Source organism: Rhizobium gallicum bv. gallicum R602sp, assembly GCF_000816845.1.
GTDB classification, from domain to species: domain Bacteria; phylum Pseudomonadota; class Alphaproteobacteria; order Rhizobiales; family Rhizobiaceae; genus Rhizobium; species Rhizobium gallicum.
This window is the reverse complement of the sequence record NZ_CP006879.1, coordinates 113,330-227,719: the sequence shown is the minus strand read 5'-3', so window position 1 is coordinate 227,719 and position 114,390 is coordinate 113,330. Positions and strand designations below refer to the sequence as shown.

Below are 114,390 nucleotides of genomic sequence, written 5' to 3'. Positions count from 1 at the left end.
GACGCGTTGCGCAAGGCGCTCACCTACGGTGCCGACCGCGCGGTACTCTTGACCGACCGCTATTTTGCCGGCTCCGACACGCTTGCGACCTCATTCGCTCTGTCTCACGCAATCGCGAAAATCGGAGAGTCCTTCGGCACGCCTGACATCGTCTTCACGGGCAAGCAGACGATCGACGGTGACACCGCCCAAGTCGGGCCCGGCATCGCCAAGCGGCTCGACCTCCTGCAGCTCACCTACGTCGCGAAGATCGCTTCCATCGATCTCAATGCGCGTGAGATCACGGTAGAGCGCCGCTCGGAAGGCGGCACGCAGACGCTGAAGAGCAAGCTTCCTTGCCTCGTTACCATGCTGGAAGGCACCAACGAGATCCGCCGCGGCTCGCTCGACGACGCGCTACGCGCCGCGCGCAGCCAGATCGTGAAGTGGAGTGCGGCCGACGCCGGCATCGAGGACCTCACCAAATGCGGCCTGCGTGGCTCGCCAACCGTCGTCAAGCGCGTCTTTGCACCTCCTGAGCGGGCGGAAAAGGCGGAGCAAATCGACACCACCGAAAAGACGCCGCGCGATCTCGCGGATGAGTTGATCGCCGGGATCTTCTCGCGCCAGCCGGGGCTGGAAAACGAACTCGCCTTTAACGGCGGCGCGTGACGGCAAGGAGCGACGAAGTTGACCGCAAAACGAAAAACCCCTCCTCCCGCCGCCGGCCGCGCCGGAATGAAGAAGGGACTGCCCGCGCATTTTAAGGACTATCGGCACGTCTGGGTCTTCATCGAGCTGGAGCGCGGCCATGTCCATCCCGTCTCCTTCGAACTGCTCGGTGAAGGCCGCAAGCTCGCCGACAAGCTGGGCGTCCAGCTCGCCGGCGTCGTTCTCGGACCGCCGGGAGAGGCCACCTGGTTTGCCATCGCCGAGGCCTTTGCTTATGGCGCCGACCTTGCCTACATCGTCGAGACCCCACTGCTCGCCGACTACCGGAACGAGCCTTTCACCAAAGCATTGACGGATCTGGTTGCTACCCACAAACCCGAGATTCTGCTTTTAGGTGCGACGACGCTCGGCCGCGATCTGGCCGGTTCCGTGGCGACGACCTTGTTGACAGGGCTCACGGCGGACTGCACCGAACTCGATGTGGATGCGGACGGCTCCCTCGCGGCGACCCGGCCGACCTTCGGCGGCTCCCTGCTATGCACAATCTACACGCTCAACTGCCGGCCGCAGATGGCAACAGTGCGACCGAGGGTCATGGCCATGCCGCAGCGCGGGAATAATCAGGTCGGGCGCGTCGTTCAACACGAGGTGCCGATGGTCGAGGAAGAGATCGTCACCAAAGTCCTCGGCTTCCTGTCCGATGGCCAGTCGGCAAAGGCCAATCTCGCCTATGCCGATGTCGTGGTTGCCGGAGGCCTCGGTCTCGGCGCGGCGGAAAACCTGAAGCTTGTGAAGAATCTCGCGCGGGCGATCGGGGCCGAGTATGGCTGTTCGCGCCCGCTCGTTCAGAAGGGCTGGATGCCGGCTGATCGGCAGATCGGCCAAACTGGCAAAACGATCCGGCCGAAGCTCTACATAGCGGCCGGCATTTCCGGCGCCATCCAGCATCGCGTTGGCGTCGAGGGAGCTGATCTCATTATAGCGATCAACACCGACCGCAACGCGCCGATCTTCGATTTCGCGCACCTCGGCGCCGTCACCGATGCGATCCGTTTCCTGCCGTCATTGACGGAACTCTTCACCCATCGGCTGTCGCCGCACAGTCGCGATAAGCTTGCGAACTGAGGGGACACGGCCATGACCGAGGAAAAGTTCGACGCCATTGTTATCGGGGCCGGCATGTCCGGCAACGCAGCTGCTTACACCATGGCAAGCCGCGGGTTGAAGGTGCTGCAGTTGGAGCGGGGCGAATATGCGGGATCTAAGAATGTCCAGGGCGCCATCATGTACGCGAACATGCTGGAGAAAATCATCCCGGATTTCCGAGATGACGCGCCTCTCGAGCGCCATTTGATCGAGCAGCGCTTCTGGATGATGGACGACACGTCCCACACCGGGATGCAATACCGGTCGGATGACTTCAATGAGACGAACCCCAACCGCTACACGATCATTCGCGCCCAATTCGACAAATGGTTTTCGCGCAAGGTGCGCGAGGCCGGAACAACGCTTCTGTGCGAGACGACTGTGACGGAACTCGCCCACGACACAGAGGGCAAGGTGATCGGCGTCCGCACCGACCGTGCCGGCGACGTGATCCTCGCTGACGTGGTCGTTCTCGCAGAAGGCGTCAACGGGCTGCTTGGCACGCGGGCTGGTTTGCGTCAGACGCCGAAACCCGAAACCGTGGCGCTCGCCGTCAAGGAAATGCATTTCCTGGCCGAAGAGGTGATTGACCAGCGGTTCGGCCTTAAGGCCAATGAAGGCTGCGTCATCGAGGCAGCTGGTACTATCTCCCGCAACATGGCCGGGCTCGCCTTCCTCTATACCAACAAAGAGTCGATCTCGATCGGCATCGGCTGCCTCGTCTCCGAATTCGCCGCGACAATGGAAAGTCCTTATGACCTGCTCGAAAACTTCAAGAACCATCCATCGGTCCGGCCGCTGATCGCGGGTTCGGAAGTCAAGGAATATGCCGCTCATCTCATTCCGGAAGGTGGCTACAAGGCAATCCCGCCGCTCTTTGGCAACGGCTGGGTCGTCGTCGGCGACGCGGCGCAGCTCAACAATGCCGTGCACCGCGAGGGATCCAATCTCGCCATGACGTCGGGGCGCATCGCCGGCGAAGCTATCGTCCAGATCAAGAATCGCGGCAAGCCGATGATCAAGGAGAACCTCGCCCTTTACAAGTCGATGCTGGAGAAGTCATTTGTCATCAAAGACTTGCGGAAATACAAGGACATGCCTGCCCTGCTGCACACCAATTCCCGCAATTTCTTCACGACCTATCCAAAATTGCTGTCGCAGGCCGCGCAGAACTTCATGCGAGTGGACAGCACCCCGAAGATCGAGAAGGAACGGGCGACGACGGCCGCCTTCATCAAGGCGCGCTCGCGCTGGGGGCTGGTCAGTGACGCAGTCCGCTTTGCATTCGCCTGGCGCTGAAGGAGAGATGAGATGACGATCGCAGTGACCAACATACGCGTAGAGGACAAGCTTTACCAAAACCGCTATGTGGTCGATTCAGGCCGCCCGCACATTAAAGTGCGACCGCACCAGTCCCCGAGCGTAAATCTGTACGCCCTGACGAGTGTCTGCCCGGCCAAATGCTATGAATTGAACGACCAGGGCCAAGTGGAGATCACAACCGACGGGTGCATGGAGTGCGGCACGTGCAGAGTACTGTGCGAGGCAAGTGGTGAGATCGAGTGGAATTACCCAAAAGGCGGCTTTGGTGTTCTCTTCAAGTTCGGGTAACCGCTTGCATATGCCCAAGAGCCTGGAACCAACACCGCGATTGCAGCCAAGCGCTGCAGCAATTTTGCTAAGATCGGCTTGTAATCTTGAAAACCCGTATCACAGGTTCATATGAATATGTACAAACAGAGGTTTTTGAGATCCGTCATAGACAACTAAAGGCTTTATAATGGTTCACATGCCCGCGCGATCGGTCGATGGGGTAGAAGCTCTGCCTGCACTCCCTGCTAAACCGATGCGCCAAGCGGACATCCTGCTCAGCGGAATCTATGAGATATCGAAGGTCCTGACCGCCCATGCCCGGCTAGAGATCACGCTTGCCAATGTCGTGAACATCCTCTCTTCGTTTCTGCAAATACGGCACGGAGCAATCGTTGTCCTGGCCGCAGAAGGACAGCCCGAGATTACCGCAACTGCCGACATTCCCCGCCCCTCTCAATCAGCCGATCGCGGCGTCATACCGAAGGCCGTAATAGACCATATCGTCACAACGGGTGCGCCCTTCGTCATAAAGGATGTTGGCAAGTCCGAACTATTTCAGGCTGATCTTCAAACGTCTCGGAGCAGCGGCACCGTCCCAATTGCCTTTATTGGCGTCCCGGTAAAGGCTGAGAAGAAAATTCTTGGCACGTTATCGATCGACCGCGTCAGGAATGGCACCACCATCTTCCCCTCCGACGAGGACGTATGCTTTCTAACCATGGTCGCCAACCTCGTCGGTCGGACCATCCAGCTTCATCGCATTCTGAACCTGAATGGTCAGCCGCTTATCGGGGAACAACAGAAACCGGAGAAATCGCTCATCGCGGAGAGGAGCGCCCCGGGCCGGCATCCACACGTCAAAATCGACGGGATTATCGGGGAGAGTCCTGCCCTCAAGCAGGTGGTCGAAACCGTCTCAGTCGTGGCAAGGACGAATACCACCGTGCTTCTGCGGGGCGAAAGCGGCACCGGCAAGGAGTTCTTTGCACAGGCGATCCATGAGCTTTCACCTCGCAGGAAGAAGTCGTTCGTCAAATTGAACTGCGCCGCGCTGCCTGAGAGCGTCCTGGAATCGGAGCTGTTTGGGCATGAAAAGGGTGCCTTCACCGGGGCTATCGCGCAGCGCGCGGGACGCTTCGAATTGGCGAATGGCGGAACCCTGTTGCTTGATGAGATCGGCGAGATTTCGCCGGCCTTTCAAGCCAAGCTGTTGCGCGTCTTGCAGGAGGGCGAACTGGAGCGGGTCGGCGGCACCAAGACGCTGGAGGTTGACGTCCGGCTCATATGCGCCACGAACAAGAACCTCGAGATGGCTGTTGCAAACGGCGAGTTCAGGGCCGACCTTTATTACCGCATCAGCGTAGTGCCAATTGTCCTGCCGCCGCTTCGAGAGCGACCCGGCGATATTCCACGCCTTGCGAAAGTTCTCCTTAACCGATTCAACAAGGAGAACCATAGCGAGCTCGCATTCGCGCCGTCGGCGCTTGACGTGATGTCGCAATGCTACTTCCCTGGCAACGTCCGCGAGCTCGAAAACTGCGTGCGAAGGACGGCCACGCTTGCGCGTTCAAGGACGATCGTTCCGTCGGATTTCGCCTGCAAGAACAGCCAGTGCCTTTCTTCGCTCCTCTGGAAAGGCATCGACGGGTCGCACGGCGGCAATGCCATCGATGAGCTTGCCAAGAACAATGTGATGCCGGCTGCATCGCCGCACTCGGCCCGGTGCATCGGCGTTTCGCCCGTCAAGGCCTGTGATCCGAACGATCCCGGTTGTCCCGCAATGGGGTCGCGTCTGACGGAACGGGACCGGCTGATCGATGCGATGGAGAAGGCCGGCTGGGTTCAGGCCAAGGCGGCTCGTATCCTCGGCCTGACGCCGCGTCAGGTCGGCTATGCTCTGCGCCGGCATCGTATCGAGGTGAAGAAGCTGTAAGCGTGCTGGTGACATGTTGCCCTTCTTGCATTTTGTGTGATTGAGGTACTGTGGCTTTCACGAACCAATTCGCCTGTCCATTGTCGAAATCCTGACAAACCTGTGTCGAAGCAAACGGACGGAATCGAACAAGAAAAGCTAACATATTGAAGTAAAACTATTCTTTAAGTTGGCATGGCTCTTGCGCTTTGAATGCGACGTTACCTACCAACGGAGCCTTCAATGTCTGCACCGACGATTTCGCTTGAGAGCCTGACCAGCACGACATCCTTGGATCAATTGCTGGCGACCGCGAAGTCCAGTGGTTGCACATCCTCATCCTGCGGCGCGTCCACAAAGCCGGATGACATGGACTCGGCTATCTGGGCGAAGATCAAGGATCATCCCTGCTATTCAGAAGAAGCCCACCACTATTTCGCGCGCATGCACGTCGCGGTCGCACCAGCCTGCAATATTCAGTGCAACTACTGCAATCGTAAATATGACTGCGCCAACGAAAGCCGGCCTGGAGTCGTCTCGGAAAAGCTGACGCCAGACCAGGCGCTGCGCAAGGTCATTGCGGTCGCCAACGAAGTGCCGCAGCTTTCCGTGCTCGGCATCGCCGGACCAGGCGATGCCTGTTACGACTGGAAGAAGACGAAGGCAACGTTCGAACGAATCGCCAGGGAGATCCACGACATCAAGCTGTGCATCTCCACCAACGGGCTTGCGCTGCCGGATCACGTCGCCGAGCTTGTCGACATGAATGTCGATCACGTGACAATCACCATCAACATGGTCGACCCGGAAATCGGCGCAAAGATCTATCCTTGGATCTTTTACGACAACCGCCGCTACACCGGCATCGAAGCCGCCAGAATCCTGCACGAGCGGCAGATGTTAGGCCTGGAAATGCTGACTGCGCGCGGCATCCTCACCAAGGTCAATTCGGTGATGATCCCAGGCGTCAACGACGAGCACCTGATCGAGGTGAACAAATGGGTCAAGGAGCGGGGCGCGTTCCTGCACAATGTTATGCCGCTGATTTCCGATCCGGCCCACGGCACCTACTACGGCCTGACCGGACAGCGTGGCCCTCGGGCGCTCGAATTAAAGGCGCTACAGGATCGTCTTGAAGGCGGCGCAAAGCTGATGCGCCATTGCCGGCAGTGCCGGGCCGATGCAGTCGGCCTGCTCGGCGATGATCGCGGCCAAGAATTCACCCTCGACCAAATTCCCGGCGAGATCACCTACGACGCCCGCAAGCGCGAGGCATATCGGGAAGTGGTCGCGCGCGAACGAGGCGATCACGTGGCGGCCAAGAGCGAGGCGATCGAAATAGTCAAAGCAGCCTGCGGCGGGTCCCTCCACGTCGCGGTGGCGACGAAGGGCGGCGGCCGCATCAACGAACACTTCGGCCACGCGAAGGAATTCCAGGTTTATGAAGCTTCGCCGAAAGGAATCACCTACGTCGCGCATCGTAAGGTCGAGCAGTATTGCCGTGGAGGCGTGGGCGAGGAAGCCACCCTCGACGGCGTCATCGCTGCGCTCGATGGCATTGACGTCGTGCTGTGCGCCAAGATCGGGGAGTGCCCTAAGAATCAGCTCATGGAGGCTGGAATCCGAGCAACGGACGCTTATGGCTACGACTACATCGAGACCGCCATCGGCGCCCTTTACGCCGCCAAGTTTGGGGTCGAACTGCTAGCGGCGACGGCGTGAGCGGTCTTATTCTAACATTCTCAGGAGTTGAAAAATGGCCTTCAGGATCATCGCATCCCAGTGCACACAGTGCGGAGCCTGCGAGTTCGAATGTCCCTCGGACGCGATCGATTTCAAGGGTGAGACCTATGTGATCGATCCGGACAAGTGCACCGAATGCAAGAAAACCTTCGAAACGCAGCAATGCGCCGAGGTCTGTCCAGTGCCGAAGACCTGTGTTCCCGCCGCACCTTCAATTTAATCGCCAGCATGGTGGGGGCTCCTGCGCAAGAGCCTGGAACGCCTTTATTGACATCCTGCCGCTCGGAAAAGGAGGAACGGTCATGGGCCTTGGACGTGAACAGGAGGTCGAAATCCGCGAGCCTCCGCGATTTATACCGGGTGAGCGGGTGCAGGCCACACTTCACGTAAAGAATGACGGCAGCTATGCTGGCAAAGAAATCGGCGAAAATCTGGTGCGGAAGGGCGACGAAGGCTATGTGCGCGATATCGGCACCTTTCTCCAGCAGTTTTACATCTATGCTGTCGAATGGGTCGATCGCGGCACTGTCGTCGGCATGCGTGCGCGTGAACTTATGAGCCTCGACAAAGCCGCGGCTTCCGGCGCTGTTGAAACCGCCAGGGCCTCAACGAAGGAATAGCCAGATGAAGGTAATGATCCGCAGATCCAGCGCTGGCTTGTGGGCTTACGTTCCCAAGAACGATCTCGAAGAGCCGATTATCAAGGTCGAGAATGAAGAGCTGTGGGGCGGGGCTATAACGCTCGGGAACGGCTGGCGGCTTGCCCTCCCCGACATGCCGCGGGATACGCGTCTGCCGATCACCGTCAAGGCTAGGAGGATTTTTGACGAGGACTGATGCTGCAGATAGACGAGGACAATCGGAAAGAGAAAACAGCATGAACACGATCCTGACCTCGGACCCTCTCTTGGTTGTTCGCGACAGTGACGCCGAAAAGCGGCTTGACCTTCTGAAGAAAGCGCTCGCCGCCAACGAGGTCGTCCCCTATCTCGGTCCCGGACTCCTTCGGCTCGGATCCGCGGAAACTCCTGTACCGCCCACGCCGGAAGCCGTCGCCGCCGCACTCAACGCACACGCGCGAGCCCCCTCCAAGATACGCACCAATATGTGGTCGGTCGCGCAGTTCATCGAACAGCGCCGGCATCGCCGGACGCTTCAAAGTTGGATGGCCGAGATATTCGGAGCGCCCGTGGCGCCGAGCGTGCTCCACGCCTGGCTCGCAACGCTGCCGCTCTCCCTCATCGTCGATAGCTGGTACGATGGGTCGATGCGCGCGGCCCTTGCGGAAACTGGCCGAACGGACGTCGTCGAGGTACAAGGCGTCACGCGGGCGAACGAATTCGGCGACATTTGGACGAAAACCTACGATTTGTCCGGGAGGGAAGTCGAACTCGCGCCAGCGGCAAAGACGGTCCTCTATACGCCGCACGGGAGTCTTCGGCCAGCCGCAAACTTCCTCGTGTCCGATTCCGATTATGTCGAAGTCCTAACCGAAATCGATATCCAGACGCCGATCCCTGAAGTGGTGAAGGAACGGCGTACAGATCGTGGCTTTTTCTTTATCGGCTGCCGCTTCGACGATCAGATGCTGCGGATCTACGCTCGACAGATCATGAAGCGCTCCCACGGCCCACATTTTGCAGTGCTTGATGCGGAAATGCTGACCAGAAACGAACGCCGCTTCCTTGCAGCAAGTGCAATCACGGTTGTCGACCTGCCGACCCGCGAGGCCACGGCTCTGCTTGTCCCATCAGACATCGGGGCGGATGGTAGCCAGGGCCATAGAGCGGCCAGTTCGAATTTCTGTTGCCGCTAGAGTCGGAAGAAGCCATACGTCTACGACAAAGCTCTCTATCTTCGCAGGTCGAGAACCTATTCGCCACTCAAGGATTGGAGGCGCATCGCAACACGCTATGACCGATGTGCCCACACGTTCTTCTCAGCGATCTGCATCGCAGCTTCCGTTATCTTCTGGCTTGGGATTGGCGAAGTCCTGACCTAGGTTTCGGGGCGTCGTCGCAACGAGCAAGTTTTTTGGTCGCGTTCAATAGCTGCTCATGCAGGAGTGATGAGTTTAGCAGGAGTTTTGAACGGATTTAAGACGGCCACTCCCCGGCCGACGAAATCCTCCTCGTTTCTAGTGACGACAAGTAGGCCGTGAACCTGTGCCGTTGCCGCCAAGCCCACATCATCGATATTCTTGTCGCCGCGACCGAGATGGCCTCCCCAAACGGTTGCGACCTTCTGGTCGACAGGAATGATCCGACCTTCATATGCGGTGAAAATTTGCTGGGCCGCCGCAGCAAGGCGATCAGCAACAAGCTCATCGGTCTTCCGCTTTTTCTCGATGCCCTTGGTTATTTCACGCACGGATATGACACTGATGGCGAGATCGAGATCATCGACCTTCGAAAGCCAGGCTTTGGCGTTGTCGTGTGGCTTCGGTCGGCTCAGTTCCTTCAGGACGTTTGTATCAAGCAAATACTTCAATCAAGATCATCCAACGCGCTGAGATCAGCTTCGCGCATCGCCGCTTTTGCTGTCTGCTTTGGGTAAGGCCGGCCCGCCTTTGGATGCGCTTCGGCGTAAATTTTCGCGGCGATGATTTGAGACTCGGCGAGCGAGGGATAGTCTTGCTGGACCTGACTAACGGAAACTCCGGCATCGAGAAGTGCTGCAATTCGATGGGCTTCGATTTTGGTCCCCCTGATGAAGGCCTCCTTACCCGACGAATCAATATGCGCGTTCAGCCTATCGAGCTCTTTTACCTTCTTCTCGACATCACGGACGTGGCTGGAGATGTCGTATCGATGATTTCCAAAGACGACCACTTTCTCATGACGGCCTTGGAGCGTCGTTCGTAGCGCGTTGTAAAGCTCCGACTGAGTTTTCGGCGTGAACGCTTGTTTTAGTTCGTCATAGGCGTGCAGAAACACTAGCTCGGCGGTACCGAACTGCCGTATGCGCCGACCGCCTCTCGTCACCAGATGAGGCTTGACCGGCGAACGCTCGACGACTTTTTTGAAGCTCTCCAGCGGCTCGCCGAGCACGAATGCGGCCTGAGCTGTTGTCAAAGTTTCCATTCTTCCTCACTAATTCAACCCCAATAATAGGGTTTAATTAGAAACCTTTCAAGATGTGAGGATCATCATTGCCGAGCATCAGAATGGCGATCATCCCAACTGGATGGAATTTCATACGCCACCTTTGGAAAGCAATGGATCGTCGGCATCATTCCGTTACGACCGCAATGCACCTTGGGCAAAACTTCGACGAAGACGACAATGTCGTTGGCGTTCGTCCGCAAGCCTTCGAACTACGACCTGATGAGCCGTACCTTTCGTCAACTTGGTGTGAGTATTTCTCTGGCGCGCAGGATCAACAGTTGAGGTGTGCCATCGAGGCAATCCGTAACAGTAATCTCAAGGTTGGAGGAAAAGCGCAGTTCGCTGTGGGGCTTGTGCGAGAGATTAGGCAACTCGTCGACGCTAGACCAAATGCCAAAAAGATCCGGATCATTCACGAGCCTGAAGAAGATAACGAGGCCCATGCCGCCATGCGCCATTGGCCCGAAAGTGATGTTGAACTTTTCGATCTCCTCGCTCAGTCTGTATGGTCAATGCTCTACAACTCGGAAGCGGCGGACGCACTCCCAACCTCAGAGTGCGCATGCAGTGAGCGAGGCCAAGGCAAATAGCGGACAAATCGGCCACTTCACATTAACTCATAAATCCCGGCATTCTCCTCTGGCGCGGCCCCTATAAGAGGCGTGCCGCAGTTTCCCGTCATGCGTCCCGGCGCGATATTCGACCTCCGCCACCAGCGTCGGCTTCACCTAAACGATATATTTGCGCCGACCTGAATATTCGACAGGCGGTTTCTTCGCCTTGAGTTTGTCGAGAGCTTCGCGCAGCTCATACGCGGTGCGTTCATTGAATCCGGTACCGACCGATCCGACATAGATCAGCTTCTTGCCCTGGCGTGCTGCGAGCAGCAGCGAACCAATGCCAGCACGCGCTACGAAGGAATGCTCATAGCCGACAATCGCGAAGCCGTCGCTCTGGATGCATTTGATTTTCAGCCAGTCGCCGATGCGACCGGAACGATAGGTGCTTTCTCGGTCTTTGGCGATGATGCCCTCGAGGCCGTGCTCGCAGGCAGCTACAAAAACCGGTCTCCGTCAGCTTCGATCTCTTCAGAGAGCCGTATGACGTCGTCTCTGCTCTTGATCAGCCCTTCCAGGAGATGGCGCCGCGCCGTGAATTCCAACTGCCTCAGATCACGACCGTCAAAATAGAGCAGATCGCAGGCCATGAAGATCGCGTCGTCTGAGGTTCGCTTGCCGCCCCGGCCGCCGAGCGATTGCTGCAGCAGCCCGAAATCGGACCTGCCTTGCTCGTCGAGCACGACCGCCTCGCCATTAAGGATCGCGGTCGCCACGTCGAGCTTCTTGGCCGCTTTTGCAATAGCCGGGAACCGATCCGTCCAATCATGGCCGCCGCTGGTGATGATGCGAACGCCTTTCGGGCTCAAGGTGCACGGAAAGGCGATAGCCGTCCCACTTGATTTCGTATGCCCACTGCGGCCCTTTTGGGCGGCCTTGGCTTCAGCAGCGCCAGGCACGGCTCTATGCGTTCTGGCATATGGTCGAGGGGAAGATTGGGCTGCGCTGGATCTCGTGGCTTGCGCGGCCGGGATCGCAGTTGTTTGTCGGTCGCCTGAAGAGGCCTGGAACGCGGGGACTTCGCCATGCGATAATTACATCATGCATAGCGCAAATATCCACCGCGAATTCGGCGAGGACTATTCTACCGGCCGCTTGTACTGCTCGATCCGCGTAGCGTGGCCGTGCGCCTCGGCGAGTGCTTGAGGCGAATGCTCACCGCTGATTGCGAGACTGACGGCGGTCGTCATACCCACACGGCCGCGGCCGCTCTCTATCTCGCGCGAGTGGAGGTTGCAAACCTCGTCCGCCGCCATAGGTTGTTATAAGGACTTGATGATCCGGACTCCTTTCGATGGCCTGGACTGTGAAACTTCAAGATCGCGAGATAACAATCACGACAGCGGCAATTGACGTTCTCAAAGCGCGTTTTGTACGCGATGAGGAGCTTCTTTCACGGATGTCAGAATCGTGGTGGCGCGACATCTTCGTACACATGGTCGCCTTTGGCATCGACCCAACCGAGATCATCCAAGCAGTCCACAACGTAGAGGCCGGCAAGCCGAACAGCGATGTCACTGTGACCAAATTCAGAGACGAGTCGCTTAAGGCCTTATGGCACAAACATTACTTCACGGCACGCTATCTCCCTGCCAATATCTTCCCAGCGCGTGGAAAGAACGGCCTCAATACCATTGTCGATGAAATCCTCGATCCGGTGAAATACCCGGTCATAACACCTCAGGCTATTGATGAGCTAGCGCAAGCCGTATCAACTTTGCCGGTCAAAAACCGCAGTGTGGACGGAAAGCTCACCGGCGAATGGGTCATATTCGCCAAGCATGATGGGAAGAACTACTATCTCGGCCTCGCCCGGACGATCGCTTCGACAGGACTTTAATTTGTAGCACCGGAGATTTCCGGAGCTATCAGGTGGATTCCTCGCCCGTTGTAGCCGGACCCGAATTTTCGGCGCGATCCGCGAAGGCCACGGAAGATCGCGATTTCGAATTGTCTGATCTTCTCGGAAGCCTCAGCAGTCATTCGCGAGCACATTCAAGTCCCGACGATGATATTGCTGATCAGGAATTTGAAGCGCACGACTAGGAACATTCCGAGCGCCTCGGATGTTCGGCGGAATGGATCGTGCGGCCAAGTTCTCCTGTAACAGTGCTTCATCCCCTTGCACGTGGCCGTGCGGTCCGCTTCGGTTCTTCGCGCATCGTCTGTTAGCGTACGGTAACCATGATTCTTGATGGCTTCGTTTGCCTTATGCGTTATTTAAGCGCATCCTTATTTATCGGCCCGACAATTTCAACCGGGTGCCCCGGGCCGCTTGAGAGACGATCTGCTCTTGCCTGAAATAGGAGAGCTGGTATGTCTCTTTTCGAATTAGTTTCCTTTACCGATGATGAGATTGAACTCGTGACGTCCGTAGTCGTCCGTTGGTCAGAGAGAAATCATGTCAATGTCAAAAGCGAACACGGCCAGGCCGCGCTAACGCAGGCCATCGCCCTCGTCAGTTCCGGCATGAGTTCGCCGGGTGCCATCGTGGGGAGGCTCGATGAGGTTTGCGCACCGCCCGCCCCCGAGTATCCTAGGTCTCTTGTTGACGAGTGAACGCTAATACTACAGTTGTAGATGCCCTCGAGTTTTGTAATGAGCGATCATTGCTAGCGCTTGGTGCTCGACGACATCAACGAGCTACACGGGCTTACGGCCACGTTTGAAATCAGAAACGGCGACCGCGTCTTCAAGCGGTGGGCGGCTTGATATGCAGGTGCTCGATCTAAAACCCGTCGCTCACCGTAGCGGCGGGAGGATGTTGCATGTCGCCAATTTCGATATGCAACTCTCCGATAACGTGGCCATCTACGGGATGCGGCTTCTTCGCGCGCCGAACGGGGATCATGTTTCTTATGCGCCAACCGCGCTAGGTGGTCGCCGATCGGTGACATTCGGAGGGCCTCTCCCCGAAGCTATTACCGCCGCCGCCCTCAGGACATTTATGGAGCTCGACACAGCCAATGGCGCCACTTCCGCGGAATAAGACTGAGCCGACCGCCGCTTTCGATGAGCCCGCGATCCGTGAACACGAGCTTCTCGTTGATAGCCTGCCGGACGAAACCGGCCGTTCCCATGTCTGCGCAGAAAATATCGCCCTTGCTGCGCAGTTCCCGCTCGCCCTCTGAGAAGCGAAAGCGACGGCGGTCGTCTTCTTTGCCTACGCCCGTCGGGACGAGGACCGGAGAGCCATCGAGAAAGCCGCAGACATTCTTTTCGCCGTCGCTGTATATCGTCAACCCGTATCCGTGAACGGGTCTGCTGGTGTCAGAAATGCGCAAATAATCCTCCTTCGCCGGCGCTCGGCAAACGATTAATGAATGATGATTGATTGTCGGGATCGGCCGTGCCGAAGTCTAGAATCAGGCGATTTAGGCAGCCGCCATCGCGCGAGCATTGTCATTTGCGAATTCGTAGACAGCCGTCCCTCGAGTCCCGGTAAGCCACGCATCGAGGTCTGACCTGAGATACGTGACGGAACCACAAACCTTCAGATAAACCGGGCCACTTCCAATTAAGCGCGTTTTGTTGAGCCAGCTCGCCGACTTCCGAATGTAGGCCGCAGCTTCATTTGTATTGAATTTTTCGCTTGACACTTTTGCCCTCCCTGGTTTACAAAATTTGACACAACAAATAAAATTTCGCTATGCGTCTGATCGTGACATTGGTGTAAACTTACGTTTTTGTCAACGGGTGGCAGGAAGCGTCATCCGCTACCACTTGCACGCGGCGCCAATTTTAGCGGACACTTCTTCAACATTTGATAGGTTGAACTCTGCGTCAACACGATCATTTGCCTCTATTCGAACGGCAAACTTATCATTGTTGCGGAGCTTCTTGATAAACGGAATCGCTTTGGATCCGTCCCAGAGTCCCACCGCCTTGTAGTTCGTCGACCTTGTCCAAAGGCTCGATGCGGCAGGCTCATCACCGATTCTGGTCGTCACGCGAACAGTGTCGTCTGTCATAAACATATTGGCACTGAAGACGACCGTTGTCCTGTTTTCCGAGCAACGCAAAATAAGCAAAGCTTCGCCATCGCCAACGCCTGTATATGAAACCTTCGTAGGGAGGAGACCCCCAGCAACGGTAGAGCTATCGTCAAACGACGACTTGTCCTCCGTCACCTCCCATTTGGCTACGTCTGTTTTGGCCGGCTCCGAAGTCGTTGCTGCTGCACCATTCGCACTCGACGCACCTGGCGTCGAGGAATCTTGCGCCTTTGGAACCAGCTTATCGAAGCATGTGAGTCTCTGCAGGGAATCCGCAATCATTGCGCACGCTTGTGGCGTTTCATCAGCAAACGCTGAGCCGCCAGCAGCAATTGCGAGCGTTACCGCGACCGCCACAAGAATGGCTTTAAGGAGAATTACCACAAAATTTCGCGGCGCATAGTTGTACGCTTAGATTTTGCACCCTTTACGCCGCCCTCACAAAACACCAGCGGCGCGTATCGAGTGAATTCCTCGGTTTCGGTAACTAGATTGGTACGACGAGAGGTACGACGCACCCCGCAAGAGCCCTTATTTCACGCCAAATCGGTCCAGTCTATCATGGGCGCCATTTGCCGACCCGGCCTGCAGGATAATCCTGAGCGTTTTTCGGTAGTCCCCGCAACTTTGCGGGGAGTGTCGAGAAGCGCTGCCGCAATGATAGGCTCACCGAACCGCGAATTTTGTCGTCAGCCGAGTTGAGCCATAATTTCGGATTGAATGGTGGCTGCGGTGTATAGGGAAGCGTCCAGCGGCAGACTCCCAAACGCAAGTTGACAAAGAAGATAGTTGGCGCCTGCCTCTTCCAGCTGATCAAGAAGAGTTTGTCGCACCGAAGCCGCCGTTCCTGCCACGCATAATTCACTCTCGACCGCCTCGTCAAAGGTCAGCGGCAGGTTTGGGGGAGTCGGGAGTTCGTTGAGCTCATAAAGGAATTTAAAGCTCCTAAGCCAATGTTCGTAGGCAGACGCTGCGAGCGAACAGGCATGCAGGTCAGAACGTCCAATCACGACCATGCGGAGCAATCCACGAAATGGCGCTTGATCGTCTGCGCTCGTGTCGTGCTCTCGATGGGCGCGGAAGGCATCAGTAATTTTGCGGACGGAAGAGGAAGGTCCGACGCACGCGATATTCGCGCCGTTCGCAGCGGCCCAGCGGGCTGATTCAGGTCGGTTGGTGGCGATCCACGTCGGCGGATGCGGACGTTGATGAGGTCGTAACGTCAGAGGAATGTCGCTCAGCTCAAAATGCTCGCCTTTATGGGATAGCGTGCCGCCTTTCATCGCATTAACAAGGATTTCACTGGCTTCCGCGTAGCAGCCTGGCGCCGCCTCCGCACCAATCCCGAAATAACCCAACTCGACCGGGAGAGAGCCGCGCCCTATCCCGAGTTCGACCCTACCACCGCTCAATTGGTCCAGCATGCAGATTTCTTCGAACGCCCGCAGCGGATGATAAAGCGGCAGCAGCATGACGAGGGGCCCGACACGAAGCCGACGCGTGCGCTGTGCGACACTCGATAAGAACAGATTTGGCGATGGACCTCTCCCATGCGGGGTGCAGTGGTGCTCAGCGAGATGGTACGCATAAAAACCAAGGTGATCGCACACCTCTGCTAACCTTAGGCGATCTGAATATTGCTGGGCGATGTCGCAGCCGTCCTCGTCGAGATGATCGAAGATGCCGAAGGTTAGATTGGAAGGAAAGGCGTTTCCCATGTGATTGTCTCCAAATGTTTGACTAAAAAATCTAAATCCAGGTGATCAAAGAGGTTGGTTTCGGCCCGTTATCCACGTGCGGGCCTCCAAATGGTGCACCGGGGACAACCAGTCCCCGACACGGTTGCGTCGACCTCGTGCTGTTTTAAAATCTCAGGTCCCGCAATATCGTCTTGGCTGTTGAGTGGTGTCTGCGCGACAAGCAGCGACTAACGGTGCTTAACCGGCAGACTCTGCATCTTCAGGCTTTCAGAAATGTCACGGGCGGCGGAAAGGAATGCATCCATTTGCGTTTTCGTACCGATGCTGACGCGGATATAATTTTCCAAGCCATCATCGGGAAAGACGGCTACAAGTATCTTTTGCCTTTCCAAAGACGCTTGCCACCAATTGCCGTCTTGTCCCGGTGGCACACGCGCAAGCAAAAAGTTTGTGTGGGACGGGATCACAGAAAATCCGAGTTGAGACAGGGCAATGGTTGCTCGGTGTCTTTCATCTTTGATATATCGGTGGTTCTCGTCGTAGGCGGCGCGGTGCGAAAGGATGCTAATGCCGACCGCATGGCCGATCAGGTTCATGTTGAAGACATTTTGGAGGTTGCGTAGCCTCCCAATAAGTTCAGGATGACCGAAGCCGAAACCAACGCGAATGCCGGCGGCGGCATAGCTTTTCGAAAATGTTCTTAAGACTAGAAGGTTCGAATGGCGATTGATAAGCCGCAGAGCATCATCGGGTGCAAAATCGACATACGCCTCATCCACCACTATCAATCGGTCGGATTGCGCGGCTAGGCTATCGATATCGGCGACCGGAACAAATGTCCCAGTCGGATTGTTCGGATTAGCTAGCAGGATGAACTTTGCATCTTTTGCGGGACCGAGAAGCAATTGCCCGATTGGCAACGAATAAGCTTCGCCCCATCCGATTTCGAGAAATCGAGCACCCTGCAACATGGCAAGTTTGCGGTTGAACGAAAAACCTGGCGACATCATCGCCACGCTATCGCCCGGAGCCAGGAAAGCTCTGTAGATGAGCCCCAGCAGTTCAGACGAGCCGTTGCCAGCGATCACCTGATCCTTGGAGAAGCCATAGGCATTGGCGGCTGCGTCCCGCAAGCTGAGATTGTCATCTTCGGGATACAGATAATGCCGTTCGAGAGCCGCAAGCGCACTTTGCATCACCATCATCGGCAACGGAAATGGATTCTCATTCGTGTTTAGTTTAACGCAATTGGCATCCGGGCCCGGTTGATTGGACGGCACCGCACTTAACTGTCTCGCCACCTGCGAAAGAGCCAAAAGCACGCCTTGCAGTTTTGCATCAGACATATCTTTTCTCCGTTCCAGTTAGTTAGCCGACCCGTGAGCACGTGATCGGCTGTCTCCTGCTGAAGCCAATATGGCTTCGGACGTTCGTGCCCCCGATCGGGGGTAGCAATGATCATCCCGTCGTTAGATAGCCAGGGACCGCCGTGGCCGCCTGCAAAATGCTCAAGCCTTCGCATTAAAGCGTCATTTCTCCTCCATTCTCCTCTCGAGGAACTGTTCGATCTTAAGCGCCAGCGCCGCGGGCTCGTGGCCAACCGTTTCGAGACGCAGCTCAGGGCTCTCAGGGACCTCATAGGGCGAGGACACGCCGGTGAAGTTCGCGATCTTGCCCGCGAAGGCCTTCTCGTAGAGGCCTTTCGGATCACGCCGGGCGCACTCGTCGAGCGGTGTGTCGACGAAGATCTCGATGAACTCGTCCTCCTCCATCAATTCGCGCGCCATGCGCCGCTCGTCGCGGAACGGCGAAATCAAGGAGACGAGAACGATCAGGCCTGCGTCAGCCATGAGCTTGGCAACCTCTGCCACCCGGCGGATATTCTCGACGCGATCGGCTTCGGTGAAGCCAAGGTCCCGGTTCAGTCCGTGGCGCACATTGTCGCCGTCGAGCATATAGGTGTGTTTGCCGCGGGCGTGCAGCAGGCGGTCGAGCGCGTTCGCGATCGTCGACTTTCCCGAGCCGGAAAGGCCCGTGAACCACAAGACCCCGGGCCGCTGGCTCTTCGTCGCCGCGCGCGCCCCCTTGTTCACGTCGGTGACCTGCCAATGGACATTGTCGGCGCGCCGCAGTGGGAAGTCGATCATGCCGGCGCCGACCGTTGCGTTGGTCGCCCGGTCGACCAGGATGAAATTGCCGGTCGACCTGTTGTCCTTGTAGGCGTCGAAGGCGATCGGCGCCTGTGTCGAGATGTTGCAGACGCCGACCTCGTTCATCTGCAAGGATTTCGCCGCCTCTCGGGCAAAGCTGTTGATATTCACCTGGTGCTTCAGCGCCGTGACCGTTGCGCTGACGCTGTCCGTTTCCGTCCGCAGGATATATCTTCGCCCGGGAAGCATGGGATTAGCGCCGAACCAGATGACATGTGCCTGGAACTGATCCGCTACAAACGGTCTCGATGAGGGTGCGACCAGCATGTTTCCGCGCGAGGCATCGACCTCGTCCGAAAGGACGAGTGTCACGGCCTCGCCCTCGGCCGCGGCGGCCAAGCTCCCGTCGAAAGTCACGATCGCCTTGACTGACGAACGCTGCCCGGAGTTTGCAACGACGACCGGATCCCCAACCGAGATCCTGCCCGAAGCCACCTGCCCGGCATACCCGCGGAAATCCGCATTGGGCCGCATCGCCAGTTGAACCGGAAAGCGGAACGGCCTTTCCTCAACGGGCGGGTCGAGTTGCACCGTTTCGAGGTATTCGAGAAGTGCTGGCCCCGTGTACCAGGGTGTGTTCTGTGATGCCGAAATGACGTTGTCGCCGAACCGTGCGGAGATCGGGATGGGCTGGATGCTGGCAAAGCCCAGTTCCTTGGCAAAGACCATGTAGTCGGCGACCATTTCGTCGAAGACCAATTGCCGGAAGTCGACGAGGTCGATCTTGTTGACCGCCACGACGACATGGCGGATGCCGAGCATCGACGCAATATAGGAGTGGCGCCGCGTCTGCTGGAGAATGCCCCGGCGGCTGTCGATCAAGATTATAGCCAGGTCCGCCGTCGACGCGCCGGTCACCATGTTGCGCGTATATTCCTCATGGCCGGGAGTGTCGGCGACGATGAACTTTCGCTTCGACGTGGCGAAGTAACGGTAGGCGACGTCGATGGTGATGCGCTGTTCACGCTCCGCCTCGAGCCCATCGAGAAGCAGGGCGAGGTCGATCTCCTTCCCGTTGGCGGCACCGACGCGCCCGAGATTTGCCAACTGATCCTCGAAGATCAGCTTCGCGTCGTAAAGCAAGCGTCCGATCAGCGTCGATTTGCCGTCGTCGACCGAGCCACACGTGATGAACCTCAGGATCGACTTTTTGTCGTGCTCGGTCAGATGCGCCTCGATGTCATGCGGCGGCACAGTTTGAAGATACGACATCAGAAGTACCCCTCCCGCTTCTTTTTCTCCATCGCCCCGACTTCGTCCGAGTCGATCAGGCGGCTTTGCCGTTCCGACGTGCGCACCGTCAGCATTTCCCGCAAGATGTCCGGAACCGTGGCAGCGTCGGATTCAACTGCGCCGGTCAGCGGATAGCAGCCGAGGGTGCGGAAACGCACCAGGCGCTCCGCGACCTCTTCTCCAGGCTGGATCGGCATGCGGCCGTCATCGATCATGATCAGCGCGCCGTCGCGCCGCACCACCGGCCGGCGCGCCGCGAAATAGAGCGGCACGATCGGAATCGTCTCGCGCAGGATATATTGCCAGATGTCGAACTCGGTCCAGTTGGACAGCGGGAAGACTCGCATCGTCTCGCCCGGCCCGACGCGCGCGTTATAGGTCTTCCACATCTCGGGCCGCTGATGCTTCGGATCCCAGCCATGCTGAGCGTTACGGATCGAGAAGATGCGCTCCTTGGCCCGCGACTTCTCCTCGTCGCGCCGCGCTCCGGCGAGCGCTGCGTCAAAACCGTATTTCTCCAGCGCCTGCCTGAGCGCCGTCGTCTTCATGGCGTGGGTGTGGACGTTGGACCCGTGGGTGAAAGGCCCAATTCCCTGATCGATCCCGTCCTGATTGACGTGCACCAGAAGGTCGAACTCGAGTTCGCGTGCCATCCGGTCACGAAACTCGATCATCTCCCGGAACTTCCATTTGGTATCAACGTGCAGGAAGGGAAAAGGTGGTTTGGCCGGGTAGAACGCCTTCATCGCCAGATGCAGCAAAACCGATGAGTCCTTGCCGATGGAATAAAGCACAACCGGGTTGGAAAACGTTGCAACGACTTCTCGAAGCACATGAATTGCTTCCGCTTCAAGACGTTGGAGGTTGCCAAGAGACATATTGATTATCCCTTTGGGACTAATGCGTCATCATCTCGAAGAATCTCGCGTAAGGTCCGTCTGCGAAGTGGCGCCGCAACGCGTCGAAATTCTCTACCGTTTCGTTCAGCGGCCGCGATTCCTGGCGCTCAAGGATCGCGCGGCCAGAAAGCTGATGCGATGGAACGCCCAAAAAATCCCAAATCGTTTCCAAGCATGCGGCGGGTTCACGAAGGAGCCTCTCGTACTCGATCTCAAGTAAGCTGGCCGAAGCGAACGCATGCTCGACCCGAGCGTGGAAATCGTCGGCGGCCTTGAAGTAGGCCTCGCAGGAGGCGATCGGCAACTCGACCCGTGGCGGCGGAGCCGCATCGTCATCCGAACTGAATTTCAGCCACTGGCGGGTTTGCCTTGCCTGCACCAGGGACCGCAGGGACTCCAAGGTATTTCTGCGAGACAAGAAAATGACCTTGAGCCCCGGCCAACGGGACAGCTCGTCAAAAAAGTCCGGACGTTCCTGAAACTGAGGTTCGTTGATCTTGCACCCAACATGCGTCACCTTCTTGTCGCTACGCATCGGGAAACGCAAATAGGCGAGCTCGAGGAGCTCGCAATCGCTCAGTAGCAGGCGATCCTTATCGGGCCAATTTGTATCATACGTGTTGAGTAACTCGCCGTTGCTCAACACGTTCGGATGCTCATTTAGCAACGCTTCGAGATAGTGCGTTCCAGTCCTTGGCATCCCAAGGATCGCAAATGGTTCAGGTGATAATGCGGAGTGGGTCATTGCATGTGTTCCCAACATAGTTCGCGAAGGTGTGGGTGGCGAGCCAGCACTAGAATCTCGGGCCGCGCAGATCGGCGCGAGTTCTCAACCCGCGTGTCTCCTGTGGCAGTTCTCAAAAACGGTCACGAGACCAACCGGCGGCGTCACTTTGAATGAGGAGGCCGACACCCGGTTCATGGCGACGGCGTTCCATAACGCTGATAGATCGATTGGATTCCATCCAGGACTTCGCGCGACAGGCTGACTTCCACGCTGGCGATGCTGTGCTTTAGTTGCTGCACGGAGGTGGCGCCTACCAGGGTGCTTGCAACAAACGGCCGGCTTCTGACGAATGACAACGCGCCGTGCACCGGATCGATGCCATGTTCCCGGAAGAGCGTCGTATATGCGAGTGCCGCGTGCTGCGCCCTTTCACTACTGTAGCGGAAGAACCGTCCGAACAGGTTCAGGCGCGAGCCAGTTGGTCGCTGACCCCCCAAGTATTTGCCAGTCAGCGTGCCCATCGCGAGCGGTGAATACGCCAGGTGCCCCACCTGTTCACGCAGCGCCATCTCGGCAAGGCCGTTCTCGAAATCCAGGTTGAGTAGATTGTATGGATTCTGCATGCTTATCACGCGGGCTAACCCCCATGAGTCGGCGTAATGCAGGAACCGGGCAAGGCCCCAAGGTGTTTCGTTGCAGAGCCCGATGTGACGAACGCGACCGCTTTTGACGAGCGCGTCCAAAGCCTCCAGCGTCTCCAGGATAGGGACCGTGTCATCGTCGAGTTCATACTGGTGGTCGATTGACTGGAAGACGTTGGTGCTGCGGTCAGGCCAATGCAGTTGGTAGAGGTCGATATAGTCCGTCTGGAGCCTTTGGAGGCTGGCGTCCACGGCCTCGAACAGATTGGCGCGCGTATAGCTGACGCGGCCGTCGCGCACGTATGGTAAGTACGCTTTGCCTGCGCGAGCAGGCCCTGCGGCCTTTGTCGCAAGCACGACGTCTTGCCTGCGACCACTCTTGCGTATCCAGCTCCCGATATAACGTTCCGTCAGTCCATGTGTCTCGACGCGGGGTGGCACAGGGTACATCTCTGCGGTATCGACAAAATTTATGCCCGCATCCAGGGCTGCGTCCAGTTGCGCGTGCGCCTCAGCTTCCGTGTTCTGCTCTCCCCAGCTCATGGTGCCCAGACCCAGCATGCTTATTTTCAGGCCGCTGCGGCCCAGTTCGCGGGACTGCATCGCGCATCTCCTTCTTGTATGGGTGGCGTCAAGGCATCAGACGCCGACGAAACAGTGCCGCCGACAGGAAAAACGGCAATACCGCGTAGATGCAGAGCGCGCCGATATGCAGGCCCATGCTGTCGGCCGGACGGCCAAGCATGGCCGGACGAATGAGCTCGATTGCATGTGCCAGCGGCAAGAAACGTGCTGCCTGCTGAAAAACGTCGGGCAATTGAGTGATTGGAAAGACCGCGCCACACAGGAACAACATCGGTGTGAGGACGAGCGTCTGGTAAAACACGAAGTAGTCGTAACTGGGAGCAAGCGCGGTGATGACCATTGCCAGGCTCGCGAAGGCTAACCCGGTGAGCGCGATGACTGGCAGCGCATAGAGGATGGACGGCCACGCCGCATAGCCCAGCACGGCGGCAACAATTGTTATTCCCGTACCGGCGAGAAAGGCCTTTGTGGCTGCCCACGCCAATTCGCCAAGAACGATGTCGCCAAGCGTAAGCTGTGTGTAGAGGATTGCTTCCCATGTGCGCTGAGCGTGCATGCGAGCGAAAGCCGCGTAAATCGTCTCGAAGGTCGCAGAGGTCATTGCGCTTGTCGCGACCATGCCGCCTGCCAAAAACGCCACATACGAAGTACCGTCAACGCGACCTACGATGACTCCGAGGCCAAAGCCGAGACCGAACAGGTAGATCATAGGATCGGCCAGGTTGCCGAGAATTGACGCGAGCGCGACCTTCTTCCACGCCAGATAGTTGCGGCGCCATACTGCGATCCAGTTCCAAGCGTTGGCGGGCAGTGCCGCAGCACACAGTTCACGCATCGTTCATTTCTCCATCTCGCGCCCGGTCAGCCGCAAAAAAACATCCTCGAGATTTGGCGGCCGCTGCAGAAGACGCAAACCCGCATGCCCGCGCAGCTGCAGGCGCACCTGTTCCGGATCGGGCGCATAGCAAAAGAGTGTCTCGCCACTCACCTCGATGCGCTGCGCATAGGGGCTGATGAGCGAACGCAGTTCATGCGGATTGCCGCCGTAGATCTCGATCACCTGGCACCCGATCTGCTCGTCGATCAGCGCATGAGGGCGGCCTTCGGCGATCTTGCGACCTCTTTCGAGCACGCACAGCCGATCGCACAACCGCTCGGCCTCTTCCATGAAGTGGGTCGTCAAGATAATCGTTATGCCGCGCGCCAGTAGGGAACGCAGGCGCTCCCAAATCAGGTGGCGCCCGTGCGGATCGAGACCGGTGGTCGGCTCGTCCATTACAAGCAGCTGCGGATCGTTGATCAACGCACGCGCCAGCGTCAGGCGCCGCTTCATGCCGCCGGACAGTTCAGAGACGCGCGCATGGGCCTTGCTCTCCAGGCGGGCGAACTCGAGGAGCGACGGGATCACCGCTTCGACCTCGCGTGTGCTCATGCCGAAGTAGCGCCCGAACACCAATAGATTTTCGCGCACAGTAAACTCGAGGTCGAGATTGTCGAACTGCGGGACCACGCCGATGCGCGCGCGGGCCAAGCGAGCGCGAGCCGGCACCGGCACGCCGAGCACCGTAATCTCCCCCGCATCAGGCGATGTCATGCCGAGGACCATTCGCGCAATCGTGCTTTTGCCCGCGCCGTTCGGTCCCAGCAGGCCGAAGCATTCCCCTGCGGCAACGCGGAACGACAACCCGTCGACAACGACCTTGTCCTCATATGTCTTGCTTACGCCGGCAAGATCGATTGCTACCGTGGACATTGCGTTCATCTTACCGTGAAGGTCGCGTCGTCTGGCGATCGCTCAGTTACCTGCGTTTTCGTGAACAGCTGGCCGTCGCACCATATGTGTTCAACGCGTCCCCACTCGCAGGCTGCAGCTGCATCCGGGAAAAAGCCACGTCCATGGTAATTGGCACTCGTGTTGCAAAGCAGCGGAATGCCCGTGAGTTTTTCATATTCAACGAGTAGCTCGGCGACTTTGTGTTGAGAGCTTCTGGATATCGTTTGAAGTCGCGCAGATCCGTCGAGATGGACAACAGCGGGGATTTTGTCCTGCCATTCCATTCGCGTCTCGTGATCGAACAACATGTAGGGATCCGGCGTTCCGGGGCTGAATATTTCCGGCGCACGGTCCTCCAGGCATATCGGAGCCACCGGACGGAAGTGTTCGCGAAGTTTGACTTCGTTCAGAAAATCCTTCATTTCCGGCGAAGTCGCGGCTGCGAGAATGCTTCTACCGCCTAACGCCCGTGGTCCAAGCTCGGCGCGCCCGGAAAGGAAAATAACGGGCTTGTTGCCGGCGAGGATGCTGGCGAGTTCCGGCATACTGCACGGCGTGGCCTCCCATCCGGGCGGCACATGGCCACTTTGCAGGACCGAGCCACTGTAGACCGACCATTCCAGCGGTACGAAGCCTTGCTGCGCCACCATGGCGCTGCAAGCGGCACCGATTGCCGAGCCGCTGTCATTCGGAAAAGGCGGTACCCAGACGGAATCGAACAGGCCCGCCCCGCGCAGTGCACTGTTCCATTTGATATTGAGGCCGCAACCGCCGACGATGCACAAATTTCGCTGTCCTGGAAACGGATGGCGCTTCAAGGCAATTGTCATCTCGCGAACGAGGAGACGCTCGAGAAAGAGATGAAACGATGCCAGCACATCTTCGGGTGGCTTTTCCCCCAATCGAAGGACGCTGGCATCGAAGAAATCATGCACAGCCGCAAGCGTCGTATCTGCGTTGTTGATGTCCGCGCGGTAACGACGGGCAGCCTCGGTGTTGGCCGCAAAGCGCTCCTCGTAGAGCTCCTGAAACACCGCCACGATGTCTTCATCAACCGACCCCAGTGCTATATAAGCCATCAGCTTGCCGGCGACACCTAGATCCCAACCACCGCGGCTCGCCCGCTTATAAGGTCCGAAATAATGGCCCGCGGCAGCGTAGGCTTGGCCTATCACCGGGGACAAGCATTCGAGGAACCGTGCGCCCCGGCCCTCGACGTAATAGAGGCGCGGAAAGATGCAGCCATCCCACACCAAGCAGAACGCGGGTTGTCCGGCCGTCGCAAAGGGGCTGGTGCAGTATGCGGAGGCCACATGGCCCGTCACATGGGGATAGCTCTTATAAGGAAAAACCCGGTCATCGAGCAGCAAGCCGGAGCCGTCGAGGCAATCGAGAAGGCCCTCGGCATGGCGTTCAACATAAGGCGCCCCCTTGAGTGTTAGGGGAACCACGCCACTGAGGACCTGGAACTGCGACTCGTCCTCACCATCCCAGCCGTCGATCACGAACTGATCAACATCGCACGGATTCAGACCGTGTTCCGCCAAAGCGGTGACGACAGCGTCGAGATTGTCGATCGTTTGATATCGTGGATTGTTGTCCCGCTTCTCCTGCTCGACGCAGAAGACGAGGCGTCCCTCTTCGATCAGGGCGATCGCCCCGTCATGGGTCAGCTTGATACCACAGATGCGCATAGTGTCTCCATGTCTAGTCGACAATTCGATTCATCAGGAACCGGATTCCGGATTCCGGAAACGGGCGAGCAAGCAGTCTTCGTTGACCGATTCACCCCGGCACTCGAGACGCTCTACCTCGACCAAGGTTTCGTTCAGCATGGCGATGACTGTCTCAGCGCCGGCAGCGTGACCCCAGCGCCGGCAATTGGCATCGCGTGCCGATCCGAAAACCAGGTGCCCGCCTGGCGCAAGCAGCTGTACCAAGTTTCGGACCGCCGCGCGCATCTCGGCTATGTCTCCGACATAGTAGAGAACCTCCGCCACAACGATCAGGTCGAACAGCTCGTCAGCCGAAAACTGCTGAACATCGGAGACTATCCAGCTGATGTGCGGCGGCTCCCCCATTCGTCGACGTGCTAGAGCAATCGCTCGCGGCACGACATCGATCACCGTGAGCCGCTGGCAGTTGGGCGCTAGTCTCTCCGTGAATGCGCCGGCAGCGCAGCCTACTTCGAGTGCATTTGTGATCGAACCTTGGTTAAGAGACAGTCGGAGCATTTGCGTGTGACGCTCCCGCTCGAACGGATTGCCGTCGAGCCGCCACGGATCGTCTGCGGCCAGTTCCCGACTGAGCAATTCATGATTCATGTTCTGGGTCAAACTCATCCACCTAGGTAAAGTAACTGTCACTCGTCGCTGCAAACGACGTCAGATGCCATCGGCCTCGCAGAATCCCGCGCGAGATTGAACCTGCGAAGCGGAGCCGCATGGCCCGAGTATTCGGTAGTGCTTGATTCAGCGATCGGACTTTGGATGGGGGCCTGCTTTCCCCCCTTGTTTGATGCGTTGGCAGTAGAGCCGCGCGACAGCCAATCGCTATTGCTCAATGTGCACAACGCATAGGCTTTCAGGGGCAGCAGGAGAAAGATGTTGATGAATGTGTGCAGCGAAAAGCAAAGAAATCGAAGTTGGCGAGCACGAAAAGCGACCACGGTGCAGCGAATCATGGTCATGGACACGATCATCAGGCCTGTCCACCAAGGCACGGTGTCTGTCAGTGCGAGCTCTGCGAGCCCCGTTAGTACCGATAGCGCGAGCAGGAGCGGGCCGAGATTCTGTCCGACCACGTCCAGCGTGAGATAGCGATCGAGGCCGGGCAGTAGGCGCAGCCCAAGCAACGTGTCCCGGAACGTGCTGCGTGCCCAGCGAAGTTGTTGGCGCAGATACGGTCCTAGTTTGTCCGGAACGACTGTAGCCGCGATAGCGCCTGGAACGTACTCGGTTCGAAATCCTGCCTTCAGCATGAGGATGGTGAGATGGCGATCCTCGCCGAAGTCGCTTGGCTTGCCCCGAAAAAATTGCGACTCGTACTGATCGAGCAGCGAAAGGAGCGCGGACCGGCGATACATAGCACATGGGCCGCAGCAGCACATAACGGCACCGAAGCGAGCCTGTGCCGCACGCTCCTCGTTGCAAGCCAGCCAGTATTCCATATCGATCAACCGGGTCAACCAAGTGTCGCTCCGATTACTGGCCGTCAACTGCCCCATGGCCGCGCCGACCGCTGGATCTTGCATCTTCGGTACGAGCTTCGCGATGACGTCGGACGCGAGTATTGTGTCTGAGTCGACGTTCAGCACCAAATCTCCAGAGGAGCGGCGTATCGCGGCGATCTGCGCCTTGCGCTTTCCAACGTTCTCGGGAAGCAGAATGACATTGAACATAGGGTCGAGCGCATAGGCGGCATGTACCGGTGTGACAGCGTCGCGATTTCTGGAACCGTCATCAACCACATAGACTCGGACTTCTCCGGCGTATTCCTGGTTTGCAATGGAAGCCAGGCACTCCGAAAGCGTGCGCGGGTCTTCGTTGAAACAGGGGACGATGACATCCACGCTCGGCAGCTGGTCGGAGCCGACCAGGTCCTCCGACGCTGATGAATTGTTTGCCGGCACAGAGTAAACGACCTGCATGCTTTTATAAGCAGTCGAGAGCAGCGCATAGAGCGAGATGGCGACAGTGCTAGTTGTGTCAAGCAGATTCATGGAATATCGCTTTCAGTGGTCTTGAGGAAGCGCGCGGATTACAAATCCGCGGTCATGCAAAGCTGGAATGATGCTGGATAGCGCCGCGATGGTCTGGTAGCGCAGACTGGCGTCAGTGCCCGGTTGCAATTCGCTGGGGGGGCATCCGTCGTGCAAGAGCACAATTGCGCCCGGCCGGATAGATCCGAGCACTGCATCGACAATGGCGTCCACCCCGGGAAGAGACCAGTCTCGCGGATCTACCGACCAGTGGACGGCGGCCAGTCCAGCGCTCGCCGCCGTAGTGAGCACTTCTTCGGTCCAGATCCCATACGGTGCGCGGATGTGCCGCACTGAGGCCTGCCGTGACGCCATGGTGATGGCTCTGTTCGCCTCGAGTATTTGACGTTGCACTTCGCCGGGTCCGCATGTGGACAAGTCCGGATGTGTCATCGTGTGGTTAGCGACTTCGTGCCCTTCTGCAATCATTCGTTGGATCAGTTTTGGCTGATCTGCCGCGTACTCGCCGATGACGAAGAAAGTCGCCGGTACCCGGTGTTCAGCCAACACATCGAGAACTTCCGGCGTGCAAAATGGATGAGGACCGTCGTCGAACGTCAAATAAACGCTGCGCTGGCCGGTGCCGTCAGCGTACTCGCTGGGCACCTCGCATAAGCAATCGCGGTGTGTCATAGTTCCGGTCCGTTCCGATCGATCATCGTACCGGTGGGCCAATCGGACATCGAACGTCCAACTGGCAGAACGATGACCAGTGGATCCTCGACGCGCGTGGGCGGCAGATCGATACGCGCGTGTGGGAGGGTGGACCGCACGCGGATTTCCGACAAAATCGTCACCATACCGTGACGGCCGAACCTTGCGATATGTTTCCGCAGCTCTGGCCGAACCGTGCCGAAAGCGAATGGAACTTGAAGCTCCTGCAGTGTCGGAAACATGACATGGATCGAATGGGCGATTCCGAGTCCCTCAAGATTCGGACGCACCCCATACAAGCCTAGTTCAGCCACCAGCAGGTCGACTCCGTCAACCTTGATGAAACGGCGCAGCAATCCCATATGAGCCGCCACACCACTTGAGTCATAGGCGATTGCCCGAAGTTCAGGTCTTGCTCCGGCCCAGCTTCGACTACCTTCGAACGGCTTTGCATTAAAGACCCCAGTCGGTCCATAGGTTTTGCGAAAGAACTCGGCGAGTTCGACATGGTCGGCGAGTTCCAACTCGTTTTCCCAGCACAGCCTCCACCGCACCTCAGAGCGCATGCAAAGACCTCCTTTTTCTTGGTGTTGTCTTGAAGCACGCATTGTGCGATCGAAGCAGGCGGTCCGTTCGCTGCGCGTCAGACACTGTCGCCAGGGATCGCGATATCAGCCAATCGGGATGGTAGAACTTTTCGACAGTCCTCGCGCTTGAGATGAAAAACTCTCTCAATACTTCCGACCTTCCTTAGCCGCTCGTAGACTTATGCCGACCTACTTGTCCGGCAATTGCCAAACTTGTCGGGTTATCGACATTTCCCTAATGCATCATCGGGAGATTGGTAAAATTGATTGTTTGGATGGCATGCATCCACGTTATGGATAGATGGAAACATGCGTTTCAAGGACTTTGACCTGAACCTCCTCGTTACGCTCGACGCGCTGATGACCGAGCGTAACCTCATGGCGGCGGGACGCAGCACCAACTTAAGCCAGCCGGCCACCTGTGCGGCCTTCGCCCGGTTACGCGCCTGTTTCCGCGATTGAGCTGTTACGATGAATGGCTAGGAATTTGTCCCAACGCCGCGTGCGCAAGGCTCGCCTCGGCAGCCTGCGACGGCGCGGAGCGTTTGGTCTTGGTTTTCTGATAAAACTTCATCCGGGACCGACGCCGTTCTATTTTTTGACGCTGTCATCTGCTTCCCGTTTCGCCATCGACTGCAGTGGCGCACGAAGGCGCGGCGTTCGCCGCACCATCGCCGCTATCGCCACAGGTCTCTTCTATGCGGCTTAGTAAGCTGAAAACATCGCGTAAAATCTCTTCATCGAAGGTCCGCAACTTCTCGATAGTAGCCAACAGAAGAACCGCTTTGGTTTCAGTTTCGCCCCAAAGGTGGGGTGCTGCCGGCGCGATAATCTCTTCCGGAGTTGCATCCAAAACCTCACAGAGATGAATCAGTCGGCCCACCGTGAGACGGGAGACTTTATTTTCGTAGCGGCCGTAGACCTGCTCGCTGATGCCAAGCAAGGGCGCGAGTTTCGAGCGAGGCAGTTTTCGCTTATCGCGGGCTTCGCGAAGACTGATGCTGATCTGTTTTTCCAGTTCGGCGCTAAGTGCAATCCGCCCGTCAAAAGGTTTTCGATAGACCGGTTTGTCGATGCCCGGATCATCGACTTGTTGCAAACCGAGTTCATTAATCCATTGCTTCAATGATGGTCCTGACATTGCTCCGACTGAGGTTAATGCTCCAGAGCCTCTTTATACGGAAAAGTAATGTGCTTGGAACCATTAATATCGCGATTTCGATCACGTTTGGCGCATTTCAATGTGGCGGAACCTCATTCTCTTGGCGTCGCGCGCATAAATTTATCTTTATTATCAACGATATATATGCCTCTCATACTGGAGTTACTTCGTGTACGGATTACCCAGTTGCGCCAAATTGGCTACCCGTGCATTTGGTGAGCTTGGTGAGAACCGTCGTTGCATTTCCTGGTCTCGCACCGGACGCCCTGTGTAGGCATGGCGGCCTTTTGTCCTGCACCCGCATGGAGCCTTCTCGGCTCTCGGCCATTCACTGACGGCTGCATGCGTCGGCTGTTGGACGGCGATGCCCACATAGGCCTGCTACAGAAAGGCGGCGGCCGGAGTGGCGATTTGTCGATTGACGACAAAGGCGACGGCCATGAAAGGCGGAGTTTCTCTAGCTGCCATGGATCGAATTGTGCAATCCAATTCTCAAACGGTAGCGGCTCTGTTATCTACCATGGATTGTATAGCAACTGAACGATATAGCTTGACGGAAATAATCGCCCGAAACCCTCGACAGAACTTTTGCTACAAAGTTGGCGCAGTCCTGATGCAGCCTCCCTCCTGCTTTCGACACAAAAGTGTCTGATTATTGTGTAATTTCAACGTCAGTTAATGTTCGTTTCGTCAGACATTCGCCAACTCAATCCCTACAAACTTATCAAATTGGCGCATAAGACGTTTGCACAACCGGGTGAAAATCACCATATTGCGGCATGGCGCTGCTATGCAGGGTTGGTCACGCAAGTTGCTGAGCCTCTTTGTCACGCGTTAGAAGGACGAGATCGCTTTAAAGAAATTGAGGGTCAAGGAATGAACAATATTGCATACGTATTGGACTCGGAAACGACACTCTTTCGAGCTGTCGAGCTTCAAATCGGCATCAGCTTTTCGCCAATCTATGATTTGGTCGGCAGTCCACTGATCGAGATGATCCGCTTTGACGATATGCACTCGCTATTCCTAGATGAAGAAGCACTGCGAGATGGGCTCACCGCCTTCACCCGTTTTGATGGCTGCCTCAAACCTCTTGCCGGGAAAATCGTCCTTGTCGGAGGCGACGGAAGGGAGCCTTATCATTCCCCCCTGATATCGATTGCAGACGCGGCGGCGCGTTTCCAGTGTTGCCGACCTGTGCTCGACCCGGTTTTTGTGGAACCTGATGACGTGATGTCGAAGGGCCTCATTTTTCCGGGCGCATTGAAGGGCCTGCAATTCCGCATCGATAGTTGCCCCCCGATGCTTGTGGCATGATGAAAATCGCGGTTCGGGAAAATAATACCATCGCCATTCGCGGGAACTTTCGCAGGTATAGCGCATCACATCGAGGCGGACTCGGTTCCGCTGAATCCATTGATGAAATCGCCATCGGCCTCAATCGACGGCGTAGAGAACCTCACAACAGCCGGGGATCGAGTCTCAAAACTTCACACCGATCCGGAATCCGGGCGACGGTGGCGATCCACATTGGCAAGGCGTCCGGTTATGAACTTCTGCCTTCCCAAGAGAGTGTTAGAAAGGTCGGCGTCCGCTCGGAGCTACCGATGCCGTATCCGTGAGCCAGCTCGGCCTCGATCTCTTCGGTGCGCTGAGGGATTACTGGGAGGTACAGCCGAAGGAATGAATTCAGACCCTTTGAGGCAATCAGAATCTGATCTGTGAGGCCAACCCGACCACGTCAGCGGACTAAATTGGCAAAACACTGCCCAACTCTGCTACGACAAGGGGCATGACCGCTCCTGATGACACTTTTCCGACATTGCGCGACCTGGCCTGCGAGATTGGTCAGGTGCAAATCCAATGGAGTTTCTTGGAAGGTGAGATGCGTCGGCAACTCGCGGCTGCTGATGATCAAAGACGAACGCTTCGAGGGCCGATCATCTCCCATTGGCGTGTCTACGCCCAACGGCTTTCCGAGGATCAACCCGCCATGGCGGAGCATCTCGGTGCGGTAGAACGAGTCGCGCGGACCCGCAACCTGCTAGCGCATGGCATCGAATTGGCGTCCGCCAACCCCAGGAAGAATGCAATCGCGTTCGTTGTGTGTGTCGACACCGACGGGGCGAACCGTACGCTCACTATCGACGAGATTCGGGGACTGTCGGAGGAGATCCACCGCGTCCGGCGTTCAATCCTGTTCGGCCTTCACGCCGGCTAGCTCACGGTCCCGACCAGATGGCGGCCTCCCGCGGTGGGGACCCGTGTCCCCCACTCTCAACCAACAAGTACGACAGGGGAACTTTGCTTTCCCACGCGTCGATGGTCATTGACCTGAACTGCAGGCGTTCGAAGGCCACGAAACCGCCGACCCGGGATCAATGATGCGAAGCAAAATGGATCGCGCAACTGCAATTTGCATAAGCACTATCCATTCAAAATACTCATAAAAATTAGACAGATATGATTCTGTACAGGTCGATCTTGCATCGCGCGGTAGCCCATATTAGCACGCGTCTTGCGCCAAATTGCTTTGTTGAGATATGCTTTCTTGTATTCAACACAACGGTTCCGACGCGTAAGTCGGGCTTGAAACGGAGATGATGAAACGACCAGAAAAAGAAAAACCGCTCCCGAAGAAATCCGGAAGCGGGTCTGTAAGAGAATAATTTAAGCCAAAACCTTTCTCGCAGACCCTTACTTCCTTGTCAACAGAAAACACCATTTCGGTGAACGGCGGAGCTTTACCTGGTCCTCAACGGAGGCGAGGGCATGGAAGATATTATCGCGTATCGGCGGCCAATAGGCCGCAGGATAACGCCACAACGCATCGAATTCCGCCGACGCGCACAATCGGCCGAAATCGGAACGGTGACACGCGCTCAACTGGCAGTGCTTGTTCAAAATCTGACCTGCACAGGCGTGATAAATGGGACAGAAAGCCATCTTTTGCTGGCATTGATCAACACCGCTCCCGCCGAGTCTTTCGATCGAACCGGGCGACCGATTGTGTTCAAATCGAACCGGCAATTGGCTTTTGAGATCGGCCGTTCAGTTGGTCGGGTCAGCCGAATGCTTTCCCGCCTTTTCGATGTGGGTCTGATCACGACGCAGGACAGCGGGAATTACAAACGATATCCGATCCGAAACGCTGATGGCGAGATAACGGATGCGTGCGGAGTCGATCTTCGAATTCTGATCGTGCGTTATGCCGAGCTTCATGAGCTCGTGAAAGAGGTGCGTGCGGAAAAGAAGGCAGCAGAGGCCGCGCTTCGGCGCTATCGAGGAGCGTTGCGCAATACCCGTTATGCCCTCGCTGCTGCTGCTGATCTTGGCGCAGCAGCGCGCCAACGTGTCGCCGGTCGCATCGAGCGCATCAGCAGTTATGTGGAAGTGGCTGCCAAGGCACCAAGCGAGTTGCTGCGCCGCGCTACATTCCTTCTTGAGTGGACCATCGATCGGCTGATGCAGCTAGCTCCCCGATATCGAAGTGAGCCCGCCGCTCGAAAAACGACATGCGTGTATGTCGAAAACGGCATGCACAAACAGATTACACTCTCCTATCAATCTAAACGTAGTAATGATGAGCAATGTCTGGCTCACGCCGAAGAACCTAATTTCTCGAAAGCTGGCGCCAGCAAAGGGGCTTTTGAAAAAAGTCTGGGGAGCCGGCAGAGCTCAGTCAACGAGCAATATGATCAGCGGAAAGCGCTGGTTGCTCTTCAGGAAGTCTTGCGCGCAGCGCCGGCGCTTAGGGAACTCGGGTACAAACCCAACACCTGGGCGGATCTGGTCCGGCTGACACCGATGTTGTGCCGCTATGCCGGGATCTCGGAGGATGCCCGCCGCCGCGCTGTCGAGAAGATGGGTGAGCAGCAAGCCGCCGTGGCAGTGGCGATTACCCTTGAAAAAACAAATCGCCAGGACGTCAGCTCGCCGGGCGGGTATTTGCGGGCAATGACTGAGCGAGCGGCCGCGGGCAAATTATACCTTGCCCGGTCTGTTTTCGGACTCGCTGCCCGCAACTCACTGGAGGCAAAACATCGAGACATCGGGCAAACTTAGCTGCGTTCGCCGCTTCTTCCTCGTGCATGGTCTTGCAACCGGCGATGATTTTCGCAGGCACGTCCAGAGGGATCGACGGAAACCATCAAAATCAAGTCTTTGGGGATCGGCACATGCGGTGATCAGACGGAAATGAAAAAGTGTAAGGCTTGGCGTTGTGGGGTTGCGGGTGTCTATCGCGGCAAACGACGGAAACAAGTCGGCTGCGGCATCGAGCAACGCCTGCTGGACCGGGGCTTCATCGGTACAGATCACGCTCACTTAGCGGTCTCCGTTCCGCCATTGATACCTCTTTCGCTCTCGTTGTCATCGGGGATCATTCGCTGCAAGAGCCGAATGAGATCGCGCGTCGTGTCGCTCGGAAGGCTCCTTAGAATCCGAGCCAGTGTTAGACAATCCTCGGCTTCCTCTGATGTGCGCCCCCAAAGATGGGGCGCAGCTTCAAAGATCATATCCATTGGCATGAAGCCGAGAATCTCACAGAGATGAATCATCCGGGTGACAGTCATTTTGGAAAATGCCCGCTCGTAACGTCCGTATACAGGTATCGACAGACCAAGCATTGGGGCAACGTCGGCGCGAGAGAGGCCTTGAGCTTCGCGCGTTTTCTTCAGAAATGCGCTGATCAATTCCTCCATGTGCCCCAGGGTTGTAATTCTGCCATCGAAACCGGGCTTTCGATAGATTGGCTTGTCAACTTCTGGATCGGCGGTGCTGACGAGGCCTCTTGAACTTCTGTAGCTTGCTAGATCTTCCGTCACCGCCCGTCCCTTTTTTCCAGCCACTCGTTGGTTGGCATGCACCAGCTTGAACCGATTTGAATCACTTTGTCACCGCCACATTTCAGTCGTTTCTTATACCTTTTTGGAGATTTTTTGAGTTATAGCAATTTTTGAGGGCTTAGCCAAATTGCTTCAGTAATCCACGCCCCACGAACACAAATCAGGGGCGCGGAAATCGGTCGCTTGGGCCTGGAAAAAGATCCGCCGGTCTTTGCTCCAACCGCCATCCAATCATCTAGATTACCTTGAATTTGGGTCCAAATTCACGTTTAGCCCTTCGGCCAGCTCAGGGTCGCCTTCAGCCATTATCGTCGATCTCGATATTCATCACCCATGCGAAGGACCGATCCATTTCCGTGTCCATTGATATCCCATTTGGCTAGCTGGGAAAGCCCGGCCATGGCCTGAGCATCACTCGGCCAGTGAGCGTTATCGGCACTCACTCCTGCAATCCCTGTAAGTCAATTTGATTTCTGAAAACTCCGCCTGGTTCAACTAGGGGGCGACCGAAGGAGAGCGCTCTATAGATCCAAGACGCAGCCGAAAGAAAGGTAAAAATTCAGCGTGATCTAAATGAGATTCGTGAAAACTGCGGTATGAGGAAGCAACCTACGCGCTATCACCCCGGCTTTCGCGATGAGAAATCAAAGAACGTAGGATATCGATTTATAATCGCTTTTCACCGGGCATATGGTCGAAGACCTGATTGCCCGCCACATCATCGTCACCGGCCTGTAAGACGATTTTGCCGCCGTGGTGAGGCTTGGCCCACAGGGCGCCACCGACTTCAGCCCTGCCGACGATCTGGCACTCGCCAATTCTGTGCGCTCAAAGCTGTGATCGCCGTCGCCTCGGCTCGCGGCTGCCCATCGGGAGCATGAGGCGCTGAAGCCCAGGCAGGCGGTGGAGCATTGTCTATATCAGCATCGGCTGCATCGCCAACGCAGTCCTTTCTTTCGACGTCCTATACATGACGCTGACGTGCATGCCAGCGTCCATGAAGGCGCGGCTAGCAAGGTCTCGGCGATCTGCTTAACGCATAGATGATGTCGAAAGCTCCGCCGACAGCATATGACGAAAGCGGCATAAGCATCTGTGGATCGTCGTCGAAAGTCCCTATTCAATGGCTACCCGATGCGCTGATCGCCTGGTTTGGCGAGCACGGCGTGGCCATGGAGCAGATCGGTCTTGACGCAGTGGCTCGGCTCCATGCCGGGATGACAAAGGCGGGTCCGGCGGTCGAACTGATCGAGACGCGCCACGTGCGTGCGGCCTTCAAGACGATGCCCGTGGAGACCGACAAGAAGGATGCGCGGGGTATTACGCAGATGATGCGGCTTGGCTGGTTCAGAGCAGTCCACTGCAAATCTCTTCCAGCCCAGGAAGTGCGCGCTGCTGACCGCCCGCAGGTTCATTCAGGGCAAGCTTCACGACATCGAGATGAGCTTGCAGGGCGTTCTGCGGGGCTTCGGCCCCAAGGTGGGCCGGCGACGCGCCGCACCTATGCGGCACCGGATCCGCGAGCTGATTGAAGGTCACCCGACCTTGGAGGCGATTGCCGCGTCGCTGCTTCCTGACACGGATCAAAGATACCGACGGACCGGCATAATGGAGGGCTAAGATCGCAGTGCGGCCCGATGACAAAGCGAACGGAGCGCGTCCGGCTTTATGATGTCGACTGTCCTCACATGTCGCAGGGCGATCACCTTCCGCTCCTTCAACTCGGTCATGGCACGCGATACGGTCTCGATTGTCAGGGCGAGATAGTCCGCAATGTCCTGTCGCGACATCGGCAACCTTAGCTGCCGAACACCACCTAGACGGTCGGAGAGATCCATCAAGAATGCGGCGACGCGTTCAACCGCACATTGCCGCCCGATAACCAAAAGATGTTCCTGAGCACGCTTCATGCCGACCAATGCAAGTGCAAGAAGTTCCGGCGAATGCTCCTGGATAGGGCGCCGCGCAAACACGATTATTCTTGTCTCGGCGATAGCCTCGGCAAAAAAGCGATGCTTTGAGGCCGCTTCAAAGCCGAACGTCTCCCCTGCGAGATGGAAGGAAACAACCTGCCGCCGTCCGTCCGAGATGAGGCCGTATTCACGGACAGCTCCGGCACAAACCTGATAGCATTTGTCCACGCTATCGCCTTCGGCATATATCACTCGGCCGCCCTTATATGTCACAACGAGGTGCGCCCCGGGAAATTGTGCCCGCGCAACGTTCTCCGGCATTACGACACTCTGCGCTGCGGGTTTGAAAGTGGCATACATGTCGTATTCCCCATGGTTTCGGGGAAGATTGCCAGTTCTTGCCACGGCGAAAAATTCGGTTACCTCACTAAGGGAGATTACTTAGACGGGATGCCGTGCGGTTTGGGCCAGCGAGTCCCCATTAAGGGCTTGCGGCACGACGGCGCATTGCGCGAGATCAATACCACGAAACTAAGAAGGCCCTAAACCGGCAGCGAGAGCCATGCGCACGAGATGTGGAAGATTTTTTGCTTTCATTTTTGACATGACGCTGGCGCGATGCACCTCCACCGTGCGGGGACTGATATCGAGATCATGGGCGATCGATTTGTTCGGAAAGCCGGCCACCACGGCAAAGAGCACCTGGCGCTCTCTCTCGCTCAGGGTTTGGAGGCGGGTTTGAATGTCAGTGATCTCGTCGGCGTCGGCCCCTGGAACGATTAAATGTTCTGATGCTCGTTCGATTGCCTCTATGATCGCGGTATCCTCGAAAGGCTTTTCGATGAAGTCGACTGCGCCCGCTTTCATGGCCTCGACTGCTATTGGTACATCACCATGTCCGGTAATCACGATGGAGGGGATGGGGATCTTTTTCATACCGAGTTGCCTGATGAGATCGAGACCCGAGATCTCCGGCATCCTGAGGTCGGTAACAAGAATTCCGTTATGGATGCTCGGGGCGAAGGAAAGAAACGAGGCAGCCGATTGATGCAACTTCACGGCATAGCCGTTCATGGCCAGCATGAAGGCAAACGATTTCCGCACCGGCTCTTCGTCATCGACGATATGAACTGTGTAGTCAGTCATTCCCACCCGTTCGTCCTTCCCCATAGGCGGGGAGCGTGAACCGGAACGTAGCTCCGCCAGCCGCATTTTTCGAGACTGTGATTTCACCGCCGTGGGCTTCGACAATACGTTTCGAGATCGAAAGGCCGATGCCCATTCCACTTGCCTTGGTCGTGACGAACGGCTTGAAGAGCTCCGCGGCAATTTCTTCTGGAATGCCTCCGCCGGTGTCTTCCACAACGACGGCGACTTCGCCCGCATCGGTGGGCATCGTGCGGATCGTGAGCTCCCGATAATCGACATGGCGCATCGCCTCGATGGCGTTTCGCATCAGATTGATGAGGACCTGTTGGACCTGAACACGATCGACCATCACCATCTCAGCACCGGGTAGGTATTCGAACAAAGTCATCACTCCGTTCGCGCGGGAACCGACTAGCGCCAGCGCGCCCGCCTCCTCCACGAGTTTGCGAATGTCTTCGAGTGCCTTTTCCGTTTCGCCTTTCGTGACGAACTCCCTAAGACATTTGATGATCTGTCCCGCCCGCAGGGACTGGCCCGCAATCTCCTCCAAGGCACCTCGCACTTTCGTTGCGAGGGTGTTGTCCATATCGCGCAATAGCCTCGTACACCCCTGAGCGTAATTTGCGATCGCTGATAAGGGCTGGTTCAGCTCGTGCGCAAGCGTCGATGCCATTTCGCCCATTTCGCTCAGGCGGGCCAATCTCGCCAACTCAGACTGAATTTGCTCGAGGCGAGCGGCCGATTCTTCTCGCTCCGTCAGGTCTCTGATGAAGCCTGTGAAAAACCGTTCACCGCTCGATTTCATCTCGCCTACGGTCAGCTTCATGGGAAAGGTCGATCCATCTTTCCTTCGCCCGACGACAACACGATCGATGCCGATGACGCGCTTCTCGCCGGTTCTAAGGTACCGTTGCATATAGCCGTCGTGGTCGCCTCGATAAGGTTCAGGCATCAATACTCGCAGGTTCTTGCCGATGACTTCCTGTTCCGCATACCCGAACTGCCGGACGGCGGCGGCATTGAAGGAAACAATCGTGCCATCGGCCGCAATGACCACCGTCGCGTCGGGCAATGTGTCCAAGATCGATCTCAGATGCGCATCGCGGGCGGCCACGAGAGTTTCCATCTTGACGACGGTGTGTCGCGTCGCCTGCAGCGACTCTCCCAGACAAGCAATCAGAAACACCGACGCGCCAAAGAAGACCAATTCGACGCCAGTCGGATCGACGGCATCATGCAATCGCTGAACAAAGATAGCTGCGGCAAGCGACGCTGCCGCAGTAAGCACGACTGGCTTCAAGCCGCCGACTATTGCGACGATCAGAATAGCAGGGATAAACGAAAACAGAATCAGCCTGTCGCCGACAAGCTCCGTAAATGCCAATCTCAGTGCAAGAATAACCAATGGAGCCGCGGTGACGATAATATAGGTCGCGATCGGCTTGCCTCGCCACCTGACGAACATCCTACCGAACCGCGTCCTCCCACCAACGCTTTGTGAATGCATTCCGTGATCCGCCATAGGATTAGTTGCTGTGGCTACGCCGTCTCTCGACTGGCAGAGCGCAATTGAGCCGAATGCTCTTCATAGACCATGCTGCTGCCATCAGTCATCCCGCCATTTGCCTATGTGTCCGCGCTCGACCGCGGAGCATAAATCGCGAGTAGTCCGAAGCACTCCTTGTTTTCGATCAAAGAGCCATGCGAAGCGCGGGCATAGAATGCGACAACCGCCCTCTGGAGAAGGATTTAGCATGCATTCGGCTCTTGTTGTAAAATATGGCGAGGAGCGCCTGCCTCGCTACACGAGCTACCCGACATCGCCGTGCTTCTCACCCGATGTTGATGCCAGCACCTATAACGACTGGCTTGCCGCCATCCCGCTGGAAAAGCCGGCGTCGCTTTACGTGCACATACCGTTTTGTCAGTCGATGTGCTGGTACTGCGGCTGTCATACGACGATCACGCGCGGCGACCGGCCGATCCTCGACTACCTGCAAATGCTGCGCGAGGAGATATGCCTTGTATCTGCAAGGACGAAAGCGCCGCTCAACATCGACCATCTGCATTTCGGTGGAGGAACGCCGACAATCATGGGGCCGAAAAAAATGCTGGGGCTGATTGGGCTTCTGCGCGAGCATTTCAGTTTCACCAGTTCCACCCAAATCGCGTTGGAAATCGATCCGAGGACGCTAGAGCAGGAGATGGCAGCGGTTCTCGGGGAAGCGGGGGTCCACCGAGCAAGTCTCGGGGTGCAGAGCTTCGATCCGGTGGTGCAGAAGGCGATCAACCGAACTCAAAGCGATGAACAGACGATGCAGGCGGTGTCTCGCCTGCGTCGGGCGGGCGTCGACAGCATCAATTTCGATCTTATCTACGGTCTGCCGCACCAGACGGTCGAATCCTGCATCGAGACGACCAAGGTCGCAATCCAGATGCGCCCTGACCGTTTCGCAGTCTTCGGCTATGCGCACGTACCTTCCTTCAAGAAGCATCAGCGACTGATCGACGAAGGCGCGCTCGCCAACGCGGAAAGCCGTGTTGCCCAGGCGGAGGCGATCGCGGAAAACCTTCTTGCAGCCGGCTATCGCCGCATTGGGCTCGACCATTTCGCTTGGCCGGGAGACAGTCTAGCGGTTGCACAGGCAAACGGCCAACTGCATCGCAACTTCCAGGGCTACACCACCGACGCCTGTGAGACGCTCATCGGTTTCGGTGCATCGGCGATTGGCCGCATGGCAGGCGGCTACGTCCAGAACGAGGCACTCCCCGGTCACTACGCGCAACGGATCGCATCCGGGCGTTTTGCGATAATGAAAGGCTATCGCTTGTCGGCCGAGGATCGGCTGCGAGCAAACGTCATCGAGCGCCTGATGTGCGACTTCCAAGTCGACATCCCGGCCCTCGCGGCCGAACATGGCTTCGATTCTGGCGCACTTGTCGACGATAATGACAGGCTCACCATGCTAGAAAGCGACGGAATTCTTGAAAACGCGGGCGGGGTCATTCGTTTGCGGGAAGAAGGGCGATTTCTGATCCGCGCCGTTGCTGCCGCTTTCGATTCTTATCTGCTGCAATCGGCGCGGAACTACAGCAAGACGGCTTGAGGTTCCTCTCTGCACTGTCGTAACCACGCCGGGCTCTGGTTCGCGACCTGCCCCAACTTGCCAACCGGTTTGATCTGTTGTGCTGGGAACTGTCAAACAATTCACAAGACATCGCGAACTGTTGCTTTATGTAGAAGACCGGAATGGAATGGGACAATAAATCCCTCACCCAGCTCAAGACAGCATAGGAGGGTCATTGGCGTTAGCTGTGCGCCTGCGCACAATCATCTGGAACAGGGTCGACATCCTCTAGTTCGTAGCTTTCAGGAAAAGGTCGAACCAATCGGTACTCGAGCCGCCCAGAATTTCACGTGATTAAAAACGGTAAGTAACGCCGGCGCCGATTAGCCATGGATCGAGCTTGGCCTTGCCGCTGACGCCGGCGCCGCCGACATTGGCATCGAAATCAGGTCTCAGGAAGATTTTCTTCGCGTCAAAGTTCACGCCCCAATGATCGTCGACCATATAGTCGAAACCGGCCTGCAAGGCGACGCCGAAGGTGTTCTTTACATCAAGGCTGCGGGCACTCTTGCCGGATTGGTTGTAGAACACCGTGTAGTTGACGCCCGCGCCGACATAGGGCCGAAAAGCGCCGAAATCGGTGAAATGGTATTGTAGGGTCAGCGTTGGCGGCAGGAGCCATGTCTTGCCGACCTCGTCGAGCGCTGAAATCGAGCCACCGCCATAAACCTTAGCGTAAGTTGTGCCGAGGATGAGTTCCGCAGCGATATTCTCGCTGAAGAAATACGAGATGTCGAATTCCGGTACGATCGTGTTCGAATAGGAAAGGTCCGAACCCGGCAATCCGTCGACGCTGCCGGAATCGTTGGTGATCACGTCGAGCGCCCGCAAGCGTATCTGCCACGGGCTCGGGCCTGCCCCTGCAGCAAATTCAGGCACCGCACTTTGTGCGGTCGTCAGCTCCGCCGCTTCCGCGGTACAGGCGGCAGCCAAAGCTGTGGCGGTCATGATGACGCGGACGATGTTGCCGGATTCCATTTTCCTCTCCTTTGATCCGAATTTCGTAACGGTCGAGAGAAATAGCACCGTTTGGCGCGTGGTGATTTGAGCTGGATCAAATGGAGAAAACTAAACTAATCTTAGCCCTCGCCTCAGATATCTCTCATCCGCTCGCTAATATCGACGATCATTTCCAATATCAGCGTACGCGCATTTTTAACTCCGGCGCACAAATGCTGACCCGACGGCAAATCGCCGCATGTCGACATTCCTCCCCTCCCCACGCCTTTGCGAAATAGCGGCAATTGAAAATTATTGAAAGGCCTTCTGCAAACGCCGTGGGCCTTTGCCGGTTGAACTTCGCACTTTCAACACCGCGGGTTGCAAAACCTGAGCGACATACGCTTCAGATCGGCCAGCAAAAAAAGTGGCTCCAAAGTCGAACAGCACCAGCGGCAGCGATGAACCTCATGCTACCATTAGCAAGGGCAGCGCTTCTGCTTGCGGTTCACGGTGCATCGTCATCATCGGCCAATATACGGCATGAAGCCCCGTCCAAATCATCGTACTGCCTGCTCTTTAGCGACCACAAAAAGGCTTGCAGGCCAAGCGCACCCATGAACAATGCGAGCGGAATGAGATAGATCAGTATGCTCATGGTAGCGAGACCTTCTTCAGCGAGGCAAAATCCTCGACATCAAGTGTTCATTTTCTTGGCCGTTTCCAGCCGTTGAGCCGCAGCGCATTGGTCACGACAATGAGCGAAGACGTTGACATCGCCACAGCAGCGATCAGTGGCGTTGCATAGCCAGCGATCGCGACCGGGACGGCCAATACATTGTAGCCAATGGCAAGCGCGAAGTTTTGGCGGATCAAAGCGGCCGTTCTTCGAGCAACCAGGAGGGCTGCGGGAACAGCGTCGAGGCCTTCGCCCAGGAAGACGATGTCTGCCGCCTGCCGGCCAACGTCGGAGGCGGTCGCGGGAGCCATAGACACATGCGCCGCCGCCAGCGCCGGCGCGTCGTTGATGCCGTCGCCAACCATCATCACCTTGCTGCCCGCCTCGCTTAAACGGCCGCATTCTTCCACTTTCTGTTTCGGATTCAATTCCGCAATCGACCGGTCCACATGCAATGCCCGTGCCGTCGCTTCTACGACGGCTTGCCGGTCGCCCGAAAGGATCATCGTTTGCAATCCCGCACGACCGAGCTCGCGAATGGCGCGAGCCGCTCCCGGTCGAAGCGTGTCTTCAAAGTAGAAGCGGGAAAGTATGATGCCGTTCCTCGACAGCACAACCTCGGAAAGCGAACCACTCGCTTTTTTTTCGCGGGTCGGATTAGAACAAGCAAACTCCATCTTGCCGAGACGATACAGGCCGTCGGCGGTATCGACCCAAAGGCCGGCGCCCGCAAACTCGACAACGCTGTCAAACCGGCGCGCGTTGCTGCCGGCGCTACGCAGCAATGCCTGAGAGAGCGGATGGCGGGAATGCGCCGCAAGACCGGCTGCGATCGCCGTTTCCTCTGGGCCTGCATCCATCACCTCAAGGAGACGTGGCCGGCCAAATGTCAACGTGCCGGTCTTGTCGAACGCGACAGCATCGACTTCCGCGAGCCGTTCTAAAGCGGAACCGTCCTTGATCACGATGCCGCGGCGAAACAGGTTCCCTGCGGCAACGATCTGCACGACCGGCACAGCAAGGCCAAGCGCGCAGGGACAGGTGATGATCAGCACCGCGACCGCGACAAGCATGGCGTGCTTCCAATCGCCGCCAGCAAAACCCCAGGCAAGAAAGGAAACCAGCGCAAGCAAATGAACCGCCGGAGCATAAAGGCCAGCGGCGCGGTCGGCGATCCTGCGATAGCGCGCCCTTCCCCCTTCCGCCGCCTCCATAAGGTTAATGATCTCCGCAAGCAGCGAATTTTCCGCCGTCTTCGTGGCGCGAATGGTCAGCGAAGCCATGAGGTTCATCGCGCCCGATCTCACCTCCGCGCCGGCCGCAACGGCGACCGGCGTGCTTTCTCCGGTGACGATGGAAAGATCCATCTCGCTCGTGCCGACGGTCACGACGCCATCGATCGGGCAGCGTTCGCCCGCAGCGATGAAGATGGTGTCACCAATGCCGATGTCCTTTACGGCAGTGTAGCGCTTGCTGCCATCGGCGGCTATCATCAGGGCGCCGCGCGGCGCAAGTCTCGCCAGGCTATTGATGGCAGCTCGCGCCTTTTCTCGCATGATGTGGTCGAGCGTGCGGCCGATGAGCAGGAAGAACAACAGCGACACGGAGGCGTCAAACCAGGTGTGCTCGCCGTGATGGACAGCCTCCCAAAGCGATACGGCATAGGATAGGATGACCGCGAGCGAGATCGGCACGTCCATGTTGGTGCGCCCGTGCTTCAAGCCATTCCAGGCGGACTGGAAAAAGAAGCGCCCGGCATAGACAAGCGCCGGAGCGGCGATCACCGCCGAGATCCAGTGGAACAGGTCGCGGGTCGCCGCTTCCGCGCCGGACCAGACAGATATGGACAGCAGCATGATGTTTGCGGCCGCAAAGCCCGAGACAGCGACAGCCATCAACAGTTGGTCGCGCTGGGTATCGGTCTGGTCCAATACCGAAGTGGGAGTGAAGACATGTACGCGATGGCCTGCGCCCATAATCGCCGACAGAATACCGGTTGGATCGACGGCGACATCCCCCAGTCGCTCGACATAGGTACAGCTGACCCGCCGGGCCGTCAGGTTGACCCGCGCGCACTTCACGTAGGGAAGCTTGCGCAAAGCCCGCTCGATCGTCGAAATGCAGACTGCGCAGCGCACGTCTGGGACACTGAGGTCCAATTGACGCAATCCGTCCGCAAGCGGGTGGCTGGCCAGCGCGATCTCCTCGGCACTGACCGAATGGTTGCCCAAGGCCATGACGCCTTCCGCATCCATTGTACAGCACGTCATCGCCCGAACTCCGCAATATCGATGCGCACGGCTTCCTGCATCACCGTGACATCCTTCTTCCGTGAGATGATTTCAACGATCCAGTCGCCTGACCGAACGTGATGTTCCACTTCGAAACGGCCTTCGCTTTTCTTCGTGAGGACGAGTTGGAAATCCTCACGGTCGCCGACGGGCCTCCTGAACCTCACCGTCACATCCTGGACCGTTGCCGGCGACCCGTCGCGATTGTGAATATCGTAATGGATGACGTCATGGCTGAGAGAAAGGTTGCCCGAGATGCCGCTCGCAGCCATTGCGCGCATCGCGGCGGCCTTGCTGTTGAATTCCTGACTTGCGACATAGGTGTCTTTAACCACAAGCCCGCTCCAACTCCTTGACGCGAACGTTGCCATCATAACGTTCACTCCAATCACCACGGCGAAGAACGCGGCCATGACGTTGAGCATATGATGGCCGGTGAAAGTGCGATGGACGGCGGCTTTGTCCCTCATTTTGGTGCTCCCGGCGTGTTGAAGGCGGCGTGGTAGGTTGCCTGGTCAGAATGATTTTCGTCCTCTATGACAAACCGGAATTCGCTGACGGCCGCGGCCTTGGCTTGTCGCGTTACGAACACTTTGAACGTGGTGGCCGCATCAGGGTCCGCTTCAATGGTGAAGCGCCGGCCCTCCGCCTTGGAGAATTCTGGGATTTTCATCGTCGCGCCATCTAGACCCTCGAGCCGGATACCGATCCTCCTCGGCATCGGCACCATGTTGAGCACGCGAAGCGTATAGCCGTTACGGATCGAGCCATCCGACTCCAGCACATATTGTGGATTTCGGTCGTGAACCACGTTCAGTGCCAGCCGTTCTCGGAGCGCCAAATGCACGAGCATGGCTATTCCGATCGACGCCCAGATTGCCGCATAAAAAAGGACACGCGGCCTGAAGATCACCCGGCAGTTGAAGCGCCGTATCCCCTCAACAAAGCTTCCGTCAGCGTTTCGGACGAGATTCGGTTGCACGACGTTCTTTCCGCCATCGGTCGCAAGAATGACGTTGCCCGCATACTCACTCAGTGTCGCATAGGAGACCAGAGCACGTGGCTTGGCGAGCTTGTCCATCACGCCATCGCAGGCATCGATGCACAAGGCGCAAGTTATGCACTCCATCTGCTGGCCATTGCGGATGTCGATGCCCATCGGACAGACCGCAACGCAGGCATTGCAGTCCACGCAGTCGCCGACTAGCCGGCCCGATGCCTGGGCCTTCTTGGCATGACGCGAACGAGGCTCTCCGCGCCAGTCGTTATAGGTGACGACAAGGGAGTTTTCGTCGAGCATAGCGCCCTGTATGCGCGGCCAAGGACACATGAAGGTGCAGACCTGTTCCCTCATCAGCCCGCCGAGAATGTAGGTGGCCGAGGTGAGAACGGCGACGGTTGCGTAGGCAACGGCCGGCGCCTCGCCTTTGAACAGGGCGGAAGCCAGGGAGCGCGCGTCCGCGAAATAGAATATCCACGCGCCACCTGTAGCAGCACCTATCAGCAGCCATATGGAATGCTTGGCAACCCGCTTCACAATCTTGTCCAGTGTCCAGGGCGCTGCGTCGAGTTTGATGCGCGCGTTACGATCGCCTTCGATCGCATGCTCCACGGCAAGAATGAGATCGACCCAGACGGTCTGCGGACAGGCGTATCCACACCATGCTCTTCCCACCGCAGAGGTCACCAGAAAGAGGCCGAAGCCGGCCATGAGCAATAGACCAGCGACATAGTAGAATTCCTGTGGCCATATCTCGATGAAAAAGAAGAAGAAGCGGCGGGACGCCAGATCGACGAGGATCGCCTGATCCGGAGCATAGGGCCCGCGGTACCAACGGATCCATGGCGAAACGCAATAGACACCAAGCGTGATCAACATGACGATCCATTTGAACCGTCTGAACCGACCCTCCGCCCGCTTCGGAAACACCTTCTTTCGCGCCGCATAAAGTGGCTGACGCTTGCGCCGGGTGCTGACCTGTTCGACGTCGGACGGTTCGACGCGATCGTCAGGTGGGCCAGGTGCAATGTCGAGGTTCATCGATTACCATCCTATTGATGATCCTCATCTCGCATTCGACGAGCCGAGCGTTCTTGACGTAAATCAAGGAGAGACGAACAAGCCGTCGGCTTAACCAAAAGAGCCACACTCCCTCCCGGAGCGTGGCTCGGAGGAACTACGGGGAGAAACCGCAGGGAACGTCCTCCAGCCGCGGACCATATCGTCTTGTGATGCTTCGGTCTTTAATCGAAATCAAATTCGCGATGAAACTTTCTCGTTTTTCGCGGTGGCCTTCTTCCCGCGCCAAAGGCAACGGCGTTGCTTGATCGCAAACACGTTGGCGAACGACCGCGCGGCATTGCACATAGGACGTGTAGAGGATGGTGATATGGTTGGCTGTTCTTCTTTCTTCCTATTTCCCCCCGCCCAGCGAACGAACAAACACCGTCAGTTCCTTCACGACGGCGCCGCCCAAGCGGTCCGACCACGCCGGCATGACGCCGTGTTTGGGCGCGGTCACCTGGCGGATGATCGCCCCCTCCCCCCGCCCCTTGAGCCAGATGGCGTCGGCGAGATTCGGTGCACCCATCTCCTGCTTGCCCTTTTCATCTTCACCGTGACAGACGGCGCAATTGTCGATGAAAACCTGCTTTCCGGCTTCCGCCAATGCCGGATTTAAAGGTGTGTTCGTCAGGCCCCACACATAAGCGGCAACCTGTCGTATCTGCGTGGTTTCGAGCACGTCACCGAAGGCGGGCATCTCCGACACGCGCGTCTCGGGATCCGCGTCAAAGCGGATGCCGTGAGCGACAGTCTGTTGAATGGCGGTAAGATCGCCGCCCCAGAGCCAATCGTCGTCGTTCAGGTTCGGAAAACCCGGCCCACCTGTCGCACCCGAACCATGGCACGGGGCGCAGTTGACTTTGAAAGCAGACGCACCGCCTGCGATGGCCAATTCGCGCAGAGACGGATCCGCGTCAATTTCCGCTACGGTCTTTGCGGCGATCTGCTGCTCGAACTGCGTCTGAACAGCCTTTGCCAGTTGCACTTGCTGCTGCAGCTCCGCGCGGCTGGAGAAGCCGAGCAGGCCCTTTGTCGTTTCCTTGATCATCGGTATCGACGGATACGCGAACGCATAACCGATCGCCCATAGAATGGTGGCGTAAAACGTCCAGATCCACCAACGCGGCATGGGATTGTTGAGCTCTCGGATTCCGTCCCATTCGTGACCGGTCGTCTCGACGCCGCTTATCTCGTCAATGTGTTTCTCCGTCATCTCATTCATCCTTCAGCGGTATGATCGCGGCGTCGTCAGCGATCTGTTTGCTGCCGGGCCGGAGGATGAAAAAGAGCGCGCCCACAAAGAACACCGCCATTGCCAGAAGACCCCAACTGTCGGCGAAGTGACGTATTGCGTCGTAGGTTTCCATGGTGATCCTCATCGATAGCCGGTCGCGTCGTCGTACGTCGAAAAATCAACCAGGGTGCCGAGCATCTGGAGATACGAGATCAGTGCATCCATCTCCGTCAGCCTTGAGGGATCGCCGTCGAAGTCACCCACCTTTGCTTTCGGGTAGCGCGCAAGCAAATCGGTCGTGTCGGCGTTCGGATCGGCTTGAGCCCGCATGTCGGCTTCGGCGTTTGCCAGCATGTCGTCGGTATAGGGCACACCCACGTCTTCGTTGGCCTTCAGATCCATGGCGATGTTCTTGACCGTCACCTCCCTGTCTTTGAGGAAGGCGTAGCTTGGCATGATCGATTCCGGGACGACGGCGCGCGGATCGGACAGATGCTGCACATGCCATTCGTTCGAATAACGACCGCCCACCCTGGCGAGGTCAGGCCCCGTGCGCTTCGAACCCCATTGGAAGGGATGGTCGTACATGGATTCGGCTGCGAGCGAATAATGTCCGTAGCGTTCCACTTCGTCGCGGAATGGTCGGATCATCTGGCTGTGGCAGACGTAGCAGCCCTCGCGCACGTAGATGTTTCGTCCGGCGAGCTCGAGCGGCATATAGGGCCGCATGCCCTCCACCTTCTCGATCGTGTTCTGGAGATAGAACAGCGGTGCGATCTCAACCATGCCGCCAATACTGACAACCAGGAGAGACGCTACGAGCAGCAGCGTGGCATTTTTCTCAAGGATCTGATGTTTTTCCAGGATGGACATCTTGTTTTACCTCACTCTCCGGCGTGGGTGATGAACGCCCCGGGGATGGCGGCTTCGTCGCGCTGGTGTCCGCGGATGGTCATGGTGACGTTGACGGCCATGACCACGCCGCCGGCCAGATAAAGGCCGCCACCGACGGCGCGCAGCAGGTAGTAAGGGAACATCGCTGCGACAGTCTCGGCGAAGGAATAGACCAGGAAGCCTTGGGTATTGTACTCGCGCCACATGAGACCCTGCTGGATACCGGCGACCCAAAGGGCGACCGCGTAGATGACGATGCCGAGGGTGGCGAGCCAGAAGTGCCAGTTGACCATGCGAAGGCTGTAAAGCCGCTCGCGACCCCACAGCTTCGGCGTCAGATAGTAGATTGCGCCGAACGTGATCATGCCGACCCAGCCGAGCGCCCCTGAATGAACATGGCCAATCGTCCATTCCGTGTAGTGGCTGAGGGAATTGACTGTCTTGACCGCCATCATCGGACCCTCGAAGGTCGACATCCCATAAAAGGCGATTGCCATGATCATCATGCGGATGATCGGGTCTGTGCGGATCTTGTCCCAGGCGCCCGATAACGTCATTATACCGTTGATCATACCGCCCCACGAGGGCATCCAGAGCATGATGGAGAAGACCATGCCGAGCGTCTGCGCCCAATCCGGCAGCGCGGTGTAGTGCAGATGATGCGGACCGGCCCAGATATACATGAAGATCAAGGCCCAGAAGTGGATGATCGACAGGCGATAGGAATAGACCGGGCGGTTGGCCTGCTTCGGCACGAAATAATACATCATGCCCAGGAAGCCGGCAGTCAGGAAGAAGCCAACCGCGTTATGGCCGTACCACCACTGGGTCAGAGCGTCCTGCACGCCCGAAGAAAGCGAATAGCTCTTCGAACCGAGGAAAGAGACCGGCACGGCCAGATTGTTGACGACGTGCAACATGGCGATCGTGACGATGAAGCTCAGGTAGAACCAGTTCGCAACGTAGATATGCGGTTCCTTGCGCTTCAGGATCGTTCCCAGAAAGGCGACGAGATAGGCAACCCAAACAAGGGTTAGCCAGACATCGACATACCATTCGGGCTCCGCATATTCCCGCCCCTCGGTGATCCCCAGGAGGTAGCCGGTCGCGGCCATGACGATGAAGAGCTGGTAGCCCCAAAATACGAACCAGCCGAGATTGCCGCCGAAGAGGCGGGCCCGACAGGTACGCTGCACGACGTAGAAGGAAGTCATTATTAAAGCATTGCCGCCAAACGCGAAAATGACGGCGGAGGTATGAACGGGGCGGAGCCGACCAAAGTTAAAATGTGGCGCAACATTCAAATCAGGAAAGGCAAGTTGGAGGGCGATGACGACACCTGCCAGGAAGCCGATCACGCCCCAAAAGACGGTGGCGATCAATCCATACCGGATAACCTCGTCAAAATAGGGCCCCGATCCGGCCTTGACGCGAGCTCCCCCTGGCGAAAAATCAACCCGCAGCAGCAGCAACACTGTGCCTGCCAGGAGGCAGAAGAACAGGACCCCCATGTGGGCCGCAAAAAGCTGATCATGAGCGGCTCCGGCACCAACCAGTGCCAAGAAAGCGCCAACCGCAACCAACACGGTTTCAGCGGGGTAATTCATGTCATGGCCTCCAAGCCGCAGACGACCGCGCCATGGACGGCCGTCTTTCTTGCCACGTGGGAACAGTTCCCACGAGAGGGGCAACAAGTCGTTGATCCATATCAACGAACGCTACAGGTTTTCCCGCTCTGCTGACTTTGGTTACAGACAATCGCGCTTTTCAAGCCGATGGCTGTTGCGTGAGGGTCGCATTCCGAAAGCTCCCAACGACAACGCGAGCCGGGACAGGTGGAGGCGCAAGAACACCGCATTCGAGAGGAGACAATAGCCGGCCCGGGAGCTCACTTTGCCGCTCGCCCTCAAGAATTGAACCAGAATTTGCTCAATCTCAAAGAATATCTGCCGGTCCGCACCTAAAGTCGGGCGCTGAGGGCCTTGCAAACAGGAGATAGGAAATGCCTCTGGTGATATTGTCGAAGACACTACCGCGATGTCCATCGCTTTGGTTTCGGCTCCCTGCAAGAGCTATCGAGATGCGGTGAGGGGTTTCTCGACGATGCCATGAAAATCATCTTTGCTTTTCCGGATGTGGCGCGGGCATAACGTTCGACGTAAAATGAGGGAACCATGGTGAACCTTGATGAGCAGCTCAAAATTGTACGCAAGTTGCAGTTCCGCGCCGCATCGGCGAAGCTGGAGCTGCATGACCTGGCTGAGGACCTCCCGGTTCGCTGGACCTACATCAAGGTCGTGGCCGAAAAGACATTCGATGTTTTCGCAGAGTTGGACGCCGCACGAAAAAGGCTTTCGATTTCGGAGAAGTCGTGATGACAGGACCATTCCTCACGCGCGATGGTTCAAGCTGGGAACCTCAATACCTGACTTGCATCGATGCGGTTACCTGCATTGGATGCGGGCGCTGCTTCAAGGTCTGCTCACGACAAGGGATGCGTCTTCACGGGGTCGACGAACTGGGGGAGATCTTCGAGGTGTCCGAAGATGATGATTTAGATGATCAGCTAAATCGTATGATTATGGTCGTCCACCAGCCAGGGCGCTGCCTTGGCTGTGGAGACTGCGCGCGTGTCTGCCCAAAGAACTGTCAAACCCACGTCGGCGCTTCAAGAGTCGATCACTGATACGCATGATTAGGAGAGTTTATCGTGTCCTTTCGAGCATTTTTTCGTATCCTGCTGCTGATTATCATCGTGAGTGGAGGTTCAGCATACGCAGCCTCACTGTCCATAACTCGGACGATTTTCGTTCTGCTTCCAGAATTTTTGGTAGTCCAGGTCGCCTACTTCATCAGCCTCGTGTATGCCGTATATCGGTCAGGCAACGCTGATTTTTGCCATCCAAGACCGGTTTATCCAGCAAGCGTGAAGGCAGCTGAAGAGCTGCGAAGGAGAGGTCATGATGGCATCAATGGATCAAACGTCCTCCACCTCCACCGAACGCCGGAAACCTGACATACTTGAGGTCAAGGTTCTTGGGCCTGCCGCCTTGCCGACTTGCAAACAGCGCTGGTTCCGCGACTACCCTTCCGTCGCGGGCCTGCTGTTCGACGGGATTGGCGCAAGTCCGCAAGTTGCTCTCGAACGTGATTCTGCGGACTATGCGCTTTGATCGCCATTAGCGAGTACCGCCCGACTGTCTTGCCCTGTTGCGCGACGCCCCGTCCTGTCGTTAGAACGACACGCCCGAACCCCTCGTGGTTCATTGTCATCAACGAAGATATTTGGAGGCAGGTACGTTCCTCCATTCCGAGCGCCACGCAGGTGTAGAAAATTTGAAGCCTGGCAAGCACGTCCGGATCAGGATCGCCAATGATCGCCATTCCGCGACGCTGTTCCTTCGTCACAACAAAATCGGACAGAAGCTCCTCTTGCACGAGGCGAACCAAGCATTCCATGAAGGGGCCCGCTATCGGGTTACGCCTTCAACTGGCGGCTTTCCTTGGGTCGGTTATGGTCTGACCGGCATTTGCGCCGATGGGCTGAGTCTTTTCCGTCCGCTGGACAGCGTTGTTTGCGTCCTGCGGTTCTCGAACCAGTCTCCAATCCGTGACCCGATGCCTGTGGCTTCGGTCACAGAGTGGCGTTCGGCTCCCGGTTCCCTTCTCCCTGAGGAGCGCAGCCCAGTCCTGCCGGGCTCGCTAGAGGCCGATCAGGACAACCGGGATATCGTCGATGCGCCTTCCGTGGTGGTGGTGCCGATGCCGCGCGGCTCATAAGCGCGCTGGTCCCGCAGGATCTGGAAGGCGATCGTCAAAAGCTTGCGCGCGATGGCAACACGCGCCTTGTTCACTCCTCTGATCTTCAAGTGTTCATACTGGGCGCGAAGCTGCGGATCAGTGGCGATGGCGGGAGAAACCGCCTCGACGAACGCCCAGCGTAGCCACTTGTTGCCCTGCTTGATGATCTTGCCGTCGAACGTCTTGCCGCCGGAAGAATAGGTGGACGGCACCAGTCCGGCATAGGCGGCCAGCTTCTTCGGGTTGCGAAACCGCGATAGGTCGTTGATCTCCGCATCGATCAGCCGGGCGAAGAACTCGCCAATGCCGGGGACCGTCTTCGACAGTCTCACATTGGTATTGGCCCTGGTCAATCGTCCGGATCGTTGCTTCCGACTGCTTGATCCGCACATCGATGTCGGCGATGAAGTCGAGGCCCCGGTCAATCTGGACGCGGTCGATCTCTGAGACGTTGACCTGCGCCAGCTGAATGCGGCCGGCCTTGCCGAACAGGTCGCCGAGCTCCTTTAGCAGTGCCGTCTGCTCCGGGTAACGGTCGAACACCGTGACAATGCAGTTTTTGGTCATCGTCCGCAGTCGCACGTAAAACATCCGCTCGCGCAGCGCGACGCGCAGCTCTCTTGCGCGTTCGCCGGGTGCCCAAGCTTCCGGCACCAGGTCGGCTCTAAGCAGATGCGCCAGCACCGTCGCATCGATCTTGTCGGTCTTGATCTTGGCGTCGGCGATCGCCTTGACCTTCCAGGGATGGGCGAGAACGACATCATCACAAATGTCGTCGAGCCAGTCGTACATCACATCCAGTTGCGCGTGGCCTCGACAACGGCATGCGAGTTCTCGCGGTAGCGCTCAAGGAAGCCGCCCAGCGACTGGCGATCGTTCTTCACGCGGCCGGATCGGAGCGTCTTGCCGGCGCTGTCCTGCACCACCAGGTGGCTGTAGGATTTGTGGTAATCGAGGCGATGGTGCCCGTGCCATTGAGCACACGCGTGGCTCTCCTCTCTTATACGCCATCAGGACCCGAAGCAGCGCTTCGCCATCGATGCGATCCGTCTTCACCCGTCGGTGGCGGCGCGATGTCGCAATCGACGCTGCATCCACGACATGACTTTCGTCCCCTCCTTCTCAAGCACGTGATGGATCCAGAAGCCGTCGAGCCCGGCTTCCTGAATGGTGACGATAGGACAGTCATTCCTAGTTTTGGCCCGGCATCTCTCCCGCAGCTTCGAAAGCAGACCAAACAATCCGGCGACGTCTCCTGCCCTCAAAGAGTGTTTCGACATCCTCTCACCGTTCCCCGGCGACAGCGACGTGATCAGCCGGATCGAACGACTCAGCTCCAGGGAAACGAAGACTGCACCAAGATTGAATGGCGATCGCGGCTTTTTCGGTCTTAAACATCGGGGCCTCACAATAAGTGCGTTAAGTTACGGCCACTCATTCTGCAAAAACGTCGGCCGTCGTGCACCCATGGGATCTCCTTTCAGTCTTCTTCGCGAAGAGGGGCTTCGGGATGCCCATGCCGGCATCGGCTAATGCCTTCCTCAACCATGGCGGGGGCGCGGTTTTCAGCATCATCTGAGTGCGCAGCAGTACATCTTCGATACGACTGGCTCCGGAACCTTGATTGGGTGAATTTTTGCTGCGACGACCCTCGCGGCGGAGGGGCCGCCGATCGCCTGGCAGAATAGCAGGTGACAGCCTTTCAGCGCTTCCACCCTTGTACCGATACGGCTGTCGCCCTCGTCTGCCTGTTTTCCTGTTTCGTGTGACCCATCGTCAAAATCAACCACCTCGGCGATTTCCCAGCCCGTCGGTCCAACGTCATAGACGGCAAAGAGCCTCGCGGTGTCAACCTACGATGAGAATTTTCTGCCCAAGATCGACGAGGGCCGCTAGCGTATTCTGGGAGGTGGTGGACTTGCCGATCCCCACTTTGCCGTAGAATGCGATCTGACGCAAATCTGACATCTTGTCTTCCTTTTTCGTTCCATCGGTTTTTGGCGTGCGGTCGGCAGCTCACGCCGCCCGCTCGCAGCGTTTCAAAACGTGTGCCACCTGCAAGATCAGCTTCAAGAGCGATCCAAAAGATGTTTTCAGCCGTATTGCGAACAACTGGCTGTCGCAGGACGGACAAAATGGACACAATTGTTTGGAGCGTACCCGTCTTTCGAAAAGATTGCTTCGAAAGCATGACCAGCGGAGCTAAGACTTTCGCCTCTACGCTTCCTGCTCAATCACGAGCGTCAAGCAAAGCGGCTGGATCGTTCTGTCGTCCAGATTATGGCTATCGCACACGACGGGTGTTTCTGCTGTTCGGGGGGCCGCGTCGGCACTGACGTCGCGTTCGACCAGCTCCGGCTCTAGACATTCGCTCATGTTGAGAATGCCCGGGAACGAGCGCTAAAGCGCGGCCTTCGAGAGGTGGTCAGGCGGCTGTGCTTTCTAGGCACACGGACTGCCGCGCGAGCGCGGGAAACGCCTGCTTAAACGGTGCCATTCTTGCGGCCTCTTGAAGAAGCGTCTGACGCATCCAGAGGCTGGCAGGATCGGTATTGTGAAGCATCGGCCACTGAACTGCCTCCGTCAGCGTTGGTATCGGTAGCGGTAGATCCAGTATCCGCAGTGGCGTCGTCTTCGCCCAATGCTGAGCAAGTCGTAAAGGCATCGTTCCGATACGAGCCGTTCCAGAGAGCATCGCCGGTATCATGCTGAAAGACTGAACCACGACCTCTACGCGCCTCGAGTAACCGCGTTCGCGCAAATACCAGTCATCAGCAGCAGGTTTCAGGGAACAGCCGAATTTGACGACCACATGCCCCATCGACATGTACTGATCGAAGGAGAAAGATTCGCTGATGCGGCCGTTTCCTTCGCAAGCCACGCATACAAAGACATCGTCGAAAAGCTCTGCGCGGGGGTGCTTCGACATGAATGGCTCAGGCATAATCAGAAAATCAACGTCGCCGCGCTGTAGGAGCTCCTCGAAATCTTCCGCGATCTGCATGAATTCAAAACCCACGCCGGGAGCCTCTCGCGCTACCCGCTCGACGACCTTCTCGATGAATACCAGCGTGACGTAGTCGGACAGAATCACTCTGAACCGACGTTCGCTTTGGGCGGGATCGAAAGGCTGCCCTGAAATAACGGATAGCTGAATGTGCAACAACGCTTCACGCACGGACGCAGCAAGCCCTTCGGCCCGAGGCGTCGGGACGAGCTCGCGGCCCGCCATCATGAAGAGCTCGTCTCGAAAATATGTTCGTAGCCTGGCAACCGCCGCGCTCATCGCAGGCTGGCTGAGGTTGATGCTACGTGCAGCAGCGGTAAGGTTTCGCTCCGTCATCAGCGCGTCGAGCGCGACGAGAAGGTTAAGATCAAGACCTTTAAAACGCATAGATTTGTCTCTGTCTGTAACGCTAGAACGCCTGACGGCCAAGCCTTTCCTATTAAAGTAATATAATTGACAGAATCAAGCCCGATTACTTTCGTGTTTCGGTAGTCTTTACCTTTTGCAGGTTGTGACGCAGTTGTATAAATGCATTCCAGAGCGACCGGCTGCAGCTTGTTGCAAGTATTATTGTCCTTACAAGTCCCCGTCGTTGTGCAGGGTGAGTCCATCTCGGCGTTACAGGATTCAAACCATTTGCGTTAGCAGAAGCTGCTGAGAGGCTGCATCGGCGGCAACACGTTCTCTGGGATGCGGCTTTGGACAAACCAACGGCCTGGCATATTCGCCGGAATTGACACCGGCAACCTCTTCGAAGGCCTGAAGCGGATTCAGGCGGATCCTTCCGCCAATGCCAATAATGATCTCATCGAGCATGCTTACCGCATGGGCTACCTCTACGATGAGAAGGAGTACCGCTTCCTGAAGCAGACGAACTCACAAGAAAGCTCTCGCCGGCACAGCTTCACTGGAAGCAAAAAATCAACAGGCGAATATTGAGCAAGACAATCGTGCAGCGGCGAGGAGCACACCAGAGGCCTTGAGCACCCTTCCGCTGACCATGCGCCTCGTCAAGGCATTTCATCGAGAGCTGCGCCCGGCTACAGCACCCCCCACGCCCGAAACCTCCCCCTGCCCGTCATCTCCCTCAATCCCAGTTCCTCGATGATCCTGACCGCCGCCCGCGGCGCTATTTTGAGGGTCTCGGCGACCATGCCGGCCGAGACCAGGGGCCACGAAACCACGAGCTCGATCAGGCCCGGCAGATTGGAGGACGAGCGCCGGCCGACCAAGCGCCACTCCATCATCCGTTTTGCGAGCGCCAGCCGGTCATGCTCCTTGAGGCCAAGCTCGGCCGCCGCGATGATGCCATTGACGATCGCCAGCAGCCTTGTGTCGCGAGCGCGATGCCGACAATGGATTTGAGGCCGAGATTGACGGCGGCGAGATGCACCGCCGTCGTGTGTCCTGCCTCTCGCAACGCAGCGGCCGCCAGCAGCCGTCCGAGCCAGGGCGCGTGCTGCAAAACCTGTAAGCTCCCAACGACAACGCGAGCCGGGACAGGTGGAGGCGCAAGAACACCGCATTCGAGAGGAGACAATCGCCGGCCCGGGAGCTCGCTTTGCCGCTCGCCCTCAAGAATTGAACCAGAATTTGCTCAATCTCAAAGAATATCTGCCGGTCCGCACCTAAAGTCGGGCGCTGAGGGCCTTGCAAACAGGAGATAGGAAATGCGTTTTAAAATCGGTCCGATCGTTGCAACGGCAGCGCTGGCCTCTTCGGCGATGCCACTCATGGCGGCGGATCACCAGATCCGGATGCTCAACAAAGGCGCCGACGGCGCAATGGCCTTCGAACCGGGATTTGTGAAGATCACACCCGGCGACACCGTCACCTTCATACCCGTTGACAAGGGCCACAATGTCGAAACCTACAAAGGTTTGATCCCCAACGGAGCGCCCGAATTCAAATCCAAAGCGAACGAAGAATATCGGACAAAATTCGACATTCCGGGCGCCTATGTTGTGAAATGCACGCCGCATGCAGGTATGGGAATGGTGGCACTCATTGAGGTTGGCGATAACCCCGCCGATCTCGACGCCATTAAGACTGCTAAACTTCCAAATCTGGTGCGCAAGCGCCTTGATGCGCACCTCATGCGTGCAGATAAGAAAGGGCCGAGCGAACAATAGATTGCTTGCAACAACCCTGCGTAAAGCCATTAGCAATGGGGAGCTTGAGGCGAATGTATATAGCTGAGGCGGCATTTGCCTCGCTCCGCACTCGCGCGCGGCCGGTTGAGCTAGAAACGGGAGGCACCGGAGTTAGAGCTTGCAGCTTCCGCTGACAAGAGATCGGTATGAACTCGCTGAACCCTCTCGGAAACAGCTGCCCGCCTCTGTTGCGGAACTTGACAGCTGTTTTCTGCTGTCGTCTTTTCGCTGTCGTCGGAATTGGTGGCACCGCAAAGTTGTAGCGGCTCTTGCGCTTGTGCCGTGGAGCTTAGTCGGTTGCAGTGCCTTGGCGTTAGAGAGCATGCAATTCCTCAGTTATCGCAGACCAACACATCGATGATCTGATCGGCATTACCTCACAGGAAACCCCACGTCCGCAATCTCCTCCCGTCGGCCGGGCAAGGCGCCGCCGTCACAGCTGCCGCGGACTCCCGACTTCGTCCCTTTTCGGGGGTTGATGATCATTCGACAGTGACTGATTTTGCAAGATTGCGGGGCTGGTCGACATCGGTGCCCAAGAAGACAGCCGTGTTATAGGCGAGCAGCTGTATCGGTAGTGAGAATATCATCGGCGCAATAATCTCATCCACATTCGGAAGTGCGATTGTCATGCCGAATTTCGACACGGCCGCACCACGCTCGTCGGTGATCAGGATGATCCGGCCGCCGCGGGCTGCCACCTCCTGCATGTTGGAGACAGTCTTATCGAAAAAGCGGTCATGGGGCGCGATGACGATGACGGGCATGTTCTCGTCGACGAGAGCGATCGGCCCGTGCTTCAGCTCACCGGCGGCATAGCCCTCCGCGTGGATATAGGAAATCTCCTTGAGCTTCAGGGCGCCTTCGACGGCCAGTGGAAAGCTGGTGCCGCGGCCGAGATAGAGCACGTTCGGACACTTCGACAGTTCCCGCGACAGGAGTTCGATCTTCGGCTGGATGCTGTTCAGCACCTGGCTCATGATGCGCGGCATCTCGGCAAGGCTCCTGACGAGCGCCTGCTCCTCTTCATCGCTGACGTTGCCGCGCACCTTGCCCGCGCCGATCGCGAGCGTAGCAAGAACCGCAAGCTGACAGGTGAAGGCCTTGGTAGAGGCAACCCCGATCTCCGGGCCGGCCAGGATCGGAAAAACCGCATCGGATTCCCGTGCGATCGTCGACTCACGGGCGTTGACGATCGCGCCGATCTTCAGACCATGCTCCTTGCAATAGCGGAGCGACGCCAGCGTGTCGGCGGTCTCGCCGGATTGCGAGATGAAGAGTCCTGCCGATTGTCGCGACAGCGGGATTTCGCGGTAGCGGAACTCCGACGCCACATCGATTTCCACCGGCAGGCGCGCATAGCGCTCGAACCAGTATTTGCCGATCAGACCTGCCAGATAGGCCGTGCCGCAGGCGGAAATGGCAAGGCTCGGCAACTTGGCGAAATCGATCGCGCCGGACACGGGCGCGACCCGGTTGTCGATGAAGTTGACGTAGTGACCGAGAGCGTGAGCCACGACCTCCGGCTGCTCGTAGATTTCCTTCTCCATGAAGTGGCGATGGTTACCCTTGTCGACCATAAACGCGGCGTCCGAGGAAACCTGCCGCGGCCGGGAGACGACATTGCCGTCGATATCAAAGATAAGGACACCGGAATTGTCGATCACCGCCCAGTCGCCATCGACCAGATAGGTGATTTGATTGGTAAAGGGCGCCAGGGCGATGGCGTCGGAGCCAAGGAACATTTCGCCATTCCCATGGCCAATCGCCAACGGCGGTCCGTTACGGGCCGCCATAATGGTCGACGGATCATCTTCGAAAAGGACAGCGAGTGCGTAGGCGCCCCTCAACCGTCTCAGCATCGCAAACATCGCCTCGAGACGTCCAGTGCCATCCCGGCGAAACCTTGCCAGGAGATGCGCGACGACCTCTGTGTCCGTCTCGGTCTGGAACTCGGCGCCGGCCACGGCCAGTTCGTCCTTCAACTCAGCAAAATTCTCGATAATGCCATTGTGTACGACGGCGATACCGTCGGTGAAATGTGGGTGCGCATTGCGTTCCGTCGGCGCGCCATGGGTCGCCCAGCGCGTATGGCCTATGCCGATGGTGCCGACCAGAGGCTGCTCTTTCAGCCTTGCCTCTAGATTGACGAGCTTGCCCTCCGCGCGCCGGCGATGGAGGGCTCCATCGTCGATCGTCGCGACGCCGGCCGAATCGTAGCCGCGATATTCCAGGCGTTTCAACGCATCGACCAGCCGTGTCGAGACAGGCTGCTTCCCGACGATGCCTACAATCCCGCACATATCCCTCTTCGCGTTCCTTCCACGCCTCTCGCGGCGTACTCAAATTCTCGTCTCAGCGAGGCTATATCACTCGCTCCCGGTCGCCTCACACAGGGGCTGCGGGTCACCTGCTGTCCTCAATCGTGACTCCGACGAATGCCGGCTGGCGGGAAGCTTCGTACCCATAGTTGGCCTACCGCGATGGACTTGATTTTGGTCAGTTTCAGCGCGTTTTAATGGCGCTCAACGGATTGGCAAATTGATTCTTTGGATAACACCCATTCGTCTCATGGATGCATGACGCTGGCGCGATGCTCTTTTGCGTTTTTTCCTCGGTTGTCCCGCGGAGGGACCTTGGGCCATCTCCAAAGGACAAGTCATTTAAGGAGACGCTGACATGAACAGGTTTGAATAGATTCCGCATCCGAAAGGCCTTCCGATCCTCGGGCACATCGCTGCGCTCAATCCAAAGGTACCGGTCCAGAGCCTGATGCGCCTGTCGAAGGAGTTCGGTCCGATCTTCCGTCTGCAGAACTGGGGAAGCAACGACTTGGCTGCTGCTTAAAAGCCCGAAGGAACTGGCGAGCTTGCAAGCCCATGCCGGCGACGCTCTCGGCGGTGAGGTTCCGACAGTGCGGGACCTGGGGAACCTCGTTTACGTCGAACAGGTACTGATGGAGACCTTGCGGCTTTGGCCCACGGCCCCGGACCGCTGCTCGTACTCTATGGCAGCAATTCAGGCACGGCAGAATCCTTCGCGAAACAGATCGGAAGCGAAGCTGCGACTCGGGGCTACGCGCCGATCGTCGCGCCGGCCGATGACTCCGCCTTCAGAGTTCCAGTTGACATGCCTTTCATCGTCGTTACGGCGTCCTACGAAGGGCAACCGCCGAACAACGCCGGACGGTTCGTTGCCTGGGCTGAGAGCCTCCAGCCGGACACGCTCAAGGGTCGGCCCTTTGCCGTGGTCGGGTGCGGCAACCGTCATTGGGCGCGGATTGGTAAAGCCGCTGCGCTTTCAACACCTCGCACGATAAACCTCCGCGTCACCGTTCGACGTCTCCTTTAAGAAGGCGCCTGCGCAGTATCGTCAACCGTTTTTGTAGCAGGAAACGACCTTGTGCAGCGCTATGATGAACGCAACCGAACAATCTAGCTGGAGCTCAGAATATAGCGGCGATTGGTGACGAGCGCTGGCCGGGCATTCATCGAATAGAGTGCCGTAAACTTCTTGATGTCGGCAGCATCGACTTCGACTGGGTGCATTGCCACCATCCAATCGACGATTTCGCTGCACGGCGGCGTGGTCAGTGATCCCTCGTAAGTCCAATATCGGAGGGAGGATGGCAGCAACCCGCCAGGGTTCACCCCGTCGATTGCTGCTTCCTCACCGGGCTTTTGCGGGAAAGCTGCCGCGAGGCTGGAAAAGGCCGCATTGGGACGCCCAGGAGCAAGGAAAATGCCCAATACGCCCAGCGCACCCGTTTCGGCATGCTTGTGGACGAAATGCGCTTCCATCGGAAAGGCCTTTCCTTCAACCAGATGTTCGCTCGGCGCATGAAAATGGTACTGTATTAGTTCATAGGTCTTGTCTCCGCAGCGGAGCGTGCCGCCGGGTGCCGCCTGCACTTGGATCGTATGCCCATTGTTGAGGATTGTGCCGCCGCTCTTCCAATCGGGCACGAGGTCTGGAATATCGGCCTTGATTGCCCCCCCGATATCGAGCGGCGATTGCTGTAGACCCGCCGAGCAGGCGTTGTTCTCCTTGCTGAGCGAGCCCCAATGTTCGGGACCCGCGTCACCTTCATAGCCCCAATCGACACCTTCTGCCGCAAATGTTGTCTTAGTGCAGAGTGGACATGAGGCAAGCAAAGCCAGGCCCCTGAGGAAGTGTCGCCTTTCCATATTTTATCCCTTTCCTAACGAGGACGAGCAAAAAGTGGTCGTAGCTCGGCATCTCTGGATCAGGTTCGCCTGTCAATCGATAGACATTCACCGGGGGGAAAATATCGCGCAAGTTGGATAGCACTTGCTGAATAGGGACCATCGACCGGTCGCGGTGATCGGCCCGTTGATTGACGGGAGCGGTCTCGCAGTTCCGCGCGCAACTCCAGTCTCCTGTCAATCGGCGTCCAAAATGCACGCCCGAGCACAAGAACAGCACACGGGGTAGAACTTGATTTCTCTAGGGCCACCGCGTGCTCATACGGATCGCTGGTTTCTCGACGTACTGCAACAAGAACGAACACATTGCAGACGGCGGCTTCGAACTATAGGTTTTTCGTAGCGGCAATCAGCCGCGGGACCGTCGAGGATTAGGTATGGCCACTGGAACCGTTAAGTTTTTCAATGGAGACAAAGGATTTGGCTTCATTACGCCCGAAAATGGAGGAACTGACGTGTTCGTGCACGTGTCAGCTTTACAGGGGGCCAGTTCGCTAAGCGAAGGGCAAAGAGTGAGCTACGAGGTCGGCCAGGATCGCAAGACCGGAAAATCAAGGGCTGAAAACGTCCGTGTGCTTTGATTGATTTTGTCAGTTAGAGGATCGGACCGCGAAGGCGGGCCGTTCCTCTTTTGCGGCCGACAGAATCCTTCGCCTTGATAGGGATCGAACCGCCGATCGCAAAACAGACGATCGATTCATGTTTCAATGACGCCAAATCGCGCAAGCATCTGGTGAAGCTGAATATTCTGTTGAAGAAGATGCTTTGTCAGCAAGCCCCTTAGTCGCCGATTCTCTTCGTCAAGCGCGACTAACTCATCGGAAGCTGCTTCGACTTGAGCGGCGGTTGATCGCATACTGCGAACGCTTTTTGCGCCGTCAGCATGACGATTGCCATCCGCTTCGCGTCGACGCCTCGCCGGTCTTGGAGATCGTCGCCCGGAAGAGCCCTCTTTCAATTGTGGAATGGAGCTAAAAGCCAGATCATTGTCTTGCCGAGGTGTGTCAGCATGCTCCGGCGCGACCAATGAAGCCGAAATCTGCTTTTCGTCGCCGGCTTCGGTGTTGTCGCTCAGGTGTGTTTCGGGTCTTGGATCCGTCGCCAGCTCGCTGTCCTGGCCCGGAACCTTTGAGACCATATTGGGCTCGAAGAGATGCGGCGCTTCAGCTTCCGCCTCACGCACATGAGCCTTGAGATCGGTGTTGGCCCAAATGGAAGCTGGCCGCATTGTTGACCGTCGGCGCGTCGATTTGAGTTCGACAACGAACTTTCGTTGCTGTGTTTTCATATATGTGTCCAATCTACGAGATTGTAAGCAGGCTCACGATACGTCGAATCGCGCAAGCATCTTTTTAAGCTGAATATTCTGCAAATGCAGCTTTTGAGCAAATTGAATTCTCAGTTGCTTGATTTCCTCGTCCAGGCCTGCCACCTCGTCGAAGAAAGCTTCTCGCGAGGACGAAAATTGCGCACTTTTATCCCTGTTTGCGACGGCAGTGCTCTGCGCAACCATGTCGGTGCGGGGCCTCTTCGTCCGCGGTGGTGGAGACTTTTTGCTTGTCTCGCTTTCCAGCCGTACCGCTTGCGCTTCAGCACTCGACTGGCTGACCTCATGACGTGCCGGTGCCCGGACCTCCTCAACATCGACTGGAACCGAGACCGCCCGCGCGGCATCGACCTCGCGTTCCGTTTCGTTTGAAGTCGTGATCGCCATGAGCTGAGCAGATCGGTTTTCATTGTGCTCAGATCCATGGGATGCTTCCGTTGGATTTAACGGAAGCGCCGACGATTGTTGCGCTTCGCTTTCGCTTGCCTCGGTATCGGCTTCACGCCCAATTGAACTCTCTCGTGTTTCTGCCGGCCGTCGCTGCGACGTCAATTGCGCAAGAAATTTCCATGGTGATCTCATAGTGCTTCAACCTCGAGCAATCCCCTACCACGACGTTGCCGCAGCTTCAGATCCGGGCTCGCGACCTGAGCCCGGCGAATGTCTCTCCGACCGAATATGTAGTGGCTGAGGTCGATCTCGCAACCGATCAATCGAGCCCGAGCCGCTTGCGCAGGTCGGCATTTTCCGCGCGAAGCTTATCTGCCAGGGTTTTACGGAGCCCTTTATTCTCTTCTTCAAGCTGAATAAGATCCGCCATCTCATCGATTGCCGGAAGAGGCGCCTTAGCCGATCGCTCGATTTGCTTTGCCGTCCTTTTTCTTCCGGTGTCCCTGATGACGTCCTTCGCCGTGCTCCTTCCAGCAACTTGCGTTTCGACGGGCGTCGGCTTCGTTTCTCCGGCTTGTTGGCTACGCTTCTTGCGACCCCTGGGCAACTTCGCGAGTGATGTGGCCACCATTGCTTCGGCAGTTTCCTTCAGACGCCGTGGTGCGCGTTGCTTTTTAGGCGCCGCGGTTTTTGCCGGCGCATCGGTCTCTACGACATCGGTAGTGGAATCCGAATTGTTCTCGTCAGCCATCAGTTATCAACCTCTTTAAGCAAGTTCTTTTCGGCTAAGTGAAAGACGGAGTCAACATAAGCGCTGCGGCGCTGGATCGGAATTCAAGATGAACATCGGCATCACCGGTATTGGCGACAGCCGCCCAGGCGATAATCTCACGGTCGAATGCATCGATGATAAGGCGAGCCGGACGACCTCTCCATTCCAGCAAGTGAACTCCATACCATCGGAGCACTAGCGTAGGTTCGATCGCATGCACGAACCTCACCTTCAGCTTCCTCTCTGGCTCGCTCTCATCAATCATCACGTTGTGTCTCAACAGGTGGACAAAGCCATGCGACAAGAACAAAAGGTGCAGCGAAACTCGCGCTTACTTAGAACCCACTTCCGGGGAAGTATGGATCCGGTATCGACATGTCGTGTTCAGCCATGTCCGGTTGAAGACGTGTATGTTCGAAAGCCGACGCTGAGGCGCAAGTATTCCGTCGACGCGGCGACGCGATGCACTGGTTTCTCGTCTTTCGAGCAGGGCCTGCACAAAAGTCTTTGTTGGCACGTCTATTGCAGTGACACCGTAAAGGATCCGCACGACCACGTGCGGTCTTCCAGCCGCCGCAGGGATTCAAATGAACTTTCCCTCAATTGATCCAATCAATGCCATGGACGCTGCATTATTGAGCGCGTTCCTGCCTGACTTTTGTCGCGTCGACGGGGAGCCAACGAATCCGGATTACTGATCGAAATGCGCTGTTCGCCCAAGCAGAAGACAGCGATGCAGCGCGAACGCAACTGCCATCACGCATTGCCTTCACACAGAAGCCAAAAGGAGTCCTAAAGAAATGTACGCGCCGAGTTATTCCGAGGCCCTGGAATTTGCGATCGACCGCTCGTACGACATCAATTTAGATATGTTGAGGTCGCAAAACTTGCACCTTGACACACACAACGATTATCTCGTCGGCACATATCCTCCTCTCAAGGCAATGGGCGACCTGAATGGCGAACAGTTGTTGGCCCAGGTTGCATCGTCAATTGACCTCTATTTCCACATCCCTTTCTGTAATCAGTATTGCACCTTTTGCCACTTCGCCAAGGAAATCAATCCATCGTCCGAGCGAGTGGAACGATATTTGGCGGCCTTAAATAAAGAGATGAGTTGGTCAGATGCGGCGCTTGATGGCAGAGCTATTGAGACTGCTTTTTTCGGGGGTGGCACGCCCTCGTTTTTGACCAACCACCAACTAAAAACGCTATTTGATATGATCAACAAGCGCTTTGATTTATCGAAATCCGAAGTAAGTTTTGAATTGCATCCCTCACTTGTAAAGCATGCGGATGCTGCGGATCGCGTATCCACTCTACTTAGAGGCGGCGTAAACCGCTTCGTTCTGGGTGTTCAAACACTAGATCGAAATATTTTGCGCGTATTAAACCGCGGGCATGGTACGGATGAGGTGATCCAACTCGTAAAATTACTTAACGAGATGGGCGTCGAGAATCTATCCCTTGACCTGATGTATGGGCTGCCGGAGCAAACGCTCCGGAGCTGGTACGACTCCGTTATCGGCCTCGTGGATATGGGAATTGAGAAATTCAATATATTCCCATTAATGTTTAAATCGACGGACCCCATAGCCCACCAATTGGCGAGAGGACGATATCAATTCGCGGGCGCTAAGGAGCGCATCATAATGCATTTTATGGCGGAGCACATCCTCACGAGCCTTGGCTATCGACATGGGCCGATCTTCTACTGGACTAAGAGGCCGCAGCCGCATTCCGTTCAACAGCGTCGTAAATACGATTCTTGGAACGACAATAATCTCGTCCCGTTTGGGGTTGGCGGATTTGGCTACATGAGTCAGTGCCAGTTCTATAACGAGGCGGATTTAGATCGATATCTGTCTAGAGTTGAAGCGGGCGAAAAACCAGTGTGGAAAGGTGCTGTACTGTCGCAAGACGATCTCATACGCAGAACATTAATGTTTGCCTTGCGAAGCAGCGGAGTGCCACTCTCCCGCTTCGAGCGAGAATTTGGGGTGTCGATTAAAAAATACTTTGGCCGCGAGCTTCAAATATTAAGGGAGGCGGGACTCGCCTGCATCTCAAACGATGGCGTGCTTTCTTTGACTGCTGCCGGCATTATCAATTCGGGCGCTGTATCGCTGCTATTTTTCTCGGATAATGTGCTTGAGCGAGTCGCGTACAACGATAGCAGAATAACAGACAAACGAACTGATCTGCTCGAAAAACACGATTACTCGCCGGCGGCAAGATACGGATCAAGTGCAGAAATGCAAGCTATCTTTCGGTGAAGTCGGGGTGCTCGTCAATGGTCACCAAGTTGCCCTTTTCCGTGCCGGAACAGCCGCCTTGTCGGACGCAGGAGATATTTTCTCATCTAACCGATAGCATTGATCGCCGGGAGCGAAAGCGCCCGTTGGGGCTTCTCAGCAATTTTGTCAGTGATCAACTGCCGCACTGTATTGCGGAGATCAAAGCCAGTGAACGACCCGATGAAGCGGTTAAGGCGCTTGGGCGTAGCATTAACGCAATGATTGCGGAGACGGACTATAAGGCGCAGCTGCTGAACCTACCGCAGCCCGAGTTCGGGGTCGCTAAGACAGATATCCAGTATCTCGTCAATTGTGCTTATCAGATGTCTGCGTTTGCCGGCCTTCATCCCGTCGATGCCGAGCTGACAGTGGGAGGAGCGCTGAGGCAGCTTGCGCGCGTAAGCTGTCAGCGGCAGCCTAGCATTGATGTCCTTTCCTATGAAGATATGATCCTTACGAATCCGTTGCAGAGCGATCCACGCGTATATTGCCTCGGCTCGGCCGGGGTCGAGGAGCGAGATTTTTGCCTGGGCCATCTCCTCATTGAAAGTGAATTGCAGTCAGCAATGGACGCTCTACTCGAGATGCGTGACGCCGTCGGGGCGGACGCGCGTCAATGTCTTGCGGTATGCGTGGAGCGCCTTGAGGCAGCAGTTTGTGTTCTAGCACGTTTTAATGAACGCATGTCGCCCGATCTATTTGGCCAATTTCGGGTGTTTTACGGAAAAAACCCCTACAAGGATAGGCTGGGCCCGAGCGGCCGTTTTTCTGCCCGGATCGTGGCGGTGTCGGTGCTATTGATCGGTGAAGAACTCTTCCATCAGAAACCGCAATTTTACATGGATATATATCGGCTGTCAGAATACTATCCGCAAGGTTGCATTCAGGAAGTATTCCGCTGGTTGTCACCAGACAAGGGCAGCGCGGGGCTCCAGCCAAGCTGGCTAGAAGGGAAAGCGGACTTTCCTAAGTTTGCAACCATCTCGCCCGTCATGGAGCGCCACGGCAGTGAAATCAGAAAGCTGCGCGCGTCCTGTGTTTGTGCGTTGGATCGGTTTACCCGGATGCACCGCGGTACGGCTTTGAAATATACGGTTGAACCGGGTCGTCCAGTTGTCGGAGTTGAAGCTTCGGAAAGTGTCGAGGCTGTGCTTTCACAGCGGCTGTTAACGGCGGCGCATCAAAGATAACGGCGGTATTTGCCTAGGTAAAAACATATCACGATGCCAGACGCGCAGGCGTCCGACACGAGAAAGGTGATGTTCGATGTCTCAAGACGAAGTGATCTTTCGTCGGTTTGAGTCAGGGGATGCCGATGATGTATGGCATCTGCATAGGAGCGCATCTGAGGCTGTTGGTGTGCGTGGTCCGGAAAGATTCTGGGAGGATGATTTACGCAATGTCGGAGAAGTATACATCGCGTCAGGCGGAGACTTCATAGTTGCGCATATTGGCCCCCAACTCGCTGCTATGGGCGGATTGAAACCTGTTGACGACGATGTCGCAGAGCTGAAACGTATGCGGGTCGATCCCGCCTTTCAACGACGAGGGCTCGGAAGGAGGCTTCTTCGTGAATTGGAATCGCGAGCCGTTGCTCTTGGATTCAAGTGGATAAAGCTCGACACGACAAAGATCCAAGTGGGGGCTCAAAGAGTTTATGAGACGGCTGGCTATGTCCGCCGCAGGGAAGGGATGTTGCACGGATATGCAGTGATCTTCTACGAGAAGCGGCTTGCCGGCCAGGATTGACCCACCTCAAATGATCGATGAGGTCGTGATTCGATGTTAAGTCCGTGAACGCCATGACATCATCGTCACAACCCAGAGGAGGCCGTCCTGGGGCATCGTGGGCAATTCTGCAGTAACACGCTCTTAGAGCTTGATGATATTGAGCTTGCAGGTTTCGAGCGAGGCCTCGGTTCTTTTCCAAAAGTATAATGGAAAAGCGTCCGAGACCGGAGGCTTCGGAGTACGATAGAAATCCCGTCAATCCGGCCCTTGAAAACTTTGGTCAGTTTGGGCCGGCAGGTGCGCTCCCTCTCCCGACGCGAAGTAAGGTCTGCGTCGTTCAAGGTTGCTGATGCGAGGAGCGCTAATCTTCGCTCCGGGCCGGGCGAGATCTATCGCTATCATCGATAGCCTTCCGACGGTGCACAATTGTGGCCGGCCTCGGACACGATGGACCTTCGGCGAAGGTCGACATCGGGCCGACAGGAGTTCATCTTCGGCTTTACGACTTCGTTTGGATCGGCCAGCTTTTGGGGCATTCCTTCAAGCCGCCAAAGAGGGATCCCGAAACTGATGTCTATGCCTTTCTGGTGCCGGAGTTCGTCAACGCGCTTCGCCAATGCCTGAAAGATGGTGGCTGCGCACAGCGGCACAACGAGGCCGAGCGCGGTGGCACCTTCCTCGTCGGCTATGCCCGGACGGGACGGCTTTGCCGCCTGCGGATGCGGGAGCAAAATAGCTGGGCGCGCTCTTGGTATCTTCACACGGCCCGCCTCGCGGAAGGCTAGTGATAGACCTCGATGCAGCTGAGCGCTTTTCTACCCGCGTACGCGGCCCTTTTCACTTCGAAACGCTGGACTTGGCGGGGTGACGGAGGTCGATGCCCGCGCGGCCGGCTGTGGCGGCAGATTATCACGGCGAGTGCCACAAGGCCTTGGTTAGGCCCCACGGCTCGACCGCAAATGACCGAGATCGCCCGGTCGGCTTGGCAGGGCTTGTGGCGATCGACCACCGCAGCGATCAGGCGGACTGATGGCGGACATCTTACCTGATCTATCCATAGCATCGATGAATTCCATCCAAACAATCGATTATGCCCATGCTACGGCGTGTTGCATGAAGAGAGGTGATCCCGAAGGTGGATCTTTGCAGTTATTGTCCGTGGCTGGCTCCGAGATCCATTGGGAGGAGTGGTCGGCGGAAACTAGCATGCACTCTCTTGATAGCGCTACCGTAAAGACAGCAATGATGAACACAGGGCAGGCCCGGTCGGGCGAAGGTAACAATTCCAACCAACGCTGCCGGCGAGGTGTTTCCGCCCTAGCTGATCCGCCCCCCGCCGAAGCGCGGACGTCCTCCGTCGACGCCGCCGACGATCCCACGAACCTTCACGCCGCGCCCCGCCGCGGGCTGGACGAGATCCTGGAAGCCTGCATTGCCGAGGAGGTTCCGGGGGAATACGAGGGCCGGCAAGAAGCGGTGAGAAGAATCAGAGCGTGGGTAGAGACCGGCGATGTCCATGGAGCGCTGAATCTGTCATCCCTGCGCCTGACCAGCCTGCCCTCCGGGCTACAGACGCTGAACGCCCGCGTCCAACCAGCACGCCCGCCCGACGTTCTCCCCCGGGTTCAAGAGGCTCGAGGCTCTACTCGTGGACAGGGCGACATCCGGTCGTGGGGCATCAAGGCCCCACCCCCATATCCGCGCGATCAAGCGAAGAACAACTCCATCGCGCTGGCGCGGATTGGCAATGTACCGGTGCCGTGAACCACGAGGATTCATCGTTGAGAAAGCCGTTTATCCCACTCGCCCCCGTCCTGGTCTGCTTAGCACTGCTTCCCTTCCGGTGTGCCATGGCGGATCAGCCCGCAGCACCCGCCCTTACCGTCTCACTGGTGACGCCGGCGCAACGCGAATGGCCGGAAACCGTTCCTGCGAGCGGCTGGCTGAAACCGTGGCAGGAAGCAATCATCGCCTCCGAGACGAGCGGCCTGCGCATAACCGATGTGCTTGCCGATGTCGGATCCACTATCACAAAGGGGCAGGCGCTCGTCCAGCTTTCTAAGGACAGCGTGCTCGCCGACCTTCGTAAACAGGAAGCGGCCGTCGTGACCGCCAAGGCAAATCTGACGAAGGCCAAGGCCAATGCGGACCGCGCTCGGCAGCTTCGTCCTTCGGGCGCCCTTTCCGACGAGAAGATCGTCGAATATCTGGCCGATGAGCAGACGGCAACCGCAAGCCTTGAATCCGAAGAGGCGGCACTCGACAGCGCAAAGATCAAGCTTAGCCAATCAACCATCGTCGCCGTTGACGACGGCCTTATCACCTCGCGCTCCGCCGAGCTCGGCGCAGTCGTCTCCGCCGGCACCGAGCTGTTCCGCCTGGTCCGCCAGCAGCGTGTCGAATGGCAGGCGGAGGTTTCGGCGCACTACCTTGGGCGTATTTCCGGAGGATTGAGCGTCGAGATCAATAGGCCGGACGGCCACCCCATTCATGGCAAAGTGAGGCTTGTGGGACCTTCGATCAGCACGAATACCAGCCGCGCAATCGTTTATGTCGCGCTTCCCGCCGACGTCCGTCCGCGCGTCGGCCTTTACGTCACGGGCAGCATCGAACTGCAGACCACGCCGGCGCTGACGATTCCCGAGACGGCAATCGTGTTCCATGATGGGATAAGCTACGTCTTCACAGCCGACGAGGACAAGCGGGTAAAACGGGTCCGGGTGGAAACGGGCCGTCGCAACAATGGCGAAGTCGAGATGCTCTCCGGCATAGACCGGTCGTCGAAAGTCGTGACGTCGGGCGGTGCGTTTCTGTCGGACAACGACCTCGTGAATATTGCGGCGAAAAACTGATGAATTTCTCTGCATGGTCGATCCGCAAACCCATACCGGCGATACTGCTCTTCGCAATGCTTACCATCGGCGGACTGCTGGCGTTCAAGCGCCTGCCGATCCAATACTTCCCCGATATGGACCTTCCGAGGATCAGCATCACCGCGACACTCGGGGGCGCGTCGCCGACGCAACTCGAGACGGAGGTTGCCCGAGTGATCGAGGACCAACTCGCGTCGCTGAGCCATCTCGACCACATCACGACGACGATCACCGACGGAACTGTCTCGATCACCGCCTCCTTCGAGCTGGAGAAGGACAGCAACGAGGCGTTGAACGAGGTCCGTAACGCCGTGGACGGTGCAAAGGCGGATCTGCCGGCGCAAATGCAGACGCCGAGCGTCACCAAAGTTACTTTGCAGAGCACTGCGCTGGTCACCTACGCGGTCCGTTCGTCCCACCTTAATGAGACCGAGCTTTCCTGGTTTATCGACAACGATATGACGAAGGTCCTTCTGTCGGTACCGGGAGTGGGACAGGTGAGCCGATTCGGCGGCATCGACCGCGAGGTTCATGTCGACCTCGATCCGGCGACGATGGCCTCGCTCGGGATCACTGCAGCGACTGTTTCGGCACAGTTGAAGTCGGTCCAAGCGGATACGTCGGGTGGCCTGGGAGAAATCGGCGGCACGCGCCAAACTCTGCGGACGCTCGGCGCCGTGGCGTCTGTCGAAGACCTCAAGGGGCTCCGAATTCCGCTGGCCAACGGGCAGCAGGTCCGTCTCGACGATGTCGCTTCCATCACTGACAGCTTCGCAGACCGGTCCTCACTTGCCTATCTTGACGGCCAGCCCGTGATCGCTGTCGCGATCAACCGCTCGAACGGGTTTTCCGACACCGGCGTCGCCGCCGACGTCGATAACGCGATGGCACAGTTCGCCGCCGAACATCCCGACGTGCAGATTGATGAAGTCTACAGCACCGTCGGATCGATCCTCGACAACTATCATGGTTCGATGCACATGTTGTTCGAGGGGGCGATCCTCGCCATCGTGGTCATCTGGCTCTTTCTGCGGGATTGGCGCGCAACCATCTTGTCGGCCGTGGCACTGCCATTGTCGATCATACCGACCTTCCTCGCCATGTACCTCGCTGACTTCAGTCTCAATATCATTACTCTGCTTGCACTGTCGTTGGTGGTCGGCATCCTTGTCGACGATGCCATCGTCGAGATCGAAAATATCGCTCGCCACCTCCAGATGGGCAAACGGCCGATTGATGCCGCCCTCGAAGCGGCCAATGAGATCTGGTTAGCAGTGATCGCGACCACGCTCACGCTCGTCGCGGTCTTCCTGCCCACGGCATTCATGGGCGGCATACCAGGGTTGCTCTTCCGCCAGTTCGGCATCACCGCCGCAGTCGCTGTACTCGCCTCCTTGGTCGTTGCGCGTCTACTAACGCCGATGATGGCCGCCTATCTCATGAAGCCGCATCCCACCGAGGAAAAGGATGGGCGAATCATGCGTGCCTACATTGCGATTGTGAAGGCGTCTTTGAACCACAGGAAGAAAACGGTCTTCGTGATCGCAGCCTTCGTCGCACTCTCGCTTTACACCATCCCCTTCCTGAAATCGGGCTTCCTGCCGGCTGCCGACGACGCACGGACCGAGGTGACGTTGACCCAGCAGCCCGGCGCCACCATCGACCAAATGGACGCAACAACCAAGAAGGCGGCGGACATCATAAGCACGCTTGGCGAGGTGACGCATGTCTTCTCGTCGGTCGGTTCGGCATCGACGGGTAGTGGTCCCGAGGTCACCACCACCAGAAGTATCGGAACGGCCAAGCTCGTCGTCATGCTGACGCCCATTGACGAACGAAACCGCAAGCAGTCAGAGATCGAAAACGACATCCGGTCGGCCCTCTCGGTGCTCCCCGGCGTACGGGTCGCGGTCGGTAGCGGCGGCAACGGAACGCAGCTCGACATCACCCTCGCCAGCGATGACTCCAATGCCCTTGACGAAGCAAGCAAGGCGCTTGAGGAGCAACTCCGTACGCTCAACGATATCGGAGCGGTGACGTCGACCGCCTCGCGGCAGGCGCCCGAGGTTCAGATCATCCCGGACGTTGTACGCGCAGCCGCACTCGGGGTGACGTCAAGCGACATCGCGGAAGCCGCGCGCGTGGCGACACATGGGGACTACTCTTCCGCCCTGCCAAAGCTCAATCTGCCTCAGCGGCAAATCCCTATCGTCGTCCGGTTCAAGCCCCAGGCACGCAAAAATCTCGACGGCATTAGGAACATAAGGGTGGCCGGAACCCACGGCAGCGTCGATCTCGGATCAATCGCTGACATCCGTATCGGCGGGAGTCCTTCCGAGATCAACCGCATCGATCGAATGCGTATCGTGACTCTTTCCGTTGAACTCAACGGCCGTATCCTGGGCGACCTCTATCGCGAGGCAAAGGCGCTTCCGGCTCTTGAGCACCTGCCGGCGGGCGTCACGCTCATGAAACAAGGCGAACTTCAGCGCAGTTTGGAACTGTTCCAAAGCTTCGCGCTTGCAATGGCAATCGGCGTGTTGTGCATCTATGCAGTGCTGGTCCTGCTTTTCCACGATTTCCTGCAGCCGTTCACCCTCCTCATGGCCCTCCCGCTTTCGCTCGGAGGCGCACTCCTGCCGCTGCTGATGACCGGAACTAGCTTCTCCGTGCCGGTCGTCATCGGGCTGCTGATGCTCATGGGAGTGGTGACGAAGAACTCGATCCTTCTCGTCGAATGCGCGATCACCTTGCGCCGCCAGGGAATGGGGAGGTTCGATGCTCTCGTCGATGCCTGCCACAAGCGCGGGCGTCCCATTGTCATGACCACCATCGCCATGGGCTCGGGCATGCTTCCGGTTGCTCTCAGCCTGACGGGAGGCGATACAAGTTTCCGGCAGCCGATGGCCATTGTGGTGATCGGCGGCGTAACAACGTCGACGCTGCTCAGCCTTATTGTCATCCCGGTCATCTTCACCTTCGTCGACGACCTGCTCGAGGCACTGAAACGGCTCGGGCGCCGGAACGGGCCACGCCACGAGACTGCCGGGCAGGAAACGGATGCGTCAACGATTGCGAGCCGATTGCCTTCAAACGTAGCCCTGCGACTCGAGGACGTGGCCGGAGATGATTACATCTCAGCAAGAGATCCATCGAAGACATGATTGCCAAGTTGATCGGGCGCAACCCGGCGAGTTGTGGAGCAGCGCACGTTTGTACCGCTCAATCCTCAGGAGCGATCGACCATTAACCGCAAACAGAGCTGGCCTATGGTGACAGCCCGCGTTTCTGGCCTGCGGTATAGACCTTGACGCGGTGGCTTGCCGGGCGTTGTGACCTTTGTATCCGGCATCTGCGATGATACGGGAAAGCGTTGCGCCGAGCTGCGCCTCGATGGTCGGGATGACGGTTTCGAGTGCGTGGCCGTCATAGGGTTTTCCGGGCAAGGCTTGAATGTGGGTGACGAACAGGCCGCCTTTCGATCGGTTGAGTGTCGTTGCAACGGAGACCTTGACGCCGAACTCGTAAGTGCCAACAGCTTTGGATTTTTTAAAGCGTCCAGGTACGTCGATCGTGCTGACCAGAGCCCAAAACGACAACGGCCCAATGCCCGGAATGGTCATCTCAAAACGGCCGGCAAGCGCATGAGGGTGTCCGCAGTTCGAATCCGTTCAAGACCAACGGTTTTTTAAGCTAGCAAAGCTGAATAGTCATGAGCCGTTGACCGCCCTCTCAAACCGGTCGGGAGCCGATATGGCCAGGGTACGGTAGTCACCGAGATCCGCCTCCTTCGTCAGCTTCCAATAGTCGATCAGGCGCCAAGGGCTGTTCGTTACGATTCGCCCTCGGTCGTTGCGGAAATAGGTGGACATGCCGGGATGGCTCCAGATCATGTCCTGGTGCATCTCTTGGATCGTCCGATTGTAGCGGTGATATACGTCTTGCCGGCATTCCACCTCGACGAGCTTCTTCTCTCCCATCTGGCGCAGAATGCTCAGCACGTAATCGATCTGGCTTTCGATCGTGAAGATGAAGTTGCCGCGGTGGCCGAGCGCCGTATTGGGGCCGTAGAGCATGAAGAAGTTCGGGAAGCCCGCCACTACGGTTCCAAGATAAGCCTGGCAGTCGTCATCGTTCCAGACCTCACGTACTGTCACGCCGTTGCGTCCGATCACCTGAACCGGAAGTAAGAAGCGTGTTATATCGTAGCCCGAGGCGACGATGAGAACGTCTGCCTCATGCGTGTCGCCATTTATCCCATGGATCGACTTGCCTTCAACATGCGCGGCGGCGCTGTCTACCAGTTTAACATGCGGCTTGAGTAGGGTCTTGTACCAGCCGTTGTCTAGGAGCATCCGCTTGCCGAATGGCGGGTACGGCGGGATGACCTTGGCCAGAAGGTCGGGGCGTCCGGCCAGCTGTTCTTCGATATATCGAGTATAAGTCTCGCGGTGGCCGTCGTTTACCGCATTCACAGAACGATCGGGATGCGGCCACGCCGGGTCCTTCTGCAGGGCCGCGTGCACTTGACTGTCGAAAATCCAACTCAGCCGGAGCCTGTAGAGCCATTCGTAGTGTGGCACCTCGCGGAGCAAGAACTGCACCGGCTCCGGAACCGGCATTCGAAATTTCGGGAAGGGCGCCGCCCATTGGCGTGACCGCTGGAAGATCGTCAGGGCACTCACTCGATCTGCGATGGCCGGAACAACCTGCATTGCCGAGGCCCCATTACCAATTACAGCTACGCGTTTGCCATCAAGAGTAACCTCTGGATCCCATTTCGAGGTGTGGACCACCGGGCCGTCGAAGTCACCCAGACCCGGAATACTCGGCCATTTCGGCGTGGTGAAGCCTCCCACGGCCGAAATCACCACATTGGTCACAAGGGTTTCTTCCGTACCGTCGGGCAGGCGTAACCGGGAATGCCAAGTCCGGCTCTCTTCGTCATAGCGAGTGACAAGGCACTCCGTGCTGTAGCGGATTGAACTCTCGATCCCGAATTCGCGGGCAACGCGGTTGAAATAGTCGTCGATTTCCTGCTGCAACGGGAAGAACTTGCTCCAGTTGCCACCGGCAAAAGTGTAGGAATAGAGATGTCCGGGCGTGTCTACTCCGCAGCCAGGGTAGTAATGTGAGTGCCAGACCCCGCCGGTACGATCTTGCTTTTCGATCTGGATGTAGGAAACGCCCAGTTGTCGTAACCGAATTGCTGCTGCTAACCCGGACATACCGGCCCCGATGATCAGTACGTGGAAGTCCTCCGGCAAGCACACCGGATCGGGAACCGCGCCTGAATACCTCCGCAGCTTGTGGATCATCATGTCAGCGTATTCCGGCGGAATAGGCTCGGCCTCTGACATAGTTAGCATACGGATCAACTCTTCTGCCGACAGGTCCGGCTTGGCGACGTGTGCCCCCTGGCGCCAAGCCATGATGGCGGCCAGCGCTGCATCGCGAACGTCCGTCTGCAATTCGATCGCTAAGCCGCCGGAATCGTTTTCGTCCCAGCGACTCTTCACGGGAATAAACGGCGGATTTAACCAGTACTCTTGTCCTGTGAACTGGTACAGAAGGAGTAGCAGGGTTGGAATGTTGGCCGAAGGGAGTGCCTCGGCGATACGTTGGCGGAACGGGACGAGGTCCGTAGAGTCAGCCATGATTTAGGTCCTACAGTTGCAAGAGTCTGGACCAAGCAGCCAAGGCGCTGCACCTGGTTGCAAATTTCGTGCCCCAGCTTCGGCGCGGTTTCAGCGACGGCATTAGGGAGGGTTCGGCGGGCAGCCCGCTGAACATCTGATCCAGATCGCACTTGAGCGCGTCGGCATCGATCGCTCCCCCACGGCGATGGCAATTGCCGCGCGCCAAAAGCCGCTTATGATCGGAGGTCGTGACAGCGGCGAGGGTTTGCTCGGTGCCCTCGTCCCGCCGGTGCGGGTACAACCGCGGCAAATGCGCCTGTGCGCCCTCGCCTTTTGGCGCTTCCTTCTTCTGCATCTGGAGCGTTCTGCTCTAGGATGGCTGGACGTAGGTCCCGGCAGAAAGAATTGTGCTAACATTTCGACATCTCCGCGCGATTATCGTTGGTCGTGTCGCGTCTGCAAATGCCTGGACGCAATATGCGTGCCAACGGAAAAACTCTTTTGATACAACGTAACTGATCGAATCGGCTGTCTCGCATGTCCGACAATGTCGTACATCGGACAGGGCAAAGCGACACGACCTGCTGCACGCCTGACGAGCGCGATGTACTCCTGACGCATCTCGACGCGGCCGATGCAGGCGGCGCGCGTCTTGACCGTGAACCGGGTGCGATTTTCGGCGGTGCCGCCATGCTCGCAGTCGCGCCGGATGGAGTGAATGGACAGAAAACTCTGAGGGAGATCGCCGTGCGCGAAATGCAGCGTCAGCGATTTGAATCCGGCCTCGCGGGCGCGCTCGCCGGCGGCCGCGAAATCGCGTTCGATGCGAGTGCAATTATTATGAAGCGAAATCCGCCAAGCCGGGAAACACCATTATCACAGCTCCCGATGCCATCGTGCGATCATTGCCGCCTATATATCGGTCAATCCCATGGCCGCCCGGCGGGAAGAAGCCGCACAAATAAGATTGATTACTGTTGTAATAAACATAATGACCATCAAGCTGATCAGCTGACTGATTTTCCGTTATTTGACGGGCCACCGGCCTTTTGTTCCTTCGCTTATAATCTCTCGACAACTCGCCTCTGATTATTCTCTGTCAAGCTTTAAGTCGCCTTTTCGAACACGTGAATGTCTGAGCCGGCGTTGTCTGAAAGGACATCAATCGACGCAAGCCCTGCGAGGTGCGCACATTCTTTGAAAAACGCCTCTGAAAAAGAAAACGAGTTCTTTAGATGCAGCCGATCACCATCTAATAATTTAATACTTTTATCTTTAAGATAAAATGTCGAATTCCTTTTTACGATCGCAGTATGTATTACCTGCATAAATTTATCATCACCTTTAATATCTGCCTCATAATCAAATACCTCTGGATCAAAATTATCGTCGATAGGTAACTCTGCTTTCATTCTGTAGAAAACGTTTAGCTGAAAATCTGGATGCGCTTCATAGTAGGACTTCGCGACATCTTTCCTCAGATCTGAGCCAATTGAGATCGCGACCCAGCACCGCTTAGCGCTGTTCGATATTTTCTTCAGCGCCTGGACGACAGCCTCTACGGGGGGGGTTTCACTTATGGAAGCGGCAAGATTCCCAAATGTCCGGCCAAACATGACTACAAATGCTGCCTCATCACCGAAAAAATAGCGTCGCCCAGAGAATATATCGTGGCGTATGAATTCGATTCTCAACCCGAAAGCAGACGGCAATTGCCTGATGTCGCAGAGGAACTCGTTCGACCGATCGACCAGTATGCAACGTGAGGTCTCGCCGCACAAGCTTGTTACAAGGGGAAGCGTCTTGTGTTGGAATGCTCGCACTGTTCCGGGGCCATAGTCCAGAATCGACACCCCACTACGAGATCGCTCGCCCTGATGATACCATTGGACATAATCTCTCACTCTCTGCTGAAGTTTTTGAGCCAACTTAATCTCAGCATCCACCATGTTGGCTGTACCAGTGACGAGCGCATTATTCATTCTCTGAGTTTCAGCTTTAGCCCATAACAATGCGCCACTCATCGAATTACCGTTCCGGTCAAGTCCAGTGTGGTGAGCGTATTGTTCAGGACCTAAGTCTGGCGCATATTTTTGCTGAAACAGCTCCAAACTGGTTTCAAGAAAGCTCACAACGGCCTCTCCTCTCGGTGTGAGTGCGGGGGAACGTCTCGCACAGGTAAATCATGCCATTGAGGAAGCATCGGTCGCCCGGGCCGGGGCGCAGGCCTTAAGCGTCGCGCGCAAATCACAGTCTTCGCGGTGACACCTCTTGCGAGGCCGATCCTGAATGGTTGTTCCTTCTCCTTGGCGCAACGGCATTCGGACGGTTCAGCATGATCCGTGCCAGACCAAGAACATCATTTTAAAACAATGAGATGACCGCCATGTGTCTTGACCTGTTTCCGACATTGTCGAAGGTGTGACACTGTTAACCGCTCTGGCGCGTTAGCGCGACGCGGGCCGGAATCGAATGGATCACCTTTGGCAGGTTGCTGCGGACCGCGTCTTCTCAGCGGCGGTCATTTCAACGAGTCAAAACAAACGCCGCAATCTGGAAACCGGCAACGAAGCCGTGGAAACCGTTCGGGAAGAAGCCGTCAAGAGATGCGAGAGCGATGCCGTGCTTCCGCCAGGAAGTGTAAAGGCATGGCCCAAATCGCCCGGCCATGAGCGCGGCAGCCATCGGTCGGTTTACCAGGATTGGAGTTAAGCATGGCATATTAAAAGTCAGACGGTGAAGCGTCTGTCCTGCTATACCAGCTTGAATGCCACAACTGCGTTCGTGCCGCCCATGGCAAAAGCGTTGCTCAGCGCTACGCGTATCTTGCGCTCGCGCGGCTCATTGGGAGTAACGTCGAGGTCGCAATCGGGGTCTGGCTCACGATAGTTTGCGGTCGGCGGCACGACGCCCTCGCGGATCGCCATCACACAGGCGATCATTTCGAGGGCGCTCGCTGCGCCGAGGCAATGCGCGTGAACGGACTTGGTGGAAGAGACGGACATTGAGTGGGCATGATGACGGAAGACGCGCTTGATCGCCGCAGTTTCGATCTGATCGTTGGCCCTGGTGGCAGTGCCATGCGCGTTTAGGTAGTCCACATCCTCGGCATTCAGCCCGGCATCAGAAAGGCAGGCGCGCATCGCCGCCTCCGGCCCTTCGACCTCAGGCGCGACGATGTCGAACGCATCAGCGGAGAGGCCAGCACCGGCGATCTCAGCAAGAATTGTGGCACCGCGCCGTGCGGCATGCTGATAGCTTTCCAGCACGGCCATGCCCGCACCCTCACCCAACACCACCCCCTTCCTGTCAGCCGAGAAGGGCCGGCAGGTATCCGGTGAAAGTACGCGCAGTGCTTCCCATGACTTCAGCACGCCCCACACAAGCGGCGCATCGCTGCCGCCGGCGAGCATTACGTCAGCACGGCCAAGTCTAATCTGATCCACCGCCGAAGCGATCGCATGGTTGGCCGAGGCACAAGCGGACGTGACGCCGAAGACCGGCCCGCGCAAGCCGAGGCTCATGCTGACCTGAGCGCAAGCCGCACTCGGCATAACCTTAGGTGCAGTGAGGATGGCAGCGCGCTTCGCGCCGTTCAAAAGCATAGCACGGTAGTTTTCTTCAATCGCATCCCAGCCACAGACGCCGACGCCCACTGTTGCGCCGATGCGATAGGTGTTTCCTTCATCAATGGAGAGTTCGGCCTGTCTTGCGGCTTCGCGTGCGGCAATCACCGCGAGTAAGCTGAAGCGGTCCATGGAGACTAATTGCTTGCGGTTAATGTCATGCTCCGGCAACGCCTTGATTTCGGCGCCGATCATGCCTTTCAACTCATGAAGTTCTGAATTGGCGATGGGTCCGATAGCCGAACGTCCTTCACGCATTGCTTTCCAGATGGAGGCGGCGTCGGTTCCTAGCCCGCACAGCCCACCAATTCCGGTAATGACGACACGCCTTTCCATTCAAACCTCCTTAGCGGCCAAGCCGCGGACGGCTTCAACCAGATCGCCGACACTCTGGAGATTTGACCAGTCATCGACTGTGCTAACCTCGATCTTGATGCCGTAGGCCTCCTCGATGTCCCAGAGGATATCTGCCAGTCCCAATGAATCGATCCCTAGCGACGTCAGTTCGGTTGCAGCTGTTATTTCGTCATGGCCCAAGGCGGAATCGGCGCCGTTAGATGCGGCGCTTTTCTTGATCATGGCGATGACGTTATCTGCGATTTGATCTGGCATCTTGTCTCCTATCGGTTTTTGTTTCGGCGCCAGGGTGCGCACTACATTCCCTCGTCACTGGAAGGATTTCCATTTGCCAACATGCTTTAACGAGCAGCGCTGATCAGCCTTTGAGCAAGTTTTGTCTGACGAGCGATGGTCTCTGATCCTTCATAGGAAAGGTGACCGCTATCTCGGTAAAGGAATTTGCCGTCGATCTCGGTCCTGCATGTTGTGTCGTCGCAGAGAAAGTCGTGGTAAGAAACCACCTCTACGCCAGCCTTCAAGGCCACTTGGTTCAACAGCTCGAGAGTGCGGGATCGGAACCGGCGGTATTCGCTGACATATATTTTACAGTCGCTGTAGCGCCCGAGAATAACGCTTCCCCGTGCCTTTCGCTCAAGGCAATCGCCGATATCGAAACTTGCGACTGGCGGAGGAGTAACAACAACCACTCGCTTGCCCAGGGCTCGAACGGCTTCGACGAGAGCCTTGATGCCCTCGACGGCTACATCCAGAGAGACCTCGTTCTCCGTGAAAGTATCACCGCTCCTCTTAAGCAGCACAAATTCGCTCGATACAGGGGCATCAAAAGGGCTTGAAATGGCAACCGTCCTGATCTCCGGTCGATTTTTCAGGATAGCCAAAACACTGTCATTGAAACGAATACAGTCCTCGCCGAAGGCATGGGAATAGGGCGACGCTGACGCCTTCGAGAATGCAGCAATGCCAATGGCGGGGAAGCATCCGCTCATCGTGAGCTGAGCCAGTCCGGCTTCTCCGACTGTCGTGGCCAAGCCGGGAACCAGTGCCATGGCAAATGAATCGCCCCAGACTAGCAATTCGGGTCTGTTTGTTGTCTGGCAGTTCTTCGGGATTTCCTGAGGAGGCGATCCGGGGCTGAAATCACATGCTCTTCCCAGGCCGAAGTTGATCCGCCGGATCTTCGCAAAGTCAACGGTGCTGTCGGTTGTGGCGATAGCGACTGAGGGCGAGAAGCCAAGAAGAACCGATGCGGCAACGAGTCCTGAGGCAAGCCGTATGCGAGACATAACGTGCCCCCGCCGGAATGGCTCCTCCACGAAATGGTAAAGAGCCCAGCTCGCAACAAATGAGAAAGCAACTGCCGCATAGATCGCAAGGGCAGGAGCATCTGCCAGCCAAACAGCCCGCACATAGACAAGCACGGGCCAGTGGATCAGATAGAGCGAGTAGGAGACGTCACCTACCCTTGCCATGCCTCGAACCGCCAGATTATCCCTGCTGGGCGCAAGCAGGAGGGTCAGGGTTGCCAAACAAACCAAAGCGGCATCCACTACGGGATGTGCGAAACCCATAGGGGCGACGATGATAAATGCGAGCGCCGGGAGGCGCAGCTTCGCAAGCCTGGCAGTCACGAGTGAGGTAGTGGGAAGCAAGGCTCCGAATGAACCAATGGCCATTTCCCAAAATCGGGTCGGCAGAAGGTAAAATGCAGCGGATGGGTCACGAGGGACCACATATAGACATAGAACTAGGCTGGCAACGAGGAGCGAACTAACTCCCGTCAGCCACCATCGCTTGGGAGCCAGGGCCAAGAAGGCCGGCAGCAGCAGATAACCCTGCTCTTCGACAGCAAGCGACCAAAAATGCAGGAGGGGCTTCGTTTCGGCGGCCCCGCCGAAATAGTCCGCCTGGAACCAGAAAACGATATTGCCGGAAAAAGTGAGCGCCCCGTAGACTTGATTTTGGAACTCCAGCAGGCCCACATCTGACAGGAAAAAAGGCGTAGCGATCGTCGTAAGCGCAATGACGACATAGGCCGCCGGCAACAGGCGCTTCGCGCGTCGATAATAGAATTCCGAAAAGCTGAACCGCGATTGCTCAAGCTGCGTCCTGATCAGATTAGTGATCAGAAAGCCCGAAATCACGAAAAAAATATCAACCCCAAGATAACCCGCTGCGAAGGGTCCAATATGTGCGTGGTAAAGGACAACCAGCAAAACAGCCAACCCCCGCAGAGCTTGGATATCAGTTCGAAATTCTCGCGGCATTAGCTGGACCTATGATTTTTCGATTGGCTGGATTGACTGAGGGCTCCGCCGCAGGGTGGCAGCTAGAGCTGCCCTGCAGCCAGGATGCAAAGTTCGCGCCCTTGAGCAGCCTGCCGTTGGATTAAGTTCGGCTGGTCTGCCCGGACCTGCCGATGCCGAAAAAATCAGCATCTGGTGCGGGCAGCACGTCGAGGATTTTCCGGTGTGCGATATGGCGCGATCGTCAATAAACGCTGCCTAGTCGGCGCCATCGGTGCACTCACCGTGCACTTCGAAGGTGCAATCAAGGTCAGTCATAGCTCCGGTCCGTTTCGATCAATTATTTCACCTGTGGGCCAGTCGGAGATCGGCCGTCCAACTGGCAGAACGATGACAAGTGCGTCATCGATGCGCGTGGGCGGCTTATCGAGACGCGGCTCTGGTAGCGTGGACTGTGTGAGAATGTCCGAGAAAACGGTCACCGGGCCATGTCGGCCGAACCTTGCAATATGTTTCCGTAGCTCGTGGCGAACGGTGCCAAAAGCAAATGGGACGTCGAGCTCCTGCAGTGTTGGAAGCATGACACGGATTGAATGGCTGATGCCGAGCCTTTCAAGATCGGCACGCACCCCGTACAATCCCAGCTCAGCCACCAACAGATCGACTGTGCCAACCTTTATAAAACGGCGCAGCAATCCCATATGAGCCGCTACACCATTAGAGTCATAACCGATTGCCCGAAGCTCAGGCCTGGCTCCGGCCCAACTTCGACTACCTTCGAACGGCTTTGCATTAAAGGCCCCAGTCGGCCCATAGGTTTTGCGAAAGAACTCGGCGAGTTCTACATGGTCAGCGAGTTCCAACTCGTTTTCCCAGCACAGCTTCCACCGCACCTCAGAGCACATGCCGACCTCCTTATTTTTGCTGTTTGCCTGAGGCACCAGATCACACAATCGAAGCAGCGGGTGATTGTGAACGTCCAGAGGCTGTCGTCAGTCATCGTGATGCTAGCCCATTGAGGTGGCAGAACCATTGTGAGCGCCGCGTTTCCGATATGATATGCGCTCTAACAACTTGCTACCTCCTGCACCGCTCGTAATAGGCGGTCGATGTACTTGATTTTGATCAATTGATGTTCTTCTAATGGCATCCCGTTTAATTCGTAAAATCGATTGTTTGGATGGTATACATCCACACCATGAATGAAGGAAAATATGCGTTTCAAGGGCCTTGACCTAAATCTCCTCGTGGCGCTCGACGCGCTGATGACCGAGCGTAACCTCACGGCGGCGGCACGCAGCATCAACTTAAGCCAGCCGGCCATGAGCGCGGCCGTCGCCCGGTTACGCGCCTATTTCCAAGATGAGCTGTTTACGATGGCTGGCCGAGAACTTGTCCCAACGCCGCGTGCGGAAGAGCTCGCCTCGGCAGCCCGCGAGACACTGCTGCACATCCAGCTCTCCATTATTTCCTGGGAGCCATTTAATCCCTTCCAATCAGATCGCCGCTTCAGGATCATCCTTTCGGATTTCGTCACCCTCACGTTTTTTGAAAAGGTCGTGAAGCGTGTGGCGCGAGAAGCTCCCGCCGTCAGCTTCGAATTTCTGCCGCTTGCCGACGACCACCAGGAGCTTCTGCGGCGCGGTGACGTCGATTTTCTCATTCTGCCGGAATTGTTTATGTCGAACGCGCATCCTCGAGCGAGACTGTTCGACGAGACACTCGTTTGCATAGGCTGCCATACGAACCAGCAGCTATCACAGCCGCTTACATTCGAGAGATACATGTCGATCGGGCATGTTGCGGCCAAATTCGGAAATGCGCGGAGGCCCTCCATCGAGGAATGGTATTTGCTCGAGCACGGTTTCACGAGACGTGTTGAAGTCGTCGTACAGGGCTTTAGCATGATTCCACCAATGGTGTCGGGTACCGACCGTATAGGGACCATGCCCTTACGGCTGGCGCAGCATTTCGCAAAAACAATACCCCTGCAGATCGTCGAGCTTCCCCTGCCACTTCCTGCTTTCACTGAGGCCGTCCAATGGCCTGCACTTCACAATGGTGATCCGGCAAGCCTCTGGGTGCGGGGGATCTTATCGCAGGAGGCGTCGCGCATGGTTTCGCCGCGTGACCTCGGCGCAGGGCCTCAGGTGATCTAGGCTAAGCTGAGTCTAGCGTGGCCATAGCGATCCGCCCTCGAAGAACCAAGGTGCGCGTTCCTGCCCCATCCGCAGGAGCCGGTCGATCATCGGGCTGGAGCGGTCCAGCTTTGAGGGATAGTCTAGGTCATCTTCGAGTTCGACGACGCGGATGTTGATAGGCTTGTAGCGTTCGCGAAGTGAAGGATGCTGGGCGAGCAGCTCATTGATTTTCGTAATGAAGAACAACTCCTGACTGAGTGCCAGGTTGGCAGATAGCTCATTCCGACGGTCGATAATCTCCGGCATTGCCCGTGGCTCGCGTTTCCGCTGCTGCGGGTTGATCTGTACCACCCAGATTTCGTCTGGCCGCTCCGGCAAGTCGGTGAATTCTCGCACAGGTGGATTGCGGCTGAAGAGCCCATCCCAAAAGAGAGTGCCGTGAGCCTGCACGGCACGGAAGAGTGGGGGAACCGCAGCCGATGCGATCAGTTCATCGTACGTCAAGCTTTCGCCCTCAAATGCCACCCCGAGGCCGTGAATGATGTCCGTCGCCCCGATCAAAAGCTTCGGACTCGCTCGACGATGGGGGTCGCTCGGCAACGACGCAAGGTCGAGGTGGCGAGTAAGAAGGTCGCGCAACCGCGGCTCGGCTATAGGACTATAGAGATAAGGGCTGACCTCGGCGCTGACCGGGAGGCGTGCCGACGACACGGCCCAGAAATTAGCGACCGCATCAAGAATGTCATTCACCTCAAGGTCGCGCCAAAAGTCAATCAAGCGGCGCCTAGCCTCCTCCGCGCCACCGCGGATCAGCCCGGACCACACCAAGGCAGCGCAAATGGCGCCGCCCGACGTCCCACTCAAGGCAACGAGCTGATAGCGATCACGAAACTGGGGCGCCAGTAGGGCGCTCAACACACCGGCCGCAAACGCAGCATGGCTACCTCCCCCTTGGCAGGCTATCGCGATTTTGGGAGCCAGCGACATGAAGAAACACAACCCACGGGAAATTCGTCAGCTTACGTGAGCGCGACCGTAGCAGCGGCGCCCGTCGAAGACCAGATCAGAACCTATTCAATTCTGTCATCCTATTCGGCGACCCGTCCGCGGACGAATCGCAAATAGGGATATCTTCGTTGGCGATGAGAGCCGTCACAGACATGCCTCGATCAAACCGTGGGTGGATTATGGACAAAGCTCGTTCGTAGCAGATAGATGCCATAGACCTGCATCGAGAGGCCAAGCAGAGGGTGCCGCAGGTCGGTGTCATCGCTGTGGACGGCGGTCCACTTTTGGCGAACCGACGTGCAACGGGTGAATGTCGCTTGGCATTGTCCGATGTACGACAATGTCGAACATGCGAGACAGCCAGTTCGATCGATTACGTTGTATCAAAAGAGTTTTTCCTTTGGCACGCGTATTGCGTCCAGGCATTTGCAGACGCGGCACGGACCAGCGTAATCGCGTGGAGACATCGAAATGTTAGCGCAATGCTTTCTGCCGGGGCCGACGTCCGCTCAGCCTGCTGCGGGACGTTCCAGTTGCAGAAGAAGTAGTCGAGCCGAGGCTGCACAAGCGCTTTTGCCGCGGTTGTCCTCGTGCGGATGCCAACTCCTCAATCGGTCCAACCCGGCCAGTCCATGGATATTCGCAAACGAACTGTCATCGTGGCGGAGGCCTCGGCTGCACCCGCGTGCTCAGGCGCTGGCGAACGCGCCGAGTGTTGCGCATCCGCCGCCAGCACCGACCGGTTTCGTGCGTGCACTCACGGCCAACGTCGCCATGGCCTGCTTACCGTCAATGTCCCAGAGGTGCCGTTCTGGCTGAATGGGGGCGACACATTCTACCGCCGGACCACCCATGGCGAGCACCGGTTCATGCTGGTCGATGTCGCCACCGGCGTGCGGCTCGCCGTTGATCCGGCCCGCCTAGCTGCGGTGCGAAAATAAGGCGAGCCACAAGAAATATCGGCCCGAGAATCTTGCCTTTAGGGAGACAAAATGATGCATGTTGGAATGGTTTCGCGTATCCGCGCATTTGCGCTGAGCATGGTTGCGCTGCAAACTCTGATGACCTGGGAAGCGGCGGCTGTCGAGCCCCCGCGAGGCGAATCCGAGATCGGAAATTTCCTGCTGAGCAACGGCATGGAGGTGGTCATCATACCCGATCACCGGACGCCGACCGTCACGCACATGGTCTGGTACAAGGTCGGCAACGCCGATGAGCCACCCGGCAAATCCGGCATCGCTCATTTCCTGGAGCATCTGATGTTCAAGGGCACGAAGAACCACCCCGCGGGTGAGTTTGACGCAAAGATCTCAGAGATCGGCGGCCAGCAAAACGCCTTCACGGGGTCCGACTACACCGCGTACTATCAGACGGTCACGCCGGAAGCCCTCGAATCAATGATGGAATTCGAAGCTGATCGGATGCGCCATCTCGTACTCACCGACGCGGTGATCGCGCCGGAGCGCGATGTCATTCTCGAGGAGCGGCGCTCTCGCGTCGAGGATAATCCCGAGGCGCTTCTCGACGAGGAGATGCGGGCGACCCTCTATCAGAACCATCCTTACCGCATCCCGGTCATCGGCTGGATGCACGAGATGGAACAGCTCAATCGTGGGGACGCCGTAGCGTTCTATGATCGCTACTATGCCCCGAACAACGCCATACTGGTCGTGGCAGGCGACGTGGACGCCGCGACGGTGTCGTGGCTAGCGGAGAAGACCTACGGAGCCGTACCGCGCGGCCGGGACCTGCCGCCGCGGGTCAGACCGCAGGAGCCGGAGCAGAACACCAAGCGGACGGTCGTGCTCACCGATGCGCGCGTGACCTTGCCGAGCTTCCAGAAGTCCTGGGTGGTGCCGTCCTACAGAATAACCGAGCCGGGCGAAGCAGAAGCCCTCGAGCTTCTGTCGGAAATTCTCGGCGGAGGAACGCGCAGCCGGATCTATCAGGAATTAGTGGTGAATCAGGGAATAGCCTCCGGGGCCGGCGCCTATCTCGACGGAAGATCGCTCGATCCGTCGAGCTTCACGGTTTATGGCTCGCCGCGGGGCGAGGCGAAAATCGAGGCGGTGGAAGACGCGATCGACGCTGAGGTTCGGAAAATCATCGACGCCGGCGTTACCGATGTCGAGCTCGAGAAGGCCAAGAACCGCTTGGTGCGCTCGATGATCTTCGCACGCGACAGCCAGGCGGGAATGGCCCACATCTACGGAAAGGCGCTTGCGACCGGCAGCACTGCATACGACTTAAAGCAATGGCCGTTGAGGGTCCGCACTGTAACGGCGAAGGACGTGCAGGCGGTTGCCAAGAAACATCTTAATCCGGACCGCTCGGTAGCGGGATATCTCCTGCCGCGGGAAAGCGCGACCTCAGGAGATAAAAGCCAATGACGATGTTCAACCGACTGCCGATCGGGGCCACCAAGCCACTGCTGGTCGTGCTCGTATTGCTGGGTCTTGCCGCAACGCCGGCGCGGGCGGCCATGGCCATCCAGGAAGTCAAGGGTTCGAGCGGGATCAAGGCCTGGCTGGTGGAAGACTATTCGGTACCGATCGTCACCATTCGTTTCGCGTTCCGGGGCGGCAGCACGCAGGATCCTTCCGGTAACGAAGGCCTTGTCAATCTCATGACCCAATTGTTCGACGAAGGGGCCGGCGACCTTGACAGCGAAGCCTTCCAGGAGAGGCTAGACGATGCCGGCGCCGATATGCGTTTCGACGCCGAGCGCGATGCGCTCTACGGCTCCATGCGCGTGGTCGCCGATCAGAAGGATGTTGCGTTCGATCTTCTCCGGCTGGCCGTCGAGCAGCCGCGCTTCGACCAAGCGCCCGTGGATCGCATCCGCGCGCAGATCGTCTCCGGCATCATGGCGGAAGCCAAGGATCCGGAGGCGGTCGCACAGGTCGCATGGAGGAAAGCGCTCTATGGCGATCATCCGTATTCCCGGCGAAACGAGGGCACCGAGCAAACCCTCGCCGCTGTCGCGACCTCCGATCTAAAGGCGCTTCATAAGCGGCTTTTCGCGCGCAGCAACCTTGCCATCGCCGTGGCGGGAGCGATCGATGCCAGCGCACTCAAGCGCGATCTGGATCGGATATTCGGCGGATTGCCTGCCGAACCGTCGCTGATGCCGATCGCCGACACCGCGCCGAAGCTGGCGCAGGAAATTCGCGTCCCCTATGATTTACCTCAGAGCCGACTGCGCCTGGCCTATTCCGCGATCAGCGACAAAGAGCCGCAGTTCTTCGCAGCCTATCTCATGAACCACATCCTCGGCGGAGGAGCGTTCACGTCCAGGCTCTGGAACGAGGTGCGCGAGAAGCGTGGGCTCGCCTACGGCATCAGATCTAGCTTGGTGAACAACGACCATGCCTCGGCGCTAGTGATCGACACGGGGACCCGCCCGGATCGGGCCGCAGAGACGCTCTCCCTCATTCGCGCCGAGGCGAGGCGGATGGCGGCGGAGGGCGTCAACCAGGAGGAGCTCGAAGCGGCGAAGAAAAACGTCATCGGCGGTTACGCGATCGACAATCTCAACTCATCCAGCGCGATCGCCAACACTCTGGTCGGAATCCAGATGAAAGATCTCGGCATCGACTATATCGCGCGGCGGAAACAGCTGATCGAGGCGGTAACCGTTGAGGATGTTCGGTCGGTCGCGAGACAGCTTCTCTCCGCCGATCCCGCCGTGATGATCGTCGGACCGCCGCTCAAGGAAAGGAAAGAATGATGGCACAAAGGGTAAGCTCGCCCTTCTTGCGGCAGCCGAGGCGACCTTCTGCGTAACTGCTCGCTGCCTTGCTTCGATAGCTTGCCAAGGCGCTAGTTGCGCCGCTGGAATGCGCCCACTGCGTTATGCCGATCTAGGCGGAAAAGTCTCACCCCGTCTTGAATTTGCCAGCATCCTGCACCGAGCCATGACGGTTGCATGAATCCGGGGAGCGGGATTCTGGTCAACCTTCGGGCGGTAGAATCGGTGTTCACTGTTGCGCCCGACTTCGCATCGAGTTTCTCACCGCTGTCGACATCTCAATCCGATCGGCCATCTCAAGCCCGTAAAGGCTCATCTGCTCCTCGGTGGCGATCCGCGAGATGGAGCCGATCGGCCGTCTGGCGCGCTTGCGGCGCACCCATCTAGAGCAAAAGATCGGAGTCGGGAGTTCTTCTACACGAGCGCACGCACATGTCGCCGAGCTATACCCCTCGGAGGATACGACCGGCACAGGTGATCGCGCACTTGCGGCCGGAACGGTGACATCGCTGCGACATTCAACTCCCAAAGGTGAATTGAGGCGATGCGCGGCGTGGACGCCGACGCGCTGCTTCCGGCGACTGGCCTGCTCTTCCGCGGCAGCAGCGTTTACTTCCGGACGTGGGTTCGCTGCGATCGGTCGATTTCGCCCCTCCACCAGCTGAACGGTAGATAGCCATTCATCGAGGACCATGAGATCGGAATGGACAAGCCGATTGGTGATTTGGCCGGAGGGCCTCTGCGCATTTTCTGCCCGAGCGCTGGTTCGAACACTCCATGAGAGCATGTATGGATGGCCTCCGCGCGGCCAGCCGGCGTTTCTGACGGCTGGTCGGGTGCAGGCATGTATCGAGGGGTCTGTTCGGCCTTTTTATGCCGCTGGCTCCAATGAAGTCCGCGGATAGAAGGTGAGTAGGTCAGCACTCGTGCTGGTCCGGTCGATGAGGGGCTCGGACGGGGCAAAGGGCGAAACCATACGGGACGCTTCCTGCAGCAATATCTCCCGCATCCAGATGCTTGCCGGGTGACTGTTGTGAAGGGCAGGCCATTGAACGGCCTCGGTGAGTGCAGGAAATGGCAGGGGAAGCTCGACGATCTGCAGGGGTATTGTTTTTGCGAAATGCTGCGCCAGCCGCATGGGCATGGTCCCTATACGGTCGGTACCCGACACCATTGGTGGAATCATGCTAAAGCCCTGTACGACGACTTCAACACGTCTCGTGAAACCGTGCTCGAGCAAATACCATTCCTCGATGGTGGGCGTCCGCGTATTCCCGAACTTGACCGCAACGTGGCCCATCGACATGTATTGCTCAAATGTAAGTGGTTCTGATAGCTGCTTGTTCGTATGACAGCCTACGCACACGAATCTATCCTCGAACAGTGCTGCGTGAGGATGCTTCGACATGAACACGTCCGGCATAATTAGAAAATCGACATCGCCGCGCCGGACGAGCTCCTCGAAGTCGTCGGCAAGAGGCAGGAAATCGAAGCTGACGGCGGGAGCTTCCCGCGCCACACGCTCCACGACCTTTTCAAAAAATACGAGCGTGACGTAGTCCGAGAGGATGATCCTGAAGCGGCGATCCGACTGAGCCGGGTTAAACGGGTCCCAGGAAATGATGGAGAGCTGGATGTTCAGCAGAGCCTCGCGGACTGCCGAGGCGAGCCCTTCTGCACGCGGCGATGGAACAAGTTCTCGGCCTGCCATTGTAAAGAGATCATCGCGGAAATAGGTGCGCAACCGGGCGACGGCGGCGCTCATGGCCGGCTGGCTCAGGTTGATGCTGCGCGCCGCCGCCGTGAGATTACGCTCGGTCATCAGGGCGTCGAGCGCCACTAGGAGATTTAGGTCAAGGCCTTTGAACCGCATGTCTTCATCTTTCCATAACGTGGATGTATGCCATCCAAATTTAATCAGCATCCTTCATTAGTAATATAATTTGACGTTTTCACAGCACAGAGACCGAGTATGGAAACTTTCATTCGCGAATTGCATATTGAACGCGAATTTGAATATGGCGGTGTCGGATTGCGGACGCGCGGTGTTTGGCCAACGCGAGCGATCCATCCACCTTGCGTCGCGAATAATCTTTGCCGATCTTGCGGTGCAGCGCGGCTCAAACTGGGAACGGGTGAATGCGCCTGCGGACGATGCTCGCGTGGAACTTCGCCCCATATACAAGCCCATCATCCTTGAAATCATAGGGCAACGGCGCCGACTCCTTTCCGTTGCCGAGGAAGACGTAGCACCCGGGTACGAAACTGAAGAAGCGGGCGAAATCCTCTGAGCCGTTATCGGATTTTGCGGACCGCGATGCTCCCGCGGTTGAACACATCGCGCGCTACCGCAGAGGCCTCCTCAACCAACGCCGCGTTGTTCAACAACGGTCCGAATTCCTCGTATTTTAACCTCGGCGACATTATAGGTCAGCCCGTCCCGTCGGCAATCACACGCATCTGGTTCTCGATCTCGGCACTCACTTCGGAACGGAAGCTTCGAGCATCGCCGCAAATTTGCCCAGGCCAGGCAGCGCGTTTCGAGTACCGTCAGCGAAAAGCTCGGTCAGGGAAACGACGCTAATGTCAGTCGGACGGAGGCGATCGACTGGCGGCGGTGGTTAGGCTTTTCTGGCGCATAGTTGATCGCCTCGTACAAGCCACCTCGTCTATTGGACTCCTCCAACCATTTGGGACATGGATGGGGCTTATCCAAACAATCGATTTTACCAATCTGCGAGAATGCCGCATAGCGTGTCCCCGCGGTGCCCCGCCGGGCCGGCGGAACGATCACCGTTTGGGCACTGAAAAGGAAATTTGCGTGACGTGGCCATATGCAATTCGTGCTTTCTGCGCGGGGCGTTGATGAGAGTCACTCGGAGCTGAGGTCGGCGCATTCGCTGGAGCAAACAAATGCACGTTCTCGATGTTAATCAGATGATCCAGTCCTTCGTGAAATCGCTTGAGCTGGTTGTGATCTTCGCTACCTTTTGCGCCGCGCTGGAGCTAACCTTCCCGGCTTATCGATACAGCTTTGCCTCATACGTGCGCGGCGTGCGGAATTGGATTATTCGCCTCGGATGGGGTGCGCTTGTCTGGCACCTCTTCGCTGTGAGCTTGGACTGGTTAGGGATCGAGCCGCTCGTAACGATCAATTTCGGTACATTGCTTCACTCTGACAACGCAATCATTAACAGTGGACTGGCCGTCCTTTCAGGGGTTTTAGTCGCGATTGCCGGCGACTTCTTTTACTACTGGATGCACCGCGCTCAGCATGCAGTTCCAATCCTCTGGCGCATGCACGCTACCCACCACTCGATCCGCGAATTGTCGGCATGGAATTGCAATCATCACGTTTCCGAGCCCCTCATTTACGCAGCGTTAGTAGCACTACCACTCGCGCTGATCCACTTCGAATCTGGCGTAGTGCCAGTTGTTGCCATGACACTGATTACCTTTCAGGGTCATCTTTCACACTCCAGCACCCGCATCAATCTTGGGCCGCTTCGATATATCATTGGCGACAATAAGTTCCACCGCATTCACCACTCAATGGAACCGCATCACCGGCGCCGAAACTATGGGTTCTTTACAACCATCTGGGACACGATTTTTCTAACGGCATACTGGCCAGAAAAGAATGAGTGGCCGGAAGTTGGCCTTCGGGACCAGTCCGAGCCGCACACCGTGCGCGATTACGTTATGTTCCCATTTGATCGACGTCGCTGGCGTAGAGCTAAAGTCGGAAGTGGTGTAGAGGCTGAGGATTGACGAGTGGAGATTTACGCTTCGAATCTGATTGGGTCGCGAAAACATCAAAACAAGCAATCCATTATGGAACAGCTCCCTCAAACCCCAAACAAGCCTCGATTTAAAGTAGCGGATGGAAGGACTGTGGGGGTGCAACACAAGCATAAAGTTTCCGTCGGCGGCGCATTACATGCTTTCCCTTCGGAACTGACTCTCTAACGCTGGCAAGCACCGACACCGTTAAGTTAATGATGCAGCCGTGCGCCGAAACTCACGCGCGCGGCCGGTTCGTTCGCGCGTGCCCGACTGCGTATGCAGATTATGGTCAGGTCTGACCCTACCGCCATGAAGCGCTGGATTTGGAGGGCATGGCGCTCCACAAGAGGCGATCCGCATAATTCAGGATGGCCCTGCGCTACTGGACCGGGCCCAAGAGGTCCTCAGGCGGACTCATGGTCATGCCAAAGCGGGCAAAGCAGAAGTGCTGAAAAACACCGGCTTTTTCTATCCCGCCGTAGTCAACAAAAAAAGCTGTGGGCTGTTCGTCACACTCACAAAGCAGCACCGCTGACATGCCCAATAGTGCAAGTCTCTTGAGGACTAATCTTCATGCTGTAAAAACTCAAATCGTACTCGGAATTGTTGTTCTTCTCCTGGGGCAAGATTGACATTATATTCCCGCTCGTCAAATGGAATGCGTCGGCCCTCAATGTCACCGTGGCCCGTACATGGTTCTAACGCCAGAAAGTCTTGCTGTGGAAGAGACCATACAACCCAGTGACGCGCGTCTGGCGCGTCAATTCTGATTGTGGCCTTCTCTCCAACGAGCGACAGCCTTTTACTGTTCGCATTCAAAAAACAGAGGGCCTCATTCTGGAAAAGGCTTTCATTTAGATGAAGGCAACGTCCGTGGAATGAAAGCTTCCGTTGATTACCTCGAATTAGCCCTTGGGAAGATATGCACGGGACGAGAGCGGATTCCGATTTCTCGAATTCCAGCCGCCAACTGTCTTTGTGCGGAGACAGTAACGGCCATCTAAATCCGGGATGTATGCCGATGGAATAAGGCAAGAAAGCACTAAAGGACTTGTTTGTTACGGAGATCTCAATATTCAGTTGACTATCTACAATTTTATACGAAATCCTGAAAAGGAAATAAAATGGAAACATTGTTTTCGTGAATTCATTGTCAGATGCTTCTAGTGTCACCTCGCTTTCTGAGTTGAAAACCACGTCAAATTCCTGCGTGCTGATAAAGCCGTGAACAGGCATCGGATAATATTGCCCTTTTATTTCGACAAGCGAAGACTCACTCCATCCGCATGAAGGAAACATCAGGGGACAAGTTTGGTTCCAACCTGGGGAGCCTCGCGGCCAAAGGAGGTCGTTTGCACCGACCTGCCACCCAATTAGCTCTGCTCCTTTTCGGTTGACGACTGCCTGTGCAAGACCGGAACGAATAACGACAGCATCATGCATGAAATGTTGTTACCTTAGAACCTTCGGAAGCGGCAGCCAGGTCTTTGCCTTCTGCAATCGTCGCGCGACCGGATTAAACGACCTCTGGATCGGCATCACGATGGCCAGTGGACACTTTGACTGGGCGTCATTAACAGGTTCACGGGAGTTTCTGGATGACCTAAGCATTATTCGTGCCAAGAAGAACCTCTTATAAATACAACGGCGGTTGGTCGAAACCGATATGTCGCATGCCTTACATTCGTCGAGCATTGGACATGGCGTTTGGTCGCCGCGCTCTCCGACGAAAAGCCCGGCTGACCAGCGCGCCACGGCTGGCAGGCTGATGAGCGGATCATCGCTCATCTGGCTGATAGTTTCCAGTGTCATGTAGCGGGCCCGCTGCACGACCCATGTGGAGCATGGACCGCTCCCTTCCCCCCAGCGTGCGCCTGATGAACAAGAATGTTGAACTTCGATGGCGAATCAATGAACTTATCCGCGGGGTACGTGAATCCTCGTGCACTAAGTGTGCGGAGGAGCCCGATCAGGAGACGGCGCACTGCCCACATATGTGCAAAAGCGGTTAGCGCCATCATGAATATCGCCTTTAGATTGACGGCACGGAAAGGATGTTACATGCGTGCGCCATCAGGTGCTGTTGCGGGACTTTGCTCTGCCTCCGCCACCATGTTTGCAGTGGGAATGGCGTTCCTTGGCTACTGGGGTTTGTATGAGCCCGGCGGCTGGCACAGCGTCGATTTGGTCATTGTGATTTTGGCGCTCGTCGGATTTGCAGCGCTTGGCTCGGTGCCCTGGATTGTGACAACCCCCGTTGTAGATGACGGCGAGGAGAAGGTCATAGCCGCCAGGCGAGCGTTGGCGTTGGGAGTCGTCCTGATCTGGCTGTCCGTTCTCGTCTCAGTATTCACCTAGTGTTCTCGAATTAACAGAAGGATTCCCTATAAGCGAGTCTGGGTCCATGGACAGGGACAAGAGGTTGTTGCTGTCGCCTGAGGATTGGGTGCGGCTGGAAGGTGGGTGGCGGACCGGAACACGCCGCAGAAGCTGGTTTGGCGGGCGCGGATCGTTCTGATGTGGGCGGACGTGTCGAGTCAGGCGGCGATTGTGGCGGACGCTGTCTCGCTTGCGAAGTTCCTCCGTGAAGCGGACGACAAATTGGCCGATCACATGAAGGGCTGAACGCGACGGATGCTAACGAGGAGAAAGTCAGGCGCACCAATAGCGATCATCCGCCGCGCAGAGGCTTATCTACGGCATGGCCGTCTTCCCATTCGCGCAAACTGGGCCTGTTTGCCTGGTGATCGCCTTCGTCAATCCGCTTTGTCAGGAGGACCTACGAGGATATGATCCGCAGACGCGTCTCCTTGTTTCGGACGGATTTTCTCCATAGTGTGCCCTATAAACTGCGGAGAACCTCCCGAACTGAAAGAATCCCCATTTCAGGCAGATTTCTTTCAAAAGCATATGGTTCTCTGGGTCGAGCAGGTCCTCCCGTGCTGCCCGTAACCGAAGCATCTGTAGATACGCTGCAGGCGTTGTATCCTTGAAACCACGAAAACCCGCTTCGAGTGCTCTGGTGGAAACACCCGCTGCATCTGCCACCATTGGCATTGTAATCGGCTGGTTGATATTGGCGCGCATGAACTCGATCCCGCGGCGGACATGTCCGGGAGCAATCATGCAAGGCTTCTTATCCAGCAGATGCGATAATCGATGAGGTACCATCCGTATCACGACATCGGCTAGCGCCTGCGTAATATGAACCATGGCTATGGGAGACTGACAGAGGGGACCATTATCGCGTATTCCGTCTATGATCGCTTCTGTGAGATTGCCGATTGTTCGACCAACTGGTGTTGACAGATCTAGTTCGGGCGACAGGTCGAGCGAGCCTCTAAACGGCACATCGAAAGTTTCGCCAATGGTCCGTTGGATCAATGGCCAATTAAGCACCAGCTCATCTATTAGATTGGATTGCCCATGCATTGAGATGCTGTCAGGCTCAAAATTCCTGTAAAGAAGCAATTCTCCCTGTCGGGCCTCGGCCACGCGCGAACCATGCGTAACCGCCATGCCACCCCTGCGCGGCACCACGATCGATAGATGCTCTGTTGCCTCGGAACACCACTGAGCGCGGAACTGAAACCCTTCATTATGGTAACCCGTAATCAATGCTGCGCTTTCAGAGGCCGTAAGATCGAGCCCCCAACGGAAGTCTTGAGCACGACCGACGAGATTGGCGTCGAATGTGCCGAAAACCTCTCCGAGGGTTTCGATCATGCTGTCGAACGTTGAGCCACGATATCGAAAAACGGCATCACCGGGGCTTTTTTCCGTCATGTATTCTCCAGGTTCATTGTTGCCGCTTTATCGCTCCTTCAATGGCCGAGGACCTGACCGAGAGATGTGCGTGTGCATTCCGATTGCGGCGCGCTGTCGATCGTGCCGGGATGTGCGCCCAGGACACTTGATTGCCGCTGAAGAGCCACCTTGACAAGACTTTCTTGCAGCCGACAAAAAAACATTGTCAATTTTGCGGTGAAGCGCGGCTCAAACTGGGGACGTGTGTCGAGTTGCCGACGATCGAGAGCGCCTTTTCCGGATCCACATAAGGATTCTCGAACGGGCCCTGTCGAGCTTCTGGATCAAATCCGGATCGCGGATTGATCGAGGCGCTGTTCGCTATGCGTCCCGAGGCCGCTTCGCGGCGATCCCCTCGGCCACGGCCTTCGCCTGCACCCGAATGTCAGGGGCGGCCGTAATTTCCCAGAATTGTCCCGCCGTCAAGGCGCCAATCAAGCTTCATGCGAACCTCCTGTCAAGGACCGATATTCTTCGGCTAGGAAATCAGCGAATGACGTCGCGCATTGGCAAGAAGATCGCGAAGCGATGCGGTTGGTCCGTACAGCATCAGCAGGCGATTCTCCTCGCGTTTGGCGAGGCGATATCGTCGTGCGAATTCCACAACTGCTCACTCACCGCTGGCCTTTCTGCATCGTCGCCTCGTGAGATCGAACCACGGCGACGACCTTTACTCGGCCGCCGCCAGCGCCGGGTTTGCGCCCGGAAAGAAGGCCGCCAATTCGCCGATCACTTCGTTGATGCGGCTCAAAAGCGGATCGGATGAGACCGCATACTCTGCAAAATCGCGATCGGACGCATAAATGGCGGTCGGAAGCGTATGGGACATGAAAAAACCGAACAGCGGCCGAAGCTGATGCTCGACCATCAACGCATGCCGGTCACCGCCGCCCGTCGCCGTGATGATGATCGGCTTGCCCCGAAGCTCGTGCGGGTCGATCAGATCGATGAGGTGTTTGAAAAGACCGGGATAGGAGCCCTTGTAGGTCGGCGAGCCGATGATCAGGGCATCGGCCTGCACGATCTCTTCGATGACACGTCTGGCCTGCTCGTCGAGATCCCTGCGCCACAAGGCCCCACCCAGCGACGGACCGACATCGTGCAAATCATAGGTCTCGGTCGTAAAGCCGTAGCGGATGTTCGCGCGTTCGGCGATGTGCCGGACAAGTGCCAGTGTTTTGGATGGGCGGTTGAAGCTGCCAGCGATGCCGACGAGTTTGAAACCTGACATGGTTTTTCCTCTCTTTGGTTGCCTCAACTATTGTTAACAAAATTACTAGATTAAAGGAATGGGCGTCTGACCTTGCTCGCGTCGTTGAAAAAAAACATTCGTCTTGATGATCCAAGCTAAGGCCTATCGCCTCGAAGATGACGTTCGAGGAAAGGCAAATTGTCCTGTCCCCAGTAGATTTCGCCATCGTAGACATAGGTGGGAAACCCGAAGACGCCGCTGTCGCGCGCATGCACGCGGTCCGCCGACCACTTGTTCTGGACGTCGTCGTCGGCTTGGCGCCGGAGAAGTGCCGCGCCATCGAAACCTGCAGCGGTCACGATCGCTTCGCGCACATCGGGCTTGCCGATATCCCGGGCCGCGACCCAGAAGGCATGCTGCAGAGCCCGGGCAGCGCCGATCCAATCCAGCCCATCGAGATAGGCGGCAATCACGAAGAGGGATGCCGGCGTCGGATCGCTGAGCTCCGGGCGATGTTCGAGCCGCAACTCCTTGCCGCGCACGCGCGCCCAGCGTTTGAGATCCCGCGTCCAGTAAGCGCGGCGGATCTCCGGCCGGTTGCGCGAGAAGATGCCGCCATTTTCCTCGACCACCGTCGTCAGATAGGGCGTGATGACGACGCCGTTCTTCGCCGCAAGTTCGACGAAGGCATCGAAGCCGATGTAGGACCAGGGCGAGCCGATCGAAAAGAAATATTCCACCAATTTTGTCACTGATGAATGTTCCTCGTAAGGTGATTGTTCTGGTGTCGAGTGGCCGTTGCCCGACGGTATTTCAGGAAGCGGCCCGAATTTCGGGCTGTGCCTTCCATCCGAGCTCCGGCGCGATAAGCGTCACGAAGTCGTGGAGAATCTGGCGATATTCCTCGTGCTCGAACTCGTAAGGAAGCTCCAGCCTCAACTCGCTGACCTCGGGCAGGATCGGATCGGCGAAAAGCTGCTCCAGTATTTCGTCCGATGTGCCGAGGACATCGCGGGCGAACAGGGTGCGCCGCTCGCCCTGCGGCGAAAGCGTTCGCTCATGGCGGCCATCGGCATAGTCTCGATATCGGCGGCGCGTTGCCGCATCGGCGCTGTCGAAAGGCACGATGACGCGGCCCAGCGCGACGCGGCGGTGCGTGTCAGCAGTGCGATAGGTTTCGATCAGCCGCGATTGCGCGATGAAGAAATCATCGGTCCCCTCACCCGTTATCAAATTGCCGGTCAACAGGTTGAAGCCATTGCGGCCGGCCCAATCCGCCGAGTGCTGCGACCCGCCGCCATACCAGATCCGGTCGATCAGGCCTTTGGCATAAGGCTGCAGGCGCGGCCGCTGCGGCCCGAAGGGTGTCTTGATGGAGGTTGGCTCATCGCCGAGATAGGTGCCGCGCAGATTGTCGGCAAAGCGCAGCACGCGATCATGCGAGAAATCATAACCAGTCCAGTCGCCGTCGAAGACCAGCGGGCCGATCAGCTCGGCATGCAGCGGCTTTCCGGCGCTGACGCCGACATTCAGCCGGCCGCGCGAAAGAATATCGACCGTCGCAAGGTCTTCGGCCAGCCGATATGGGCTTTCATAACCGATCGGAATGACTGCAGTTCCGAGCTCGATCCGGCTGGTGCGCTGCGTGGCCGCCGCAAGAAAGGCGCTGGCAGAAGAGATCCCCGGCTCCAGGTGCCGCTGACGGACCCAGGCGCTATCGAAGCCAAGCTCCTCGCCATAGTGCAGTTGCTGGAGCGTCTGCTCCAATCCCGACAAGGGATCATCGTCGGGATAATTGCCGGGGGTGAGGAAGCCGATATGGCTGATGGATATATTGCGGCCGCTCATGTCGTGCTTTCCGATGATCAATATTTCGGCAGCCCGGGCGGGTTGGTCTCGGATACGGGCAAGGCTTCTTCGGAAAGATGCCAATGATCGAGTATCCCCGCATAGGTGCCGTCCTTGATCAGACCATTGGTGGCAACGGTCAGCGCATCGGCGAGTCCGCTTCCCTTGCGGGTGGCGATCGCGACGTCCGATCGATCCGGCCAGCCGGCGCTCAGCGTGCCCACCCGCTTGATGTTCTTGTCGCGTGCCGCAATGAAGACGAGCTGTGCGTGCGGCTGGACGATGACATCGGCCCGACCGGAACGCAGCGCGAGAAGGCTCGCCGCCTCGTCGTCGTAATACTGCAGTTCGATCGGCTTCAGGCCTGCGGCGACGTCGTCGTCGCTCCATTTTACGAGGATACGCTCCTGATTGGTGCCGGCGCCGACAATGATCCTCAGGCCCGCCGCGTCCTTCGGCTCCTTGATCGAGGTGATGGGACTATCGGCTTTCACGAAGAAACCGTGCAGGCCCTGACGATAGGTGGAAAAATCGAACTTCTCCTTGCGCTGCTCGGTAACGCCGACATTGGAGATGACGGCATCATATTTGCCCGATGTGAGGCCGAGCGGCCAGTCGATCCAGGCGACCGGGACGATCTCCAGCGTCAGGCCGAGGCTGTCGGCGATGGCATAGGCATAATCGGGATCCGCGCCCACCACGGTTTTGGCGTCGGTGGCATAGGTCGCGAGCGGCGGGCCGCCGGGGCTGACGGCGATGGTGAATTTACCTGGCGTAACGAACTTGAAATCCTTAGGGATCGCAGCGATCGCCGCATCCTTCCTGGCTGCATGAAGCCTGCCCGGCTGCTGCGGGCTCAGGTCGAAATCATCGGCCGCATGAACCGTCCCGAAGCCCGTCAAGGCTGCCGTCAGCGCCGCGAAGAAAAAGGTGCGGATATCAAGAAAGGTCGCCACGTGCGATATGTCTCCGTTTGCAGTGAAAGTCAGGGACGGAGCGGCTCGAACGGCCGTCCGTCCCCATAGACATTACGAACCGCTCTTCGGCAGGCCGGGCGGGTTGGTCTGGGCCTTGTCGATCGCCTCGGGGCCGAGATTCCAGGTGTCGAGGATCTTCTTGTACGCACCGCTGGCAATCAGGTCGTTGACGACATCGGTCAAGGGCGCCGCCAGGCCGCTGCCCTTGCGTGTGGTGACTGCGATCTCGGCCGTGATCGGCCAGCCGCCGCTGACGGTGCCGACGAGCTTCGTCTTGCCGTTGATGCCCGCCGCATAGGCCTGCGTGGCATTGACGCTGAAGACGGCATCGGCTCTGCCGGACTGAACGGCGAGATCCTTGACCGCATCGTCATCGTAATACTGCACCTCGATCGGCTTGAGACCGGCCGCGACATTCTGCCGATCCCATTCCAGGAGGATCTTCTCCTGGTTGGTGCCGGCATCGGTGATGACCTTCAGGCCGGCAATATCTTTCGGCTCCTTGATCGCCGTGATCGGATTGTCGGCCCTGACGTAGAAGCCCAGCTCATCCTTGCGGTAGGTCGAGAAATCGAATTTCTCCTTGCGTTCTTCCGTGACGGTCACATTCGAGATCACCGCGTCGAACTTGCCGGAGGTGAGCCCCAGCGGCCAATCGGCCCAGGCAACGGAAACGAGGTTGAGCTTCAGGCCAAGACTGTCGGCAATCGCCTGGGCGAGATCGACGTCATAACCGATGACCGTTTTGGAATCGGAGGCATAGTCGTGCAGCGGCAGATTACCGCTGGAGCTGATGCCGACGGTGAAGACACCGTTCTCGACGAACATGAAGTCCTTGATTTCGGCGATACGCTTCTCGTTCTTTTCCACCCGCAGCCGGTTCGGCTGTTCGGGGCTGAGATCGAACTTCTGCTGCGCCTGAGCGGAACCGAAACCGATCGCGCCAATGGTGACGGCTCCCGCTATGAGAAGCCTTATTCTATCTGTAAATGCCATGCCCCTTCTCCAATTCATCTTAAGATTGTGGTTGTTGTCGTTCGACCGGAGCAGCCCGTCGCGGCCCGGCATTTCACCAGCGCTGTCCGGCGCTAGAGAACCTTGGCAAGGAATTCGCGCGTTCGAGGATGCTCCGCTTGCGTGAAGATCCTGGCCGGCGGACCGGCCTCCAGAATGCTGCCGCTCTCCATGAAGACGACGGTGTCGGCGACTTCGCGGGCAAAACCGATTTCATGGGTGACGATGACGAGCGTCGTGCCGGTGCGGGCCAGTTCCTTGATGACGTCGAGGACCTCGCCGACGAGTTCCGGATCGAGTGCGGAAGTCGGCTCGTCAAAGAGCAGAACCTTGGGGCGGAGCGCCAGCGCCCGAGCGATGGCGACCCGCTGCTGCTGGCCGCCGGAGAGCTGGCGCGGGTAGGCATTGACCTTGTCGCTAAGGCCGATACGGGCAAGAAGTTCCTGCGCCAGCAGCACGGCTTCCTCGCGGCCGACGCCACGGACCTCGATCGGAGCTTCGATGAGGTTTTCGAGCACGGTCAGATGCGGGAAGAGATTGAAGCTCTGGAAGACCATGCCGATATCGGCGCGGCGTTTCAGGATATCCTTCTCCTTGAGCTCATGGAGCATGTCGCCCTTCCTGCTATAGCCGACGAAATCGCCGTCGACGGAGATGAAGCCTTCGTCGACACGCTCCAGGTGATTGATCGACCGCAGCAGCGTCGACTTTCCCGAACCGGAGGGGCCAAGAATGGCGGTCACGCTGCCGGCCGGCAGGTTGAGCTCGACATCGTCGAGTACCTTCAGCGAGCCGAAACTTTTCGTGATGCCGTGGATGCGCACCGCACCACCTGGCCGCATAGCCGTCGCATCATGGAAGCCGATTTTGCGGATTCTATCGGTCGCCGTCTCCAGCACAGGGAGCGGCCGGCGGAAGCGCTCGAAAAACGCCTGAAAGGGCAGCGGTGTCGGATTGCGCACGGCGCCCTTGGAGAAATAGCGCTCGATATAGTGCTGGGCGACCGACAGCACCGTCATGATGATCAGATACCAGACCGTTGCGACCATCAGCAGCGGAATGACTTCGAGATTGCGGCGGTAGATCACCTGGACCGTATAGAAGAGCTCTGGCAGCGCCAGCACATAGACGACGGAGGTGCTTTTCGCCAATCCGATGAGCTCGTTGAAACCGGTCGGCAGGATGGAGCGCATGGCCTGCGGCAGCACGATGCGGAAGGCCTGGCGGCGGCGCGGCAGACCGAGTGCGGCTGCGGCCTCCAGCTGCCCATGATCCACCGACAGAATGCCGCCGCGGACGATCTCGGCGAAGAAGGCCGACTGGTTGAGCGTCAGGCCGAGGTAGGCAGCGGCGAAGGGCGTCAGCAGCTGCACCGTGGGGTAATCGAACAAGACCCTATCGGTGAACGGGATGCCGATCCTGATCGTTTCATAGAGATAGCCGAGATTGTTCAATATCAGGAGCAGCACGATCATAGGGATCGAGCGCAGCAGCCAGATATAACCCCAGGAAAGGCCTGATAGCAGCGGCGACTTGGAGACGCGGGCAAGCGCCAGGGCTGTTCCGAGGATGGAGCCCGATATGGCGGCAAGAGCAGTCAGGAGCAATGTCCTGCCGAGGCCGACGAGCACTGGTTCGGCAAAGAACCATTCGGCAAAGACGCTCCAACCCCAGCGCGGATTGGTGAAGGTGGAATAGAGCACGGCAATGATGACGACGGCCGCGAATATCGTGCCTGCGAGCCGCTCGGGATGGCGCGCCGGCACGATGCGGTAACGGGAATAGTCCTGCTTCGGTTCTGCCGTTCTGCTGCCTGGCTCAATGCCCGCGAAATCCGTCGTCAGTGCCATTGTGCTTCCCTTTTATGATTATCGTCTTGTCGCCTTCAGAGATTTGCTCCGGCCACGCGCAGGCGCGGTTCGGCCGCCTCGGTGCCGAAGACCGGTGGAACGAGATGGGTGATATCCTTCTCGAAAGGCAGGCTCTTGTAGATCTCGGGATCAACTGATGTGTCGAAGAGAGCGGTATAGCCATAATTCAGATAGAGGCCGACGGCCTCGGGCTGACGGAAACCGGTCGTCAGATAGATGCGGGTGTATCCCTGGCGGGCCGCCTGAGCCTCCAGTTCCACCAGCACCTTGCGGGCAAGGCCCTGGCGGCGCAGGTCCGTGCGTGTCCAGATGCGTTTGAACTCGGCGGTGCGATCGTCGGAATGCTTGAAGGCGCCGCCGCCGATGGTTTCGCCATTGCGGATCAACAGGAGAAAATTGCCGTGAGGCGGCGCGAAAGCTTCGGGGGGATAGCGGTTCAATTCGGCTGCGGCGCCTTCGGCATTGAAATAGGTGCCGTAGCGGCTGTCATATTCGTGGATCAATTCATCGATCAGCGGCTTGGCGCGGGGATCGAGGGGGCTCGTATAGAGAAACGTATCGCTCATATCGTTCGTCACCCGTTGTCATCAGTGAGGAAGGTTTCGGCGAGCCGCACCCAGTAGCGGGCGGCCGGCGCGATGATCGCGTCGTTGAAATCGTAGTGGGCGCTGTGGAGAGGGGCGCTGTCGCCATTGCCGACGAAAAGGTAGCTGCCGGGATTGGCCTGCAGCAGGAAGGCAAAATCCTCGCTCGCGGTTCTCGGCCGGAAATCCCTCTCGATAGCCGCGGGGCCGAGTGCGTCATAGGCGACATCACGGGCAAATGCCGTCTCTTTGGCGTGATTGACCAGCGCCGGAAAGCCAAGCCGGTAGTTCACATCCGCCGCCGCGCCGAAGCTTTCGGCCTGGGCACGGGCAAGGGCTGGAATACGCTCCTGCAGCAGCTGGCGAACCTCCTCGCTGAAGGCCCGCATGGTGAGTTTCATTTCCACGCTCTCGGGTATGACATTCGAGGCGGAGCCGGCATGGATCGAGCCAACGGTGGCGACCGCCATATCCTGCGGATCGACATTGCGCGAGACGACGCTTTGCAGCGCGGTGATGAAGGAGGCGGAAGCCAGCACCGGATCGACGGCGCGGTGCGGCTCGGCGCCGTGGCCGCCCTTGCCGACGATTTTGATCACCGCCTGATCGACCGAGGCCATGGCCGGGCCGGTGACGAAACCGAATTGCCCCGTCGGTACACCCGGCCAGTTGTGCAAACCGAAGACCGCATCGACGGGAAACCGTTCGAACAGGCCTTCGGCAATCATCTTGCGGGCGCCGGCGCCGATCTCCTCGGCGGGCTGGAAGATCAGCCTGAGCGTGCCGCTGAAATTGCCGTTTTCGGCGAGATAGCGGGCGGCCGCCAGCAGGATCGCGGTATGACCGTCATGGCCGCAGGCATGCATGACGCCGGGATTGCTGCTGGCATAGGAAAGGTCGGTCGCCTCCTCGATCGGCAGCGCGTCCATGTCGGCCCGGATGCCGATCCGCTTCCTGCCCTCACCACGTCTGAGGGTGGCAACGATGCCGGTGCCGGCAACGCCCGTCGCCACCTCATAGCCCCAGGAGGAAAGGCGGGATGCCACGAGCTTGCTGGTCCTGAGCTCCTGAAAGGCAAGCTCCGGATATTGGTGCAGATCGTGGCGAAGCGCGATGATCTCGTCGAGATACGCGGCGATGCCCTTTTCGACTGGATCGTTGCTGCGCGGGTTCTGAGCAATGGTGTCCATGGCGATTCGCCGGCGCCTCAGGCGCCGACAGCCCTTCCTTGCTCGAGCTGATCGGCGCCCGCCGCATACCGGCTTTCCCTGAAGGGCAGGCCCAGATGGTCGCGCAGCGTCTCGCCCTTCAGGACCGGATCGAAATAGCCGCGCTCGGTCAGGATCGGCAGAACGTGCTCGGCGATATCCGCAAAGCCTTCGGCGATGACGGGGAAGCCGAGAATGAAGCCGTCGGCGGCGCCATGATCCACCCAGCGGATGATCTCATCGGCAATATGCTCCGCCGTGCCGATGAAGGCGGTGCGCGGCGTCGCGGAATCGAGCGCGACCTGCCGAAGCGTCAGCCCCTTCTCGCGCGCTGTCCTTTTGATGCGGTCGGTGGTGGCGCGGAAATTGTTCCTGCCGATATCGCCAATGTCAGGGAACGCCTCATCGAGCGGGTAGACGCTGAAATCATGGTGATCAAAGAAACGGCCGAGATAGAGGAGCGCCTCCTCGATGGTGACGAGATTGCGGATCGTCTCGTACTTGGCTTCCGCTTCCTCGGACGTCTTCCCCACGATCGGGCCGATGCCCGGATAGACGCCGACTTCCGCCGCAGGCCGTCCATGAGCAATGACGCTATCCTTGAGCTGACGGTAGAAGGCTTGCGCCTCTTCCAACGGCCCGCCATTGGTGAAGACGGCGTCGGCATGCTTGCCGGCAAGCCTGATGCCGGAATCCGAAGCGCCCGCCTGGAAGACGACGGGCTGGCCCTGCTTTGAGCGGCCGATATTGAGCGGCCCCTCGATGCGGAAAAAACGGCCCTTATGGTTGAGGCGATGCATCTTCGCCTTGTCGACAAAAACGCCGGTCTCGCGATTGCGCACGAAAGCGTCGTCGTCCCAGGAATCCCACAGGCCCTTGATCGCATCGATGTAGTCCTCGGCGATCTCGTAGCGCAGTTCGTGCTCGGGATGCTCGCGATTGTAATTGCGTCCCGACCCCTCGAGCGGCGAGGTCACCGCATTCCACCCTGCCCTGCCGCTGCTGATGAGATCGATCGAGGCAAACTGGCGGGCAATGGTGAAGGGATCGCTGTAGGAAGTCGAAACCGTACCGACGAGGCCGATCTTCGAGGTGGAGGCCGCCAGCGCCGAGAGAATGGCGATCGGCTCAAACCGGTTGAGGAAATGCGGGATCGACTGCTCGTTGATGTAGAGCCCGTCGGCGACGAAGGCGAAAGCGATGCCCGCCGCCTCGGCCTTGCGCGCCGTCGTCACGAAGAAGTCGAAATTGACGCTGGCATCGGCCGGTCCGCTTGGATGCTTCCAGGCATTCATGTGACCGCCGGGACCCTGCAGCATGATGCCGAACGTGACGTGTTTTTGAGCCATGGGATCAATCCTTTTTGGAAACGGTCAGGCGACGAGGGAAAGGCGCTCGGCGGCGAGCAGCTCGATGGAGGCCAGGCGGTCAGCGGTTGAAAGCGCCGGCGTGTCGAGCACGAACTCCTTGACGCCGTAGCGGTGGTGGAGCTCGTCCAGTTGCTTGCGGATCTGTTTTGCGGTGCCGTGCAGCACGTTCGGCACCTTCTCCTCGATCCGGTAATCCGTGACACCGGCCTGCCGGGCGAATTCGGCCGCCTGCTCCTCGCTGCCGACATTGACGGTCTGGCCGTTCGGCAGGAACACCTTGACGATGTGCAAGTCTCCGACACGCTCGCGGGCATAGTCCTCGCTTTCGGCGGCGAAAGCTGCGAGAGCCAGCAGGGGGCGCTTGCCGCCCGAGGCCCGTTCATAGGCTTCGAAGGTCTGGCGCAGATTGTCGGGATCGCCATTCAGGTGGCCGGCGAAGACAAGGTCCCAGCCCTTCTCGGCCGCGAGTTCGGCGCTTTCGACGCTGGCGCCGAGCAAGAAGCGCTCTGGAGCCCTCGGCGGGAAAGGAGTCGCCTGCGCACCGTCGTAACTGGGATCGGCGGCAAGATAGGTGTTGAGATCGGAAAGCTGGCTTGCAAAATCCGGCTTTCTCGCCGGATCGACGGCAAGCTGCAGGGCGCGCGTTGCGAGCGGAAATCCGCCCGGCGCCTTGCCGACACCGAGATCGACGCGTCCCGGGGCAAGCGATGCCAGAAGATTGAAGGTTTCGGCGACCTTGTAGGCGCTGTAGTGCTGCAGCATGACGCCGCCGGAGCCGACCCGTATTCTCGATGTCCTAGCGAGAAGATATGCTATCAGCGCCTCCGGCGCTGAACTCGCCAGGTTGGACATGTTGTGATGTTCCGCGACCCAGAAGCGGTGATAACCGAGTTCCTCGGCCCGGGCGGCAATCTTCACCGTCGCCCGCAATGCATCTACAGCGGTGAGACCCTGTTCGATCGGGCTTTTGTCGAGAAGGCTGAGGAGGTAGGTCATGACACCACGATCCGCTCGCTGGTTGCAAATTATAGTCTATAAAATCAGTAGACAAACTTCATTATAAGAAATGACATTCTCTTTCGACGGCGTTGCGTGAAAAAAGCGGCCGCGCCCAAGATGCAAAATTGGATGCCGGAAAGCTGTCAGAACAGGTCAAGCGGCGATGTCACGTTGTCGGCACCTTAACGGTTGGCGGATAATTCGGTTGAGATGAACGCATCGTCCATCAGCTACAAGAACCACCGCTTTCCACCGCAGATCATCGCGCATGCGGTCTGGCTATATTTCCGGTTTCCTTTAAGCCTCAGGTTGGTCGAGGAAATGTTGTTAGAGCGCGGCATTGTTGTGTCTTACGAAGCGATACGGCGATGGGGTCGCAAATTCGGGGCCGCTTACGCCAAGCAGTTGCGTAGGAAGAAGCCGTCGCGAAAAGATGTCTGGCATCTGGACGAGGTCGTGATTTCCATCGGCGGCCGAAAACATTGGCTTTGGCGCCCCGTTGATCAGGAGGGCTATGTTCTCGACGAGATCGTTCAGGCCCGCCGCGACACCAAAGCTGCCAAGCGGTTTACTGGTCAGACTGCTGAAGAAGCAAGGACGGGTGCCGACGCGCATCGTCACCGACAAGCTGCGCTCATATGGGGCGGCAAGACGGGACGTGATGCCCGCTATCGAACATCGATCGCACAAAGGCCTGAACAATCGCGCTGAGAATTCTCACGTGCCACTTCGCAAACGAGAACGGATAATGCAGGGGATTTCGATCTGCCGGCGGCTTGCAACGTTTTATCTCAGTCTTCTCAGCCGTCCGAGACCCTTTTCGTCCCGCCCCGCCAGAAACACTCGGCTCTATCCACCTACATTCATCGGCTCCGCGCCATGGCGCAGTGGAAAGCCGTGACCGGCGCAGTTGCCTGAGTTCACCGGCAAGGCCCTTGTCCGCGCGTTCGTGAAACAACGTGACATCGCCGGTCAAGCCGATCAGCTATCTCTTCATCAGGCCTGTTGGCCGGTCGATCCGGCCGGCAGGGCTTCGATGTTGGAGCAGAGACGCGAGGCGGGATCTGCCGCCTCGCGTCTCATTCCACCTCGTCCTTGCCGTCATCACCCTATACGAGGTGATAGATGGCGGAGTGCTCCTCGGCTTCGCCGCAGCCGTGCAGATATTCATAGCACTCGTTGTCGATGTCCTCCGGATTTGTAATCGGCAGACCTCACGGTCTCTTCCTCCTCGGGGAGCTCCAGATCCACTGTCAACAAAAATGCCTTCTCGCCGAGCATGCGGCGAAAGCGCGCCATTTCCCGAGGGACGTAATCCCAGAGATCATTGCCCCCCGCCTCGCACCAGTAAAGTCCGTAGCGATGTAAGCGGGCTCGATCATGTCGGGATAGTCCTCGACATAGTAGGGCATCGCGACGATGAGGCCAAAGTGCGCGGCGATCCATCCATGATGCGGATGCATTCGATCAATACAAACGATTATGCTGATTCACCGACGAAGGGTATTGAAGGCATCACACGGGCGTTTGGGCGGCTAGATCACAAGGACCATTGCGATGGGAAATTTCAAGTTCTGGGAAAAGTTCTTCAAGGGCAGCGAGGAGCCCGACACCCTCATCGGCAGCGATCATGACGATCTGCTCTGGAATTACGGCGGCAATGACTGGATCGACGGTCGCGCGGGCACTGACCGAGCCTTCGGTGGCGCCGGGAATGACCGGGTGTTTGGCGGCCCGGGTAATGACCAGGTCTACGGCGAAGACGGCAGCGACGTTTTATACGGCGGCAATGATCGATACCAACCCCGCGTGGCCGGTCAGGACAATGACTATGTCCGCGGCGGTGGCGGCGATGATGTTCTGTTCATCGGTGACGGCAGGGATTGGCTAAGGGGTGACGGAGGCCGCGACACGTTCGTGTTCCAGTTCCATGACCCGATGCCCGGGCAGCATAACCCAATGCCCGGGCTTCCGAAACAGGGGCCCGACCCGGATATCACCACCATCGCGGATTTCGACCCGGAGCAGGATACTTTCGCCTTCGATGCGCCGGGGCTCTACAACGATGGCGTTGGCGCAAACTTCATCAACCACGCCAGCGTGCAGTCAGGTTACCCGGTGGACACCTTCTACAGCGGCGATGCCTGGCGTGCGAACGGCGAGCACGTCGTGGTTATCACCGACCGTAGTTTCGCCGATGGCTCTGCCGCCGCGAGCGCGATATCCGGCGAGAGCGCCGGCGACATCATCGTCTACCACAACTACAAGACCCACACGGCGGATCTCGCCTATGTCACCTCGGGAAATCACGTGGATGTGTTCGCTCACCTGTCTGCGGTGGACAGTGTGTCCAACCTAGCCAGTCTGCACCTGAGCGCTTCGGACTTCGCCTTCGTCTGATTCCGCTTCTTGGTATGGTCCGCAGCGCCTAGTAGGGCGCAGCGTTTTCAGCTTGCCGCGCGGCTCGATCGAGCCGACGCTGTTCGGGGAAGCGTGCCTGATCCGTCGATGGGGACGCATCGGTGCTGGCGGTCAGAGGCTGGTGCATCATTTCAAACGCGAGGAGGAGGCCGTTGGGCTCTTCCTCCAGCTCTTGCGACAGAAACGATCGCCGTCTGCTCTACCTTGCGCGAAATGTCCTGTTCCTGGGTCATGCTGCCAATATAATCGACAACGTCGATCTTTGCCACTGGGAAGGCAAATGAAAAACCGGCCGCTACGCAGTGACCGGCTTATCGACAGTATGAGAAGAACCCTCATGACTAGGCGGCCTAGTCGCCGGCCCGCCAGACCGGGATGCCGAGCCGGCGCGTCTTGTCGGCGAGATTGCCGGTGATACCGCTGCCGGGGAAAGCGATCAGCCCGGCCGGCATGACCGAGAGCATTTCGTCGTTGCGCCGGAAGGGGGCGGCCTTGGCGTGTTTCGTCCAATTCGGCTTGAAGCTGATCTGCGTGACCTTACGGGCTTCGGCCCAGAGGCGGCGATGCGCTCGGCACTCTTGGGCGAACCTCCGTGCAGCAGGACCATGTCGGGATGCTTGGCATGGGTCGAGTTTGGCCCAGATGCGCTCACGGTCGTTATAGTCCATGCCGCCGGTAAATCCGCATCGCCCGCATGTTGTCTGCTGATCCCGCCACGGTGCTGCGCATGACCTTCTTGAACATCGCGCAATCGTCGCTTAGCCGGCTGCCGGAAGGTTGGGCTGCGAGGACGCCGATGAATGTTTGCTGTCTCTACCGAACTGCCTTAGCCGCCGACGCCCGCCTAAGAGCGCTTCTTAGTATGGCTTTACGCAACGATACATCCTCAGAGATTTTCCAGCGCAAGATTGTCAGCTTCTGCGAGATCAGGCTTTGTACCATTCTTCACGTCAAGTTCTTCGGAATCTCTGGTCAGATTATGAAATTTAGCAATTCACAAAGAACGAGGCCTGCGGCACCGCGCAGGCCAGCTACGTCTTCACTATCGCCAAGAGCGAGGGTGATCTCCTCATCCGCGAGATTGACTGTCAGTTCTTGAAAGCTCGCTTCAATAGGATCTAACATCGATTTTCCTCCACGCACGACATCACCATGCAGAATAATGCAGTTGGGTGCCGTCAGCTGCTGAAGGTTCGCCAATCCAACAGAAATATTGAACGCGTACTCTTGAAGTAGTTTTTTTGCCCCTTTGATGCCATTCTCGGCTAGCGACACTAAGCGGCCCGCATTCAACGAGCCAGGTCGCGGCAACCCCCTGGCTTGTGCTTCGTTTCTCAACCATCTCAATGTGGCGATCGTTTCCCAACATCCTCGTCGTCCGCATTGGCACATCTGGCCATTAAGTTGCACGATGGTATGACCAATTTTTCCGGCTTCACCCGCTGTCCCCCTATAAAGATGTCCATCAACGTATAGGGCCGCATCCAACGACTCACCGATATAGACGACAGCAAAATTTCTCTGTCCACGTCCTTGCCCAAACCAACGATCGCCAACAAGCAAAGCTCTGGTATCTTGGTCGATGCAGGCCGGAACCCCGAACCTTTTCGTTAACTCTGCTCCTATCGGAAATCCATCAAGGTATGGCGCAAGGCTCATAGCCACGATAGAACCTGTTTCCGTGTTAATCGTTCCTGCGACCGCCACCCCGATGCCTAAAACCGGTACGTGGGCGGAAGCGATTGTCTCTTCAACACAAGCACTGACGATCCGAAATGCATCGGAAGCATCTGTTCGGCCTTTAGCCAAACCGGCGTGATGTTGGGCATAGATCTCGCCCTCCAGAGAGACCAAGCATGTACGGACACGATCGTGCATCAGGAGGACTGCGCATATTGGCTTGGCCTCCTTCGAGAACCACAACTTGGTAGCCGGTTTTCCGCCGGCCCGGTCAGCAGGAACCACTTCGCCTTCGACAAGAATACCTTGATCGATCAATGGTTGGACAATGCCGCCGATAGTTGCTCGACTTGCTCCGGTGACGCGCGCCAGATCCACTCTGCTAGATGGGCCAATGTCGTATAAGGCCTGGAGCAAGCGTCCCCGATTTGCCGGCCCTAGTGTACCCGCTGA

102 protein-coding genes and 16 pseudogenes (2 of these 118 only partly in view) are annotated in these 114,390 nt (G+C 57.5%); 44 read left to right on the top strand and 74 right to left on the bottom strand.

Annotated features, from left to right (window positions below; all coding sequences use genetic code 11):
• The 11 genes and pseudogenes from RGR602_RS22075 to RGR602_RS38620 form a co-directional block, all read left to right on the top strand.
• Positions 1-651 carry the 3' portion of an electron transfer flavoprotein subunit beta/FixA family protein gene (locus tag RGR602_RS22075; RefSeq protein ID WP_040114248.1) on the top strand. Its footprint begins 201 nt before the window's first position, so the window shows 651 of its 852 coding nt (coding positions 202-852); its start codon lies off the left edge, out of view; it ends in the stop codon at positions 649-651.
• 66 nt (positions 652-717) lie between these two features.
• Positions 718-1,776 (top strand): electron transfer flavoprotein subunit alpha/FixB family protein, encoded by a 1,059-nt coding sequence (locus RGR602_RS22070; RefSeq protein ID WP_052451696.1) that lies wholly within the window; start codon positions 718-720, stop codon positions 1,774-1,776.
• Positions 1,777-1,788: 12 nt separating this feature from the next.
• Positions 1,789-3,096 carry an FAD-binding protein gene (locus tag RGR602_RS22065; RefSeq protein ID WP_040114246.1) on the top strand — a complete coding sequence of 436 codons (1,308 nt, stop codon included), beginning with the start codon at positions 1,789-1,791 and terminating at the stop codon, positions 3,094-3,096.
• A gap of 12 nt (positions 3,097-3,108) precedes the next feature.
• Positions 3,109-3,408, top strand: a complete 300-nt coding sequence (locus RGR602_RS22060) for a ferredoxin family protein (protein ID WP_040114245.1) — start codon at positions 3,109-3,111, stop codon at positions 3,406-3,408.
• A 235-nt stretch (positions 3,409-3,643) separates the two neighbouring features.
• The gene (nifA, locus tag RGR602_RS22055; protein ID WP_133938083.1) at positions 3,644-5,323 is read left to right on the top strand and encodes a nif-specific transcriptional activator NifA; all 1,680 of its coding nucleotides are present in this window, start codon (positions 3,644-3,646) and stop codon (positions 5,321-5,323) included.
• Positions 5,324-5,545: 222 nt separating this feature from the next.
• Positions 5,546-7,024, top strand: a complete 1,479-nt coding sequence (nifB, locus tag RGR602_RS22050) for a nitrogenase cofactor biosynthesis protein NifB (protein ID WP_040114243.1) — start codon at positions 5,546-5,548, stop codon at positions 7,022-7,024.
• Positions 7,025-7,058: 34 nt separating this feature from the next.
• A complete protein-coding gene (locus tag RGR602_RS22045) occupies positions 7,059-7,265 on the top strand; it encodes a 4Fe-4S binding protein (protein ID WP_040114242.1) in 207 nt (68 codons plus the stop codon).
• A gap of 82 nt (positions 7,266-7,347) precedes the next feature.
• A complete protein-coding gene (locus tag RGR602_RS22040; protein ID WP_040114241.1) occupies positions 7,348-7,665 on the top strand; it encodes a nitrogen fixation protein NifZ in 318 nt (105 codons plus the stop codon).
• Positions 7,666-7,669: 4 nt separating this feature from the next.
• Positions 7,670-7,882 (top strand): putative nitrogen fixation protein NifT, encoded by a 213-nt coding sequence (gene nifT / locus RGR602_RS22035; protein WP_040114240.1) that lies wholly within the window; start codon positions 7,670-7,672, stop codon positions 7,880-7,882.
• A 40-nt stretch (positions 7,883-7,922) separates the two neighbouring features.
• Positions 7,923-8,861, top strand: coding sequence for an SIR2 family NAD-dependent protein deacylase (locus RGR602_RS22030; RefSeq protein ID WP_040114239.1), 939 nt, complete (start codon positions 7,923-7,925; stop codon positions 8,859-8,861).
• Positions 8,862-9,047: pseudogene (locus RGR602_RS38620) on the top strand (hypothetical protein); the annotation flags it as partial. It lies immediately after the preceding gene.
• A 53-nt stretch (positions 9,048-9,100) separates the two neighbouring features.
• Here RGR602_RS38620 and RGR602_RS22025 read toward each other — a convergent pair.
• Complete coding sequence (locus RGR602_RS22025; RefSeq protein ID WP_040114238.1) at positions 9,101-9,535, bottom strand: type II toxin-antitoxin system VapC family toxin; 435 nt, start codon at positions 9,533-9,535, stop codon at positions 9,101-9,103.
• A complete protein-coding gene (locus RGR602_RS22020) occupies positions 9,532-10,128 on the bottom strand; it encodes a DUF433 domain-containing protein (protein WP_040114237.1) in 597 nt (198 codons plus the stop codon). Before RGR602_RS22020 ends, RGR602_RS22025 begins: the two co-directional genes overlap by 4 nt.
• Before the next feature lie 83 nt (positions 10,129-10,211).
• Here RGR602_RS22020 and RGR602_RS22015 point away from each other — a divergent pair, with 83 nt between their 5' ends.
• A complete protein-coding gene (locus RGR602_RS22015) occupies positions 10,212-10,742 on the top strand; it encodes a hypothetical protein (protein ID WP_040114236.1) in 531 nt (176 codons plus the stop codon).
• 27 nt (positions 10,743-10,769) lie between these two features.
• Here the strand turns inward: RGR602_RS22015 and ligD are convergent.
• Positions 10,770-11,796 (bottom strand): annotated as a pseudogene (gene ligD, locus RGR602_RS22010) (non-homologous end-joining DNA ligase).
• Positions 11,797-12,063: 267 nt separating this feature from the next.
• Between ligD and RGR602_RS22005 the strand changes: the two are divergent.
• Together RGR602_RS22005 and RGR602_RS22000 are read left to right on the top strand one after the other, a co-directional pair.
• The gene (locus RGR602_RS22005; protein ID WP_052451695.1) at positions 12,064-12,609 is read left to right on the top strand and encodes a hypothetical protein; all 546 of its coding nucleotides are present in this window, start codon (positions 12,064-12,066) and stop codon (positions 12,607-12,609) included.
• Positions 12,610-13,085: 476 nt separating this feature from the next.
• The gene (locus RGR602_RS22000; RefSeq protein WP_040114235.1) at positions 13,086-13,328 is read left to right on the top strand and encodes a hypothetical protein; all 243 of its coding nucleotides are present in this window, start codon (positions 13,086-13,088) and stop codon (positions 13,326-13,328) included.
• Between the two features lie 386 nt (positions 13,329-13,714).
• Here the strand turns inward: RGR602_RS22000 and RGR602_RS21995 are convergent, their stop codons facing one another.
• The 15 genes from RGR602_RS21995 to RGR602_RS21920 all read right to left on the bottom strand — a co-directional run bounded on the left by RGR602_RS21995 (position 13,715) and on the right by RGR602_RS21920 (position 29,513).
• Positions 13,715-14,053 carry a hypothetical protein gene (locus RGR602_RS21995; RefSeq protein ID WP_132553387.1) on the bottom strand — a complete coding sequence of 113 codons (339 nt, stop codon included), beginning with the start codon at positions 14,051-14,053 and terminating at the stop codon, positions 13,715-13,717.
• A 432-nt stretch (positions 14,054-14,485) separates the two neighbouring features.
• Positions 14,486-15,148 carry a type VI secretion system-associated protein TagO gene (locus RGR602_RS34990; RefSeq protein ID WP_052451694.1) on the bottom strand — a complete coding sequence of 221 codons (663 nt, stop codon included), beginning with the start codon at positions 15,146-15,148 and terminating at the stop codon, positions 14,486-14,488.
• Positions 15,149-15,453: 305 nt separating this feature from the next.
• Entirely contained in the window at positions 15,454-16,482 is a 1,029-nt protein-coding gene (locus RGR602_RS21980) for an LLM class flavin-dependent oxidoreductase (protein WP_040114232.1), read from the bottom strand.
• 209 nt (positions 16,483-16,691) lie between these two features.
• Positions 16,692-17,810 (bottom strand): pyridoxal phosphate-dependent aminotransferase, encoded by a 1,119-nt coding sequence (locus tag RGR602_RS21975; protein ID WP_040114231.1) that lies wholly within the window; start codon positions 17,808-17,810, stop codon positions 16,692-16,694.
• Positions 17,811-17,993: 183 nt separating this feature from the next.
• Entirely contained in the window at positions 17,994-19,886 is a 1,893-nt protein-coding gene (gene nodQ / locus RGR602_RS21970; protein ID WP_040114230.1) for a bifunctional sulfate adenylyltransferase/adenylyl-sulfate kinase NodQ, read from the bottom strand.
• Positions 19,886-20,785 (bottom strand): sulfate adenylyltransferase subunit CysD, encoded by a 900-nt coding sequence (gene cysD, locus RGR602_RS21965; RefSeq protein ID WP_040114229.1) that lies wholly within the window; start codon positions 20,783-20,785, stop codon positions 19,886-19,888. Before cysD ends, nodQ begins: the two co-directional genes overlap by 1 nt.
• Before the next feature lie 19 nt (positions 20,786-20,804).
• Positions 20,805-21,551: a sulfotransferase gene (locus RGR602_RS21960; RefSeq protein ID WP_040114228.1), complete on the bottom strand. Its 747-nt coding sequence runs from the start codon at positions 21,549-21,551 to the stop codon at positions 20,805-20,807.
• Positions 21,552-21,724: 173 nt separating this feature from the next.
• Positions 21,725-22,777, bottom strand: a complete 1,053-nt coding sequence (locus RGR602_RS21955) for an NADP(H)-dependent aldo-keto reductase (RefSeq protein ID WP_040114227.1) — start codon at positions 22,775-22,777, stop codon at positions 21,725-21,727.
• A gap of 28 nt (positions 22,778-22,805) precedes the next feature.
• Positions 22,806-23,594 carry an ABC transporter permease gene (locus RGR602_RS21950; RefSeq protein ID WP_040114226.1) on the bottom strand — a complete coding sequence of 263 codons (789 nt, stop codon included), beginning with the start codon at positions 23,592-23,594 and terminating at the stop codon, positions 22,806-22,808.
• Positions 23,595-23,597: 3 nt separating this feature from the next.
• Positions 23,598-24,512, bottom strand: coding sequence for a nodulation factor ABC transporter ATP-binding protein NodI (nodI, locus tag RGR602_RS21945; protein WP_040114452.1), 915 nt, complete (start codon positions 24,510-24,512; stop codon positions 23,598-23,600).
• A 5-nt stretch (positions 24,513-24,517) separates the two neighbouring features.
• A complete protein-coding gene (gene nodU / locus RGR602_RS21940; protein ID WP_040114225.1) occupies positions 24,518-26,227 on the bottom strand; it encodes a nodulation protein NodU in 1,710 nt (569 codons plus the stop codon).
• A gap of 33 nt (positions 26,228-26,260) precedes the next feature.
• Positions 26,261-26,875 carry a nodulation methyltransferase NodS gene (nodS, locus tag RGR602_RS21935; RefSeq protein WP_040114224.1) on the bottom strand — a complete coding sequence of 205 codons (615 nt, stop codon included), beginning with the start codon at positions 26,873-26,875 and terminating at the stop codon, positions 26,261-26,263.
• A 20-nt stretch (positions 26,876-26,895) separates the two neighbouring features.
• Positions 26,896-28,254 carry a chitooligosaccharide synthase NodC gene (gene nodC, locus RGR602_RS21930; protein WP_040114223.1) on the bottom strand — a complete coding sequence of 453 codons (1,359 nt, stop codon included), beginning with the start codon at positions 28,252-28,254 and terminating at the stop codon, positions 26,896-26,898.
• A 12-nt stretch (positions 28,255-28,266) separates the two neighbouring features.
• Positions 28,267-28,926 carry a chitooligosaccharide deacetylase NodB gene (nodB, locus tag RGR602_RS21925; protein ID WP_040114222.1) on the bottom strand — a complete coding sequence of 220 codons (660 nt, stop codon included), beginning with the start codon at positions 28,924-28,926 and terminating at the stop codon, positions 28,267-28,269.
• Positions 28,923-29,513 (bottom strand): NodA family N-acyltransferase, encoded by a 591-nt coding sequence (locus RGR602_RS21920; RefSeq protein WP_040114221.1) that lies wholly within the window; start codon positions 29,511-29,513, stop codon positions 28,923-28,925. The genes nodB and RGR602_RS21920 overlap by 4 nt, the downstream gene beginning before the upstream one ends.
• 330 nt (positions 29,514-29,843) lie before the next feature.
• On the opposite strand from RGR602_RS21920, the pseudogene RGR602_RS37470 reads away from it, so the two are divergent.
• A pseudogene (locus RGR602_RS37470) lies at positions 29,844-29,993 on the top strand (LysR family transcriptional regulator); the annotation flags it as partial.
• A 148-nt stretch (positions 29,994-30,141) separates the two neighbouring features.
• On the opposite strand, the gene RGR602_RS21915 reads toward RGR602_RS37470, so the two are convergent.
• Positions 30,142-30,660, bottom strand: a complete 519-nt coding sequence (locus tag RGR602_RS21915; RefSeq protein ID WP_040114220.1) for a helix-turn-helix domain-containing protein — start codon at positions 30,658-30,660, stop codon at positions 30,142-30,144.
• 714 nt (positions 30,661-31,374) lie between these two features.
• On the opposite strand from RGR602_RS21915, the gene RGR602_RS21910 reads away from it, so the two are divergent.
• The 3 genes from RGR602_RS21910 to repC all read left to right on the top strand — a co-directional run bounded on the left by RGR602_RS21910 (position 31,375) and on the right by repC (position 34,761).
• A complete protein-coding gene (locus tag RGR602_RS21910) occupies positions 31,375-32,013 on the top strand; it encodes a DUF3846 domain-containing protein (RefSeq protein ID WP_223844066.1) in 639 nt (212 codons plus the stop codon).
• 475 nt (positions 32,014-32,488) lie between these two features.
• Positions 32,489-32,917 (top strand): hypothetical protein, encoded by a 429-nt coding sequence (locus tag RGR602_RS21905; RefSeq protein ID WP_040114218.1) that lies wholly within the window; start codon positions 32,489-32,491, stop codon positions 32,915-32,917.
• 551 nt (positions 32,918-33,468) lie between these two features.
• On the top strand, positions 33,469-34,761 hold the full coding sequence (repC, locus tag RGR602_RS21900; RefSeq protein ID WP_040114217.1) for a plasmid replication protein RepC: 1,293 nt from the start codon (positions 33,469-33,471) through the stop codon (positions 34,759-34,761).
• A 257-nt stretch (positions 34,762-35,018) separates the two neighbouring features.
• On the opposite strand, the gene RGR602_RS21895 is transcribed toward repC, so the two are convergent.
• The 5 genes from RGR602_RS21895 to fixL form a co-directional block, all read right to left on the bottom strand.
• A complete protein-coding gene (locus tag RGR602_RS21895; RefSeq protein ID WP_040114216.1) occupies positions 35,019-35,522 on the bottom strand; it encodes a helix-turn-helix transcriptional regulator in 504 nt (167 codons plus the stop codon).
• A gap of 1,148 nt (positions 35,523-36,670) precedes the next feature.
• Positions 36,671-36,904, bottom strand: a complete 234-nt coding sequence (locus tag RGR602_RS37465; RefSeq protein ID WP_203226220.1) for a hypothetical protein — start codon at positions 36,902-36,904, stop codon at positions 36,671-36,673.
• 255 nt (positions 36,905-37,159) lie between these two features.
• A complete protein-coding gene (locus RGR602_RS21885; protein WP_040114215.1) occupies positions 37,160-37,816 on the bottom strand; it encodes a helix-turn-helix domain-containing protein in 657 nt (218 codons plus the stop codon).
• Positions 37,817-37,987: 171 nt separating this feature from the next.
• A complete protein-coding gene (fixJ, locus tag RGR602_RS21880) occupies positions 37,988-38,602 on the bottom strand; it encodes a response regulator FixJ (protein WP_040114214.1) in 615 nt (204 codons plus the stop codon).
• A complete protein-coding gene (gene fixL, locus RGR602_RS21875) occupies positions 38,595-40,112 on the bottom strand; it encodes a PAS domain S-box protein (protein ID WP_052451692.1) in 1,518 nt (505 codons plus the stop codon). Before fixL ends, fixJ begins: the two co-directional genes overlap by 8 nt.
• Positions 40,113-40,359: 247 nt before the next feature.
• Here fixL and hemN point away from each other — a divergent pair, with 247 nt between their 5' ends.
• Positions 40,360-41,712, top strand: coding sequence for an oxygen-independent coproporphyrinogen III oxidase (gene hemN, locus RGR602_RS21870; RefSeq protein ID WP_040114212.1), 1,353 nt, complete (start codon positions 40,360-40,362; stop codon positions 41,710-41,712).
• Between the two features lie 315 nt (positions 41,713-42,027).
• Here the strand turns inward: hemN and RGR602_RS21865 are convergent, their stop codons facing one another.
• The 9 genes from RGR602_RS21865 to ccoN all read right to left on the bottom strand — a co-directional run bounded on the left by RGR602_RS21865 (position 42,028) and on the right by ccoN (position 51,442).
• Positions 42,028-42,711: an OmpW/AlkL family protein gene (locus tag RGR602_RS21865; RefSeq protein ID WP_040114211.1), complete on the bottom strand. Its 684-nt coding sequence runs from the start codon at positions 42,709-42,711 to the stop codon at positions 42,028-42,030.
• Between the two features lie 469 nt (positions 42,712-43,180).
• Positions 43,181-43,330, bottom strand: coding sequence for a cbb3-type cytochrome oxidase assembly protein CcoS (ccoS, locus tag RGR602_RS21860; RefSeq protein ID WP_040114210.1), 150 nt, complete (start codon positions 43,328-43,330; stop codon positions 43,181-43,183).
• Between the two features lie 47 nt (positions 43,331-43,377).
• Positions 43,378-45,621 carry a cation-translocating P-type ATPase gene (locus tag RGR602_RS21855; protein ID WP_052451691.1) on the bottom strand — a complete coding sequence of 748 codons (2,244 nt, stop codon included), beginning with the start codon at positions 45,619-45,621 and terminating at the stop codon, positions 43,378-43,380.
• On the bottom strand, positions 45,618-46,112 hold the full coding sequence (locus RGR602_RS21850) for a FixH family protein (protein ID WP_040114209.1): 495 nt from the start codon (positions 46,110-46,112) through the stop codon (positions 45,618-45,620). The genes RGR602_RS21855 and RGR602_RS21850 overlap by 4 nt, the downstream gene beginning before the upstream one ends.
• A complete protein-coding gene (gene ccoG, locus RGR602_RS21845) occupies positions 46,109-47,683 on the bottom strand; it encodes a cytochrome c oxidase accessory protein CcoG (protein WP_040114208.1) in 1,575 nt (524 codons plus the stop codon). The genes RGR602_RS21850 and ccoG overlap by 4 nt, the downstream gene beginning before the upstream one ends.
• 373 nt (positions 47,684-48,056) lie before the next feature.
• Positions 48,057-48,920 carry a cytochrome-c oxidase, cbb3-type subunit III gene (ccoP, locus tag RGR602_RS21840; RefSeq protein ID WP_040114207.1) on the bottom strand — a complete coding sequence of 288 codons (864 nt, stop codon included), beginning with the start codon at positions 48,918-48,920 and terminating at the stop codon, positions 48,057-48,059.
• A 1-nt stretch (position 48,921) separates the two neighbouring features.
• A complete protein-coding gene (locus RGR602_RS21835; protein WP_040114206.1) occupies positions 48,922-49,074 on the bottom strand; it encodes a CcoQ/FixQ family Cbb3-type cytochrome c oxidase assembly chaperone in 153 nt (50 codons plus the stop codon).
• An 8-nt stretch (positions 49,075-49,082) separates the two neighbouring features.
• Entirely contained in the window at positions 49,083-49,814 is a 732-nt protein-coding gene (gene ccoO / locus RGR602_RS21830; protein ID WP_040114205.1) for a cytochrome-c oxidase, cbb3-type subunit II, read from the bottom strand.
• Between the two features lie 11 nt (positions 49,815-49,825).
• Positions 49,826-51,442, bottom strand: a complete 1,617-nt coding sequence (ccoN, locus tag RGR602_RS21825) for a cytochrome-c oxidase, cbb3-type subunit I (RefSeq protein WP_040114204.1) — start codon at positions 51,440-51,442, stop codon at positions 49,826-49,828.
• A 456-nt stretch (positions 51,443-51,898) separates the two neighbouring features.
• Here ccoN and RGR602_RS39820 point away from each other — a divergent pair, with 456 nt between their 5' ends.
• The 4 genes from RGR602_RS39820 (at position 51,899) to RGR602_RS38615 (ending at position 53,008) form a co-directional block, all read left to right on the top strand.
• Positions 51,899-51,985, top strand: a complete 87-nt coding sequence (locus RGR602_RS39820; RefSeq protein ID WP_376773777.1) for a hypothetical protein — start codon at positions 51,899-51,901, stop codon at positions 51,983-51,985.
• Between the two features lie 24 nt (positions 51,986-52,009).
• The gene (locus RGR602_RS21820; RefSeq protein ID WP_040114203.1) at positions 52,010-52,210 is read left to right on the top strand and encodes a CCE_0567 family metalloprotein; all 201 of its coding nucleotides are present in this window, start codon (positions 52,010-52,012) and stop codon (positions 52,208-52,210) included.
• Positions 52,210-52,521, top strand: a complete 312-nt coding sequence (gene fdxB / locus RGR602_RS36105; RefSeq protein WP_082046641.1) for a ferredoxin III, nif-specific — start codon at positions 52,210-52,212, stop codon at positions 52,519-52,521. Before RGR602_RS21820 ends, fdxB begins: the two co-directional genes overlap by 1 nt.
• A gap of 277 nt (positions 52,522-52,798) precedes the next feature.
• Positions 52,799-53,008: a hypothetical protein gene (locus RGR602_RS38615; protein ID WP_223844079.1), complete on the top strand. Its 210-nt coding sequence runs from the start codon at positions 52,799-52,801 to the stop codon at positions 53,006-53,008.
• A 49-nt stretch (positions 53,009-53,057) separates the two neighbouring features.
• Here the strand turns inward: RGR602_RS38615 and RGR602_RS38610 are convergent.
• The 6 genes and pseudogenes from RGR602_RS38610 to RGR602_RS21790 form a co-directional block, all read right to left on the bottom strand.
• A pseudogene (locus RGR602_RS38610) lies at positions 53,058-53,294 on the bottom strand (DUF269 domain-containing protein); the annotation flags it as partial.
• A 254-nt stretch (positions 53,295-53,548) separates the two neighbouring features.
• Positions 53,549-54,640, bottom strand: a pseudogene (locus tag RGR602_RS21810) (IS110 family RNA-guided transposase).
• Positions 54,588-55,045, bottom strand: a pseudogene (locus tag RGR602_RS38605) (IS110 family transposase); the annotation flags it as partial. The pseudogenes RGR602_RS21810 and RGR602_RS38605, both read right to left, overlap by 53 nt.
• Before the next feature lie 25 nt (positions 55,046-55,070).
• Positions 55,071-55,483: pseudogene (nifX, locus tag RGR602_RS21800) on the bottom strand (nitrogen fixation protein NifX); the annotation flags it as partial.
• A gap of 4 nt (positions 55,484-55,487) precedes the next feature.
• Positions 55,488-55,604 (bottom strand): annotated as a pseudogene (gene nifH / locus RGR602_RS36095) (nitrogenase reductase); the annotation flags it as partial.
• 457 nt (positions 55,605-56,061) lie between these two features.
• On the bottom strand, positions 56,062-57,030 hold the full coding sequence (locus tag RGR602_RS21790; protein ID WP_040114200.1) for a LysR family transcriptional regulator: 969 nt from the start codon (positions 57,028-57,030) through the stop codon (positions 56,062-56,064).
• A 303-nt stretch (positions 57,031-57,333) separates the two neighbouring features.
• Between RGR602_RS21790 and RGR602_RS21785 the strand changes: the two genes are divergently transcribed.
• Positions 57,334-57,582, top strand: a complete 249-nt coding sequence (locus RGR602_RS21785; RefSeq protein WP_246703712.1) for a hypothetical protein — start codon at positions 57,334-57,336, stop codon at positions 57,580-57,582.
• Positions 57,583-57,683: 101 nt separating this feature from the next.
• Here RGR602_RS21785 and RGR602_RS39815 read toward each other — a convergent pair whose 3' ends face one another.
• Together RGR602_RS39815 and RGR602_RS39810 are read right to left on the bottom strand one after the other, a co-directional pair.
• Complete coding sequence (locus RGR602_RS39815) at positions 57,684-57,797, bottom strand: helix-turn-helix domain-containing protein (protein ID WP_376773776.1); 114 nt, start codon at positions 57,795-57,797, stop codon at positions 57,684-57,686.
• An 87-nt stretch (positions 57,798-57,884) separates the two neighbouring features.
• Positions 57,885-58,108, bottom strand: a pseudogene (locus RGR602_RS39810) (DUF1612 domain-containing protein); the annotation flags it as partial.
• Positions 58,109-58,313: 205 nt separating this feature from the next.
• On the opposite strand from RGR602_RS39810, the gene RGR602_RS21775 reads away from it, so the two are divergent.
• Positions 58,314-58,775 carry a pseudoazurin gene (locus tag RGR602_RS21775; protein ID WP_040114199.1) on the top strand — a complete coding sequence of 154 codons (462 nt, stop codon included), beginning with the start codon at positions 58,314-58,316 and terminating at the stop codon, positions 58,773-58,775.
• 503 nt (positions 58,776-59,278) lie between these two features.
• On the opposite strand, the gene glmS is transcribed toward RGR602_RS21775, so the two are convergent.
• Complete coding sequence (gene glmS, locus RGR602_RS21770) at positions 59,279-61,099, bottom strand: glutamine--fructose-6-phosphate transaminase (isomerizing) (RefSeq protein WP_040114198.1); 1,821 nt, start codon at positions 61,097-61,099, stop codon at positions 59,279-59,281.
• 670 nt (positions 61,100-61,769) lie between these two features.
• On the opposite strand from glmS, the gene RGR602_RS21765 reads away from it, so the two are divergent.
• Positions 61,770-62,147 carry a flavodoxin domain-containing protein gene (locus RGR602_RS21765; protein WP_040114197.1) on the top strand — a complete coding sequence of 126 codons (378 nt, stop codon included), beginning with the start codon at positions 61,770-61,772 and terminating at the stop codon, positions 62,145-62,147.
• Positions 62,148-62,230: 83 nt separating this feature from the next.
• On the opposite strand, the gene RGR602_RS21760 is transcribed toward RGR602_RS21765, so the two are convergent.
• On the bottom strand, positions 62,231-62,983 hold the full coding sequence (locus tag RGR602_RS21760; protein ID WP_040114196.1) for a carbonic anhydrase: 753 nt from the start codon (positions 62,981-62,983) through the stop codon (positions 62,231-62,233).
• A 416-nt stretch (positions 62,984-63,399) separates the two neighbouring features.
• Between RGR602_RS21760 and RGR602_RS36085 the strand changes: the two genes are divergently transcribed.
• Complete coding sequence (locus tag RGR602_RS36085) at positions 63,400-63,603, top strand: cold-shock protein (RefSeq protein WP_074070751.1); 204 nt, start codon at positions 63,400-63,402, stop codon at positions 63,601-63,603.
• A gap of 116 nt (positions 63,604-63,719) precedes the next feature.
• On the opposite strand, the gene RGR602_RS21755 is transcribed toward RGR602_RS36085, so the two are convergent.
• From RGR602_RS21755 to RGR602_RS37455, 4 genes and pseudogenes are all read right to left on the bottom strand, one after another.
• Positions 63,720-64,310: a hypothetical protein gene (locus RGR602_RS21755; protein WP_040114195.1), complete on the bottom strand. Its 591-nt coding sequence runs from the start codon at positions 64,308-64,310 to the stop codon at positions 63,720-63,722.
• A 33-nt stretch (positions 64,311-64,343) separates the two neighbouring features.
• Entirely contained in the window at positions 64,344-64,931 is a 588-nt protein-coding gene (locus RGR602_RS21750) for a hypothetical protein (protein ID WP_040114194.1), read from the bottom strand.
• A 127-nt stretch (positions 64,932-65,058) separates the two neighbouring features.
• Positions 65,059-65,490, bottom strand: coding sequence for a SyrB-like regulator (locus RGR602_RS21745; RefSeq protein ID WP_040114193.1), 432 nt, complete (start codon positions 65,488-65,490; stop codon positions 65,059-65,061).
• A 103-nt stretch (positions 65,491-65,593) separates the two neighbouring features.
• Positions 65,594-65,727: pseudogene (locus tag RGR602_RS37455) on the bottom strand (IS3-like element IS426 family transposase); the annotation flags it as partial.
• 584 nt (positions 65,728-66,311) lie between these two features.
• Between RGR602_RS37455 and RGR602_RS21735 the strand changes: the two are divergent.
• The 7 genes and pseudogenes from RGR602_RS21735 (at position 66,312) to RGR602_RS21705 (ending at position 75,542) form a co-directional block, all read left to right on the top strand.
• Entirely contained in the window at positions 66,312-67,787 is a 1,476-nt protein-coding gene (locus tag RGR602_RS21735) for a coproporphyrinogen-III oxidase family protein (protein ID WP_040114191.1), read from the top strand.
• A 17-nt stretch (positions 67,788-67,804) separates the two neighbouring features.
• Complete coding sequence (locus RGR602_RS21730; RefSeq protein WP_223844065.1) at positions 67,805-68,998, top strand: hypothetical protein; 1,194 nt, start codon at positions 67,805-67,807, stop codon at positions 68,996-68,998.
• A gap of 76 nt (positions 68,999-69,074) precedes the next feature.
• Positions 69,075-69,557 carry a GNAT family N-acetyltransferase gene (locus RGR602_RS21725; protein WP_040114190.1) on the top strand — a complete coding sequence of 161 codons (483 nt, stop codon included), beginning with the start codon at positions 69,075-69,077 and terminating at the stop codon, positions 69,555-69,557.
• Positions 69,558-69,967: 410 nt separating this feature from the next.
• Positions 69,968-70,324, top strand: coding sequence for a hypothetical protein (locus RGR602_RS21720; RefSeq protein ID WP_052451690.1), 357 nt, complete (start codon positions 69,968-69,970; stop codon positions 70,322-70,324).
• Positions 70,325-70,568: 244 nt separating this feature from the next.
• On the top strand, positions 70,569-71,303 hold the full coding sequence (locus RGR602_RS21715) for a hypothetical protein (RefSeq protein ID WP_040114189.1): 735 nt from the start codon (positions 70,569-70,571) through the stop codon (positions 71,301-71,303).
• 17 nt (positions 71,304-71,320) lie between these two features.
• Positions 71,321-72,391 (top strand): efflux RND transporter periplasmic adaptor subunit, encoded by a 1,071-nt coding sequence (locus RGR602_RS21710; protein WP_040114449.1) that lies wholly within the window; start codon positions 71,321-71,323, stop codon positions 72,389-72,391.
• A pseudogene (locus RGR602_RS21705) lies at positions 72,391-75,542 on the top strand (efflux RND transporter permease subunit). Before RGR602_RS21710 ends, RGR602_RS21705 begins: the two are co-directional and overlap by 1 nt.
• 140 nt (positions 75,543-75,682) lie before the next feature.
• Here RGR602_RS21705 and RGR602_RS39805 read toward each other — a convergent pair.
• From RGR602_RS39805 to RGR602_RS21660, 10 genes and pseudogenes are all read right to left on the bottom strand, one after another.
• A pseudogene (locus tag RGR602_RS39805) lies at positions 75,683-75,960 on the bottom strand (IS5/IS1182 family transposase); the annotation flags it as partial.
• 162 nt (positions 75,961-76,122) lie between these two features.
• The gene (locus RGR602_RS21700) at positions 76,123-78,069 is read right to left on the bottom strand and encodes a flavin-containing monooxygenase (RefSeq protein WP_052451689.1); all 1,947 of its coding nucleotides are present in this window, start codon (positions 78,067-78,069) and stop codon (positions 76,123-76,125) included.
• A gap of 10 nt (positions 78,070-78,079) precedes the next feature.
• Complete coding sequence (locus RGR602_RS21695) at positions 78,080-78,406, bottom strand: hypothetical protein (protein ID WP_040114188.1); 327 nt, start codon at positions 78,404-78,406, stop codon at positions 78,080-78,082.
• A gap of 80 nt (positions 78,407-78,486) precedes the next feature.
• On the bottom strand, positions 78,487-78,819 hold the full coding sequence (locus RGR602_RS36080; RefSeq protein ID WP_237362002.1) for a hypothetical protein: 333 nt from the start codon (positions 78,817-78,819) through the stop codon (positions 78,487-78,489).
• Positions 78,820-79,157: 338 nt separating this feature from the next.
• Positions 79,158-80,183, bottom strand: coding sequence for an L-histidine N(alpha)-methyltransferase (locus RGR602_RS21685; RefSeq protein ID WP_223844064.1), 1,026 nt, complete (start codon positions 80,181-80,183; stop codon positions 79,158-79,160).
• A 316-nt stretch (positions 80,184-80,499) separates the two neighbouring features.
• Positions 80,500-80,649 (bottom strand): annotated as a pseudogene (locus RGR602_RS39800) (amino acid transporter); the annotation flags it as partial.
• Between the two features lie 155 nt (positions 80,650-80,804).
• Entirely contained in the window at positions 80,805-82,013 is a 1,209-nt protein-coding gene (locus RGR602_RS21675) for a beta-ketoacyl-[acyl-carrier-protein] synthase family protein (RefSeq protein WP_040114185.1), read from the bottom strand.
• Positions 82,014-82,289, bottom strand: a complete 276-nt coding sequence (locus tag RGR602_RS21670) for an acyl carrier protein (RefSeq protein ID WP_040114184.1) — start codon at positions 82,287-82,289, stop codon at positions 82,014-82,016.
• An 86-nt stretch (positions 82,290-82,375) separates the two neighbouring features.
• Positions 82,376-84,301: an acyltransferase family protein gene (locus RGR602_RS21665; RefSeq protein ID WP_040114183.1), complete on the bottom strand. Its 1,926-nt coding sequence runs from the start codon at positions 84,299-84,301 to the stop codon at positions 82,376-82,378.
• Positions 84,302-84,594: 293 nt separating this feature from the next.
• Entirely contained in the window at positions 84,595-85,185 is a 591-nt protein-coding gene (locus RGR602_RS21660) for a NodA family N-acyltransferase (protein ID WP_040114182.1), read from the bottom strand.
• 309 nt (positions 85,186-85,494) lie between these two features.
• On the opposite strand from RGR602_RS21660, the gene RGR602_RS21655 reads away from it, so the two are divergent.
• Complete coding sequence (locus RGR602_RS21655) at positions 85,495-86,439, top strand: LysR family transcriptional regulator (protein ID WP_040114181.1); 945 nt, start codon at positions 85,495-85,497, stop codon at positions 86,437-86,439.
• Between the two features lie 12 nt (positions 86,440-86,451).
• Here RGR602_RS21655 and RGR602_RS21650 read toward each other — a convergent pair whose 3' ends face one another.
• A complete protein-coding gene (locus RGR602_RS21650; protein WP_040114180.1) occupies positions 86,452-87,408 on the bottom strand; it encodes a patatin-like phospholipase family protein in 957 nt (318 codons plus the stop codon).
• 653 nt (positions 87,409-88,061) lie between these two features.
• On the opposite strand from RGR602_RS21650, the gene RGR602_RS21645 reads away from it, so the two are divergent.
• The 3 genes from RGR602_RS21645 (at position 88,062) to RGR602_RS21635 (ending at position 91,159) form a co-directional block, all read left to right on the top strand.
• Positions 88,062-88,370, top strand: coding sequence for a hypothetical protein (locus RGR602_RS21645; RefSeq protein WP_040114179.1), 309 nt, complete (start codon positions 88,062-88,064; stop codon positions 88,368-88,370).
• A 120-nt stretch (positions 88,371-88,490) separates the two neighbouring features.
• Positions 88,491-89,819, top strand: a complete 1,329-nt coding sequence (locus RGR602_RS21640; RefSeq protein ID WP_376773775.1) for a M16 family metallopeptidase — start codon at positions 88,491-88,493, stop codon at positions 89,817-89,819.
• Positions 89,816-91,159, top strand: coding sequence for a M16 family metallopeptidase (locus tag RGR602_RS21635; protein ID WP_040114178.1), 1,344 nt, complete (start codon positions 89,816-89,818; stop codon positions 91,157-91,159). Before RGR602_RS21640 ends, RGR602_RS21635 begins: the two co-directional genes overlap by 4 nt.
• 892 nt (positions 91,160-92,051) lie before the next feature.
• On the opposite strand, the gene nodD2 is transcribed toward RGR602_RS21635, so the two are convergent.
• Both nodD2 and RGR602_RS38595 read right to left on the bottom strand, forming a co-directional pair.
• On the bottom strand, positions 92,052-93,053 hold the full coding sequence (gene nodD2, locus RGR602_RS21630) for a transcriptional regulator NodD2 (RefSeq protein ID WP_052451724.1): 1,002 nt from the start codon (positions 93,051-93,053) through the stop codon (positions 92,052-92,054).
• Between the two features lie 247 nt (positions 93,054-93,300).
• Positions 93,301-93,783: pseudogene (locus RGR602_RS38595) on the bottom strand (M20/M25/M40 family metallo-hydrolase); the annotation flags it as partial.
• Positions 93,784-94,093: 310 nt separating this feature from the next.
• Between RGR602_RS38595 and RGR602_RS21620 the strand changes: the two are divergent.
• Positions 94,094-94,951 (top strand): sterol desaturase family protein, encoded by an 858-nt coding sequence (locus RGR602_RS21620; protein WP_040114176.1) that lies wholly within the window; start codon positions 94,094-94,096, stop codon positions 94,949-94,951.
• 579 nt (positions 94,952-95,530) lie between these two features.
• Here RGR602_RS21620 and RGR602_RS21615 read toward each other — a convergent pair.
• Complete coding sequence (locus RGR602_RS21615; RefSeq protein WP_082046639.1) at positions 95,531-96,409, bottom strand: aldose epimerase family protein; 879 nt, start codon at positions 96,407-96,409, stop codon at positions 95,531-95,533.
• Between the two features lie 618 nt (positions 96,410-97,027).
• On the opposite strand from RGR602_RS21615, the gene RGR602_RS21610 reads away from it, so the two are divergent.
• Positions 97,028-97,324, top strand: coding sequence for a hypothetical protein (locus tag RGR602_RS21610; RefSeq protein WP_040114174.1), 297 nt, complete (start codon positions 97,028-97,030; stop codon positions 97,322-97,324).
• A 105-nt stretch (positions 97,325-97,429) separates the two neighbouring features.
• Positions 97,430-97,591: a hypothetical protein gene (locus RGR602_RS37445; RefSeq protein WP_165922009.1), complete on the top strand. Its 162-nt coding sequence runs from the start codon at positions 97,430-97,432 to the stop codon at positions 97,589-97,591.
• 144 nt (positions 97,592-97,735) lie between these two features.
• Here the strand turns inward: RGR602_RS37445 and RGR602_RS21605 are convergent, their stop codons facing one another.
• From RGR602_RS21605 to RGR602_RS21550, 11 genes are all read right to left on the bottom strand, one after another.
• Entirely contained in the window at positions 97,736-98,752 is a 1,017-nt protein-coding gene (locus tag RGR602_RS21605; protein WP_040114173.1) for a helix-turn-helix transcriptional regulator, read from the bottom strand.
• A gap of 691 nt (positions 98,753-99,443) precedes the next feature.
• On the bottom strand, positions 99,444-100,004 hold the full coding sequence (msuE, locus tag RGR602_RS21600) for an FMN reductase (RefSeq protein WP_040114172.1): 561 nt from the start codon (positions 100,002-100,004) through the stop codon (positions 99,444-99,446).
• Between the two features lie 116 nt (positions 100,005-100,120).
• Positions 100,121-100,717, bottom strand: a complete 597-nt coding sequence (locus RGR602_RS21595; RefSeq protein WP_040114171.1) for a 2-hydroxychromene-2-carboxylate isomerase — start codon at positions 100,715-100,717, stop codon at positions 100,121-100,123.
• A gap of 61 nt (positions 100,718-100,778) precedes the next feature.
• Positions 100,779-101,813 (bottom strand): LLM class flavin-dependent oxidoreductase, encoded by a 1,035-nt coding sequence (locus RGR602_RS21590; RefSeq protein WP_040114444.1) that lies wholly within the window; start codon positions 101,811-101,813, stop codon positions 100,779-100,781.
• 17 nt (positions 101,814-101,830) lie between these two features.
• Positions 101,831-102,769 carry an ABC transporter substrate-binding protein gene (locus tag RGR602_RS21585; protein ID WP_040114170.1) on the bottom strand — a complete coding sequence of 313 codons (939 nt, stop codon included), beginning with the start codon at positions 102,767-102,769 and terminating at the stop codon, positions 101,831-101,833.
• Between the two features lie 72 nt (positions 102,770-102,841).
• Complete coding sequence (locus RGR602_RS21580; protein WP_040114169.1) at positions 102,842-103,786, bottom strand: ABC transporter substrate-binding protein; 945 nt, start codon at positions 103,784-103,786, stop codon at positions 102,842-102,844.
• Between the two features lie 92 nt (positions 103,787-103,878).
• The gene (locus RGR602_RS39455) at positions 103,879-105,654 is read right to left on the bottom strand and encodes an amino acid ABC transporter permease/ATP-binding protein (protein WP_082046637.1); all 1,776 of its coding nucleotides are present in this window, start codon (positions 105,652-105,654) and stop codon (positions 103,879-103,881) included.
• Between the two features lie 35 nt (positions 105,655-105,689).
• Positions 105,690-106,241: a GNAT family N-acetyltransferase gene (locus RGR602_RS21565; RefSeq protein WP_082046664.1), complete on the bottom strand. Its 552-nt coding sequence runs from the start codon at positions 106,239-106,241 to the stop codon at positions 105,690-105,692.
• An 8-nt stretch (positions 106,242-106,249) separates the two neighbouring features.
• Entirely contained in the window at positions 106,250-107,449 is a 1,200-nt protein-coding gene (locus tag RGR602_RS21560) for a M20 aminoacylase family protein (protein WP_040114167.1), read from the bottom strand.
• 17 nt (positions 107,450-107,466) lie between these two features.
• Positions 107,467-108,816: an LLM class flavin-dependent oxidoreductase gene (locus tag RGR602_RS21555; RefSeq protein WP_040114166.1), complete on the bottom strand. Its 1,350-nt coding sequence runs from the start codon at positions 108,814-108,816 to the stop codon at positions 107,467-107,469.
• 24 nt (positions 108,817-108,840) lie between these two features.
• Complete coding sequence (locus RGR602_RS21550) at positions 108,841-109,833, bottom strand: MsnO8 family LLM class oxidoreductase (protein WP_040114165.1); 993 nt, start codon at positions 109,831-109,833, stop codon at positions 108,841-108,843.
• Positions 109,834-109,999: 166 nt separating this feature from the next.
• Between RGR602_RS21550 and RGR602_RS21545 the strand changes: the two are divergent.
• The 3 genes and pseudogenes from RGR602_RS21545 to RGR602_RS36065 all read left to right on the top strand — a co-directional run.
• Positions 110,000-110,754: pseudogene (locus RGR602_RS21545) on the top strand (IS6 family transposase).
• A 639-nt stretch (positions 110,755-111,393) separates the two neighbouring features.
• Positions 111,394-112,236, top strand: a complete 843-nt coding sequence (locus RGR602_RS21535) for a calcium-binding protein (protein WP_040114163.1) — start codon at positions 111,394-111,396, stop codon at positions 112,234-112,236.
• 64 nt (positions 112,237-112,300) lie between these two features.
• Positions 112,301-112,462 (top strand): annotated as a pseudogene (locus tag RGR602_RS36065) (WGR domain-containing protein); the annotation flags it as partial.
• Positions 112,463-112,607: 145 nt separating this feature from the next.
• Here the strand turns inward: RGR602_RS36065 and RGR602_RS21530 are convergent.
• Positions 112,608-112,925: a DUF2493 domain-containing protein gene (locus RGR602_RS21530; RefSeq protein ID WP_082046636.1), complete on the bottom strand. Its 318-nt coding sequence runs from the start codon at positions 112,923-112,925 to the stop codon at positions 112,608-112,610.
• A gap of 304 nt (positions 112,926-113,229) precedes the next feature.
• Positions 113,230-114,390: the 3' portion of an ROK family transcriptional regulator gene (locus RGR602_RS21525; protein ID WP_203226219.1), read on the bottom strand. 63 nt of this gene lie beyond the right edge of the window; 1,161 of the gene's 1,224 nt are visible here — the last part of the coding sequence; its start codon lies off the right edge, out of view; its stop codon occupies positions 113,230-113,232.

What these genes read in the sequence shown, in the direction of transcription:
- RGR602_RS21835 (WP_040114206.1), bottom strand. Translation starts at nt 49,074, where the DNA reads ATGGAAACCTACGACGCAATACGTCACTTCGCCGACAGTTGGGGTCTT.
- RGR602_RS21755 (WP_040114195.1), bottom strand. Translation starts at nt 64,310, where the DNA reads ATGAAAACACAGCAACGAAAGTTCGTTGTCGAACTCAAATCGACGCGC.
- RGR602_RS21635 (WP_040114178.1), top strand. Translation starts at nt 89,816, where the DNA reads ATGACGATGTTCAACCGACTGCCGATCGGGGCCACCAAGCCACTGCTG.
- ccoP (WP_040114207.1), bottom strand. Translation starts at nt 48,920, where the DNA reads ATGACGGAGAAACACATTGACGAGATAAGCGGCGTCGAGACGACCGGT.
- fixJ (WP_040114214.1), bottom strand. Translation starts at nt 38,602, where the DNA reads ATGACTGACTACACAGTTCATATCGTCGATGACGAAGAGCCGGTGCGG.
- RGR602_RS21980 (WP_040114232.1), bottom strand. Translation starts at nt 16,482, where the DNA reads ATGGGAAACGCCTTTCCTTCCAATCTAACCTTCGGCATCTTCGATCAT.
- RGR602_RS21820 (WP_040114203.1), top strand. Translation starts at nt 52,010, where the DNA reads ATGGTGAACCTTGATGAGCAGCTCAAAATTGTACGCAAGTTGCAGTTC.
- RGR602_RS21670 (WP_040114184.1), bottom strand. Translation starts at nt 82,289, where the DNA reads ATGCCAGATCAAATCGCAGATAACGTCATCGCCATGATCAAGAAAAGC.
- RGR602_RS21560 (WP_040114167.1), bottom strand. Translation starts at nt 107,449, where the DNA reads ATGGACACCATTGCTCAGAACCCGCGCAGCAACGATCCAGTCGAAAAG.
- RGR602_RS21905 (WP_040114218.1), top strand. Translation starts at nt 32,489, where the DNA reads ATGACCGCTCCTGATGACACTTTTCCGACATTGCGCGACCTGGCCTGC.
- RGR602_RS21885 (WP_040114215.1), bottom strand. Translation starts at nt 37,816, where the DNA reads ATGTATGCCACTTTCAAACCCGCAGCGCAGAGTGTCGTAATGCCGGAG.
- RGR602_RS21775 (WP_040114199.1), top strand. Translation starts at nt 58,314, where the DNA reads ATGCGTTTTAAAATCGGTCCGATCGTTGCAACGGCAGCGCTGGCCTCT.
- RGR602_RS21750 (WP_040114194.1), bottom strand. Translation starts at nt 64,931, where the DNA reads ATGAGATCACCATGGAAATTTCTTGCGCAATTGACGTCGCAGCGACGG.
- RGR602_RS21550 (WP_040114165.1), bottom strand. Translation starts at nt 109,833, where the DNA reads ATGACCTACCTCCTCAGCCTTCTCGACAAAAGCCCGATCGAACAGGGT.
- RGR602_RS22000 (WP_040114235.1), top strand. Translation starts at nt 13,086, where the DNA reads ATGTCTCTTTTCGAATTAGTTTCCTTTACCGATGATGAGATTGAACTC.
- RGR602_RS21645 (WP_040114179.1), top strand. Translation starts at nt 88,062, where the DNA reads ATGGATATTCGCAAACGAACTGTCATCGTGGCGGAGGCCTCGGCTGCA.
- RGR602_RS21745 (WP_040114193.1), bottom strand. Translation starts at nt 65,490, where the DNA reads ATGGCTGACGAGAACAATTCGGATTCCACTACCGATGTCGTAGAGACC.
- ccoO (WP_040114205.1), bottom strand. Translation starts at nt 49,814, where the DNA reads ATGTCCATCCTGGAAAAACATCAGATCCTTGAGAAAAATGCCACGCTG.
- RGR602_RS21950 (WP_040114226.1), bottom strand. Translation starts at nt 23,594, where the DNA reads ATGCGTGAACTGTGTGCTGCGGCACTGCCCGCCAACGCTTGGAACTGG.
- RGR602_RS21760 (WP_040114196.1), bottom strand. Translation starts at nt 62,983, where the DNA reads ATGGAAAGGCGACACTTCCTCAGGGGCCTGGCTTTGCTTGCCTCATGT.
- RGR602_RS21855 (WP_052451691.1), bottom strand. Translation starts at nt 45,621, where the DNA reads ATGACGTGCTGTACAATGGATGCGGAAGGCGTCATGGCCTTGGGCAAC.
- repC (WP_040114217.1), top strand. Translation starts at nt 33,469, where the DNA reads ATGGAAGATATTATCGCGTATCGGCGGCCAATAGGCCGCAGGATAACG.
- RGR602_RS22045 (WP_040114242.1), top strand. Translation starts at nt 7,059, where the DNA reads ATGGCCTTCAGGATCATCGCATCCCAGTGCACACAGTGCGGAGCCTGC.
- RGR602_RS21565 (WP_082046664.1), bottom strand. Translation starts at nt 106,241, where the DNA reads ATGAGCGATACGTTTCTCTATACGAGCCCCCTCGATCCCCGCGCCAAG.
- RGR602_RS21785 (WP_246703712.1), top strand. Translation starts at nt 57,334, where the DNA reads ATGCGGCTTTGGACAAACCAACGGCCTGGCATATTCGCCGGAATTGAC.
- RGR602_RS21655 (WP_040114181.1), top strand. Translation starts at nt 85,495, where the DNA reads ATGCGTTTCAAGGGCCTTGACCTAAATCTCCTCGTGGCGCTCGACGCG.
- RGR602_RS21590 (WP_040114444.1), bottom strand. Translation starts at nt 101,813, where the DNA reads ATGAGCGGCCGCAATATATCCATCAGCCATATCGGCTTCCTCACCCCC.
- RGR602_RS21650 (WP_040114180.1), bottom strand. Translation starts at nt 87,408, where the DNA reads ATGTCGCTGGCTCCCAAAATCGCGATAGCCTGCCAAGGGGGAGGTAGC.
- RGR602_RS21610 (WP_040114174.1), top strand. Translation starts at nt 97,028, where the DNA reads ATGCGTGCGCCATCAGGTGCTGTTGCGGGACTTTGCTCTGCCTCCGCC.
- RGR602_RS21675 (WP_040114185.1), bottom strand. Translation starts at nt 82,013, where the DNA reads ATGGAAAGGCGTGTCGTCATTACCGGAATTGGTGGGCTGTGCGGGCTA.
- nodC (WP_040114223.1), bottom strand. Translation starts at nt 28,254, where the DNA reads ATGAATCTGCTTGACACAACTAGCACTGTCGCCATCTCGCTCTATGCG.
- nifT (WP_040114240.1), top strand. Translation starts at nt 7,670, where the DNA reads ATGAAGGTAATGATCCGCAGATCCAGCGCTGGCTTGTGGGCTTACGTT.
- RGR602_RS22005 (WP_052451695.1), top strand. Translation starts at nt 12,064, where the DNA reads ATGGCCTGGACTGTGAAACTTCAAGATCGCGAGATAACAATCACGACA.
- RGR602_RS21615 (WP_082046639.1), bottom strand. Translation starts at nt 96,409, where the DNA reads ATGCATGATGCTGTCGTTATTCGTTCCGGTCTTGCACAGGCAGTCGTC.
- nodS (WP_040114224.1), bottom strand. Translation starts at nt 26,875, where the DNA reads ATGAGTTTGACCCAGAACATGAATCATGAATTGCTCAGTCGGGAACTG.
- fixL (WP_052451692.1), bottom strand. Translation starts at nt 40,112, where the DNA reads ATGCATTCACAAAGCGTTGGTGGGAGGACGCGGTTCGGTAGGATGTTC.
- RGR602_RS21580 (WP_040114169.1), bottom strand. Translation starts at nt 103,786, where the DNA reads ATGGCATTTACAGATAGAATAAGGCTTCTCATAGCGGGAGCCGTCACC.
- RGR602_RS21975 (WP_040114231.1), bottom strand. Translation starts at nt 17,810, where the DNA reads ATGTCTGATGCAAAACTGCAAGGCGTGCTTTTGGCTCTTTCGCAGGTG.
- RGR602_RS22020 (WP_040114237.1), bottom strand. Translation starts at nt 10,128, where the DNA reads ATGGAAACTTTGACAACAGCTCAGGCCGCATTCGTGCTCGGCGAGCCG.
- nodU (WP_040114225.1), bottom strand. Translation starts at nt 26,227, where the DNA reads ATGCGCATCTGTGGTATCAAGCTGACCCATGACGGGGCGATCGCCCTG.
- RGR602_RS21865 (WP_040114211.1), bottom strand. Translation starts at nt 42,711, where the DNA reads ATGGAATCCGGCAACATCGTCCGCGTCATCATGACCGCCACAGCTTTG.
- RGR602_RS21700 (WP_052451689.1), bottom strand. Translation starts at nt 78,069, where the DNA reads ATGGCTGACTCTACGGACCTCGTCCCGTTCCGCCAACGTATCGCCGAG.
- msuE (WP_040114172.1), bottom strand. Translation starts at nt 100,004, where the DNA reads ATGTCAGGTTTCAAACTCGTCGGCATCGCTGGCAGCTTCAACCGCCCA.
- RGR602_RS21715 (WP_040114189.1), top strand. Translation starts at nt 70,569, where the DNA reads ATGGCGGACATCTTACCTGATCTATCCATAGCATCGATGAATTCCATC.
- RGR602_RS21725 (WP_040114190.1), top strand. Translation starts at nt 69,075, where the DNA reads ATGTCTCAAGACGAAGTGATCTTTCGTCGGTTTGAGTCAGGGGATGCC.
- RGR602_RS21535 (WP_040114163.1), top strand. Translation starts at nt 111,394, where the DNA reads ATGGGAAATTTCAAGTTCTGGGAAAAGTTCTTCAAGGGCAGCGAGGAG.
- RGR602_RS21695 (WP_040114188.1), bottom strand. Translation starts at nt 78,406, where the DNA reads ATGCAGAAGAAGGAAGCGCCAAAAGGCGAGGGCGCACAGGCGCATTTG.
- fdxB (WP_082046641.1), top strand. Translation starts at nt 52,210, where the DNA reads ATGACAGGACCATTCCTCACGCGCGATGGTTCAAGCTGGGAACCTCAA.
- hemN (WP_040114212.1), top strand. Translation starts at nt 40,360, where the DNA reads ATGCATTCGGCTCTTGTTGTAAAATATGGCGAGGAGCGCCTGCCTCGC.
- RGR602_RS21920 (WP_040114221.1), bottom strand. Translation starts at nt 29,513, where the DNA reads ATGCGCTCTGAGGTGCGGTGGAGGCTGTGCTGGGAAAACGAGTTGGAA.
- nodD2 (WP_052451724.1), bottom strand. Translation starts at nt 93,053, where the DNA reads ATGCGGTTCAAAGGCCTTGACCTAAATCTCCTAGTGGCGCTCGACGCC.
- RGR602_RS21530 (WP_082046636.1), bottom strand. Translation starts at nt 112,925, where the DNA reads ATGGACTATAACGACCGTGAGCGCATCTGGGCCAAACTCGACCCATGC.
- RGR602_RS21910 (WP_223844066.1), top strand. Translation starts at nt 31,375, where the DNA reads ATGTTCGTTTCGTCAGACATTCGCCAACTCAATCCCTACAAACTTATC.
- RGR602_RS21850 (WP_040114209.1), bottom strand. Translation starts at nt 46,112, where the DNA reads ATGAGGGACAAAGCCGCCGTCCATCGCACTTTCACCGGCCATCATATG.
- RGR602_RS21665 (WP_040114183.1), bottom strand. Translation starts at nt 84,301, where the DNA reads ATGCCGCGAGAATTTCGAACTGATATCCAAGCTCTGCGGGGGTTGGCT.
- ccoS (WP_040114210.1), bottom strand. Translation starts at nt 43,330, where the DNA reads ATGAGCATACTGATCTATCTCATTCCGCTCGCATTGTTCATGGGTGCG.
- RGR602_RS22040 (WP_040114241.1), top strand. Translation starts at nt 7,348, where the DNA reads ATGGGCCTTGGACGTGAACAGGAGGTCGAAATCCGCGAGCCTCCGCGA.
- RGR602_RS36085 (WP_074070751.1), top strand. Translation starts at nt 63,400, where the DNA reads ATGGCCACTGGAACCGTTAAGTTTTTCAATGGAGACAAAGGATTTGGC.
- RGR602_RS21620 (WP_040114176.1), top strand. Translation starts at nt 94,094, where the DNA reads ATGCACGTTCTCGATGTTAATCAGATGATCCAGTCCTTCGTGAAATCG.
- nodQ (WP_040114230.1), bottom strand. Translation starts at nt 19,886, where the DNA reads ATGTCGTATCTTCAAACTGTGCCGCCGCATGACATCGAGGCGCATCTG.
- RGR602_RS21605 (WP_040114173.1), bottom strand. Translation starts at nt 98,752, where the DNA reads ATGACGGAAAAAAGCCCCGGTGATGCCGTTTTTCGATATCGTGGCTCA.
- RGR602_RS22060 (WP_040114245.1), top strand. Translation starts at nt 3,109, where the DNA reads ATGACGATCGCAGTGACCAACATACGCGTAGAGGACAAGCTTTACCAA.
- ccoG (WP_040114208.1), bottom strand. Translation starts at nt 47,683, where the DNA reads ATGAACCTCGACATTGCACCTGGCCCACCTGACGATCGCGTCGAACCG.
- RGR602_RS21955 (WP_040114227.1), bottom strand. Translation starts at nt 22,777, where the DNA reads ATGCAGTCCCGCGAACTGGGCCGCAGCGGCCTGAAAATAAGCATGCTG.
- RGR602_RS22015 (WP_040114236.1), top strand. Translation starts at nt 10,212, where the DNA reads ATGGCGATCATCCCAACTGGATGGAATTTCATACGCCACCTTTGGAAA.
- nifB (WP_040114243.1), top strand. Translation starts at nt 5,546, where the DNA reads ATGTCTGCACCGACGATTTCGCTTGAGAGCCTGACCAGCACGACATCC.
- RGR602_RS21660 (WP_040114182.1), bottom strand. Translation starts at nt 85,185, where the DNA reads ATGTGCTCTGAGGTGCGGTGGAAGCTGTGCTGGGAAAACGAGTTGGAA.
- RGR602_RS21640 (WP_376773775.1), top strand. Translation starts at nt 88,491, where the DNA reads ATGACCTGGGAAGCGGCGGCTGTCGAGCCCCCGCGAGGCGAATCCGAG.
- RGR602_RS22030 (WP_040114239.1), top strand. Translation starts at nt 7,923, where the DNA reads ATGAACACGATCCTGACCTCGGACCCTCTCTTGGTTGTTCGCGACAGT.
- RGR602_RS21790 (WP_040114200.1), bottom strand. Translation starts at nt 57,030, where the DNA reads ATGCGTTTTAAAGGTCTTGATCTTAACCTTCTCGTCGCGCTCGACGCG.
- RGR602_RS22065 (WP_040114246.1), top strand. Translation starts at nt 1,789, where the DNA reads ATGACCGAGGAAAAGTTCGACGCCATTGTTATCGGGGCCGGCATGTCC.
- nifA (WP_133938083.1), top strand. Translation starts at nt 3,644, where the DNA reads ATGCGCCAAGCGGACATCCTGCTCAGCGGAATCTATGAGATATCGAAG.
- RGR602_RS39815 (WP_376773776.1), bottom strand. Translation starts at nt 57,797, where the DNA reads ATGGTCGCCGAGACCCTCAAAATAGCGCCGCGGGCGGCGGTCAGGATC.
- RGR602_RS39455 (WP_082046637.1), bottom strand. Translation starts at nt 105,654, where the DNA reads ATGGCACTGACGACGGATTTCGCGGGCATTGAGCCAGGCAGCAGAACG.
- RGR602_RS22070 (WP_052451696.1), top strand. Translation starts at nt 718, where the DNA reads ATGAAGAAGGGACTGCCCGCGCATTTTAAGGACTATCGGCACGTCTGG.
- cysD (WP_040114229.1), bottom strand. Translation starts at nt 20,785, where the DNA reads ATGTCTCTTGGCAACCTCCAACGTCTTGAAGCGGAAGCAATTCATGTG.
- nodB (WP_040114222.1), bottom strand. Translation starts at nt 28,926, where the DNA reads ATGACACACCGCGATTGCTTATGCGAGGTGCCCAGCGAGTACGCTGAC.
- RGR602_RS21730 (WP_223844065.1), top strand. Translation starts at nt 67,805, where the DNA reads ATGGTCACCAAGTTGCCCTTTTCCGTGCCGGAACAGCCGCCTTGTCGG.
- ccoN (WP_040114204.1), bottom strand. Translation starts at nt 51,442, where the DNA reads ATGAATTACCCCGCTGAAACCGTGTTGGTTGCGGTTGGCGCTTTCTTG.
- RGR602_RS21960 (WP_040114228.1), bottom strand. Translation starts at nt 21,551, where the DNA reads ATGACCCACTCCGCATTATCACCTGAACCATTTGCGATCCTTGGGATG.
- nodI (WP_040114452.1), bottom strand. Translation starts at nt 24,512, where the DNA reads ATGTCCACGGTAGCAATCGATCTTGCCGGCGTAAGCAAGACATATGAG.
- RGR602_RS21555 (WP_040114166.1), bottom strand. Translation starts at nt 108,816, where the DNA reads ATGGCTCAAAAACACGTCACGTTCGGCATCATGCTGCAGGGTCCCGGC.
- RGR602_RS21735 (WP_040114191.1), top strand. Translation starts at nt 66,312, where the DNA reads ATGTACGCGCCGAGTTATTCCGAGGCCCTGGAATTTGCGATCGACCGC.
- glmS (WP_040114198.1), bottom strand. Translation starts at nt 61,099, where the DNA reads ATGTGCGGGATTGTAGGCATCGTCGGGAAGCAGCCTGTCTCGACACGG.
- RGR602_RS38615 (WP_223844079.1), top strand. Translation starts at nt 52,799, where the DNA reads ATGGCATCAATGGATCAAACGTCCTCCACCTCCACCGAACGCCGGAAA.